The sequence below is a fragment of the Chryseobacterium angstadtii genome (assembly GCF_001045465.1).
Lineage (GTDB): Bacteria > Bacteroidota > Bacteroidia > Flavobacteriales > Weeksellaceae > Chryseobacterium > Chryseobacterium angstadtii.
The window spans coordinates 1-115,343 of the sequence record NZ_LFND01000003.1 but is presented as its reverse complement, the minus strand read 5'-3'; the positions used below and the strand labels follow the sequence as shown (position 1 = coordinate 115,343).

Annotated in this window: 111 protein-coding genes; 53 read left to right on the top strand and 58 right to left on the bottom strand. The window is 37.5% G+C overall.

The features are described from left to right. Nucleotides 1–264 precede the first annotated feature (264 nt). The 9 genes from ACM46_RS08755 to ACM46_RS08710 all read left to right on the top strand — a co-directional run bounded on the left by ACM46_RS08755 (nt 265) and on the right by ACM46_RS08710 (nt 7,249). The gene (locus tag ACM46_RS08755; protein ID WP_048506280.1) at nt 265–702 is read left to right on the top strand and encodes a DUF6526 family protein; all 438 of its coding nucleotides are present in this window, start codon (nt 265–267) and stop codon (nt 700–702) included. A gap of 202 nt (nt 703–904) precedes the next feature. Next, nucleotides 905–2,011, top strand: coding sequence for a DNA topoisomerase IB (locus ACM46_RS08745; protein ID WP_048506278.1), 1,107 nt, complete (start codon nt 905–907; stop codon nt 2,009–2,011). Nucleotides 2,012–2,224: 213 nt separating this feature from the next. After that, entirely contained in the window at nt 2,225–3,850 is a 1,626-nt protein-coding gene (pruA, locus tag ACM46_RS08740; RefSeq protein ID WP_048506277.1) for an L-glutamate gamma-semialdehyde dehydrogenase, read from the top strand. Between the two features lie 238 nt (nt 3,851–4,088). Beyond that, complete coding sequence (locus tag ACM46_RS08735; RefSeq protein WP_048506276.1) at nt 4,089–4,319, top strand: thioredoxin domain-containing protein; 231 nt, start codon at nt 4,089–4,091, stop codon at nt 4,317–4,319. 266 nt (nt 4,320–4,585) lie between these two features. Then, nucleotides 4,586–5,317, top strand: a complete 732-nt coding sequence (locus ACM46_RS08730) for a hypothetical protein (RefSeq protein ID WP_048506275.1) — start codon at nt 4,586–4,588, stop codon at nt 5,315–5,317. A gap of 77 nt (nt 5,318–5,394) precedes the next feature. Next, entirely contained in the window at nt 5,395–5,730 is a 336-nt protein-coding gene (locus ACM46_RS08725) for a DUF2024 family protein (RefSeq protein WP_338151989.1), read from the top strand. A gap of 109 nt (nt 5,731–5,839) precedes the next feature. After that, the gene (locus ACM46_RS08720) at nt 5,840–6,481 is read left to right on the top strand and encodes a MarR family winged helix-turn-helix transcriptional regulator (RefSeq protein ID WP_241485984.1); all 642 of its coding nucleotides are present in this window, start codon (nt 5,840–5,842) and stop codon (nt 6,479–6,481) included. 160 nt (nt 6,482–6,641) lie between these two features. Continuing rightward, nucleotides 6,642–6,860, top strand: coding sequence for a hypothetical protein (locus ACM46_RS08715; RefSeq protein WP_048506274.1), 219 nt, complete (start codon nt 6,642–6,644; stop codon nt 6,858–6,860). 179 nt (nt 6,861–7,039) lie between these two features. Then, on the top strand, nt 7,040–7,249 hold the full coding sequence (locus tag ACM46_RS08710) for a hypothetical protein (RefSeq protein WP_048506273.1): 210 nt from the start codon (nt 7,040–7,042) through the stop codon (nt 7,247–7,249). Between the two features lie 103 nt (nt 7,250–7,352). Here ACM46_RS08710 and ACM46_RS08705 read toward each other — a convergent pair whose 3' ends face one another. Next, nucleotides 7,353–8,246, bottom strand: coding sequence for a hypothetical protein (locus ACM46_RS08705; RefSeq protein ID WP_131707564.1), 894 nt, complete (start codon nt 8,244–8,246; stop codon nt 7,353–7,355). Between the two features lie 274 nt (nt 8,247–8,520). Continuing rightward, nucleotides 8,521–10,146 carry a helix-turn-helix domain-containing protein gene (locus ACM46_RS08700; protein WP_157859435.1) on the bottom strand — a complete coding sequence of 542 codons (1,626 nt, stop codon included), beginning with the start codon at nt 10,144–10,146 and terminating at the stop codon, nt 8,521–8,523. A gap of 286 nt (nt 10,147–10,432) precedes the next feature. Between ACM46_RS08700 and ACM46_RS08695 the strand changes: the two genes are divergently transcribed. After that, complete coding sequence (locus tag ACM46_RS08695) at nt 10,433–11,593, top strand: thioredoxin family protein (RefSeq protein ID WP_048506270.1); 1,161 nt, start codon at nt 10,433–10,435, stop codon at nt 11,591–11,593. Nucleotides 11,594–11,662: 69 nt separating this feature from the next. Here the strand turns inward: ACM46_RS08695 and ACM46_RS08690 are convergent, their stop codons facing one another. Beyond that, a complete protein-coding gene (locus ACM46_RS08690; RefSeq protein ID WP_131707563.1) occupies nt 11,663–13,084 on the bottom strand; it encodes a hypothetical protein in 1,422 nt (473 codons plus the stop codon). 427 nt (nt 13,085–13,511) lie between these two features. Then, nucleotides 13,512–14,534 (bottom strand): 3-oxoacyl-ACP synthase III family protein, encoded by a 1,023-nt coding sequence (locus ACM46_RS08685; protein WP_048506268.1) that lies wholly within the window; start codon nt 14,532–14,534, stop codon nt 13,512–13,514. Between the two features lie 73 nt (nt 14,535–14,607). On the opposite strand from ACM46_RS08685, the gene ACM46_RS08680 reads away from it, so the two are divergent. From ACM46_RS08680 to ACM46_RS08660, 5 genes are all read left to right on the top strand, one after another. Further along, complete coding sequence (locus ACM46_RS08680; RefSeq protein ID WP_048506267.1) at nt 14,608–15,507, top strand: magnesium transporter CorA family protein; 900 nt, start codon at nt 14,608–14,610, stop codon at nt 15,505–15,507. Nucleotides 15,508–15,658: 151 nt separating this feature from the next. Then, nucleotides 15,659–17,245: a patatin-like phospholipase family protein gene (locus ACM46_RS08675; RefSeq protein WP_048506266.1), complete on the top strand. Its 1,587-nt coding sequence runs from the start codon at nt 15,659–15,661 to the stop codon at nt 17,243–17,245. A 35-nt stretch (nt 17,246–17,280) separates the two neighbouring features. Then, nucleotides 17,281–18,750: an FAD-binding oxidoreductase gene (locus ACM46_RS08670; protein WP_048506265.1), complete on the top strand. Its 1,470-nt coding sequence runs from the start codon at nt 17,281–17,283 to the stop codon at nt 18,748–18,750. 14 nt (nt 18,751–18,764) lie between these two features. Continuing rightward, nucleotides 18,765–19,262: a DUF2199 domain-containing protein gene (locus tag ACM46_RS08665; RefSeq protein WP_048506264.1), complete on the top strand. Its 498-nt coding sequence runs from the start codon at nt 18,765–18,767 to the stop codon at nt 19,260–19,262. Next, nucleotides 19,262–19,747, top strand: a complete 486-nt coding sequence (locus ACM46_RS08660) for a hypothetical protein (protein ID WP_048506263.1) — start codon at nt 19,262–19,264, stop codon at nt 19,745–19,747. Before ACM46_RS08665 ends, ACM46_RS08660 begins: the two co-directional genes overlap by 1 nt. 467 nt (nt 19,748–20,214) lie before the next feature. Here ACM46_RS08660 and ACM46_RS08655 read toward each other — a convergent pair whose 3' ends face one another. Beyond that, nucleotides 20,215–20,745, bottom strand: a complete 531-nt coding sequence (locus ACM46_RS08655; protein WP_048506262.1) for an NAD(P)H-dependent oxidoreductase — start codon at nt 20,743–20,745, stop codon at nt 20,215–20,217. Nucleotides 20,746–20,840: 95 nt separating this feature from the next. On the opposite strand from ACM46_RS08655, the gene ACM46_RS08650 reads away from it, so the two are divergent. The 3 genes from ACM46_RS08650 (at nt 20,841) to ACM46_RS08640 (ending at nt 22,446) form a co-directional block, all read left to right on the top strand. After that, nucleotides 20,841–21,233, top strand: a complete 393-nt coding sequence (locus ACM46_RS08650; RefSeq protein WP_048506261.1) for a winged helix-turn-helix transcriptional regulator — start codon at nt 20,841–20,843, stop codon at nt 21,231–21,233. A gap of 213 nt (nt 21,234–21,446) precedes the next feature. Beyond that, nucleotides 21,447–21,893 (top strand): hypothetical protein, encoded by a 447-nt coding sequence (locus ACM46_RS08645; protein WP_048506260.1) that lies wholly within the window; start codon nt 21,447–21,449, stop codon nt 21,891–21,893. Nucleotides 21,894–21,936: 43 nt separating this feature from the next. After that, a complete protein-coding gene (locus ACM46_RS08640) occupies nt 21,937–22,446 on the top strand; it encodes a hypothetical protein (RefSeq protein ID WP_048506259.1) in 510 nt (169 codons plus the stop codon). A gap of 200 nt (nt 22,447–22,646) precedes the next feature. Here ACM46_RS08640 and ACM46_RS08635 read toward each other — a convergent pair whose 3' ends face one another. Further along, entirely contained in the window at nt 22,647–23,195 is a 549-nt protein-coding gene (locus tag ACM46_RS08635; protein ID WP_048506258.1) for a DNA-3-methyladenine glycosylase I, read from the bottom strand. A gap of 233 nt (nt 23,196–23,428) precedes the next feature. On the opposite strand from ACM46_RS08635, the gene ACM46_RS08630 reads away from it, so the two are divergent. From ACM46_RS08630 to ACM46_RS08620, 3 genes are all read left to right on the top strand, one after another. After that, the gene (locus ACM46_RS08630; RefSeq protein WP_048506257.1) at nt 23,429–24,343 is read left to right on the top strand and encodes an alpha/beta hydrolase; all 915 of its coding nucleotides are present in this window, start codon (nt 23,429–23,431) and stop codon (nt 24,341–24,343) included. A gap of 144 nt (nt 24,344–24,487) precedes the next feature. Continuing rightward, complete coding sequence (locus ACM46_RS08625; protein ID WP_157859434.1) at nt 24,488–24,820, top strand: hypothetical protein; 333 nt, start codon at nt 24,488–24,490, stop codon at nt 24,818–24,820. Between the two features lie 54 nt (nt 24,821–24,874). Further along, complete coding sequence (locus ACM46_RS08620; RefSeq protein ID WP_048506255.1) at nt 24,875–25,885, top strand: TQO small subunit DoxD; 1,011 nt, start codon at nt 24,875–24,877, stop codon at nt 25,883–25,885. A 144-nt stretch (nt 25,886–26,029) separates the two neighbouring features. Here the strand turns inward: ACM46_RS08620 and ACM46_RS08615 are convergent, their stop codons facing one another. The 6 genes from ACM46_RS08615 to ACM46_RS08590 form a co-directional block, all read right to left on the bottom strand. Next, entirely contained in the window at nt 26,030–27,607 is a 1,578-nt protein-coding gene (locus ACM46_RS08615; protein WP_048506254.1) for a DHA2 family efflux MFS transporter permease subunit, read from the bottom strand. 195 nt (nt 27,608–27,802) lie between these two features. Further along, nucleotides 27,803–28,906 (bottom strand): HlyD family secretion protein, encoded by a 1,104-nt coding sequence (locus tag ACM46_RS08610; protein ID WP_048506253.1) that lies wholly within the window; start codon nt 28,904–28,906, stop codon nt 27,803–27,805. A gap of 16 nt (nt 28,907–28,922) precedes the next feature. After that, the gene (locus ACM46_RS08605; protein WP_048506252.1) at nt 28,923–30,242 is read right to left on the bottom strand and encodes a TolC family protein; all 1,320 of its coding nucleotides are present in this window, start codon (nt 30,240–30,242) and stop codon (nt 28,923–28,925) included. Then, nucleotides 30,226–30,852, bottom strand: coding sequence for a TetR/AcrR family transcriptional regulator (locus ACM46_RS08600; RefSeq protein ID WP_241485983.1), 627 nt, complete (start codon nt 30,850–30,852; stop codon nt 30,226–30,228). The genes ACM46_RS08605 and ACM46_RS08600 overlap by 17 nt, the downstream gene beginning before the upstream one ends. A gap of 264 nt (nt 30,853–31,116) precedes the next feature. Next, nucleotides 31,117–32,376: a tail fiber domain-containing protein gene (locus ACM46_RS08595; protein ID WP_048506250.1), complete on the bottom strand. Its 1,260-nt coding sequence runs from the start codon at nt 32,374–32,376 to the stop codon at nt 31,117–31,119. Nucleotides 32,377–32,587: 211 nt separating this feature from the next. Next, nucleotides 32,588–33,706: a DNA polymerase III subunit gene (locus ACM46_RS08590; protein ID WP_048506249.1), complete on the bottom strand. Its 1,119-nt coding sequence runs from the start codon at nt 33,704–33,706 to the stop codon at nt 32,588–32,590. Nucleotides 33,707–34,109: 403 nt separating this feature from the next. Here ACM46_RS08590 and mdlD point away from each other — a divergent pair, with 403 nt between their 5' ends. From mdlD to ACM46_RS08570, 4 genes are all read left to right on the top strand, one after another. Beyond that, a complete protein-coding gene (mdlD, locus tag ACM46_RS08585) occupies nt 34,110–35,429 on the top strand; it encodes an NAD(P)-dependent benzaldehyde dehydrogenase MdlD (RefSeq protein WP_048506248.1) in 1,320 nt (439 codons plus the stop codon). 454 nt (nt 35,430–35,883) lie between these two features. Further along, the gene (bamG, locus tag ACM46_RS08580) at nt 35,884–37,182 is read left to right on the top strand and encodes a BamG family beta-barrel-assembly machinery protein (RefSeq protein ID WP_048506247.1); all 1,299 of its coding nucleotides are present in this window, start codon (nt 35,884–35,886) and stop codon (nt 37,180–37,182) included. 1 nt (nt 37,183) lies between these two features. Continuing rightward, nucleotides 37,184–37,780: an LptA/OstA family protein gene (locus ACM46_RS08575; RefSeq protein ID WP_048506246.1), complete on the top strand. Its 597-nt coding sequence runs from the start codon at nt 37,184–37,186 to the stop codon at nt 37,778–37,780. 1 nt (nt 37,781) lies between these two features. Beyond that, nucleotides 37,782–38,825: an anhydro-N-acetylmuramic acid kinase gene (locus tag ACM46_RS08570; RefSeq protein WP_048506245.1), complete on the top strand. Its 1,044-nt coding sequence runs from the start codon at nt 37,782–37,784 to the stop codon at nt 38,823–38,825. A gap of 303 nt (nt 38,826–39,128) precedes the next feature. Here ACM46_RS08570 and ACM46_RS08565 read toward each other — a convergent pair whose 3' ends face one another. Then, nucleotides 39,129–39,518, bottom strand: coding sequence for a hypothetical protein (locus tag ACM46_RS08565; protein WP_048506244.1), 390 nt, complete (start codon nt 39,516–39,518; stop codon nt 39,129–39,131). 36 nt (nt 39,519–39,554) lie between these two features. Between ACM46_RS08565 and ACM46_RS08560 the strand changes: the two genes are divergently transcribed. Next, nucleotides 39,555–40,160, top strand: a complete 606-nt coding sequence (locus ACM46_RS08560; protein WP_048506243.1) for an NUDIX hydrolase — start codon at nt 39,555–39,557, stop codon at nt 40,158–40,160. A gap of 105 nt (nt 40,161–40,265) precedes the next feature. On the opposite strand, the gene ACM46_RS08555 is transcribed toward ACM46_RS08560, so the two are convergent. Both ACM46_RS08555 and gldJ read right to left on the bottom strand, forming a co-directional pair. After that, nucleotides 40,266–41,537: a UDP-N-acetylmuramoyl-tripeptide--D-alanyl-D-alanine ligase gene (locus ACM46_RS08555; protein ID WP_048506242.1), complete on the bottom strand. Its 1,272-nt coding sequence runs from the start codon at nt 41,535–41,537 to the stop codon at nt 40,266–40,268. A 64-nt stretch (nt 41,538–41,601) separates the two neighbouring features. Continuing rightward, nucleotides 41,602–43,203 carry a gliding motility lipoprotein GldJ gene (gene gldJ, locus ACM46_RS08550; RefSeq protein WP_048506241.1) on the bottom strand — a complete coding sequence of 534 codons (1,602 nt, stop codon included), beginning with the start codon at nt 43,201–43,203 and terminating at the stop codon, nt 41,602–41,604. Between the two features lie 164 nt (nt 43,204–43,367). Here gldJ and porU point away from each other — a divergent pair, with 164 nt between their 5' ends. The 4 genes from porU (at nt 43,368) to ACM46_RS08530 (ending at nt 51,889) form a co-directional block, all read left to right on the top strand. Further along, nucleotides 43,368–47,267, top strand: a complete 3,900-nt coding sequence (gene porU / locus ACM46_RS08545; protein WP_048506240.1) for a type IX secretion system sortase PorU — start codon at nt 43,368–43,370, stop codon at nt 47,265–47,267. A 60-nt stretch (nt 47,268–47,327) separates the two neighbouring features. Beyond that, on the top strand, nt 47,328–48,491 hold the full coding sequence (gene porV / locus ACM46_RS08540) for a type IX secretion system outer membrane channel protein PorV (RefSeq protein ID WP_048506239.1): 1,164 nt from the start codon (nt 47,328–47,330) through the stop codon (nt 48,489–48,491). Nucleotides 48,492–48,848: 357 nt separating this feature from the next. Then, a complete protein-coding gene (locus ACM46_RS08535; RefSeq protein WP_048506238.1) occupies nt 48,849–51,107 on the top strand; it encodes an FUSC family protein in 2,259 nt (752 codons plus the stop codon). A gap of 74 nt (nt 51,108–51,181) precedes the next feature. Continuing rightward, the gene (locus tag ACM46_RS08530; RefSeq protein WP_048506237.1) at nt 51,182–51,889 is read left to right on the top strand and encodes a hypothetical protein; all 708 of its coding nucleotides are present in this window, start codon (nt 51,182–51,184) and stop codon (nt 51,887–51,889) included. A 1-nt stretch (nt 51,890) separates the two neighbouring features. On the opposite strand, the gene ACM46_RS08525 is transcribed toward ACM46_RS08530, so the two are convergent. Both ACM46_RS08525 and ACM46_RS08520 read right to left on the bottom strand, forming a co-directional pair. After that, a complete protein-coding gene (locus ACM46_RS08525; protein WP_048506236.1) occupies nt 51,891–52,505 on the bottom strand; it encodes a 4'-phosphopantetheinyl transferase family protein in 615 nt (204 codons plus the stop codon). Nucleotides 52,506–52,708: 203 nt separating this feature from the next. Then, entirely contained in the window at nt 52,709–53,239 is a 531-nt protein-coding gene (locus ACM46_RS08520) for a HugZ family pyridoxamine 5'-phosphate oxidase (RefSeq protein WP_048506235.1), read from the bottom strand. 168 nt (nt 53,240–53,407) lie between these two features. On the opposite strand from ACM46_RS08520, the gene ahcY reads away from it, so the two are divergent. Continuing rightward, nucleotides 53,408–54,721: an adenosylhomocysteinase gene (ahcY, locus tag ACM46_RS08515; protein ID WP_048506234.1), complete on the top strand. Its 1,314-nt coding sequence runs from the start codon at nt 53,408–53,410 to the stop codon at nt 54,719–54,721. Nucleotides 54,722–55,349: 628 nt separating this feature from the next. Next, entirely contained in the window at nt 55,350–55,742 is a 393-nt protein-coding gene (gene yiaA / locus ACM46_RS08510; RefSeq protein WP_048506233.1) for an inner membrane protein YiaA, read from the top strand. A 52-nt stretch (nt 55,743–55,794) separates the two neighbouring features. On the opposite strand, the gene purE is transcribed toward yiaA, so the two are convergent. After that, entirely contained in the window at nt 55,795–56,298 is a 504-nt protein-coding gene (gene purE / locus ACM46_RS08505) for a 5-(carboxyamino)imidazole ribonucleotide mutase (RefSeq protein ID WP_047453694.1), read from the bottom strand. Between the two features lie 379 nt (nt 56,299–56,677). On the opposite strand from purE, the gene ACM46_RS08500 reads away from it, so the two are divergent. Together ACM46_RS08500 and ACM46_RS08495 are read left to right on the top strand one after the other, a co-directional pair. After that, nucleotides 56,678–57,595, top strand: a complete 918-nt coding sequence (locus ACM46_RS08500) for a DMT family transporter (protein WP_048506232.1) — start codon at nt 56,678–56,680, stop codon at nt 57,593–57,595. Nucleotides 57,596–57,774: 179 nt separating this feature from the next. Then, nucleotides 57,775–58,587: a hypothetical protein gene (locus tag ACM46_RS08495; protein WP_048506231.1), complete on the top strand. Its 813-nt coding sequence runs from the start codon at nt 57,775–57,777 to the stop codon at nt 58,585–58,587. 169 nt (nt 58,588–58,756) lie between these two features. Here ACM46_RS08495 and ACM46_RS08490 read toward each other — a convergent pair whose 3' ends face one another. Both ACM46_RS08490 and ACM46_RS08485 read right to left on the bottom strand, forming a co-directional pair. After that, nucleotides 58,757–59,869, bottom strand: a complete 1,113-nt coding sequence (locus ACM46_RS08490) for a 5-(carboxyamino)imidazole ribonucleotide synthase (RefSeq protein ID WP_048506230.1) — start codon at nt 59,867–59,869, stop codon at nt 58,757–58,759. A 42-nt stretch (nt 59,870–59,911) separates the two neighbouring features. Beyond that, nucleotides 59,912–60,463 carry a DUF1543 domain-containing protein gene (locus ACM46_RS08485; RefSeq protein ID WP_048507105.1) on the bottom strand — a complete coding sequence of 184 codons (552 nt, stop codon included), beginning with the start codon at nt 60,461–60,463 and terminating at the stop codon, nt 59,912–59,914. A gap of 85 nt (nt 60,464–60,548) precedes the next feature. On the opposite strand from ACM46_RS08485, the gene ACM46_RS08480 reads away from it, so the two are divergent. Then, on the top strand, nt 60,549–61,379 hold the full coding sequence (locus tag ACM46_RS08480) for a sulfite exporter TauE/SafE family protein (RefSeq protein ID WP_048506229.1): 831 nt from the start codon (nt 60,549–60,551) through the stop codon (nt 61,377–61,379). After that, the gene (locus ACM46_RS08475) at nt 61,379–61,762 is read left to right on the top strand and encodes a DUF1634 domain-containing protein (protein ID WP_048506228.1); all 384 of its coding nucleotides are present in this window, start codon (nt 61,379–61,381) and stop codon (nt 61,760–61,762) included. The genes ACM46_RS08480 and ACM46_RS08475 overlap by 1 nt, the downstream gene beginning before the upstream one ends. Before the next feature lie 4 nt (nt 61,763–61,766). On the opposite strand, the gene gloA2 is transcribed toward ACM46_RS08475, so the two are convergent. Next, nucleotides 61,767–62,144 (bottom strand): SMU1112c/YaeR family gloxylase I-like metalloprotein, encoded by a 378-nt coding sequence (gene gloA2 / locus ACM46_RS08470; RefSeq protein ID WP_048506227.1) that lies wholly within the window; start codon nt 62,142–62,144, stop codon nt 61,767–61,769. Between the two features lie 66 nt (nt 62,145–62,210). Then, nucleotides 62,211–62,651 carry a nuclear transport factor 2 family protein gene (locus tag ACM46_RS08465; RefSeq protein WP_048506226.1) on the bottom strand — a complete coding sequence of 147 codons (441 nt, stop codon included), beginning with the start codon at nt 62,649–62,651 and terminating at the stop codon, nt 62,211–62,213. Between the two features lie 131 nt (nt 62,652–62,782). Between ACM46_RS08465 and ACM46_RS08460 the strand changes: the two genes are divergently transcribed. Beyond that, nucleotides 62,783–63,865: an endonuclease/exonuclease/phosphatase family protein gene (locus ACM46_RS08460; protein WP_048506225.1), complete on the top strand. Its 1,083-nt coding sequence runs from the start codon at nt 62,783–62,785 to the stop codon at nt 63,863–63,865. Nucleotides 63,866–64,266: 401 nt separating this feature from the next. Here ACM46_RS08460 and ACM46_RS08455 read toward each other — a convergent pair whose 3' ends face one another. The 3 genes from ACM46_RS08455 to ACM46_RS08445 form a co-directional block, all read right to left on the bottom strand. Beyond that, complete coding sequence (locus ACM46_RS08455; protein WP_048506224.1) at nt 64,267–65,553, bottom strand: adenylosuccinate synthase; 1,287 nt, start codon at nt 65,551–65,553, stop codon at nt 64,267–64,269. Nucleotides 65,554–65,755: 202 nt separating this feature from the next. Further along, entirely contained in the window at nt 65,756–65,989 is a 234-nt protein-coding gene (locus ACM46_RS08450; RefSeq protein ID WP_048506223.1) for a hypothetical protein, read from the bottom strand. 8 nt (nt 65,990–65,997) lie between these two features. Then, the gene (locus tag ACM46_RS08445; protein WP_053082686.1) at nt 65,998–67,260 is read right to left on the bottom strand and encodes a S8 family peptidase; all 1,263 of its coding nucleotides are present in this window, start codon (nt 67,258–67,260) and stop codon (nt 65,998–66,000) included. Nucleotides 67,261–67,484: 224 nt separating this feature from the next. Between ACM46_RS08445 and ACM46_RS08440 the strand changes: the two genes are divergently transcribed. Genes ACM46_RS08440 through ACM46_RS08430 form a run of 3 tightly spaced genes read left to right on the top strand, consistent with a single transcriptional unit; the run spans nt 67,485 to nt 69,054 of the window. Next, a complete protein-coding gene (locus tag ACM46_RS08440) occupies nt 67,485–67,736 on the top strand; it encodes a type II toxin-antitoxin system ParD family antitoxin (protein ID WP_048506222.1) in 252 nt (83 codons plus the stop codon). After that, entirely contained in the window at nt 67,733–68,032 is a 300-nt protein-coding gene (locus ACM46_RS08435) for a type II toxin-antitoxin system RelE/ParE family toxin (RefSeq protein ID WP_048506221.1), read from the top strand. Before ACM46_RS08440 ends, ACM46_RS08435 begins: the two co-directional genes overlap by 4 nt. A gap of 14 nt (nt 68,033–68,046) precedes the next feature. Further along, a complete protein-coding gene (locus tag ACM46_RS08430; RefSeq protein ID WP_241485982.1) occupies nt 68,047–69,054 on the top strand; it encodes an alpha/beta fold hydrolase in 1,008 nt (335 codons plus the stop codon). A 406-nt stretch (nt 69,055–69,460) separates the two neighbouring features. Here the strand turns inward: ACM46_RS08430 and ACM46_RS08425 are convergent, their stop codons facing one another. Further along, nucleotides 69,461–71,050 (bottom strand): ABC-F family ATP-binding cassette domain-containing protein, encoded by a 1,590-nt coding sequence (locus tag ACM46_RS08425; RefSeq protein ID WP_048506219.1) that lies wholly within the window; start codon nt 71,048–71,050, stop codon nt 69,461–69,463. Between the two features lie 382 nt (nt 71,051–71,432). Here ACM46_RS08425 and ACM46_RS08420 point away from each other — a divergent pair, with 382 nt between their 5' ends. The 6 genes from ACM46_RS08420 (at nt 71,433) to ACM46_RS08395 (ending at nt 76,494) form a co-directional block, all read left to right on the top strand. Beyond that, entirely contained in the window at nt 71,433–71,987 is a 555-nt protein-coding gene (locus tag ACM46_RS08420; RefSeq protein ID WP_048506218.1) for a phosphoribosyltransferase, read from the top strand. A gap of 143 nt (nt 71,988–72,130) precedes the next feature. Beyond that, entirely contained in the window at nt 72,131–72,709 is a 579-nt protein-coding gene (locus ACM46_RS08415; protein ID WP_048506217.1) for an adenylate kinase, read from the top strand. Nucleotides 72,710–72,773: 64 nt separating this feature from the next. Then, nucleotides 72,774–73,757, top strand: a complete 984-nt coding sequence (obgE, locus tag ACM46_RS08410) for a GTPase ObgE (RefSeq protein ID WP_048506216.1) — start codon at nt 72,774–72,776, stop codon at nt 73,755–73,757. Between the two features lie 3 nt (nt 73,758–73,760). Further along, complete coding sequence (locus ACM46_RS08405) at nt 73,761–74,552, top strand: hypothetical protein (protein ID WP_048506215.1); 792 nt, start codon at nt 73,761–73,763, stop codon at nt 74,550–74,552. 64 nt (nt 74,553–74,616) lie between these two features. Beyond that, a complete protein-coding gene (locus ACM46_RS08400) occupies nt 74,617–75,105 on the top strand; it encodes a DUF6438 domain-containing protein (RefSeq protein WP_048506214.1) in 489 nt (162 codons plus the stop codon). Between the two features lie 87 nt (nt 75,106–75,192). After that, entirely contained in the window at nt 75,193–76,494 is a 1,302-nt protein-coding gene (locus ACM46_RS08395) for a DEAD/DEAH box helicase (RefSeq protein ID WP_048506213.1), read from the top strand. A gap of 54 nt (nt 76,495–76,548) precedes the next feature. Here ACM46_RS08395 and ACM46_RS08390 read toward each other — a convergent pair whose 3' ends face one another. From ACM46_RS08390 to ACM46_RS08345, 10 genes are all read right to left on the bottom strand, one after another. Continuing rightward, nucleotides 76,549–78,087, bottom strand: a complete 1,539-nt coding sequence (locus ACM46_RS08390; protein ID WP_048506212.1) for a hypothetical protein — start codon at nt 78,085–78,087, stop codon at nt 76,549–76,551. Between the two features lie 5 nt (nt 78,088–78,092). Beyond that, nucleotides 78,093–78,854: a TatD family hydrolase gene (locus ACM46_RS08385; protein WP_048506211.1), complete on the bottom strand. Its 762-nt coding sequence runs from the start codon at nt 78,852–78,854 to the stop codon at nt 78,093–78,095. 5 nt (nt 78,855–78,859) lie between these two features. Continuing rightward, complete coding sequence (locus ACM46_RS08380) at nt 78,860–79,387, bottom strand: DUF4269 domain-containing protein (RefSeq protein WP_048506210.1); 528 nt, start codon at nt 79,385–79,387, stop codon at nt 78,860–78,862. Beyond that, nucleotides 79,380–80,339, bottom strand: a complete 960-nt coding sequence (locus tag ACM46_RS08375; RefSeq protein WP_048506209.1) for a GSCFA domain-containing protein — start codon at nt 80,337–80,339, stop codon at nt 79,380–79,382. The genes ACM46_RS08380 and ACM46_RS08375 overlap by 8 nt, the downstream gene beginning before the upstream one ends. 95 nt (nt 80,340–80,434) lie before the next feature. Beyond that, nucleotides 80,435–81,406, bottom strand: a complete 972-nt coding sequence (locus tag ACM46_RS08370; RefSeq protein ID WP_048506208.1) for a polyprenyl synthetase family protein — start codon at nt 81,404–81,406, stop codon at nt 80,435–80,437. A gap of 103 nt (nt 81,407–81,509) precedes the next feature. Then, nucleotides 81,510–82,361 (bottom strand): GLPGLI family protein, encoded by an 852-nt coding sequence (locus ACM46_RS08365; protein ID WP_117614427.1) that lies wholly within the window; start codon nt 82,359–82,361, stop codon nt 81,510–81,512. A gap of 30 nt (nt 82,362–82,391) precedes the next feature. Continuing rightward, nucleotides 82,392–82,664 (bottom strand): hypothetical protein, encoded by a 273-nt coding sequence (locus ACM46_RS08360; protein ID WP_048506207.1) that lies wholly within the window; start codon nt 82,662–82,664, stop codon nt 82,392–82,394. A 271-nt stretch (nt 82,665–82,935) separates the two neighbouring features. Beyond that, nucleotides 82,936–84,078, bottom strand: a complete 1,143-nt coding sequence (locus tag ACM46_RS08355) for an inorganic phosphate transporter (protein WP_048506206.1) — start codon at nt 84,076–84,078, stop codon at nt 82,936–82,938. Nucleotides 84,079–84,097: 19 nt separating this feature from the next. Further along, nucleotides 84,098–84,736 (bottom strand): DUF47 domain-containing protein, encoded by a 639-nt coding sequence (locus tag ACM46_RS08350; RefSeq protein WP_048506205.1) that lies wholly within the window; start codon nt 84,734–84,736, stop codon nt 84,098–84,100. A 151-nt stretch (nt 84,737–84,887) separates the two neighbouring features. Then, complete coding sequence (locus tag ACM46_RS08345) at nt 84,888–86,585, bottom strand: DEAD/DEAH box helicase (RefSeq protein WP_048506204.1); 1,698 nt, start codon at nt 86,583–86,585, stop codon at nt 84,888–84,890. 272 nt (nt 86,586–86,857) lie between these two features. On the opposite strand from ACM46_RS08345, the gene ACM46_RS08340 reads away from it, so the two are divergent. The 5 genes from ACM46_RS08340 (at nt 86,858) to ACM46_RS08320 (ending at nt 92,182) form a co-directional block, all read left to right on the top strand. After that, nucleotides 86,858–88,123 carry a TolC family protein gene (locus ACM46_RS08340; RefSeq protein ID WP_048506203.1) on the top strand — a complete coding sequence of 422 codons (1,266 nt, stop codon included), beginning with the start codon at nt 86,858–86,860 and terminating at the stop codon, nt 88,121–88,123. 2 nt (nt 88,124–88,125) lie between these two features. Continuing rightward, nucleotides 88,126–89,391, top strand: coding sequence for an efflux RND transporter periplasmic adaptor subunit (locus ACM46_RS08335; RefSeq protein ID WP_048506202.1), 1,266 nt, complete (start codon nt 88,126–88,128; stop codon nt 89,389–89,391). Nucleotides 89,392–89,415: 24 nt separating this feature from the next. Beyond that, entirely contained in the window at nt 89,416–90,165 is a 750-nt protein-coding gene (locus tag ACM46_RS08330) for an ABC transporter ATP-binding protein (RefSeq protein ID WP_048506201.1), read from the top strand. A 23-nt stretch (nt 90,166–90,188) separates the two neighbouring features. Further along, nucleotides 90,189–91,418, top strand: a complete 1,230-nt coding sequence (locus ACM46_RS08325) for an ABC transporter permease (protein ID WP_048506200.1) — start codon at nt 90,189–90,191, stop codon at nt 91,416–91,418. Nucleotides 91,419–91,516: 98 nt separating this feature from the next. After that, on the top strand, nt 91,517–92,182 hold the full coding sequence (locus tag ACM46_RS08320; RefSeq protein WP_048506199.1) for a DUF2461 domain-containing protein: 666 nt from the start codon (nt 91,517–91,519) through the stop codon (nt 92,180–92,182). A gap of 324 nt (nt 92,183–92,506) precedes the next feature. Here the strand turns inward: ACM46_RS08320 and ACM46_RS08315 are convergent, their stop codons facing one another. From ACM46_RS08315 to ACM46_RS08260, 12 genes are all read right to left on the bottom strand, one after another. Beyond that, nucleotides 92,507–93,565: a diphosphomevalonate decarboxylase gene (locus tag ACM46_RS08315; RefSeq protein ID WP_048506198.1), complete on the bottom strand. Its 1,059-nt coding sequence runs from the start codon at nt 93,563–93,565 to the stop codon at nt 92,507–92,509. 141 nt (nt 93,566–93,706) lie between these two features. Beyond that, complete coding sequence (locus ACM46_RS08310; RefSeq protein ID WP_048506197.1) at nt 93,707–95,476, bottom strand: AMP-dependent synthetase/ligase; 1,770 nt, start codon at nt 95,474–95,476, stop codon at nt 93,707–93,709. Then, nucleotides 95,473–96,486 (bottom strand): NAD-dependent epimerase/dehydratase family protein, encoded by a 1,014-nt coding sequence (locus ACM46_RS08305; RefSeq protein ID WP_048506196.1) that lies wholly within the window; start codon nt 96,484–96,486, stop codon nt 95,473–95,475. The genes ACM46_RS08310 and ACM46_RS08305 overlap by 4 nt, the downstream gene beginning before the upstream one ends. 300 nt (nt 96,487–96,786) lie before the next feature. Then, complete coding sequence (locus ACM46_RS08300) at nt 96,787–97,791, bottom strand: MvdD family ATP-grasp ribosomal peptide maturase (RefSeq protein WP_048506195.1); 1,005 nt, start codon at nt 97,789–97,791, stop codon at nt 96,787–96,789. Next, complete coding sequence (locus tag ACM46_RS08295; RefSeq protein WP_048506194.1) at nt 97,784–98,740, bottom strand: MvdC/MvdD family ATP grasp protein; 957 nt, start codon at nt 98,738–98,740, stop codon at nt 97,784–97,786. Before ACM46_RS08295 ends, ACM46_RS08300 begins: the two co-directional genes overlap by 8 nt. Before the next feature lie 82 nt (nt 98,741–98,822). Further along, nucleotides 98,823–99,056 carry a microviridin/marinostatin family tricyclic proteinase inhibitor gene (locus ACM46_RS08290; protein WP_048506193.1) on the bottom strand — a complete coding sequence of 78 codons (234 nt, stop codon included), beginning with the start codon at nt 99,054–99,056 and terminating at the stop codon, nt 98,823–98,825. A 52-nt stretch (nt 99,057–99,108) separates the two neighbouring features. Next, nucleotides 99,109–99,345 carry a microviridin/marinostatin family tricyclic proteinase inhibitor gene (locus ACM46_RS08285; RefSeq protein WP_048506192.1) on the bottom strand — a complete coding sequence of 79 codons (237 nt, stop codon included), beginning with the start codon at nt 99,343–99,345 and terminating at the stop codon, nt 99,109–99,111. A gap of 41 nt (nt 99,346–99,386) precedes the next feature. Continuing rightward, nucleotides 99,387–99,635 (bottom strand): microviridin/marinostatin family tricyclic proteinase inhibitor, encoded by a 249-nt coding sequence (locus ACM46_RS08280; protein WP_048506191.1) that lies wholly within the window; start codon nt 99,633–99,635, stop codon nt 99,387–99,389. Nucleotides 99,636–99,676: 41 nt separating this feature from the next. Further along, nucleotides 99,677–99,922, bottom strand: coding sequence for a microviridin/marinostatin family tricyclic proteinase inhibitor (locus tag ACM46_RS08275; RefSeq protein ID WP_048506190.1), 246 nt, complete (start codon nt 99,920–99,922; stop codon nt 99,677–99,679). A gap of 114 nt (nt 99,923–100,036) precedes the next feature. Further along, a complete protein-coding gene (locus ACM46_RS08270) occupies nt 100,037–100,816 on the bottom strand; it encodes an alpha/beta fold hydrolase (protein WP_048506189.1) in 780 nt (259 codons plus the stop codon). A 148-nt stretch (nt 100,817–100,964) separates the two neighbouring features. After that, nucleotides 100,965–101,684, bottom strand: a complete 720-nt coding sequence (locus ACM46_RS08265) for a pyridoxine 5'-phosphate synthase (RefSeq protein WP_048506188.1) — start codon at nt 101,682–101,684, stop codon at nt 100,965–100,967. A 148-nt stretch (nt 101,685–101,832) separates the two neighbouring features. Further along, nucleotides 101,833–103,101 carry a mechanosensitive ion channel family protein gene (locus ACM46_RS08260; RefSeq protein WP_048506187.1) on the bottom strand — a complete coding sequence of 423 codons (1,269 nt, stop codon included), beginning with the start codon at nt 103,099–103,101 and terminating at the stop codon, nt 101,833–101,835. Between the two features lie 122 nt (nt 103,102–103,223). On the opposite strand from ACM46_RS08260, the gene ACM46_RS08255 reads away from it, so the two are divergent. Further along, complete coding sequence (locus ACM46_RS08255) at nt 103,224–103,715, top strand: DUF456 domain-containing protein (protein ID WP_048506186.1); 492 nt, start codon at nt 103,224–103,226, stop codon at nt 103,713–103,715. Between the two features lie 41 nt (nt 103,716–103,756). Continuing rightward, a complete protein-coding gene (locus tag ACM46_RS08250) occupies nt 103,757–104,263 on the top strand; it encodes a hypothetical protein (protein ID WP_048506185.1) in 507 nt (168 codons plus the stop codon). Here the strand turns inward: ACM46_RS08250 and ACM46_RS08245 are convergent. The 10 genes from ACM46_RS08245 to ACM46_RS08205 all read right to left on the bottom strand — a co-directional run. Next, complete coding sequence (locus ACM46_RS08245; protein ID WP_048506184.1) at nt 104,250–104,891, bottom strand: uracil-DNA glycosylase; 642 nt, start codon at nt 104,889–104,891, stop codon at nt 104,250–104,252. The genes ACM46_RS08250 and ACM46_RS08245 overlap by 14 nt on opposite strands. 124 nt (nt 104,892–105,015) lie before the next feature. After that, nucleotides 105,016–105,522, bottom strand: a complete 507-nt coding sequence (locus tag ACM46_RS08240; protein ID WP_048506183.1) for a GNAT family N-acetyltransferase — start codon at nt 105,520–105,522, stop codon at nt 105,016–105,018. Continuing rightward, entirely contained in the window at nt 105,519–105,980 is a 462-nt protein-coding gene (locus tag ACM46_RS08235; protein ID WP_131707562.1) for a hypothetical protein, read from the bottom strand. Before ACM46_RS08235 ends, ACM46_RS08240 begins: the two co-directional genes overlap by 4 nt. 325 nt (nt 105,981–106,305) lie before the next feature. Continuing rightward, nucleotides 106,306–106,740 (bottom strand): hypothetical protein, encoded by a 435-nt coding sequence (locus ACM46_RS08230; protein WP_131707561.1) that lies wholly within the window; start codon nt 106,738–106,740, stop codon nt 106,306–106,308. Further along, nucleotides 106,740–106,925, bottom strand: a complete 186-nt coding sequence (locus tag ACM46_RS23190) for a hypothetical protein (RefSeq protein ID WP_131707560.1) — start codon at nt 106,923–106,925, stop codon at nt 106,740–106,742. Before ACM46_RS23190 ends, ACM46_RS08230 begins: the two co-directional genes overlap by 1 nt. 183 nt (nt 106,926–107,108) lie before the next feature. Continuing rightward, nucleotides 107,109–107,411 carry a hypothetical protein gene (locus ACM46_RS08225; RefSeq protein WP_157859433.1) on the bottom strand — a complete coding sequence of 101 codons (303 nt, stop codon included), beginning with the start codon at nt 107,409–107,411 and terminating at the stop codon, nt 107,109–107,111. A 7-nt stretch (nt 107,412–107,418) separates the two neighbouring features. After that, a complete protein-coding gene (locus ACM46_RS08220) occupies nt 107,419–107,739 on the bottom strand; it encodes a hypothetical protein (protein ID WP_048506179.1) in 321 nt (106 codons plus the stop codon). Between the two features lie 10 nt (nt 107,740–107,749). Continuing rightward, nucleotides 107,750–111,814 carry a DUF6443 domain-containing protein gene (locus ACM46_RS08215; RefSeq protein ID WP_083997363.1) on the bottom strand — a complete coding sequence of 1,355 codons (4,065 nt, stop codon included), beginning with the start codon at nt 111,812–111,814 and terminating at the stop codon, nt 107,750–107,752. 17 nt (nt 111,815–111,831) lie between these two features. Further along, the gene (locus ACM46_RS08210) at nt 111,832–114,750 is read right to left on the bottom strand and encodes an RHS repeat protein (RefSeq protein ID WP_048506177.1); all 2,919 of its coding nucleotides are present in this window, start codon (nt 114,748–114,750) and stop codon (nt 111,832–111,834) included. A 5-nt stretch (nt 114,751–114,755) separates the two neighbouring features. Next, the coding region (locus ACM46_RS08205) for a T9SS type A sorting domain-containing protein (protein WP_048506176.1) at nt 114,756–115,343 on the bottom strand (588 nt) is incomplete at its 5' end.

Here is a 115,343-nt window from a genome sequence, read left to right as displayed (position 1 = left end):
TGTAAAAATGAAATCTACAAGCTATTTTCGTTAATAATCTGTTATTTCTTTCCTGTTTCTGAAAAAACAGATGATCCTGTTAAAGAAGGTATTTAAAATGCATATGGCGACGAATCTCTCACAAATTCATATCAATTCAAAAATCTTTACGATTATGTAAAAATAATCATCAATATTAATCAAAATACATATTTACATACCACAAAAACAAAATTATTAATAAAAACATAAAGTTTTGGAGAGATTATTGCTGTTATTCCAACTATGATACAGCAGAACTATAAAAATCACCGGAAATTTTATCCGCCGCACCATTTTATTTATCTCCCATTGCTGATCTTTCTGGAAGTTTTCGGAATATATAAAATTTGGGATGACCATGAGAACAGGCTGATATGGATTTTATTTTCTCTGATCCTGTTTCTCCTTTTTTATCTGGCCATCATGGTAAGACAGCATTATGCACTGGGACTTCAAAACCGGATGATCAAACTTGAGTTTAAGCAACGGTATTTTGAAATTTTTGGTAAAAGATCCGATGAAACGGCAGATAAACTGAGATTCGACCAGATTGCAGCATTAAGATTTGCTTATGATGAAGAGTTCAAAGAACTTCTGTACAGGGCTATTCACGAAAATATATCCGGAGACGAGATTAAACGATCGATCAAAAACTGGAAAGCCGACCACGAAAGAATATAATTTAACATCAAAAAATATATAGATCATGAAAAAGCTGACTTTATACGGTATTACCATATTCACTATACTAACCCTAACAAGCTGTGAAGCAGTAGAAACAATTTTTAAGGCCGGAATGTGGTGGGGAATTATTCTAGTCGTTGCAGTAGTAGTCATCCTTTTTCTGATTTTTTCGAGGGGTAAAAACTCTTAACCATTTTCCATGGAGAAGAATACGGATCTGGACATCATTTCCCACCTGAAGCCTTCAAAGATTGTGAAGATCATGAAGGATCCCGAAGCTTCCGCAAAGGCGGTACATCTCGTATATACCACCGATGCGGAAACGGCCGGGATCACACGCAGGAAGAAAGGGAAAAAGTATTCGTATTATAAGGATGGTGAAAAACTTAAAGATAAGGAAGAAATTACCCGCATCAACAAACTGGTCATCCCTCCCGCGTGGGAAAATGTCTGGATTTGTGCGCTTGATAACGGGCATCTTCAGGCTACAGGCTTTGATGTCAAAAAAAGAAAACAATACCGCTACCATCCGTTGTGGAGCGCCTTGAGAAACCACACCAAATTTTACAGAATGCTTCAGTTCGGGTATGCACTGCCTGATATCCGCCTTCATGTGGAACAGGATCTTGCACTCCGTCATTTTGAAAAAAGGAAAATACTCGCATTGATTGTCAGTTTAATGCAGCGAACCAATATCCGTATTGGGAATAATGCCTATGAAAAGCTTTACGGTTCATTTGGCTTAACCACTCTGAAAGATAAACATGTGAAAATCAAAGGACAGAAGATCACGTTTTCTTTCAAAGGGAAAAAAGGGGTTATGCATACCATAGACCTCAGAAGCAAAAAGCTTTCAAGGCTTGTTCAAAAATGTAAAGATATTCCCGGCAAAGAACTTTTTCAATATCTGGATGATGAAGGCAACCATCATTCGGTAGATTCGGGAATGGTGAATGAATATATCAAGGAAATAAGTGGTGAAGATTTTACGGCTAAAGATTTCAGAACCTGGTCCGGAACAGTAAGTGCTCTGATTGCATTTAAAGAAATCGGCTATGCGGAAAACAGTACCGGCTATAAAAAGAAGGTCAGGGAAGCTCTGGAAATAGTTGCTGAACATCTGGGAAATACAAGTACAGTATGCCGGAAATACTATGTACATCCTCTGGTCATTAACCTTTATGAAAACAATACCATCAAAAAATACCTTGATGAGCTGGAAATCATTGAGGAAAATGACGGAAAAACAGATCTTACCCATGAAGAGAAACTTGTCCTGAAAATTCTGGAAAACGAGAAGATGTAACAAAATCTGTATTATCATTCTTTTACCATACACAAAAACAGATGGAAGAGTTCCTTTCATCTGTTTCATTTTCTAAAGTTTTAAGAACAAATCCGATATCCCTAATTTCTGTTAAATAATAAAACGAAGTAGGAGCAGAAATTGTTCCTTTCAAAATGAAAGCGTAAATTTGTATACCAACATATTAATAATTTAAAAATAATACAACATAATATGTCAAAAGCAATTTCGCAAGTACCATTTGCAGTAAACGAGCCGGTAAATTCTTATGTACCCGGATCTCCAGAAGTAAAAAGCCTTATCGCCACTTACAAAAAAATGTGGGCTGAGAAGATTGAAATTCCAATGTTCATCAATGGAAAAGAAGTAAAAACTGACGAAAAGGTTCAACTTCAGTCTCCTCAGGATCATGCTCATGATTTCGGGTTTTACTATAAAGGTACGATGCAGCATGTGGATGACGCTATCAATGCGGCATTGGCAGCTAAAAAAGAATGGAACGAACTGGGCTGGGAGCAGCGTGCAGCTATTTTCTTAAAGGCGGCTGATCTTTTGGCAGGACCTTACAGAGACGTAATCAATGCAGCTACGATGATCGGGCAGTCTAAAAACGTACATCAGGCTGAGATTGATTCTGCATGTGAATTTATTGATTTCTTGAGATTCAACGTAGAGTTCATGACTGAAATGTATTCTGAGCAGCCGGTTTCCGACAGCGGAATCTGGAACCGTGTAGAATACAGACCATTGGAAGGATTCTGTTTTGCAGTAACTCCATTCAACTTTACAGCGATTTCAGGAAACTTGCCTACATGTATGGCTATGCTAGGAAACGTAGTGGTTTGGAAGCCTTCTGACAAGCAGGTGTATTCTGCCAAAGTAATCATGGATGTTCTTATTGAAGCGGGCCTTCCTGCCGGAGTAATCAACATGGTTTTCACAGATGGAAAAGAAACGGCTGAGAAAGTATTGGCACATCGTGATTTTGCAGGTCTTCACTTCACAGGTTCTACAAAAGTATTCCAGGGAATGTGGAAAATGATTGGTGACAATATCCACAACTACAGAACTTATCCGAGAATTGTAGGAGAAACCGGAGGAAAAGACTTCGTCATCGCTCACCCTTCTTCTAATGTAGAGGCTGTAGCTACTGCATTGGTAAGAGGTTCTTTTGAATATCAGGGACAGAAATGTTCTGCCGCTTCAAGAGCTTATGTTCCTAAATCTCTTTGGGCTGATGTGAAAAAAGTAATGGAAACTCAGATCAACTCAATTAAAATAGGTTCTCCTGAAGATCCATCCAACTTTGTAAACGCTGTAATCGACAAGAATTCTTTCGAAAAATGTAAAGGTTACATCGACAGAGCAAATGCTTCCACTGAGGCTAAAGTAGCAATAGGCGGAACATGTGATGATTCTAAAGGATGGTTTGTACACCCAACCGTTATTGAAACTACCAACCCTCACTACGAAAGTATGGTAGAAGAAATTTTTGGCCCTGTACTAACTGTATTTGTATACGAAGATCAGGACTGGAAAGAAACTTTAAAACTGGTTGATTCCACTTCTCCTTACTCATTAACAGGTTCTGTATTTGCACAAGACCGTTACGCGATTAATGAAGCTTTCAAAGCTCTGGAAAATGCTTCCGGAAACTTCTATATCAATGACAAACCGACTGGCGCCGTTGTAGGACAGCAGCCTTTCGGTGGAGGAAGAGCTTCAGGTACCAACGATAAAGCAGGTTCTAAAATGAATCTATTGAGATGGACCTCTGTAAGAAGTATCAAAGAAACTTTTGTTTCTCCTAAAGATTACAAATACCCATATTTGGGATAAGAGCCGTTGCTCATGAGTAATGAGTAGTCATTAATATATCAGCCTCGAAATTTTTATTTCGGGGCTTTTTTTATGGATTTTCCCGTTCAATAGCTGCATTTTGGCTTGTTTTGTCTCTCTAATATCTGACTTTTTCAGTAGTCCAGTAAACTTATAAAGTAATAGTCCAATCTTTAAAGTTAGCAATCCTAACTACATTTGCAATGGCAATAATGCCTTAATAAAATACCATTGAATTATGAGTAAATCAATTTTTTACCACGCAGGATGTCCAGTATGTATTAGTGCAGAACATGACATCGTAAGTCTTATCGGAGCAGAGAATGTAGAAATCGTACATCTTGGAGACAATCCCGGCAGTATTGAAAAAGCCGAAAAATCAGGTGTGAAATCTGTACCGGCTTTGGTTACACCACAAGGGAATGTACTTCACATCAATTTTGGAGCTTCCATGGAAGATCTTAAATAATCTGAGTAGTTCGGGATTCGAGATACGAGTTTGAGAGTCGGAGAGTTTGAGGGTTTGAGAGTTTTGGAAAGTGATGAGTTATTTGAGGTGGATTTTTGAGTTGAAGGACTTTCACTCTTCACTTGCAAAGCAAAATTGACCTTTGACCTTTCTAAATATCAGCCTTAGCTTGGAGACCTGAGATCTTTCTATCCCGAACTCAGTTTAAATAGTAAAAACATACATTACTCAATCAAGATTATTTAACAGAATAAATATTGAAAAAGATGAAAAAAAAGTTCTTAACCCTTGTTGCCGTTATTTCTTTTATAGCAACCTATGCGTGTGACAAGTGCAAAAAATATGAAGAATCCAAGGATTTCAAAATAAAATCTGCACAGGTTACCCACAACAAAAAATACGGAACCCTAGAGTTTGAAATCACAGTTGAGGGTAAAGCCGGCCAAACCGTTCCTAAAGCCATAGGAAAGCTCGATATGGCTCCCGTTTTAGGATATGTTTTCCCGACAACACTTAAACCGGAAGATGTAGGCTTCAATCCTACTGAAGGCATTGTAGCACTGGCATTAACCTCACACCCTGATTTTGACGACAGCCCCCTGTGGGATGAAAATGCAGATGGAAAGTTTGATAATGACGGTATCGTATGGCACCCTCACTGGGTGGTACTGGTTGAAGATAAAAGAGTTAAAGGTGGTCTTTCGGTAAAAGAATACAAGAAAGCGGATAAGGTAACCAAACCAACTACGGCTCCGGATATGCCAATGTATATGGATTCTCCGGGATTCCCTGTAGTGACTCAGAACAACGCCATCCGTGTTTCTGTTCCGGCTTACCGTATGAACAACAAAGTACAGTTCAATTATGATGCTGTGGCTTGTTATCTTGAAGTATCAGCCCCTGTAGGCGGTATGTCTATGGATAAGCCGATGCTGGGAGTTTATAATGTGTACAGCGTACTTTCAAAGAACCTTTCACTCCCTTACAAGGTAAAATAATACCAATCATGCAGTCTCCGGGAATTCTTCTGGTGATTGTATGGATTGAGTTAATCAGTTTCTAAAAATGAGCAGGAATGGCTAATTCTTCAATACTTTCCAAAACACACGCCGTTCCTGCTTCATTATCAACAACAAAAAAATATAAAATGAAAATAGCAGTCTGGGACACTTATGTCACCAAAAAAGACGGAACATTAATGCATTTTGACATTCTGGTTCCTGATGATATGAACGATACAAAATTGATTTTTGAACACGGGCAGAACTATCTGGCTCAAAAAGGACAAAAGGGGCAGGCACTCACTTCAAAGGAATGCAGTTTATGCCATATTGAAGAGGCCACACCTGAGATTAAACAATCAATAGAAGCAAGAGGCTACTCCATTATTGAAATGGAAGGCTGTAACTAAGCTACCCTTTTATAGATACTAATTTTAAGAAAATTCTGTAAAATTTAAAGTATATTTAGCCGAAAACATTGATACATTTGGATTTCAATAGGTTCAGAGCTTTTAAAATTTGATCCTGATTTACAACCATGATACGAGAGAAGAAATGATTTCACCATTTAACTTACATCACCAGAACAATGAGATCGACAGTAAAATTGTTGTCGCTCTGGAACGTCTTTCTGAAGCTTTCCGGGTTTTGCTGTGGAATGAGAGTAAGCTCACTTCATTAAGTCCTATTCAGATCCAGATTTTGATTTTTCTGCTTTTCCAGCCCGTTGAAAAATGCAGGGTAAGTTATCTGGCCAAAGAATTCAATATGAGTAAGCCTACCATCAGCGACAGTGTGAAATCTCTTTTGGCTAAAGGTTTGATTCAAAGGAATGATGATGCTCTGGATTCCAGAAGTTTTACGGTAAGCTTAACGGAAACCGGGAAACTTACGGCTATACAATCTGCAGACTTCACCAGATCTATTGAAAATCCTGTGAGTCTTCTCGCTCCTCAACAAAAAGAAATAATGCTGGATGGGTTGCTGAAAATCATTCAGGAACTCAATAAAGCTGAAATTATCACCGTTCAAAGGATGTGCTTTACCTGCACCCATTACAGAGTTCATGACAGCGGACATTACTGTAAATTACTGCAAATGCAGCTGGCTTATAAAGAAATCAGAACAGACTGTCCCGAGCATGAGGCTATAAGTCTTTAATTGATCATGCATAAGATTTTCAAACCTTCCTCCTGATATCCTCTGATAATCAATGGTTTTCTAACAACTCTTAACAAACTTTATCTATGTTTTAATACTTTCCGGTATGGCTTAGGAATAATTATTGAACTTTTCAGGTAACACTAAAAAATAGAATATTATGAAAAAGTTTTTGTTAGGAGCCATAGGTTTAGGATTAGTAGTTGTGAGCTGTGGAACCAAAGAATCAACCATGTCGGCAAAGAGTTCAGATTCAGTAGCGGTGAGTAGCCAAAAGGCTGAGCCAGCAACCGCAGATACAGCCTCTGTAAAAAAAGTGAATACTGATACCATGAAGGTGAAAGTAGATTCAACGGCTACAAAAGCCTCGGCTAAATAGATAAAAACAGAAGTTCAATCTAAAAATGGAAAAACCGCAGATGAAAGCTCTGCGGTTTTTTAATATCCGGTTCTATAGGAACATATTGATACATTTTTTATCTAATTCTAATAATATTCGTACAAAAAACATTAATATTTCTCTATATTTGATTGTATTAAACATCAAAATTAATTACTATGAAAAAATTATGGATAGGCGCTGTACTTGGAATTCTGTTCCTGGGAAGCTGTGCTCAGAACAAAGAAAAAAGAGAAGAATTCAAAGAAGAGCATAATAAGGATTCATTGAGAAATAGAATGGGAGATTCGGCTGTAGCCAATTCCGAACCCGCTCCGGTTTCAGAAGACACTGCCAAAGTAAAAACAGATACTCTTAAAACCAAATAAAATAACAAATCCGCAGCTGCGCTGCGGATTTGCACTTAAAAAAACTTGACTGAAAAAAACCGGGCAATCAACCCCGATTGTATGGTAAAATCTCTTACCGGGATTATTCTCCCAGATAGATAAAAGTATTGACTACCAAATAGGCGGATCTGTTGTCCATAGGCGCTCCTATACCGCCTGTAGGAATAGTTGCAATCCCCGACAGTGAATGGATATGGGCCCCTGAAGCAGATGTACTGCTCATTAACCCGACTCCTCCCCATGAGGAAGACTCTCCATTCCCCTGATAATGACCTGAACCATTATTTCCAACATTTGTTCCTCCAAGAAGAAAACCTCCTTCATCTGAAGCGTGAGAATGAGCTCCCGCACTTTCTGCCGTTCCGCTTACCACTCCTACCAGATTAATATCCGGAAGATTTGAACGGGTAATTGTCATGTTATTATTTCCGCCCTGGGTTCCCAGAAGTTCGGCTCCATTTCGTGTTTTTAGAATCCTGTCTGTAGCATCCGGAAGACTTGTTGTAAAACCTAAACCCGTTGCCGAAGTCTTTGCCGTTGTTGGAAGTGAGGAAACTGATCTTCCGTTGAGCAGATACCATCCGTTATGGTCAGATGGCTGTACAGAGTTTTTAATATCTCCCGCGAACTGAGGATTCAGTTTTTTGGGATCTCCCTGCAGCATTCTCTGCCACATTTTGCCGTCATAATAATACAGTCCGGCACTGGTTATATTCACTGTTTTAGGGCTTGGAAGTCTTACTGCTGCCGAAGCATAAATAACAGTTCCTGCATGATTTTCCGTGTATTGGGGATCACCTGCCTTGATTTCATCCCCGGAAAGCCTGGGAGGCAGTACTCCCTCAGCCGTAGATCCGTCGTTTCTTTTTGCGACGATATCCAGGCTCGCGATTGGCACAGCTGTATTGATTCCTATCTGCGCATAAGCAGCATTAGACAATACAGATGCCAACACGACCGTTAAAGTTGTCTTCATCAGTTTAATTTACTAGTTTAATGTTTTCATGGTTTGTATAAAATAATTGGCAGTTATTTTATACCGTCTAGTAATTTTTAGTTTTAGTGTTTAGATTTTTTTGAACGCTGTTCTGCTGTACCGGAATTAAAAGATTAAAAAATGAGTGACAAACTGCAGTTGTACATTCCGGTAAAGCTGGCGCAAAGATATAGATGTGAAGGTCTTACGTAAAACAATAGGTTGTCTGTTTTCAGGAAAATGAAAAGACAGAATCTTTGAAAACCAGTTGTTTTTAATTATTTTCAGGAAAATGGACATTTTTATCTGACTGATTCTCAGCATCCAGATACTTAATGTAGGCAGAAGGAGAGAAATCTGTCACGGCTTTAAAGACAGAAGCAAATTTACTGTGAGAAGAAAACCCGCATTCATCAGCAAGAATACTGATTTTATACTGTCTGTATTTTTCGTCATTGATGAGTTTATCTACAATATAATTAATTCTAAGACGGTTAATATAAGTTTTCACATCCGCACTTTTATGCTGATTGATTACATAGGAAAGATATTTGGTATTGGTATTAAGTTCTGCTGCCAGAAATGATAACGACATGTTTTTGTTGTTAAAAAGATCACCTTTTTCAAATTCTTCAAGGAGTTCCAGTAGTTTTGTTTCAGTTTCCGAGGTCATCAGAGAGTCGTTTCTTCTTTTATCAGCACCTACTACCCTGTCATCTACTTCTTCCACAGAAATATTGGAGAAGTCAGAATGTTCGGTTCTTAACGGCAAAGGCTCGCTGCGGGAACTGATCATTTTAAGCTGAGTTCTTATAATATTCCTGAATTTTGAGCGCTGTTTTTTCTGTTTTACTTTAAAGAAAACCACAATTCCGATCATAGATATCAGAAGTACAACAATAGCCGTATTTTTGATGATACTGATGGGCGTATTCTTTTTATTTGCTTTTGCGGAAGCTTCCGTATTTTTGAATGAAACCTCATGGCTCCGGGCAGAAAGGCTGTCGTATGCTCTTACATACTTTACGGCATACAGAGAGGCTTTAAACCCGTCTCCTGTTCCTTCATAATAATCGTTGATATTGGAGTATACCGCCTTTTTCAGTTTAAGACTTTTAGAACTGTCCGCTATATTTTCTGCTTTTTTCAGATAAATTTCAGCTTCCTTCCAGTTTTTTTGTTTCAGCCGGATACCCCCAATTCCATTATATACCAGCCCCAGAATACAACATTTTTCTTTAAGAAGCGATTCTGCTTTCCGGTAGTTGGTTTCAGAAGCCGCAAAATCTTTAAGTTTAAAATAAACATCACCCAGGATCTGGTAAGAGGCAGCTACAGCCCGGTCATCATTCTTAATATTATTTTCTCCGAAGAATTTTAATGAAAGTTCAATATACCTCACAGCATCCGGATAACTGCCCTGCTCCATTTCATAGTACGCCATTTCCTGATTCAGGAGCCCAAGTACTTCGCCTCTTTTTTGAGAATCGGAAATATTTTTTGCAGTTTCCATACCGTTCAGGGTATATTTTCTAGATCTCTCGTAGAGTCCTACCAACCGGTATTCTTTAGCGAGAAATTCGTTGACTCTGGAAAACCATTCGGCATCATCAATCTGGCTTAACAGAGAATGTGCGTTTTCTCCGTAACAGATGGATTTTTTGAATTCCCCCGCAGAATGATAGAGTTCAGCAGAAAGCAAGAGACTTTTTACTTTATCCAATGGTTTTTGAGCAGACATGTAAAGGGAATCTGCCGTTTTCAGAGCTTTGGAAATATTTGGGGGAGACGTTTGAAAAGATGTTCTTTCGCAGACCTGATCAAAGCCATATTTTTTCTGAGCCAGTAAAGGGACAGCAGTGATGAACAAAAACAAAAGTTTTAGCAGACTTTTAGACATAAAAAAACAAATTATTATTTTGATTTTATAATAATTCATCATTTTCATGGGTGTCTTTTTGTTTTTTACAAAGCTACTAATATTTTATTTTTTATTAAAACATTCTTGTATTATTTAATTTTTTTAACTAAAAAACAGATTATTATTTATTTTAATAACATTTTTTCAACAATCCTCACTTTAAATAGAATTATTATATATAAAAATCAGGTTTATCTATTTTTTTTAATGGGCATCTCACTAATGTATTAACATAATTATTACATTTGTAACCATAAAAAATATTATGAAAAAATTAATCATACTTTCTTCCTTATTTGTAGGAGCTCTGGCATTCGCGCAGGGTATAAAGTTTGAAGAAGGCAACTTTAGTGCTGTTCTTGCGAAAGCAAAAAAAGAAAAAAAGCTTGTATTTATTGATGCCTATGCTTCCTGGTGCGGACCGTGCAAACTGATGGTGAAAAATATTTTTCCCCTTCAGAGTGTAGGAGACATGTATAACTCTCACTTTGTGAATGCCAAGATAGATATGGAAAAAGGGGAAGGAATAGGTCTTGCCAAAAAATACAATGTAAAAGTGTTTCCTACTTATCTTTTCATCAATGGAGATGGTGAAGAAGTACACAGAACAATAGGCTATGTGGAAGAAAAAGATTTTCTTCAGTTTGCCAAAGATGCTGAAGATCCCAATAAAAGACTTGCTTCATTAAAACAAAAATTCGAAAAAGGAGAAAAAGATCCTGAATTTCTGAAAAACCTTGCCGGACTTGTTCTTTATAATGATTCTGAGCTGGCCGGAAGAGTACTGGATCGTTATTTCCAGCAGAAAACCACTATTGATCAGGAAGATCTACAAATACTTCTTGCAGGAACGCAAAGTACAGAAAGTCCTTTGTATAAAATTTTCATATCGAAAAAAGCAGATATCATTAAACTGCTTCCGGAAGAAAAATACGCCAAAATAGACAAAAGCATAAAGCTGAATACCATTCTAAAAAAATCTTATAATGCCGATACAAAATCATGGAATGACAGTTATTTTATGACAGAAAGTCAAAAATTCCTGACCAAAGAGGAAGCTGAAAAAAGTCTGAAAAAAGCAAAAGCCAGCAGGGCTCTGAAAGACAAAGACATCCCTACTTACGAAAAACTTGTTCTGGAACTCTATAAAGATTATTCCGCAACAGGATCTGATGAACTTAACTCTATCGCATGGAATTTCTTTGAAAATGTAAACGATAAATCTTCTCTTGAAAAAGCATTAGCCTGGGCTCAGGAGTCTGTGAAGAAAAATGAAAACTATGGCAACACAGATACTCTGGCCAATCTTTACAACAAAATAGGAGATAAAAAGAATGCCAAGATTTGGGCTGAAAAATCTATTGAACTGGCCAAAAGCACAGGACAGGATTCTACGGATACCGAAAAATTACTGAAAAGTCTTTAAACTGTCTGTTACAGATATAATAAACCCGCCGGGCTTTGCCCGGCGGTTTTATATTTTATATCATATCATCTAATTATTATACACTAAAACCTGCATTTTGGTAAGCATGGCTTCGGTATCTCCATTATACCCTGCATAAGTTGAAGGAACATAATTTAGAGTCTGATTGCCAGACCATGCAGAATATTGGACCTTAAAAGTATATGATCCCGCTGTCAAACTAACTGCTTTCAGAAAAGTTACCGGAATAGGAAGTCTCACCAGTGCTGTACCACTTACCATTGATGTATACGCAGAAGATATTTTAACTCCATCCTGCAATAGATAAAATGCTCCTTGTGAGTCTGTACTGGCTAAACTGGGTGCATATCCTAAAATTGTGAAAAGAAATGTCTGTGTCATTCCTGCGGGTACTGTTAGTGTTATTGTAACCCCCGGAACATCAGCAACGGTACCTTGGTTAACAGTCAGTGCAGTGGTCCCTTGTACATAATTGGCAGAAGCAATGGTTCCGCTTACTGTATTCAACGCTTTCCAACCGGGGGCAGTTCCCGCTCCATTGGAGGTAAGAACCTGTCCAGAAGTTCCTGCTGATCCTGCTGTAGTAGCATTTCCCCCAACATTTAATTCATTGACTACCTGAAGCGCGCCGTTGACGTGAAGCAATTTTTGAGGCGTTGAAGTCGCAACTCCTATATTTCCGGAAGAGGTAACTCTCAAACGTTCCAGGTAACCTCCACCTAATGAATTCCCAAGCATAAACTCTTCTTCAGCAGGCACTCCGGTACTTCCGGTACGTATACTACCCATTCCCCATGCTGCTCCACCTCCTGCAGGTCCGGAATTGGTAAATCCCAAAAGAGCGTAATTTCCTGTAGCCAGCGGAGAAGTGTTTCTCAATGTAGTAATCACAAACTGATTGGTACCTGCAGGGCCGTCAAACATCGTAAACCTGTTGGAAATAGCAGCTGTACTTACCACATGAAACCTGTTCGTAGGTGTTGAAGTCCCTATTCCTATCCTGTCATTGGCTGCGTCTACAGAAAATGTTGTTCCATCTACAGAAAATGCATTAGTGGACGTTCCCGTAAATGCAAGAGTGCTGGCTCCTTGCGTTACCGTTCTGTTTCCCGTCAGACTACCATCTGAATTGTATATATTAATATTGGGGTTTAACTTTATCCATACCGTACCATTGTTGTAATAATATCCGGCTGCATCTATATTAACGGCAGATCCGGTTTGTGTTCCGGTAGCTATACTGTTAACGTAGACCATCGTGGATAAAGGAACCGCAGTCATACTCTGGGCCCTTTCCCTATCGACTCGCGGAATTAATAGACCGTCTACATTAGTGGTAGTTCCGGTACTGTTTTTGGCAACTAAATCAAGGGTTGCAGTGGGATCTGGAGTGTTAATACCTACCTGAGCAAATATTTTAATCATTACATTAAATAAAGTAATGATAGTTAATAAAATCGTTTTTTTCATGATAATTTTTTTGTGTAAAGTAAAATTAATAAAAAACAATAAATTAACTAATAAATATTTATTAATTAACAAAATATAATATTACACCAAAAACAATAAACATTCTAAATAAAATAACCATAAAAATTAAATATTACGCACAGTAAATTTAGAAATAATCTGCAAAAAACACACCTAATAACCTACTAAAAGGACAATAGCGTTCCAACAGAAAACAAAGAATTATTAGATTAATGATCTACATAATATCAAAAAAAACTGCAGACTTTATAGGGTCTGCAGTTTTCTATTGTTTATTGTGAATCGCTTGGTAATATCTTCAATTAATCACTATTCATAAATGATAAATGATGAATGATGAATGAATAATGATAATCATTATTGGCTGGCAGTTTTGCCTTTACAGCTATTTTAAACTTCCTTTGGATTAATATTCAAACAGAACACTTCCCCAGGTAAATCCACTTCCGAAAGCCGAAAGCAGTACCAGATCTCCTCTTTTGATTTTTCCTTCTTCAATCGCTTCACTTAAAGCAATAGGAATAGATGCTGCCGTAGTATTTCCGTATTTCTGAATATTGTTGTGAATCTTCTCATCCGGAAGTCCGAATTTCTGCTGAACAAACTGGGCAATTCTAAGATTCGCCTGGTGAGGAATAAACATATCCAGATCTTCAATGGTTTTTCCTGCTTTGTCAAGAGCTTCCTGCATGGTTTCCGGGAATCTTGTTACCGCGTGCTTGAATACAAAGTTTCCATTCATAATCGGGTAAACCTCTTTATTGGTAACATTTTCAGGTTCTTTTCTCATTCTGTCGCTCCATCCGTATTTAGAACCCGGAAACTGCGTGCACAGTTCGTCTGCATATTTTCCTTCAGAATGCATATTCACTGCCAGAATATCTCCCGCATTTTCATCTTCCGTTGCAGAAAGAACAATAGCTCCTGCCCCGTCTCCGAAAATAACGGAAACACCTCTTCCTTCATCAGAAAAATCAAGTCCGAAAGAATGGATTTCTGCGCCTACCACCAAAATATTTTTATAAGTTCCGGATTTGATAAAAGCATTAGCCACACTCACCGCATACACAAAACCTGAACATTGATTTCTTACATCCAGAGCCCCGATGGTATCGCAGCCCAACATATCCTGAAGCAAAACACCACAACCCGGGAAATAGTAATCCGGAGAAAGTGTCGCAAAAATAATATAATCGATGTCCTGAGCGGTCAGTCCCGCTTTTTCAAGAGCTTTTTCAGAAGCTTTAAAACCTAAATATGCAGTAGTTTCCTGGGAATCGTTTCTGTTTTGTCTGTGCCTTCTTTCTTTAATGCCCGTTCTCTCCGTAATCCATTCGTCATTGGTAGTCATCAGCTGGGCTAAATCATCATTCGTAACAACATGATCCGGAACATGAAATCCTATTCCCTTTATTGTACTTTTAATCATATAGTTTTTTTAATTTTGGCAAAGATAAAATTATTTAACACATAGTTTTTCAAAATATTAGTATTTTTATAATATGCCAATCGATACGATATACAGAGATTCCCAGTGTGAATGGATAGATGTAGAGGCTCCTACAGCGGAGGATCTAAAATTTCTTCACGAAAGATATGAAATCAACAATCTCCTTCTGGAGGATACCATGGATCCGAACCACCTTCCGAAATATGAAGAAGATGGTAATGTGAAGTTTTTCCTGCTCCGGGAAAGTACAGAGCTGGAAAGAAAAAACCTTAATACAATAAGCGATATCAGTACGAAAATCGGGATTTTTCTGCTGGATAAAACCATCATCACGATTCACAGGATGAAAACCAAAAGCATTCTGGAGACCAAGAAGCAGGTATCTGCCATTCAAACGGAAGTTTCGTCTTCGAAAATTGCTTTAATGATTGCACTTCTGGTGATGAAAAGTTTTGATGATGAATCTATAAGTCTTCTGGAGACTATGGATAATATTGAAAATGAAATCTTCCTTAAAAATACGAATCACACCAACCAGATCCGTAGGCTGTATAAACTGAAGAGAAAATCAGGACTCAACTCAAGAGTACTGACTATTTCTACAGATGCAGTAGATAAATTTAAATTACTCGATCTTCAGGATTCTGAAATTGTCGATTTAAAGGATAAACATAAGGATGTGGTTGCCGATTTCGACCATCTGAATATCCAGATCACCAACCTTATTTCGATGTTCCTTGCTCTTTCTGATCAAAAGGCCAACCAGGTGATGAAAGTTCTGGCGATCTACTCCGTATATTTTTTACCAATTACTTTTATTGCAGGACTTTACGGAATGAATTTCGAAAATATGCCTGAACTGCATCATAAATACGGATATTTCATTACCGTTGGCGTGATGGCTTTGGTGGTGATCTGCACCTTTATTTATGCAAGGCGCAAACAGTGGTAATCTGCTATAAAAAAAGGGAAAAACACGTGAATTATAATGTGGATTTAGTGCTAACTTTATCCTGTATTTAAGAGAGCTTTACATATTACTATCAGTATGCAATGACATAAAAATGATGCCTTTGAGATAACCCACAAACCCCAAACTACCCATGAAAACCGAGATTCTAAAAACAATTCTTGAGGATGATGTACTTTCCATAGAATCCAAAGATAAACTCTCTGCGCTGCATGAAAATATCTCTTCCAAAGAATTTTCTGATCTGCTGGACGCACAGGGAAACCAGTATGTAGAGTTTGTACAGGAAGGCGGTGGCGTATGGGGAAGTGCATTGGTAGGTTATCTTTACGGTCTCGAAATTTTCGGAGTACGCTTTCTGAAAATAGCGGGAACAAGTGCAGGAGCCATCAATACCATGCTTATTGCTGCCTGTAAAACAAAAGAAGAAGCGAAAAGCGAAATCATTAAAGACATTCTCTTCAGCTGGAATTTCGCCGATTTTATGGATGGGAAAACCTATGTAAAAACGACTATCCATGCGATTCTGAATAATAAAGATTTTTTTAAGATCAATGCTATTATTCTGGCCGTCATTATGATTATTCTGGTGATTATTCCTTTTGCGTCCCAACCGCAGACCACACTCAATGCCAAGCTTCTTTTTCTTATTCCGTTGATTCCGGTTATCATTGCCTTCTTCTGTCTTAAAAAATTCTACAGTGACTTCCGGAAGCAGAACAGCGGGTTCAATCCCGGGAATACTTTTTTAAGCACCATGCAAAGTGTTCTCGATGGCTTCGGAGTTCAAACGGTAGCACAGCTTAATGAAAAATTTATTCAGAAAGAGCAGGCACTCCGTCTTAATTACCGTTATGGAAATGATCAGGAGTACTACACCATCGCTCTGAAAAGTATTGAAGCTATTAAAGCCAAAAACCAGGAGCATATAGACCAGACCCGCTACAGGATATTTTATGAAAGCGCTGTGAATAATGATTACTATAAAAACAATCCGTTCTATCAGCTGCGCTCGGAATATATCGTTATCACCACCGATATTAATGCTAAAATAAAGGTAGAACTTCCTACTATGGCCAATTTATACTGGTCTGAGGAAGAGCTGAAACACATCAGCCCGGCAGAATTTGTGCGCGCATCTATGTCTGTTCCTTTCTTTTTTGAACCTTTTCAGAAAAGAATCAATAAGGAGGATGACTCCGTGAAATATGCCTGGAAATTCTGGATGAGCACTCCACCCGAGGACATCTACCCTGCCGGAATTTTTATTGACGGCGGAAGTATTTCCAACTTTCCGATTGACATTTTTCATGCAAGTGATGTATTTTACCCGAGAATGCCTCTTTTCGGAGTACAGCTCACCAGCGATTCCGATCTTCTTTCCGAAAAAGGAAAAACGAGTGAAGAAATTCTTAAAACTCCATTTTCTTATGCCGGAAATATCATCAGTACTTTAAAGGGTTTTAATGACAAATCATTTTTAACCAAACACAGTTTTTACCGCATGTACAGCATTCAGTCCGTTAATTGCGGAACGAGCAGCTGGTTGAATTTTTTCATGAAAAGAGAAGAAAAAGAGGATCTTTTCAACAGAGGTTTTCAGGCAGCCCTTGACTTTCTGAATCAGTTCGACTGGGAAAAATACAAGTATGAAAGAATGATGCTTTCGATGAAGGAGAAAAAGATCCTGAAGGAGGAGGATACACCAACGGTGGGATAAGGGATTTTTAGTAATTTAGACCTTTATTATTTTCAATGAAGAAAAAACATTTTTTTGCTCTCGGAATTATTGCTGTTCTTCTATTTATTTCTATTCCTGTTTTTCATGTCTTTAAAACAAAATGGAATGAATCTGACCTTAAAACAGAAATTCCCAAAGGCTATACGAATGATGCCAGCCAACTGAATTTAACCAAAATAGATACTTTAATCAAAGTTCCTTCCTCAAAACAGGAAATCGAAAGCCAGCTGCGCCAAATCCTTCATTATGCAAAAGAAAAGAATCTAAAAGTTTCAATTGCCGGTGCACAGCACAGTATGGGGGGCCACACGATTTATCCAAACGGGATTTTGCTCAATATGCTTCCTTACAAACACATGGATCTGGATGCTGAAAATAATATTCTTACAATTGGATCGGGGGCTCTCTGGCAGGATGCCATAGAATACCTTGACAAAAAGGGAAAATCAATTGCTGTGATGCAGGCTTTCAGTTCGTTTTCCATTGGCGGATCTATAAGCGTGAACGGGCATGGATGGCAGAAAAATCTTCCTCCGGTGGCTTCAAGCGTGGTTTCATTTACTTTAATGAATCGTAACGGTGAGATCATCAACTGCAGCAGAGAAGAAAATCCTGAACTGTTTAGATTGGTAATCGGAGGATATGGATTATTCGGAATTATTTTGGATGTCAAATTAAAAGTAGTTGATAATCTTGCTTTACAATATAAGTACGTCCGCTTAAATACGGAAGATTATACAAGCTCCTATAAAAAATTGATCTCGGACAATCCTGAAGTGAACCTGGTTTTCGGAAGATTAAGAATCTCGGACAAACATTTCCTGGAAGAAGCCACCATTAATTATTTTACAAAAGTGGATGAAAAACCACTCCCACTGCCTATCCAAAGTAAAAAAAACGAAGAAACAAAACGCCTCGTTTTCCGAAGTACTGTGAACAGTGAGTATGGAAAGAGGCTTCGTTGGGATCTGGAAACTCATATGAGCAAAGTGGGACAGAATATCGTTTTTTCAAGAAATGAAATTCTCAATACCCATGTTTCCGTCATAGAAAATAAAGATCCTCATTCTACGGATCTGCTGCATGAGTATTTTATCCCTGAAAGAAATTTTAATCAGTTTATCAAAGACATTAAACCGATCCTGAAAAATTCAGAATTGGATCTTCTTAATATAACCCTCCGTGCGGTAGATAAAGATGAAGACAGCTATATGAATTATGCCAGAGAACACGTTTTCGGATTTGTCTTTTTATTTAACCAGAAGAAAACGACAAAACAGGAAGAAGCGATGAAACTATTGACCAATAAACTGGTTGATGCTACCATTAACAACGAGGGAACATTCTATCTGCCTTACCGTCTGCATATTGACAGGGTAAAGATGAGAAAAGTATATCCTCAGGCGGATTCTTTCTTTGCTATGAAAAGGAAATATGATCCTCAGGAAATTTTTGATAATACGTTTTATCAGCATTATAAATAAAAATACAAACTATCATGAAATACATCTGTGAATGCTGTGGCGAAGAAAAAGAGGACTGGCCTGCCATCGCCTACAATGCGCCTTTATTTTACCACCAATTATCTGAAGAGGAACTGAAAAATGCAGAACTTACTTCAGATCTTTGTACTGTTCAGTATTCTGAACATATACACTATTTCATTCGTGCCGTTATGGTTCAGGAAGTAGCAGAAAGCTGCCAGGATCTGGAATATGGAATCTGGGTTTCATTAAGTGAGAAAAGCTTTAATGAATACGTCGAAAATTATGACAATGAAGAATTTGAGACCGGATATTTCGGATGGCTTTCGAATTTTTTACCTGACTATATTGAAGAACATATTCCAATGAATGTGATTGTCAATAATAAAGTAGGAAGACCTTTTATTTATCCTCATCAGGATTTTGATCATCCCTTCGTTCATGATTTTTATAACGGAATTACACTGGGCGAAGCTGAAAAAAGAATTAACCGAATTTTAAAACCTGAGTAATGGCCAGCTGTTTTATTATCTTTAAAGACGGTAGATGCTTTTCCAGAAGATGGACAGGCTACGATTGTATCATCCGGATCGCCATCCACGAATTAGCTTTCATTGAAAACGGAAAACCACTGGCCGAATGGCTCGAACTTCAAATCCCTCCTGAAGATGAAAGCGAAGATGAGAGAGCAGAATCCGGCTACGGTTTTTACAATGCACGTACTGAAGAATGGATCAACAGGCATCTGGATACACGAAGCCTGACGGAAGAAAATCAAAAGCTATTCTGGAAAGCCATTGAAAACGGAAGAAGTAAGGTACACGACCCGGAATTGCAGGATTACACCGATTTAAACCCGGAATATTTCGAAATGTTCTTTGAAATGTACAGACTTTCTGAAGATGGAGCTCCACCATTGGAACATTCGCACTGGGGCAGTGTATCGGAATGTAATTCTAAGAACGGTCCGGGATGGGAAGAAGAAATAATTGAATAAATTAATCATCAATGTAAAACTTGTTTAAACTTTTTTACAAGATATTAAAAGTTTAAAATAAGTGTGCTTAAACTCATATTAAAACTTAACTACAGATTCCACAGATATTCACAGATGCCTGCGGATATTTTTCTCGCTGATTTTACAGATAAGGCTGATTTTATGAAGAGGCTAAACCTTATAGGTTTTAAAACTTTTACATATTAAAAACCTATAAGGTTTGATCCGATAATTTCCAAAAGATCTCAGAATTCTTATTTGATAGAAATTTGCTCAATCCGCGCTATTTGCGAGAATAAAAGAAATCAAAGATTTTTTTAAAAACTTATGTACTCTTCTCAACATTTAGCTTGTTACTAAAATAAACTAAAGTGTCTAAAAACTTTTGTGACTTTTGTGGTTAAATAAAAAAGTTTAAACAGATTTGTAATTTATCAAACTCAAATCATCCAGGGAATTATTTCTATTTAAAGTCCATCCAAATATTCCAGATACATCGGCACGCTCCTTTCAATCCACTCATCTGGAGGATCGTTTTCTATTCCGTAATAAACAAAAGGTTCTTTGTAATCCGCTTTGATGTAGTCAAAAGTCAGTTCATAAGGACGGAAAAACTCGTTCATGGTATATTTATATTTTCCTGCAACGCTGTACCCTTCTTCATCAATTCCGGCTGAAACCGCCAGCGACATTTTCTTTCCTCCCAGCCTGTAGCCGCTTTTACTTCCATAAGCCCAACCATACAGCAAAACCTCATCAAACCATTTTTTTAAAAGCGGCGGACTGCTGAACCAGTAAAATGGAAACTGGAAAATAATTTTATCATAAGATTCCATCAGCTCCTGCTCTCTTGCCACATCAATTTTTTCGTCCGGATATACTTCATATAAGGAATGTACTGTATATTTTTCCGGATACTTCTTCAATTCGTCCATCCATCTTTTATTGATTACTGATTTTTCAATATCGGGATGAATGACTATAATGAGTGTTTTCATATTTCTGATTTAAATTTCTTCAGCAAAAATAATATACGTAACTTACATTTTCAATAGTAGTATCCAATTGTATGGTACTATAAAAAATGTAAGTAATGACTAAAATAAAGGAAACCTCCACCAATTTTGCCAATAAAAAAGCCCTGTCAGACGAATGCCCGGAAATCTATGCTTCCAATACCATCGGCGGGCAATGGGCCCTTGCCATCTGTTGCTACCTCATCAACGGAAAGCTAAGATTCGGTGAACTCAGAAAAAAACTGAACAATATCACAGAACGCATGCTTACCCTGCAACTCCGCAGACTGGAAGAAGACCGCATAATTACCAGAACAGTATATGCCGAAGTTCCACCCCGCGTGGAATATGAACTCACTGAAATCGGTTATAAATTAAAACCTATTATTCTGGAATTCGAGAAATGGGGTAAGGAACATAAGGAAATTATGCGGGATAAGAACCCTGTTTCTGAACCGAAAAAAGTCTAAAAATTGGGTATAATGGGGCCTTTTGAAATCTCCCCATCACAATCATTAGCTTAACCGGTAATTCCCTTCCTCCTGAGGGGTGTCAAAAATTCTGCGAATTTTTGACGGGGTGGCCAGCAACATCTATTCAGATTTCGGCTAAAGCCAATTGATTTTATTATTTATATTGAACGGACTAAAGTCCGTTTCTATTGATAAACAAACATCTTATAAATGACTACACTAGATTCTTTGAAAAAAATTTTATCTGCTTATGCGTCGGCAAATAACCCCGGTGCCAATTATTTTTATGAGTTTGATATCGTACCATTTAATCATTCAATAAATGCCCCGGATTTCATGAGAGCTCACTTTGCCTTAAAAGATAACAAAGAACTCTCTTTACAATCCATAACAGAATTTCAGCTAAGACAAATAATATCCAAATGGTTTTTTGAGCGCGAAAGGTCTAAGAATATCAATCTGGACCCTTCAGAAAATCAGGAAAAGGTAGAAAGCTTTTGCCGTTCTTTACAGACATTCACAAAAGAAAAAGGGATTTTCCATTTTCAAAATGTTAACAACGGAGATTATGAGTATCAGCTGGGTATAGATTATGATTATTTATACATCGAAGGTGAAGAAAAGAATTTTCTTATTTATTTTAGTGCGCAAGGCTGATAATATGTAAATTTGATCGATCACAAAAACTAAAAACCATCCTATGAAAAACCTCATTTTTTCCCTCAATTTATCCCTCTTCCTATTTTTCGGAATCCAGGCAAATGCACAAAAAATTTCTGACGGCCAGACCGTAGACGTCAATGGGATGAGTGTCACTTTTACCATTTTAAACAAAGAAAGCGTAGAAGCAGGCGGAAAGCAGTATGACCGCTACAAAGTTTCTGCCTCTGTAAAAAATAACTCTGACAAGGCTTACAACATCAGACTGTCTTCTTTCCCTCAGATTGTGAGCAATACCGGACTTGTAGAACTGGACTGTATCAATGCTACGGGTGCAAAGCTTACTTCTAAAAAAATTCAGCTGAAAATGAAAGCCCAAATGATCAATGTCACCTACTCTGCCTATGACAAATCCGGTAAATTCACGACAAGTACCATTCCTGTAACCGGAAGCTATTATTTTGATCCGGGAGATACCATCAGCGACAATGCTATTTTTATTGTTCCGCAGGGTGAAAAACCGGATGTTTCGGTAAGGAATTTGAGGTGATGTGATGATGTGTCGATTCGTAAATGTGACGATGTGGTGATGAACTAATGTAACAATGTATCAATGTACCAGTTTACCAATGGATTTAAAAGAAGGAAATACTGAACACTTTCAAACTCTCATCATATTCACTCAAACACACAAACACACAAACCCTCAGACACTAAAACCCTAAAACTCTCAAACATTTAGTCCTCAATCTATTCCATCCAAAGAGGCTTCTGCTTAAGGACATGCTTATAAACAGGGCAGGTTTCCGCGTGGGCTCCTTTCAGATATCCTGTGCTCATTAAAAACTCATTCACAATTTCGCCGCCCGTGAATTTAAATGTTTTTTTAAACAGCTTCATCCATTCCTGAAGGGTTTTAGGATGATGATGTTCCAGCCATTTTTCAAACGAACCAAATTCTTTCTGCAATTCTATAATCGTTTTTGCATTCTCAATAGCTGCATTTATTTTCAGGCGGTTTCTGATGATTCCGGGATCATTCATCAGTCTTTCACGGTCCTCTTCGGAATAAGCCGCAATGGTAGCAATATCAAAATTGTGATAAGCCTTCCTGAAACTTTCTTCTTTTTTTAAAACCGTCTCCCAACTCAGTCCCGCCTGATTGATTTCAAGAATCAGCCTGCCGAACAGCTCATTGTCATCATGAATCGGATATCCATAATAATTGTCGTGGTAGTTTTTATGCAGTTCTTTTCTGCTTTCAGGCTGCATTCCGTTTATAGCTAAACAATAACTCATTAAAATAATTTTTCTTTTTGGTTAAAAATTGGTCTGAAGCTTCTTTAATATCAATTCCTGTTCTATCTGCCAATACAATCATCCACCGGATATTTTCGCCTAATTTCTGAATACTTCAGTCCGTAAAGATAAGCCAGTCTGTTGACAACTATTTGTCAGCAGCATTTTAATTTTACTATTTTTGAACCGGAAATTTACAGAAACATCTACAATTAAAAAATCCAAATCATCTTATGAAAATTCTGCTGTCTTTTCTTTTCGCTATAACCTTTGTGTTCACCCATGCTCAGAATATGTATTCAAAAGCTTACGGCAGTCCGAAGAATCCTCCCATTATTTTCATTCACGGAGGTCCAAGCGGAAATGCCACTTTGTTTGAAGGAGCTACAGCCCAAAAGCTGGCAGATAAAGGATTCTATGTTATTGTATACGACAGACGAGGAGAAGGCAGATCCAAAGATGAAAATGCTTCCATGACATTTAAAGAAAGCTTTGAAGACCTCAACAGTATTTATAATACGTATGGCATCAAAAAGGCAAATATTCTTGCGCACAGCTTCGGAGGAATTATCGGAACCCTGTTCACCGGACAATTTCCGGATAAAGTAAGTTCACTGACGCTTGCGGGAGCTTTATTTTCCCAGCAGGAAACCTATGATCACATTTTAAAACAGGCTAAAGAAAAGTTTAAAAATGATCCTTCTAAGCTTAAAGAAATTGCGGAAATAGAAAATTTAAGTAAAAACTCGGCTGCCTACCGAAAAAGATGCTATGAAATGGCAAGTCAAATGAATTTCTTTACAATGCCCTCCCCGACTTCTGAAAGCCAGAAATTAAGAAAAGAATATGAATCCGGAGCATTTTACGCTGTCAATTTCAGGAATCAGGAATCTCCAATAAAATTCTATCAAAATGAAACCCAAAATAACCTTGATAATACGGCAGTTTTGAAAAAAATAAGGAAGAATGGAATTCCAATTTTTGCAGTTTATGGGAAAGAAGACGGCATATTTTCTGAAAAACAGCTCAACGATATGAAAAATTTAGTGGGTAAGAATCATTTTAAAATCATCGACAACTGTTCTCACTATCTGTTTGTTGATCAGCAGGATGAGTTTTTAAAATTTGTAAAGCTCATGGTTAAATAAGCTACTTCATTCATCATCTCATTGCAGGCGGCCCAATTATATCGGTAAAATATAAAGATCCTTACATGATTTGTAGCGGAAATCCGTAGTTTTGTGAAAATGGAGAATCTAAGAATACATATAAGAACCTATAAAGCTTTCGTAATGATGCTTATAGTAGTATTCTCTCTTTCTCCGTGTTCCCTGAAAAGAGACCTTCTCGGCATCTTTGATATTCAGCACATCAGTTCTTTAAATAAAATAAGAGCAACTTCTAATTCTACTTTTAGCTGTGACAGCTCTGTTGAAGTTTCATCTAAAAGAATAGCAGCTTCAAAGGCAGATTTCAGATCGAAAGAAATTTTTCCTTTTACTCAAAATACGGTTTTCAATTTTTCTGAGAATACCGCTTTTCAAAACAATTATTCCGGCATCACTACCGGAAACAGTCCACCGAAATATATCTTATTTAAAAGATTGAAATTACATGTGGTTTAGGTTTTTACCTCCATCCATTTACTGTAAAACTATCTTTTAATCAATATTATTTCCATGAAACACATTTCAGACAGCCGGGTTTACGACCTGGCCGGACTTTATACATTATCTCTCCGTCTTGTTATAGGATGGACCTATTTTTCCGCTTTCTGGCGCAGACTTGTGCTCGAAAACAAATTAAATCCCGATGAAAACGGATATATCGGAGAAAAATTCAATCATTTTCTGCCGAATGCCTTAGGAATAAAACCGGTTATAGAATATCTGGTAACCCATCCTGACGCGTTACAAACCTCTATGATGGCTTTTACACTTGTAGAAGCGGTTGTAGGGTTATTTATTATTTTAGGATTATTTACAAGGCTTATGAGTATCGGGGTTTTCAGTCTAGCGTTGGGAATTCTTCTCGGTTCCGGCTGGATAGGCACTACATGTCTTGATGAATGGCAGATTGGTGTACTGGGAATTGCCGGAGGATTTGTTTTGTTCCTTACCGGAAGCGGTCCTTTTTCTATGGATCATTATTTCATCAGCAGTCATAAGAAATTTACCCATAAGAAGTGGTTTCTGTGGCTGGGTTCAGGCATACTTCCTCTATCTAAGCCGAAAACTATTGTACTCGCTGGTTCTCTTTTTATTTTCGGTCTGACTCTTTATACCAATCAATATTTTCACGGCGGTGTCTGGGGAACTCTTCATAACAAATCTATAAAACCGAAGGTGGAAATTTCCAATGTTTCATTGAGTCCATCACAGATTACGTTTGAAGTCTACAGAACTCAGGGTGTAGATGTCTACGGCTCTTTCCTGATCGGTATCCATCTTCTGGATAAAAACGGGAAGCTTTTAAAAGCATTGGATCATCAGGATCTTTCAAAGTTTCCTAAAGAGAATATTAAAAATCATTATGTGGCTAAAATAAAACCGGGAAAACACAGTCTGATTATTCCGCTGGGTTCAAAGGCAGATCTTAGCTTAAATCTCCACGATCTGTTAAAAGACGAAATTCATACAATCAAACTGATTGATATCAGCGGTATTGAATGGACTGCTGGAGTCAGATAAATGTTTCAGCTGGTTCCTCATGATATTACTACATGCTGAATTATTTTAAACATTGTCACACAGAGCGGAATCGAAGCATCTTTCAATACAAACATTTCACAAAAAAACCTCCGGAAATTCCGGAGGTTTTATATTGACTTCGACTTAGTGCATAGCTTCACTTAAATCTAATTTTTCTTTACTTTTCCTTTCTTTAATGAAAAGGATAAACGGAATACATACCAGGAATATGACTCCCAGATAAAGGAAAACATCCATATAAGAAAGTACAGTGGCCTGTTTCGTGACGGATAAATCCAGCATTTTATAAGCGGCATTCATCGAGGCATCAGGAGTCATCCCTTTAGCAACAAAACTTGCTTTCAATGCGCTTAAACGCTGCTGTACTTCGAAACTGTTTTCATCGAGGTGAGAAATCAGATTAAGCCTGTACTTCTGACCTGCATTGGCAATAAATGTGGTAATGGCCGCAATCCCGAAAGATCCTCCCAGCTGCCTCATCATTCCTGTAAATGCTGCTCCCTGACCAATTTCCTGGCCTTTCAGTGTACTGAGGGACAGTGAAGTGATCGGAATGAACAGAAGTCCAAGCCCGGCTCCTCTTACAATCAGCATCCAGAAAAAGGCATCTTTGCTGGTATCCGGAGTCAGGATTTTGTATCCCCAGAAGCTATAGACAAAGAAGATGAACAGTCCCAGCGATACCAGAATCTGCTGTTTTGCTCCTTTGGAAAGCAGTCTTCCAATAATTGGCATCATAAAGGCGGTCGTTAATGCTGCAGGGATCATCAAAGCTCCCGACTGCAGGGCGGTCCATCCCAAAATACTCTGTGTATAAAGCGGAACGATGAATGTAGACCCATACAGCCCAAACCCTAACACAAACGACATCACCGTTCCGATTCTTAGATTTCCATTTTTCAGTACCCTGAGTTCCACAATGGGATATTTAAAGGTAAGCTCCCGCCAGAGGAAAAGAATAAATCCTAACACGGCGGACACGGTAAAGGTGACAATCATTCCACTTTCAAACCAGTCTTCTTCGTGCCCTCTTTCCAGAATGAACTGAAGCGATCCTACCGTCACGGCGAGTAAAGCGATTCCTATCCAGTCTACATCTGAAACTTTTCGTTTTTCTGCATATTTCGGACTCTTCACGAACTGTAAGGTCATTAAAGTGGCCGCAATACCAATTGGAATATTGATATAGAAAATATATGGCCAACTGAAATTATCTACAATATAACCTCCCAATGGCGGACCTAATGTAGGCCCGATAATTACTCCAAGCCCATAAATGGCCTGTGCCATACTTCTTTTCTCAATGGGATAAGATTCTGTAATGATCGTCTGTGAAGTTACCAGAAGTGCTCCTCCACCTATTCCCTGCATGAGTCTAAAGAAAACAAGTTCCCAGATATTGGTGGCATTTCCGCATAAAAACGAAAATACAGTAAATATAATGATAGAAGCTGCAAAGTAATTTCTTCGTCCGAACTGTTGCGACAGCCAGCTGGTCATCGGTACGATGATTACGTTCCCGATAGCATAGGCTGTGATCACCCATCCTACTTCAGAAAGTGTGGCTCCAAGATTCCCCTTCATCTCATTCAGGGCAACATTTACAATCGTGGAGTCCACAATTTCAAGCAGAGCACAAAGAATTGCTGTGATTGTGATAATCACCCTCCGGGCTCCATATTCTACTAATGATTCTTGCATAATGTTTTGTACAAATGTTGGTATGAATGTAAAATGCAGACGGTATTAATGATGTAAATTTTGGCTAAAGCCGATGAAAATTGTTTTTTGTAAGCGGGCTAAAGCCCGCCCCTATTGAATTTTTAAATCTTTAAATCCTTCAATCTTTCAATTTTTAAATCAGTCGTTAATACATCCCGCATCCATACATCAATACTATTTCAAAGAAACCTCTGCTTTCACGTTCATTCCTGTTCTTAATTTTTTTGCAATATTTTTATCAATATTTACAAAATCAATCTTTACAGGAAGTCTCTGAACTACTTTCACGAAGTTACCACTGGCATTATCCGGAGGCAGAATAGAAAAAGTAGCTCCTGTAGCAGGTGAGAATGAGCTTACTACCCCTTCAAATTCCTGATCAGGAAATGCATCAATTTCAATCTTCACTTTCTGTCCTTCTACCATTTTGTCTACCTGTGTTTCTTTGAAATTCGCCACTACCCATTTCTGGTCGTTTTTAACCAAAGCAAAAAGCTGTGATCCGGCCTGCAGATACTGACCTGCCTGCGTAGAAACTTTTCCAACGTATCCGTCTTCTGGAGCAAGAATCACGGTGTATGATAAATTTAATTTAGCATTTTCCACATCTACTTCTCTCTGCTTTGCTACGGAACTGGCTACGCTGATCTGTTGAGAGCTTGCCGCTGTCTGAGATGAAGCAATATTAGTCTGCTGAGCAATTTGGTTTCTTTGGTCTGCCAACACCTGAAGCTGTCTGTCTGCAGACTGTTTGGCTGCCAGAGCCTGTTCGTATTGCTGTTCTGTAATCGAGTGATCTTTTACCAGGTTAGCATATCTTTTAAGATCCTGTGACGTTTTCCAAACGTTTACTTTTGCTGCTTCAATCTGTGCATTAGCGGTAGTTACGGCTGCTTCGGAAGAACTGATGTTTTTTGAAGTAGCAGTAGTAGTGGCTTCTGCATTTGAAATATTGCTTTTGGCAGTCGTAAGTGCAGCCTGAGCCTGCTCAAGAGTCATTCTCTGATCTCTGCTGTCTAAGATCACCAAAGTATCTCCTTTTTTTACGAACTGATTGTCTTTTACTTTAACCTCTGCCACATATCCCGAAATTTTAGAAATTACCGGTGACATATTGGATGTGATTTGTGCATCATCTGTTTCTTCATGATATTGCCCATAAGTATAGGCTCTGTAACCGTAGATCCCTCCGCCAATCACTACGGCGGCTAGAATGATCGGAAAAACTAAACTTTTTTTCTTTTTAGGTTCAACGGCTGGTGTATTATTATTCTCCATTTTGGTTTCAGTCTGATTATTTTATTGTTAAAGTTCCTGTTGTCTGTAATAGTTTTCTGTAAGCTAGTGCAGCATCTGCCTTAGCATTGATCACGCCTACATTTGATGCAATCTGAGCTGCATCTGCATCCAGAAGTTCTGTCATCGTTGCAAGGCCGTTATCGTATTTATTTTTTGTAATTCTGTAATTTTCATTAGCCTGTTCTGCAGCTTTCTCGTATACGGCTATTCTTTTTTTAGAATAATCGGTATTCTGATATTCTCTGTTCACGTCAAGCTTGATGTTGTCATTCAGTAATTCATCGGTTGCTGCCAGCTGTTTTTCTCTTGCCTGAGCCTGGCCCAGTGAAGAATTCTTTTTCCAGATATTGGATAAATTATAAGAAATTCCAACTCCTACGTTCACGGCGTTGTACAGCGTAAGGACTTTTGGAACATCTGCGGCCACATATCCTCCCGTAAATGCTATGGAAGGCAGGTTTTCTGCTTTTGCCGATTTCGATCCCAATTCTGCGGCTTTTCTCTGCTGCGCCAAAGCCTGTAAATCTTTACGGTTTTCTTTGGCTTCGTTTACATAGTAGTCAACGGCTTTTACATCGGCTCCTTCATCAATATAATTCTGGTCTACTTCAATTTCTGTCGTTTCCGGAATTCCCAGTAACAAATCCATATTGATATTGGCAATATTGTAGTTGTTTTTCGCTTCCAGTAACTGCAGCTCGATATTTGAAGTCTGAAGATTGGCTTTTAAACGATCGTTTCTGGCAATAACTCCATTGTTTTCAAGTTTAAGAAATGTTTCGTCTCTTTTTTGGGAAGCCGTAAGGTTTTCTTCTAAAACTTTGATGGACTGATTGGCTTTGAATAAATTATTGTAAGCCTGAGCCACATTGTAAGCAATGGCTATTTTATCATTCTCTGTGCTTAATTTTGATGCTTCCACTAAGTATTTAGCCGACTGAATGCCGTATTTGATTCTCCCTCCGTTATAAATCGGAACACTGAGATTTACGGATCCGTAAGCTACCTGATGAACGTCCGGACCTCCTGCTCCAGCACCGGAATTCCCGGAAAGCTTTAAATCAATGGTAGGTTTAATAGGAAGGTACATATAGCTTCCCGAAACTTTCAACTCCGGAAGCTGTCTGTTTTTGGCCTCCAAAAGATCTGCCGTAGCTTCTTCAATTTTGGCAGCATCAATCTTGAGGTTTTTGCTGTTCTGGATTCCCAGCTGCACTGCTTCATCGAGAGTAAGCTGTTTTTTATCCTGAGCATGGATGGCTGTAATTCCCATAAAAAAGGATAATGCCACCACTGAGTTATTTATTCTCTTCATAACCTAAAAGGTCTTTTAGTAAATGTTTTATATGTTTATTAAGTTCTGTGTAATATTTTTCATCAAAAGTATTCTCATCGTCAGTATCGTTGAGAAACTCTTTATACATCTCTTTCGCATTGAAGGCATAAAATAAAGTACCGCTTATGGTAGAATGAAGCAGGTAAATAGGAGGATTTTTTGTGAAAACTCCACTTTTAAGACCGCTTTCCAGTATTCTTGTATACATGGAGAGAAAAGACATTTTGGTTGCTTTTAAAAACTCTACAATCTGCGGATTATCTGTATGAAGCTGTTCCCGCTGCATAATTCTGTAGAAGCATTTTTGTGTTCTTATTCTGTTGGAAAACTGATCAATTATTTTTTCAATCTTCTGCCATTCATTAAGATCGGTTCGTTCAACAATATCTCTTGAAAAAAACTGACCTTCATTCATTCTGTATTCTACCAATTTCTCATAAAGCTTCTCTTTGGAACCAAAATAATAAGAGATCATAGAAATATTTACATTAGCCATTTTTGCAATTTCCCTGGTGGAAGTTCCTTCAAAACCCTTTTCAGCAAAAAGCTTCTCGGCTGCGAATAATATATTTTCTTCTTTTGAAATCATGTTCGTGTTCATTTTTCAGGACGCAAATGTACACAAGATTTTCAATAAATCAAACGATTGATTGATTTTTTAATTTATTTTTAATCTTTGCCAATATAAATACCTGGCACACAAGAAGAACATGGTTTCAAAGAATGTATGAAACTATTATCAATAGTATGTTTTCTAAAAATATTGAGTAGAAATTCCTTACCAAAAAAACTATCAAACATAAAAAATCCGGCTATTATACCGGATCTAATGATTAGTAAAAAGACAGAATCTTTATTGGGTTACAATCATTTTTTTGGAATCAATCAGTTTCCCGTCTGCCTGAAGGTTATAAATATAGGTTCCGGGTGTAAGCGTACGCGCTGAAATGCTAATCTGTTTTTCTCCTCTTTTTACAGGAATAGTCTGAAGCTGTCTTCCTGCCTGATCATAAATTGCAATGGCAACATGCTCTCCGCCGGCATTAAATTTAATTACTGTTTCCTGATTAAAAGGATTGGGCACGTTCTGTTCAAGTGAAAATGAAGAAGAAACCGCTTTATCTGGTATTACTTTTCCCGTTTCTGAGGTACCACTGATCTTGGCTTCCAATGCAGCCATTCTTTCCTTTAATTCCCGGACTTCATTTTTCTGTTCTTTAAGTTCGTTCAGCAGCAAAGGAATAAATTCAATATAATTAAGCGCATAATTCCCTTTTTCATCAATAGTAACAAGGTTCGGGAATTCTTTTTCCACTTCCTGTGCTATAAAACCGTAATGTAACTTCTGTGAATTGCTTCTTTTTTCACCTTCTTTGTTTTCTTTGAAAGTATAGGAATAAGAATTAATATTAAGCAAATTCGGAGAAAGATCTTTTAAAGGTTTAATGTTATCTTTTAATCTCTTGTCTGAGGTAGTAACGAATGACTGACCTCTGACAGCTCCATAAACATCCAAGTCAAAAGTTGAAGAAGCACCTGTACTGACTCCAAGTCTCGGTATATAAATACCATTTGCATCACCAGACATCGTTCCAAAACCTGATGGAGAACCATTCCCACCATTAAGAAAACTCAGGTAAACAACACCACGGATGGAGTTGATAATAGTTCCGTTTCCAAAAGTCGGACTGGAATATACAATAAGTCCTGAAGACTTTAAGTTACCCAAATTGTCATTGTACATCATTCTGCTCTCATTAGCAGTATTTGCAAGCGATCGTAATCCAAAAATACCGTTGCTCCCAAGCCAGTTGATCATGACCGGATCCATGGGTGGAATCACATTTCCTGTTTGAGTATAAATCTCCGAAATATTGGTTGCATTATTCCCAAACAGCGAAGTCACATTTTTAATCTTCAGGGCAGGAAGAGGTCCCGAACTGATGATATCCAGCTTGGCAGCAGGCGATGTCGTTCCAACTCCTACATTGGCAGCAGTTGTGGTAGGTACAGTCGTCCCTGTCCATACATTGGCAAGAGAAACCTGTGCCGAAGCAGAAATAGCGGCTCCTGACAGAAACACTACACACAAGAAAGTTTTTGTTCTTTTCATAATATATTTTGTTTTAATGGTTTTAGTATAGTCCGGAAATGGGTCTTCCGTCTTTCTATAAAAATATTAAAACACATATGATCACAACATAGTGAATAAGTAAGTGTCGCTCTTTTCTCAATAAGTGTTTACATCTGAAAGCAAGTGTAGTAATTCCAAAAACAGCATAAAAAATCCGGAACTGTTCCGGATTTGATATTGCGTTATATTTCTATGAATTTTTATGAATATATCTGGATAATTTTATTCCCAGATCGGTCCAGACTATTTTAGGATTTCCGTTTCTGGTCAGGTGCAGATCTGCCGTATTGATTTCTTCCAAAATATTTTCAATATTGGCGCCGCTTATAAATTTAGAGAAGCCGGCCCAGTTGAAACCGTCTGCATCTATTTTTTTGTACACCAGATTTTCAGACTGGTAATTCTGAAGAAGGGCAAGTCTGAAAATTTCAGAGCAGTAGTTCAGGAAATTTTTCTGCTTTTCTCTGTTCCATCCTGCAATTTCTCTGGCCCAGAAGATGATACTTTTCAGAAACTGCGGCTTTTTTTTCACCATAAATGCATCCCTTACCCATTGTACAAAAAGTTTTTCAAACTCGTCGCTTTTATGTCCCGAATTCAAAATCTTCAGTGCATCGTTTAGGTCGCCCTGTGCTTCATGAACAATTTCTCTCACTTTTTCTTCAGAAACCGAAGTATTTTTTTTGAGATATTTTTCCAAATCTTCATCATGAATTCTCGGAACTTCCACAATCTGTGTTCTGGAAAGAATGGTGGGAAGGATATCATTCGCGGTTTCCGCGGTAAGAAGAATCAGGGTTTTTGCAGGTGGCTCTTCTAAAAATTTCAGGAATTTGTTAGCAGCTGCCACATTCATTTTATCGGCTCTCCATATGATGAGAATTTTGGTTCCGCCTTCAAAACTTTTTAAAGCAAATTTCTGGTTCTGATCATCAATTTCATCGGCAGAGATAAAAAGCTGCTTATTTTCAGATTCAAGAAAAGCAGTCCAGTCATCATAGCTTGAATACGGTGAAGCCATGATCATTTCTCTGAAATCTTCGAATTTATTTTTGCTTAACGAATTTTTGTTATCGGTAAAAACGGGGAAACTGAAATGCAGGTCCAGATGATTCAGGTGCTCTACTTTTGAAGCAGCATGTTCATTTTCCCGGCTGAAGATCTCCTTAGCATAAGCCAAAACCATAGGAAATGTTCCATAGCCTTCTTTCCCTAAAAAAAGTTGGGCATGGCTCACTCTGTTTTCAGCAATGCTTTCACGAAGAAGTTTTTTCAGATTTTCCTGTCCGGCGATGTTCTCCCAATTCATGTTCCAAAGATAAAAATCTTATGTCAATTGAGAAAATTAAGTACATTTAATATGGTAGAAATGTTTCGGGGCGGAGCGTCCGGGGTGGAAAGTTTTGGGATTAGGGGTTGTTTTGGTTGCTGGTTGGTGAGTTGATGGTTACTAGTTGCTGGTTCTAATAATTAAACTAATAAATTTCCGTCTGATGTCTGATGTCTGGTGTCTGAGATCTGATGTCTAAAATCTTCTGTCTTGACTCTTGGCTCTTGATTCCCCAATAGGAAACATCAATAATCGAATTAGAATAAATGCAAAATATAAATTGTAAACAATATAATTTTTAACAATACATTTGTTGCGTAGTTTTTTAACTAAATTGTTATTAAAAAAATAAACTTATTCTTCAATCACAAAATAATAGAAAATGAATAAAGAATCCGAAGAACAAATAAGAGGGATATTTCAGCAACAGAAAGACTTCTTTAAAACCAATCAAACAAAAGATATTGAATTCAGAAAAAAGCAACTGAGAAATTTTCGCACCGTATTTACAAACCATACAGATGCTCTTTGTGAGGCTTTGGAAACCGATCTGGGGAAAAGCAGAAAGGAGGCCGAATATGTGGAAATACAGATTGTCCTCAGCGAGCTGGATTACCTTCTGGAAAATATAGACGAATGGGCCAAACCCACTCTGGTAGAGTCTAAACCGCATCCATCAGGAGCTGAAGTGATCAGTAAAATAATATATGAATCGTATGGTGTGAATTATATTATCGGTCCTTTTAATTATCCTGTACAGCTTACGTTTAGTCCGCTTATCGGAGCTTTGATTGCCGGAAATACGGCCATTATCAAACCTTCGGAAAATACGCCTCATGTGGCTAAAGTTCTTGAAGATATTGTCAAAGAATCGTTTGAAGAATCTTATGTGGCAGTCGTTCAGGGAGCTATTGAAGAGAATACATTGCTCTTAAGTCTTCCTTTTGATTATATTTTCTTTACCGGAAGCCCAAATGTGGGCAAAATTGTAATGAAAGCCGCTGCTGAACAACTTATTCCTTTAACCCTGGAACTGGGCGGAAAATCTCCTACTATTGTTCATCATGACGCAGATCTGGATAAAGCGGTGGCAAGAATTTCTTACGGAAAATGGATCAATTGTGGACAAACATGTGTAGCTCCGGATTATATCTACATTCATGAATCTGTGAAGGATCTTTTTATTGAAAAATTTAAAGCTTATTTAAAAACGACTTATCCTGATGGAACTTTGGGTAAAATAGGAAAGATTGTCAGCCAGAATCAGATCAAACAGCTCGCCGGTTATTTGGAAGCTTCTCCTGAAAAAGTAATTTACGGTGGAAAATACGATCTCGAAACCCGCCATTTTGAAGCGACTCTTATGGATAATGTAACATGGAGTGATAAGGTGATGCAGCAGGAAATTTTCGGACCTATTCTTCCGATTATGACCTATAATGACATCAATGATGCTTTGGAAGAAATCAATAACCGTCCTAAACCTTTGGCTTTATATGTATTCACGGAAAGTCAGGAATTGGCAGATGATGTTTTGAACCGTACAACAAGTGGAGATGCCGAAATCAACAGTACTATTATTCATGTGGGATCTCACTATCTGCCTTTTGGAGGTGTGGGAACTTCCGGAATGGGAAAATATCACGGAAAATTCAGCTTTGAAAACTTCAGCCACAGCCGATCGGTACTTCAGGTAAAATAATGGGAACAGATAACAGGGCTTAATTAACTGAGTTCGGGATTAAGATATTGAAAGTTGCGGGGTACGGGTTTGAGAGTATGAAGGTATGAGAGTATGAGGGTACAAGAGGTAGAGGGTTTCGGGAGGTGCGAGTTATCAATTTATTTGAGGTATATCCTGGAGCTGGAGGATTTTTCTTTTCATTTGCAAAGCAAAATTGACCATTGATCTTTCTCAATCTCAGCCTTTGCCTCAACCTAAGGATCTTAAATCTCTCTATCCCGAACTCAGATTAATTCATAAAGGACCACTCATTTTGATGAATGGTCTTTTTATCTATAACAGATTTTTTACTTTAATTCGTAAAAAATTGCATTTTTCGTGTAAGGAAAGGCCCTTAACAAACTTTAACCACATATAATTTTTACAATTCATTAATATTTAAGATATTTGCGCATTGTTTTAAAAATAAAGAATGAAAAAAATCTTTGTAGTATCATTCATATCAGTTGGATACTTCCTAAATGCACAGAGTATAAGTAACTCTCCGTATGCAACTTATGGAATTGGAGATGTAAAATATGATAATACGATTGAAACTGCCTCTATGGGCGGTATATCTACTGCTTACATCAGTGATTTTACGAGCAGCTTCAATTTTGCAAACCCTGCTAATAACTCTAATTTCGAGCTTACAAGTATCAGACTGGAAGCTACCAACGAAAACAATTACTTCAAAACCAATTACAACGATACGAAGTCTACCAAACATTCTACGTATCTTTCTAATATCGCCCTGGCATTTCCATTGTCACCAAAGGTAAAAATGGGGCTTTCCTATCAGCCTTACAGCTCCAAGAGCTATGAGCTTACGAATACTGATCCGGCAGCAGATGGAGGTACTTATCTGAACCGTTTTAAAGGAAGCGGAACTCTGAATACTGCTCAGGCAGCTGTTTCTTATAAAATTAATCAGAATTTTGCGGTAGGTTTAAGAGCCAATTTATATTTTGGAAATCTTTATGACCTGAATGAGCTTAGGTATTTTGATAAAGAAGGAGTTGAAGCAGATTATGTGAATGGTTATGAAACCAAAAACAGAATCAAGAATTTTAACTTCACATTGGGTGGAAGCTACCAGGCTCTGAATACACGTACAGACAGAAAACTTACCATCGGAGCTACAGCTACATTTGGAAACACCAGTAATATGACTACTGATTATTTAAACAGTACTTATAAATATGCTGATGCTGCAAGAACAGTTAAGGCTTTAGAAACAGTTATAGAGCAGAAAAGCACAAATTCTAAAAACCTTCTTCCGTTACAGGCTTCATTCGGGGTTGGATATGGAAGCGAAAACCAGTGGTTTGTGTCCGGACAGCTTGATTATAAAAAAGGAGAAGACATTTCTTATTTTGGAAAAACTTTTGATTTCCAGGATACCTACAGAATATCTGCCGGAGGATGGTATCTTCCTAATTACAACAACTTCAGAAGCTATTTCTCAAGAGTGATCTACAGATACGGAGCCTTCTACGAAAGAGGAAATCTTAAAATAGACGGGAACAGTATCAATAAATTCGGGATCTCTGCCGGAGTAATGCTTCCGTTCAAAACAAGCAGTATCACAAGAATGAGCGGTCTTGAACTGGGAATAGAATTAGGAAAGAGAGGAACTCTTAAAAATAATCTGATCAATCAGAATTTCATCAACCTGAGAGTCGGTTTCAATTTTGCTGACAGATGGTTCAGAAAGAATCTGTACAACTAACATGAATTTTTCAAAAAAAATATCATATAAAAATATAGCATGCCTTTTTAGTTGTGCTATATTTTTTATATTGACCTCCTGTGAAGAAGATCTTACTAAAGCCAATGGAAGCAAAAGCAAGAACTTTCCTTCAGAGGTGATCTACAATGCCAATATCATCCAGCGTGATTCCGGGTTTATTTCCTTAAAAGCAAAGGCCAAGATCATTGAAAAATATACATTGATAGACAGCCCTTATATTGTAGCAAGAAAAGGGATCAATATAGAGTTTTTTGATAAAAAGAAGCCTAAAGTTCCGGGTAAAATCAGTGCCAAATATGCCCGTATCTTCGAATATAAAAAGTTTTACGAGGCTAAAGGCGACGTAAGAATAACCACCAATGAAGGTCAGCGTTTCGCGATGCAGAGTATCTATTGGGATCAGAGAAAAAACAGAATCTATACCAAAGATACCGTATATGTGACCATGGAAGACGGCTCTACACTGGTAGGTGCCAACGGAATGACCGCTAAAGATGATTTCTCGGAGTATACCTTCTTCAACAATTCAGGGGACTTCAGTACCAAAAGGCTCGAAGAGAAAAAAACACCGCAATAATATGAGATTTCAGGCTATTGGATTGATGTCCGGAACCAGCCTGGACGGTCTGGATATATGTTTTGCTGCCTTTGAAAAAAAGGAAAGCTGGAGTTTTCAGATATTAAAGGCAGAAACCATTCCCTACTCTCAAAGTTGGGAAGAAAAGCTTAGAAATTCAATTCATTTATCTTCGGAAGAACTTCTGGAGCTTCATTCCGAATATGGTTTTTATCTGGGCAGAAAAGTGAAAGAATTCATTACCCATAACCATCTTGAAAATATTGATATCATTTCATCTCACGGACATACTGTTTTTCATCAGCCTCAAAAAAAGTTTACTCTTCAAATTGGGGATGGCAGAGCAATCAAAATAGAAACGGGTCTTCCCGTTATTTATGATTTCAGAAGTCAGGATGTACTGATGGGCGGAAATGGGGCTCCTTTAGTTCCTATCGGGGATGAGCTTCTTTTTTCCGTTTATGATGCATGTCTCAATCTGGGTGGGTTTTCCAATATTTCATTGAAACAGGATGGTAAAAGAATAGCTTTTGATATTGCTCCCGTTAATATTGTACTGAACAGACTGGCACAGAAATTCAATAAAAATTTTGATGAAAACGGTGATCTGGCAAGAAAAGGCAGAATTGATGAAGACCTTTTGTCAAAGCTCAATTCTCTGGATTTTTACAGTCGGCCACATCCAAAATCGTTAGGAATTGAATGGTGCAGCGAGTTTATTTTTCCGGTATTGGAAAATAAGAAAACCGCTGATGCTATGGCCACTTTTACGGAACATGCCGCTCAGCAGATCTCGGATGTCATTAATAAAAACGGTTTACAAACTATTCTCTGTACCGGCGGCGGAGCTTACAATGCTTTTCTGATCGAAAAAATCAGAGAAAAAACGGAATCTGCAATCATTACTCCGGAAAACGAAATCATTGATTATAAAGAAGCTCTTATCTTCGGCTTCATGGGGGTTTTAAGAATGAACAACGAAATTAATGTTCTTTCATCCGCTACGGGAAGTACCGCAGACCACAGTTCCGGGGTAATCTGTTGATTTTAGAAATATCGTCAATGGTGAATTTTACTTCGTAAGTGAATGGTGGGTGAGAGATAAGAATCAAGATTTTAGATTTTAGATTTTAGATTTCAGACATCAGACATCAGACGAAAATTCATTAGCTTAATTAATTGAACTAGCAACTAGTAACTAACAATTAACAACCAGCAACTCCCGAACCAGTAACCAAAACAGCCCCTAATCCCGGAACTTTCCAACCCGTTACACTCTCAAACTCTCCGACTCTCAAACCCGTATTCGTATCATATTAAAAAAGTCCTGAAAATTCAGGACTCGTATTTATTTGTAAAGTTCGATCTTATCAGTTAAGGTATTGATGAAATTCTGAAGTGGTTTTTCTACCATCATTTTGATAAAAGGATTAAATTTTCCTTCAAAAAGCATCTGAACTTCAGTTTGATTTTCGCTGATTGGGTTTAAAGTAGCCGTCAATGAAAAATCCAGACTTGAACTTGCAGACTTTAAAATAGCTTTCTGCTCATCTACTTCATCTATTTTTAAAGCGATTTCCGGCATTCCCTGAAGACCAAATTTGAATCCATTATCCCTTGTCTCAAATTTCTGCAGACCGTCCGGCATAAAATCTTTATAGTTTTCAGGCGATTTCAATAATTCAGATAACTCTTTAGATGATTTATTGACAATAATTTTTCGTCCTTCTAAATTCATTTTTTATTTTTGTATTTAAATTCTTAATTCTTACAAATGTATAAAGTTTTTGTGAACGAAAAAAAATTATTAGTGTCTAAGCATCCTGAGAATCTTGAAAAAGAGCTTAGGTATGAAAGTTTCACAACTTTAGAAATTGCATTGGATCTTTTAGAGAATACTTCAGTGAAAGAACTGAACGTTTTCGGTGAGAATATGGAAGAAATCTGGGAAGAATTTCAAAAACTTTTCAGAATAATAGAAGCTGCGGGCGGCCTTGTGAACAATCCTCAGGGAGAACTGCTTTTCATCAAACGTTTAGGCAAGTGGGATCTTCCGAAAGGGAAAATGGAAAAGGGTGAATCCCGCGAAGAATCGGCTGTAAGGGAGATTGAAGAGGAAACCGGTCTGAGAGATGTAGAACTGGTGAAATTCATTAATACCACTTATCATATCTATATTGAAAGAAACGGGGAAAAAATTCTTAAATGCACGCACTGGTTTGAGATGAACTTCAGTGGTGAAGATACCTCAAAACCGCAGATAGAAGAAGGAATTACCGAAGTGGCCTGGAAAAACACCGCCCAGATTGAGGATGAAGTTTTCCCAAGCACTTTTAAGAATATTAAGCTTATTGTAAAAGACTTCTGGAATTCTAAATAAGGATTGAAGCTGAAAGAAAGAGACTGGAAGATATTCAGTGTGATCTATTTCTGAAAATCACCGTAATAACTTCCCTCTCCCATCTTCAAACTTCCCCAGCCTTTATCAGATAAATTCTATTGATTTTTCAAGAGCAATTCCTCTTGAGCCTTTTAAAAGAATATTCTCAGAATCAATTTTATTTTGCTGAAGATATTCTATGAGTTCTGCTGTATTTTCAAAAGATAATGCTGAAAGATTAACTGCCTTAAAGTTCTTTCCTACAGTAATAATCTGGTCAAATGCCAATTCCAGAGCCAGTTTCAGGATATTCTGATGCTCTTTTTCGCTTTCTTCCCCCAATTCAAGCATATCCCCGATAATGACTGTTTTGCGGCCTTCAAAAGTGACAAAATTATGCAGAGAAGCGGTCATAGAACTTGGATTGGCATTGTAGGTATCCAGCACCAGTGTCCTCCCCTCTTTTTTCACAACCTGCGACCGCATATTGGTGGGAGTATAGTTTTCAATAGCATTCTTTATCTTTTCAAAGCTGATCCCGAAATGCAAACCAAGACTTGCTGCAGCACAAAGATTGGTAAAATTATATTCTCCGGTCAGTTTGGAAATGGCCTCCGTTCCCTGAAACTCAAGTCCTACAAAATGTTCTTCTGAAAATAATCCAAACTGATAATCTGAACTGTCTTTTCCAAAAGTAATTTTCGGGGTATAATTTTCAGTTTTCTCAACCTGAATAGGATCATTTTCATTCACAACAACTGTACGTTGATTATTTTTCAGATAATCATACAATTCAGATTTTCCTTTAATCACTCCTTCAAACCCTCCGAAACCTTCCAGATGGGCTTTTCCGAAATTGGTAATATATCCGAAATCCGGTTGTGAAATGGTACATAGAAGTTCTATTTCCTTCTGATGATTGGCTCCCATTTCTATTACTGCCATTTCATGTTCAGGCTTAATGGAAAGAATGGTTAAAGGAACTCCGATATGGTTATTCAGATTTCCGGAAGTATACTGCACATCGAACTTTTCAGAAAGAACCGCATGAATGATTTCTTTAGTGGTGGTCTTTCCGTTACTTCCCGTAAGTCCTATAACCGGAATGCTAAGCTGATTTCTGTGATGAATGGCAAGCTGCTGAAGAAATTCCAGCGTAGACGGAACATAGAAAATGTTTCGGACTTTATTTTCAAACTCCGGCTGTTCTACAATGACGGCTAAAGCTCCGTCATCAGCTGCTTTTTCTGCCAGTGTTGCAGCATTAAAGTTATCACCGGAGAAGGCAAAGAAAATATCATTCTTCCCGATTTTCCGGCTGTCGATTGTTACTTTATCTGACTGTAAAAATAAAGGATAAAACTGTTCTATATTCATAGGTCAAAAATAAAAAAACCTTCCGGAAATCCGGAAGGTTTTTTATAAGTATTTTTTGATAATATTATCTTCTAGTTCTGCCCTTTTCGCTGGCTCTGGCATCCTGTGCAACACGGAAACCAATCCATCCATAAGCTTTCCCTTGGTTTTTGTATCTTCTTTGTCCCGGATCCAACCAATAGGCTGTATCCTGCCAAGAACCACCTTTTACCACTCTAACATCGTTAGACATTGCAGAAGTTCTGTCTTTAGTATCTTTCTGAAGTTTTACTCTACCTCCTGCGTCTACTACAAATCTCTGCTTAGGAGAGTTGTACATATCGTAAGAAGCGGCAGAATCTGAAGCTCTGTAGTATTCTAAAGAAGACTGTCTGTCTCCGTCTCTGTAGTTTCTGTAGTCTGCGATAGTTTCTCTTTCAAACTGTCCAGGAAGTCCTCTGTATACTAATCTTCCGTCGGCAAGCGTATCATACTTGATAGTTCCTTCGTCGATCATTTTATAAGTACCGTCACCGTTTCTTATAATAGCCTGAGGCATGTTTCCTCTATAGTAATTGAAATCGCTGAAATCTTCATCAATGATTGGTCTGTATACGTCAGCAGTCCATTCAGACACGTTTCCGTACATTCCGTAGATTCCAAGATCATTAGATGGATATTGTCTTACATCTGCAGTCTGTGCAGATCCGTCATTTTTCCATCCAGAGATTCCGGAATAGTCACCGGTTCCCATTTTGAAGTTTTCAAGGAACATTCCTTTATCTCTTCCTTTGGTACCTCTTAATCTTTCGATTTCAGGTTTTTTACCTAAGTATTGGTTGTATTCTCTGTTTTTAGCCATACCAAGAGCTGCATATTCCCATTCCACCTCGGTAGGAAGTCTGAACTTCTGAACCATAGAAGCGTTTGGAGCTCTGTTTGCTGCAAGAAGTCTCTGGTTGGTAGTTTTCATACCGGATTTCTGCTGCATTCTTTTTTCGTTGATATAACCCTGCATTTCCGGATCATTCGATTTGAATTTATCCATGTTGAATGCTGTTCCTCCCTGGTTATTGGATTCGTTGATATACAAATCTTTAGCAATAACTCCGGCCTGCATCAAAGCTTTTTCATTTGCTCTGTCTGTAAGCCATTCACAATATCTGTTGGCCTGAGTCCAGGAAACTCCTACTACCGGGTAGTAATCGAATTCTGGAGAACGCAGATAAGTTTCATTATAATCGTTTCTAGCTAGTTTGTTGTCCCATAAGAGAGTATCTGGCAGTGCGCCGTTGTAGATCTCCTTAAAGCTAGGGTCACTTGGTGGGAATACATACTTCAACCATGTAAGGTATTCGCGGTATTCATAGTTAGTAATTTCTGTTTCTCCGATAAAGAATGAACTCACCTGCATTCTGCGCGGCGTGTTATTCCAATCATGCATAACATCATCTTTCACTAATCCCATTGTAAAAGTTCCACCTTCTACATATACCATTCCTGGCCACCCCTTCTGTTTTTGTTGCTTTCCTGCAAAAAACCAACCTTGTTTTTCGTTTGGTTTCCAACCCGTCTTGCTGACAAATTTTTTAGTACCGCCTCCTTTGCTGGTCCCGGATCCGCCACAGCTGGTTAATGCAAGTGTAGAACTTAATGCTATTAATGAAAACAACTTTAGTTTTTTCATAGTCGATATAAATATTTTCAAAGTACAAAGAAAAAATAAATTATTCAATAAATCAAGTAAACATTTGATTTTTTTGAAAAACGTTAACAAATTAATTTTATTGTATCACAATTTAATTCTAAAATTTTCATTTTATTTGTAATTCAGAAATTTCAATAATAAACATGAAACAAAAAATCACCTTTTTATTACTATTCTCTTTTGTATCAACACTTTGGGCCCAGAGAAAAGCCATAGAATGGGAAGGCTCTAAAATCCTGGATTTCGGTGACACAAAATTAAATCTTCCAAATTTTAAAAATGAAGGTTTTTCGTTCAGCCAAAATAATGTTTTTATCATAACTAAACAAAAAATAGGAGAAAAGCAGCTGAAAGTTTCTGATATGGCCTGGGAAAGCGTTTCCGGTAAGGATTTATACGATCTCGACAAAGGCAGACTGCCTGATTATGAGATTGCCGATGTGACTTACTATACACTTGAGGGAGAAAGATATGCCAGCATCAGTGTATCTTTATTTAAGAATGTAAAAGGACGTGTTCAAAGACTTTCATCCTTCAATATTTCCGAAACGGCAGCACCCAACAATTTCAGAGCCGGAACCGCCAATAAAGTGGGAACCACGGTAAACCCTCTTTCAAGCGGTGGTTTTTACAAAATAAAAGTAGACCGGTCCGGAATATTTAAAATTACAGCTCAGTTTTTAAGAGATAACGGAATCAATCCGGCTTCTGTGAATCCAAAAAACTTCAGAATTTACGGAAACGGAGGCGTTATGCTCCCTGAACACAATCAGGACACCAGATACAGCGCCCTTCAGGAGAATGCCGTTCAGGTGGTAGGTGAAGAAGATAATGTATGGAATGATGGGGATTACGCTCTATTTTATGCTCAGGGACCAAGCGGATATAATCTCTATGACACCGCAAACGGAAACGGCTTTAAAAGAGTGGATACGAGAACGGACAGAAGTAATAATCTTAAAAATATATACGACGATTTTTCATACTATTTTATCAACTTTGATAAAGGCCCCGGCAAAAGAGTTCAGCCTGTGGATGCCAATCTTCCGGCAGGAAACTTAATTACGAGGTATGATAATTATCAGGTCATCAATAACGACCAGAAGAATCTTTTAAAAGTAGGAAGAATCTGGGTGGAAGATGCACCCTTCACAACAGATAAAGCGGTAACATTCACGACCAACTCCCCTATACAGGCGACTGATATTGTAAGATACAGAACTCAGGTAGTAGGCTACAGGGCACAACAAAATTCTATTGAGTTTAAAATTAATAATCTTAACCCTGTACCGCTGGATGTACCTTCCAATACCCCAACCTATGTATACGATTTTTATCAGCTGCGGTATGATGGCACAATATCCAATCTGAACGGAAATCAGATTACCCTGAACTATGCTCCCAACATTTCTGTAAACCCCAACGGGGCTTTCTACTTTGATTATGCGGAAGTACAGTATAAAGAAAACCTTACTTTCAATGGCTCCCAGATGAATTTCAGGGATTTTGCCATAGCCAGCGGATCTAATACCGGTTATGGATTTGGGATCGCCAATGCCACCAATATTGAGCAGGTATGGGATGTAACGGATATTACCAATGCCAACAGAAGAGTGAACAAAGCAGGAGCCGGTAATTTTAATTTCGGTTATATTGCCGCTGATCCCAATTTTAATAATGAGTTTGTTGCTTTCCGTGCTGATGCGGCTTACAACCCTCAGTTTGTGGAAAGAGTGGCCAACCAGAATCTTTCCGGTTTACAGAACATAGATTACCTTATCATTACGGTTCCGGAAATGATGGGACAGGCACAGAGAATCGCCAGCTATCACCAGACCAAAAACAATTATACGGTTGAAATTGTAGATGCCAGCAAAATTTATAATGAATTCGGAAGCGGAAGCAGAGACCTGACGGCTGTAAGAGATTTTGTGACTAAACTCAATACAAACGGAAGACTTAAATACGTATTTATTCTTGGAGATGCTTCATTTGATTATAAAAACAGAATCTCCGGCAACTCCAATATTGTATCCAGCTATCAGAGTGAGCATTCAGCAGACTTTGTAGGTTCTTTTGTAACCGATGACTATATTGTAATGACCCTGCCACAAACGGCATCTTCCATAGAAAACAATCTTCCCGATATTCCTGTAGGAAGAATTCCTGCTGCCAACGTAACTGAAGCGGCAGATATGGTTAACAAAACGCTAGCCTATTATAATGCACTTCCGGGACAGTCTTCTCCTTTCGGGGAATGGCGTATGAAGCTTGATTTCATAGCAGATGACGACAAAGATGGCGGAAGTCCTTTCCACGAGGTGATGAACAACACGCTCGTTGATGTTTTTGAAGCACCTGGTCAGCAGGATCTTAAAGAGTATAACGTAAGAAAATTATATCTGGATGCATTCCCTGCACAAAGTACTGCGGCTGGACAGAGATATCCACAGGTGAATCAGGCTATTTCGAATGATATCGGGAACAGTCTTTATATCTTCTATTTCGGACACGGAGGAATTAACGGTTGGGCACAGGAAAGAGTACTTACGAGTACAGAAATTCAAAACTCCAACAATTTTTCCAATGTATACAGCAGATTTCCGTTTGTATCTACCATTACCTGCGAATTTACTTTATGGGATGAACCGGCAACTTCTTCTGCCGGAGAACAGTTTATTAAGCTGAAACAAGGTGGGGCTGCGGCCATGATTACATCCAGCCGTGCCATTGGAGTAGATTACGGACGTAATTTCACAGATATTTACACTAAAAATATCTTTAAAATTAATAATGATGATTTTGAAACATTAGGATCTGCTCATTTAGTGGCCAAAAAACAAAAAGGAGCCAATATTGACCACCTGAAAGTAAATTTCCTGGGAGATCCCGCTATGAAACTGAGCAGACCTCAAAGACAGCTTGTTATTGACGGAATTGAATCACCGGTTCCGGGACTGATCAGAGGATTGGATTTCATCAAAGTGAAAGGTCATATCAATAATCCAAACGGAACTCTTAACACTACTTTCAACGGAAGAGTTTCCATTCATATTTTTGATAAGAGATTAAATAAAAAGACGTTGAATAACGACGGAGTACTAGCTCCGGTAATGGATTATACAGAAGAAGGAAGCGCTATTGTAAAAGCTTCCGGAACAGCTGTAAATGGAGTATTCAATGTGGAGTTCTACGTTCCTAAAGATATCAACTATGCAGTGGGACAAGGAAGAATATTAGGATATGCAGATAATAAAGGATCTGATGTATTCAATAATCAGGCTGTACAGGTGGGAGATATCAACCCGAATGGAGTTAATGACAATGAGCCTCCAAAAGTAAAACTGTATATGAACAATACCAATTTTGCTGACGGCGGAATTACGAACCAGAATCCTATGCTCCTGGCCTGTCTTACAGATGATACAGGGATCAACTCTACAGGATCCGGTGTGGGACACGACATTACCGTATACCTTGACGGACAGATTATCAATACTATTGTTCTGAATGACTTTTTTGCTTCAGGTGAAGGAAACGGATGTCTGAATCCAAGTCTTGCCGATTACCAGAAAGGGAATGTAACTTACCCTTTCAGAAACCTGGCAATAGGACAACACCAATTAACATTTAAAGTTTGGGATATAAACAATAATTCTACAACTGCTACGTTAAACTTTGAGGTTAAGGATGAGTCTGATCAACATTTGATCATCAACCGCCCGCTGAACTGGCCTAATCCGTTTACCAATAAAACTTATGTGCAGTTTGAACACAATTGTGATGATATTCTGGATGTAAATGTTCAAATTTATACCATAACAGGAAAATTAGTAAGAACTTTATCTCAGCCGGTAATCGCAGAACCCTTCCTACAGGGCTTTAGAACGCCTCGCCAGGCAATTGAATGGGACGGAAGAGATGATTTTGGGGCAACTGTTGCAAAAGGTACGTATATTTTTAAGATATTTGCAAAAAGTCAAAATCAAGAAAAATGCAAAGGAAGTGCTACAGCTGTAGAAAAAATGGTACTTTTGAAATAAATTAAATAAAACATAGACAATAATTATTATAAAAAACTGATAATATATAAAAGACAACATATGAATTTAACTACTAAACTGCTTTTGGGATTTGGTTTAAGTGCTGGTTTTTTAGGCTATTCGCAAGATTTAAGTAAGATAAATCCAGTATTAACTGGGGCTCCGTTTCTAAGAATTGCACCTGATGCAAGAGCTGGAGGTATGGGAGACCAGGGGGTAGTAACCTCACCGGATGCATTTTCACAATTCTGGAATGCGGCAAAATATCCTTTTAGCAGAACAAGTTCTTCCGTAGGTCTTAACTATACGCCTTACATGGGAAAACTTACCAATGATGTATTTTTACTATATGGTGCATTCCATAAATTCTTAGGACAGGAAGAAAGATCCACCATTTCTGCGAGTATTTATTATTTCAACATGGGTGAAGTAGATCTTACTCAGCTTGTAGGTTCAGAAGTAACTTCAATGGGTACTTCAAAACCTAATGAATTCTCCATAGACGTGGCTTATGGTCTGAAACTTTCAGATTCTTACTCCATGGCCGTTACCGGTAGATTCATCCGTTCAGATTTAGCCGGAGGTTTCAACACAGATACTACCCTTAAACCTGCGAACTCCTTTGCAGTAGATGTTTCCGGGTACTATACTTCTCCAAGATTTTCAAGTTTCGGAGGCTATGACGGTAAAGTGAACGCAGGTTTCGCAGTACAGAATCTAGGTCCGAAATTAGACTACACCGGAAATGAAGAATCCAGATCTTATCTTCCGACTATGGCAAGATTAGGGGTCGGGTACGACATGTATTTAGATGATATGAACAGAATCGGTCTAAGCGTGGAAGGTTCAAAAATCCTGGTAACAGGTTCTGAGTACGTGGGAATAGATCCTAATACAAGACAGCCTAGATATGAAGTTCCTAACGTAGGAGTAATGGCCGGTATCGGAAAATCTTTCAAAAATAAAAACAGTATCATGTACAGTGGTGCTTTAGAATATTCTTATGACAATGCATTTGCAGTAAGAACAGGTTACTTCCACGAAAGCGAAGAGCAGGGAGCAAGACAGTTCGCTACAGCAGGTATCGGTTTGAAATACCGTTCTTTCGGACTGGATATTTCTTATCTGATCAACATGTCTAAAATCAACACCGCTTTGGATAACACCCTTCGTTTCGGTCTTACCTGGAACATTGGTGAAGAAACATCGAATGTAGATAATTAAGAACATTTTCACACAGTATAAAAAAAAGCCTCATTTCTATGAGGCTTTTTTTGTGAATAGCAGCAGCGAATGGATATTGTGAATTGTGAATTTTACTTCGCAAGTGAATAATTAATTTACAGAAAGGTAAAAAGAAAATTCATTGCAAAGCAAATTGACAGCGAAGCTTATTCACCATTCACATCATTGACCGCTGACTTTTAAACTAAAAACAGTACAATCCCTCCTACCCAATTCATCATCAACCCAACCCTCCAAATTGCCAATTGACAAATGATTACAGAAATATAATATTTAAGTTTGCAAAAGTCTCATTTTTATGAGGCTTTTCTTGTTTCCAATAATTAATTTTGTAAAATGAACTATTCAGCAGAACTTAAAAAATTCGTTACCAGCCAATATGTATATTCTGCGATCAGAATTACGCTGGCAACTGTTCTGCCCTGTTTAGTCCTGGCCCATTTCGGAATTCTGAAAGAATATTTCCTATTTCCTCTCGGAACCAGCTTTGTGGCCCTTTGTGATCAGCCCGGCCCTTTCATCAGAAGAAGAAATGCTCTTACATTTGCTATTGTATGTTTTGTACTGGTAGCGCTTATTGCCAGTCTGGTCATGAATTTCAGGGTTCTTGTTCTGCTCGAAATCGTAGTGTTTGGAATGTTTTTCTCCCTTATCGGAGTATACGGACAGAGGCTTGCTGCAGTAGGCTCATTATCTTTGGTGGTAATGGCGATCTTTATTGACGGTCATCTTACAGGAGGTAATATTTTAAAGAGTCTGCTTATTTTTGCATCCGGTTGTATCTGGTTCCTGTTGATATTCCTGGTGGTCATTACCATTCAGCCTTATAAGCTGGCAGGTCAGATGATCGGGGAAAATTATCTTCAGCTGGCAGAATTTTTAAAAATTAAGGCCAATTACTATCAGAAAAATCCGGATTTCGATAGATTAACCATCCAGGTCATTGCCAAACAGGTAGGAATCAAAAACCTTCAGGAGGAAACCAGGGAAACTGTTTTTAAAACAAGGACCATCGTTAATGAATCTACAACCACCAGCCGTTTATTGATGCTGATGTTCCTGAATTCCATGGACCTTCATGAAAAACTGATGACTTCCGAAAGCGATTATCAGAAACTTCAACAGAGTTTTGAAGACAGCATGATTCTGGTGAACATTCACGATTATCTTAATCTCCTTGCGGAAGAAATTACCAATATCGGCATATCACTTCAAATAGGAACGCGGGCAAAACCACTGTTCGATCTGGAACTGGAACTGAAAAACCTTAATTACCATTATTTCGAACTCCGAAATAAGCAGATGACTCCGGATAATCTTGAAAACTTCATGATTCTCCGCCAGATCCTCATGCGTATCAACGAAATTACGAAGGAGATCAATGAGATTTACAAAGTATTTTCACAAAATATAAAACTGGCCAAAAGTCTTTCTACAGGTCTGGATTTAAAAAAATTCATGCCTAATGAAGAAAAACTTAATTTTAAAGTTTTAAGAAATAACATTTCACTGTCGTCTTCTCATTTCAGACATGCCATAAGAATTACGACCGCTCTTTTGGTGGGATATCTCTTTTCTATGTTCGATTTCCTGGGATTGGGGCATACCTACTGGATATTGATCACTATTACGGCTATCCTGAAACCCGCCTACTCTATTACAAAAAAGAGAAACCTGCTCCGTTTGTACGGAACTATTGCGGGAGCTCTTATCGCCTATGCAATTCTCCATTTTATACATATTAATGGTATTCTGTTTGCGATTCTGCTTTTGAGTATGATTATGTGTTTCAGTTTTCTGAAAGGCCGTTATTTCTGGGCTGTTCTTTTTATGACCATTTATATATTTCTGAGTTTTAATTTTCTGAATCCCGGAAATGTAGATGTCATCTTTAAAGACAGAATCCTCGATACTCTTATTGCCGGAGTGATTGCTTTTGCAGTATCCTATGTGGTTTTGCCCGTTTGGGAACATACCCAGAATCTGGATCTGATGAAAAAATCCGCAGCAGATAACCTGATCTATTTCGAGAGTGTTATTTCAAAGTTCCTGCAGGATGATTTTGATATTGAAGATTATAAAGTGAAAAGAAAAAATGCCATCATTTCACTGGCTAATCTTTCCGACAACTTCCAGAGAATGATTTCCGAACCGAAAAATCAACAGAAAAAACTGGAAGTGGTGCATCAATTTGTAGCTACTTCACACCTGATCACGGCGTACACCGCTTCTCTTTCCCAATATTCCAAAAACGACGAAAAGTATCCCGAAATAGATGCTGAAAGCTGGAGCCGGAAAATTGAAGCCGAAATGCAGCAGACTTCCGTTTTATTACACGGAAAAGAAATTCATGAAACCTTAAGAATGGAAAGCCGTCTGGAACCTGAAGATTCTTCCATTGAAGACATGCTCTCCAAAAGAAAAATGGAAATTGAGGAAAACGACCTCATCGACCGTAGAGATCCCGATAAAATTTCACATTTAACAGAGCTTAAAAACATCCACGATATCCTGGAGCTTATCTATGACGTAGCTAAAGAACAGAGAAAAGTGATTGAAAAATACAGAGCCGAAAAAGTAGAAGAATCCCAATAACTTTCCTTTCATGTTTCTTGTCTTATGGCAATTTGATTTTTAAGTAATTGCAATATCTTAGTTAAAAATCAACCATGGACAATCTGCCACTCCCGCTTTCATTACTTTTTGGAGTCACGACCTTTGTGACACTACTGCTATTTTGTTGGGTGGTTAAAAATTCTAAGTCATCGGTTGTAAGATCTCAATCAATAATTATCTTTCTTATTCTGGCTTGCTGGCTTATGATTCAGGCAGCCTTAACGCTAAATCATGTATACAACACCCATTTAAACTCATTTCCTCCAAAAATCGTACTTTTTGGAATCCTTCCTGCAGTCTTTATTATTATACTTCTTTTTAATGTAGAAAAAGGGAAACTCTTTATTGACAACCTATCACTTTTACATATTACTTATCTTAATATAATAAGGATCTTTGTTGAAATAACCCTGCACAAACTTTTTCTATACAAAATGGTACCGGAGCTAATGACATTTAAAGGAATAAATTTCGATATTCTAATGGGGATTTCTGCTCCCTTTATTGCTTATCATGGCATCAAGAGATCAAAAATAAGTAGAAACCTCATTTTATGTTGGAATATCATAGGTCTTGGATTGCTGTTAAACATCGTAACAATTGCTTTTCTTTCAGCTCCATCGCCAGTTCAAAAAATGGCATTTGACCAGCCTAATATTGCCTTACTATACTTTCCGTTCAGCTGGCTTCCTACATTTATTGTTCCTGTTGTTCTTTTTGGGCATCTGGTTTCAATTCGACAACTATTAAAACATAAATAGTCTACTCTTCCACAATCGTAAAGCAGTAATCATCAAAAAATTCTACCCTTGCTTTAAATTCATCAGAGAACTGCTCGTCATACACTCTGCAGCTTATTTTATGAAGATGTTTCAGCTCGAATGGCTTCACTTCATAATTTTTCTTCAATGACCAGTATTTGGAATGGTGAATTTTATACATGCTTTCTTTCACACTCCATATAATTGTATAGAAAGCAGCTTCGTTATCTTTAGGAATAAACCCTCTTTCATTTTCGTAGGTGAATTTATCAATCACTCTTAAAATCTTTGGGTTGAATTTTTCAATATCAATCCCGATTTTATTTTTAGAAACAGCAATAGCAGCAAAAGGAAAAGAATGGGTGATGGAAATTTCAGCATCTTTAGGAGCCAGAAAAGGCTCTCTTTCTTTGTATAGAATTTTGGAATGAGGTTTTAAGCCTTTCAGAAGCTTACGTACCATCAGCACTTCCAGAAGCTTTTTAGGATGATAGTCTTTTACCTTTTCGGCATTTTCAGGTTCCAGTAGTTCATGGATATCAAGTTCTTCGCTTTCTTCATATTTCCATACAAGGATTGTAGCATTGTCATCTGAAAAATCTCGGTAAAGGGGCATTCTTTTTTTATTGGATAAAAGTAGTGAAAAGATGTGGAAGATGAAAGAAGAAGGGAGAAGGAAGCGGGAAGATGGAAGCTATTGAAACTGAAAATAGAATTGCTGCAAAATTGCAGGACACTTGTATTAATTTTTGTCCTCAAAAAAAAATACCCTTGTCAAGGTTTGAAACCTTGACAAGGGTAATATCCCGCTTCTATATATTATTTAGACTGATGATTTACATCATTTCTATGCTCAAGAATTTCAAGATTTTGGTCTACAAAATATGCACTTCCGAAGCCGTTTACATAAGAACCTTTTACAGGCTGCAAAGCGATAAGGATGAAGTCCTGCATTTCTGAGATAACATCCACCACTTTTCCGTGGGTATCTTTCAATTGGGTAATTACGGCATTCCAGGTTTCAGAATCTCTTTCAATCTGGGAAGGAGCTGCCTCGATGGTTAAACGTTCACGGGCATATATTTGTTTGGTAGCTGATTCATCCTCAATAAATAGTACTGAAGCTTTTCTTCCGTCGGCAAGATTTTTTGTATGTTTTGCCATAAAAGAGACCAGAATATATAATGTGTTATTTATCTGTACAAAAGGGGCATAGCTTGAATTCGGAACTCCTTCTGCATCTGTTGTAGCCAGAATAACACTTTGGGTACGTCCTATCAGTTCTTTTACTTTTGGAGCAACCGGTCTTGCTTTTCTGTTCGCTTCTTCCTGAGTATGGTTTTGATTCATAGTATAAAATTTTTATCCCAACAAAATTAGTTATTTAGATTAAGACTAAATAATTTTAATTCATGTATAATCTCATGAATCCGAACTTCATCCCGTGTTTTTTTATCTAAATTATTAATTGTAATTTTGCATTTCGTTATCAACTGAATTTAAATTTATTCATTACATATGAGTACTACAACACAATACGTTCCTTATAAAGTAAAGGACATATCCCTAGCAGAATGGGGAAGAAAAGAAATTACCCTTGCAGAAGCAGAAATGCCAGGTTTGATGTCTATCCGTGAAGAATACGGGCCGTCTCAACCTTTAAAAGGGGCAAGAATCGCAGGATGTCTTCACATGACCATCCAAACTGCTGTGCTTATTGAGACATTGGTAGCTTTAGGAGCTGAAGTTACATGGTCTTCTTGTAATATTTTCTCTACACAGGATCATGCTGCTGCTGCTATTGCTGCTGCAGGAATTCCGGTTTATGCATGGAAAGGTCTTAACGAGGAGGAATTCGACTGGTGTATTGAGCAGACTTTATTCTTCGGAGAAGACAGAAAGCCATTAAATATGATTTTGGATGATGGTGGAGATTTAACGAATATGGTTTTCGATAAATACCCTGAATTTACAAAAGATATCAAAGGACTTTCTGAAGAAACCACTACAGGAGTACACAGACTGTACGAAAGAATGAAGAACGGAACTTTAGTAATGCCTGCCATCAACGTAAATGATTCGGTAACTAAATCTAAATTCGACAACAAATACGGATGTAAAGAATCTGCAGTGGATGCTGTAAGAAGAGCTACAGACGTTATGCTTGCAGGAAAAAGAGTGGTAGTTTGCGGATACGGAGATGTAGGTAAAGGTACTGCTGCCTCTTTCAGAGGTGCCGGTTCTATCGTTACCGTTACTGAAATCGACCCAATCTGTGCACTTCAGGCTGCAATGGACGGTTACGAAGTGAAAAGATTAGATACTGTTGTAGACAACGCAGATATCGTAATCACTACTACAGGTAACTTCAACATTGTAAGAGGAGAGCATTTCCTTAAAATGAAAGATAAAGCGATCGTTTGTAACATCGGGCACTTCGATAACGAAATCGATATGGCTTGGTTAAACAAAAACTACGGTCAGACAAAATCTGAAGTGAAGCCTCAGGTAGATATCTATACCATCGAAGGTAAAGAAGTAATCATCCTGGCAGAAGGAAGACTGGTAAACTTAGGATGTGCAACAGGACACCCAAGTTTCGTAATGTCTAACTCTTTCTCTAACCAGACTCTGGCACAGATCGAGCTTTGGAACAACTCTGCAGCTTACAAAAACGAAGTTTACATGCTTCCTAAGCACTTAGATGAAAAAGTAGCGGCTTTACACCTTAAAAAATTAAGCGTTGAACTGGAAACTCTTTCTCCGGAACAGGCTGAATATATCGGTGTAGAAGTAAAAGGGCCATTCAAGCCTGAATACTACAGATACTAAGATTTTTAAAATCACATATAATAAAAGACTTTTCAGGTTTCTGAAGAGTCTTTTGTTTTTTCCGGTGGTTCCATTCTTAAACGCAAAGGCCTAATAGAACTTTTACAGTTTTAAGGGAAGCAAAGAGGTGTGACTGCATCACTAAAAAAGCGTGCACTTTATCCATACGCTTCATCGAATCAATCAAAGATTGATTCTACCTTTGCTTTACTTGAAGTATTTGATATTAAGATCAACTTTGCGTGAAAAGAGATCATTCAGACTATTTCAATTAATTATAAACTTTTGTCACTTAGAATTTTAAAGAAGCTGTTTCCCGCTATCCGCTTCTACTCCTCGCTCCAAAGCTATTTTGCCTGGCCTGCTGTGGGGTAACCGCTTCTATCGGGGCTAAAAATGGATGGTGAATGATCAATTTTAGATGATGGATTTTGGATGATCATGCCTGTGAATATTCAATAGGAACGGACTTTAGTCCGTTTTACTATAAACCAAAATCACCCGGCTTTAGCCAAAGCTTAAAGATAAATAAGACATCTGCTCCGTATTTTACCCATATTTTCCCTTTGTCGCAGGTAATTGTATAAAAAATGAATATATTTAGCCCGATAAATAAAACATTGAATTCATGAAAAAACAAAGAGTATCGAATGCATTCGTAGCCGCGTCTTGGGTAGCATTGGGAGCAGGAATGGTAGGCTATATTACAGGACTTGCCAGAGCGGAAATGCAGCTTAATGAAAAAGGATATTACTTTACGATTCTTCTTTATGGTCTTTTCGCTGTTGTTTCTCTGCAGAAAGCAGTTCGTGACCGTTTAGAGAATATTCCGGTAACAGATATTTATTATGGGATCTGCTGGTTTGCCACTTTATCCTCCATCGTTCTTCTGGCGATTGGACTGTGGAATGCCACTATACTTCCTAGTGAAAAAGGATTTTATGCGTTTGCATTTCTCCTCGCTCTTTTCGGAGCTATTTCCGTTCAGAAAAATACACGGGACAATATGGCCCAGGAATAAAATAAAACCGCCTCATCTTCCGATGAGGCGGTTTTTGTATCATAACAATGTTTTACAGATCAAAATGATTCGGGTGCTTGGCCTTGATATCATCTACGGTTCCCAGTACTTTATCTTTCAAAGAATCCTGATATTTCTGAAGATTTTCCGCTACTGCATCATCTGAACTTCCCAGAATCTTTACCGCCAGAATTCCGGCATTCAGCGCTCCGTTTAAAGCAACAGTCGCTACAGGAATTCCTCCCGGCATCTGAAGAATAGACAATACAGAATCCCAGCCGTCAATAGAATTGCTTGAAAGGATAGGAACTCCTATAACAGGCAAAGTGGTACAGCTGGCTACCATTCCCGGAAGATGTGCTGCACCTCCGGCACCTGCGATGATGACTTTCAGTCCTCTTTCTTTTGCCGTTTTCGCATAATCAAACATTCTTTCCGGCGTTCTGTGTGCCGAAACTACAGTAAGTTCATATGGAATATCGAGGCTTTTCAAAAAATTAGCAGCCTGTTCCATAATCGGCAGATCGCTCTGGCTGCCCATAATAATTCCTACCATCTTCAATTTTTATTAGATTTTCAAAGATAAAGAATAAAAGTCTTTTTTTAAAATCACAAATTAATTCATTCTTCCAATAAGGAAGCCGGAATAGGGAAACTAAACAATTTAAAAGATCACTATACTCTTATTTTTATTTTCAAATATTCCATCATACTATAAAACACCCCATCAAAAGACCAACAGTAACTTCCAGCCTCCCTATTCCCTATTCCCTATTCCCTATTCCCTATTCCCTATTCCCTATTCTTCATTCTTCATTATTCACTTTTCACTATTCCCTTCCAATTCCTTATCTGTATCAGTTGAAATCATATAAACTGTACCCATAAAATTCAATTCAGAACAGATATATTTGTTCGCTATACCTGAATTCACCTTGAAAGATTACAAACTTATTTTAGCTGTTCTCACTGTTGCCATTGTTTGGGGCACCACGTTTTTAGCAATCCGCGTTGCTGTAGAAACTATTCCTGCCTGGTTTGTAGCCGGAATCCGTCAGTTTCTGGCAGCCCTCATTATGTTTCTGGTTCTTGTTTCAAGAAAGGAATTCAAATGGATAGGCTGGAAAAACCTGGGATACCAGATCATTTTTGCATCACTGATGCTGGTTGTGGCCAACGGAATGACGACGGTAGCTGAAGAAACAGTCTCCAGCAGCCTGGCATCGCTTATCAGTGCCTGCTCTCCTATTCTTGTATTTTTAGGAAGTCTGGCTGTGGGTTTGCAGAAATTCAGTTTCCGGGCTCTTGCAGGTGTCATGCTGTGTTTCAGTGGGATTCTTTTTATTTTCTGGGACGGGTTACAGGATCTCGCCAATCCGCAATACAGAATGGGAATGATTTTTCTTTTCTGTGCGATTGCCGGATGGGCTTCCGGAACCATTTTCACCAAAAAGCTCAATATACAGAGCGGCAATATTACGCTGAACCTGTTCTATCAGTTCCTATTTGCAGGCGTTGTACAGGTTATTTTCGCTTTCATATTCTCAGATCATTACAATTTCGGAAACTGGACACTGAAAAGTATTTCCGCGATGTTGTATCTGGCAGTATTTGGATCTGTGGCAGCATTTTTTGCCTTTCATTACGCCCTTACTAAAATCTCTCCGGTACAGGTTTCTATTCTGGCTTATGTGAATACTGTGATAGCTATATTTCTGGGTTGGCTGATTATGGATGAGAAAATCTCCCTTAAATTTATTCTCGCAGCCGTCATGATTATTTGCGGTGTATTTATTATTAATTATAAACCGGAGATGTTCCGGAAACAGAAAGTGGCAGAAGGAGGTGCTTAGTGAATCCTATTTTTTTTAATAGAAATCTGCGAGACCTTAAAACAATTGAACCATTAAGTTTTTTAAGCTTTTTAAGCTTTTAAGAATATTAAGGTGCGCTTCGCTTGTAAGAAGTTGCAGCTTAAAATCACTGTAGCTTGAGCAAAGATTTTTTGTATTTTAGCTTGGAAAAATAAACTATGAAACAAATTACAGCAGTCCTTTTTATTATTCTGTCTTTTATGATTTCTGCACAGGAAAATAAATATTCAGATAAGGAATTTCAGCAAAAACTGGATTCAATTAAAACGGAAGGAAATTTATTATATTCTCACGAAAGTGCTTCCTGGAATTCCGGTGACCTTATGGCTGCGAACCAAAAACTACGGGAGATCGCTCAAAGCTATTTGACCTACAAGAGTAATGACACTATAAAAACTATATTTCTGAATAAAGATGAGAGTCTTGTTGTTGCCGAATACTCTTTTAAAGACAATCAAAAAAAGCCTGTAAAAGAAAATTTTCAACCGAGAAAACCCAATACTACGGAATTGAATTTAAACAAAATCAGAAGCGAGGTTATTTCCCAGCTGTCGGATCCTAAATATGAAGTAGGAGTTCCGGAAGGCTATAGTCTTAATATTATTGTGCTTCCATTCAACGAAAATTATAAAGTATATCTTATTCCGGGTACCTCGCAATCAGGAGTAATCCCATTTGGGAATGATTTCTTATTTATAGCTGATAAAGATGGAAAGATTATTTCAAATAAAAAATTTCATTCACGACTCATTCCGGCTTTCACCCAAGGAGAAAACGGAATTACAGTAACCATGACCACCCATAGCCATTTAAACACCAATCCTTTTATTTCCGCCACGGATATCTGTACATTCAAACTTTATGCTCCTTTAACAAAGCTTGAAGCGTTTTCTGTCTATTCCGGTGCATTAGGTACCTATATGCAATACAATTATAAAAAGGATTCCATTGAGAAAGTGAAGAGACCTTAGTATATACAAATGGTAAGAATTTACATTTCTTCTTTTAACTATTCATAAAAATCTGCTTAATCCGCCCGATCTGCGGAAACTTTATTCACGCAAAGAGCAAACGAATTCAATCATAAAAAAGAGCTGCAATCATCATTACAGCTCTTTATCTTTATCTCAATTTCAGGTCTTATTCAGCGATAACTTTTACCATACCTTTCACTTTCACCAGCTTTTCCATCAATTCTTCTCTGGAATCGGCCAGTACATTGATGTGCCCCATTTTTCTTCCGGGCTTAGTTTCTGTTTTTCCGTAGAGATGGATGTACGTTTGTGGAAGTTTCAAAACATCGTCCATCCCTTCATAGATTACTTTTCCGGTATACCCTTCTGCACCAACAAGGTTCAGCATTCCGCTGTATCCAAAAGCGTCTGTATCAGCTAAGGGCAGATTCTTCACCACACGGTACATCTGCTCAAACTGGGAATTGGCATTTCCTTCCTGGCTTTGATGTCCCGAATTATGAAGCCTTGGAGCCGTTTCATTTACCCAAACCTTCCCTGTTTTATCAAGGAATAGTTCAATAGCAAAAAGTCCCGGGGAATTGACTGCATTCAGAAATTTCTCCGTAATGGAATCAATTTGTCTCTGAATATCTTCACTCAAAAAAACCGGACAGATATTAAAATCAAGCAGATTCAATTTAGGATCGGCTACCATTTCTGTTACCGGGAAAGTCTTTGTTTCACCGTTTTCATTTCGGGCAACAATCACGGAAAGTTCTTTATCTATATCTACCAGGCTCTCGATTACGGAAGCTTCTTTCCATAAATGCTGGTAATCCTCTTCTGTTTTAATTACCTGAACACCTTTTCCGTCATAGCCGCCTGTATTCATTTTCTGCACAAAAGGCAGCGGCATCATGATCTTCTCGTCACTATTCCATGCCACCTGGAATTCAGGACTTGGAATGTCATGGGTTTTATAGAATTCTTTCTGAAGGATTTTTTGTTGAATCGTTTTAATAATGGCTACATTCGGGACTACTTTTATTCCCTGTTTTTCAAGTTCAGCCAAAGCGTCGGCATTTACATGTTCTATTTCGATGGTCACTACGTCTTTATCCTTCCCAAAATGAAGCACGGTTTCGTAGTCATTGAAATTTCCTTCTGTAAAATGCGAGATATTACTGCATGGTGCATCAGAAGCCGGATCCAGTGTATAAAATTCGTCGTCATATTTCAGCGCACTTTGTATCAGCATCCTTCCCAGCTGTCCGCCTCCTAAAATTCCTATTTTCATTCTTACTTTTATTTTTTCTATTAGATTTTTTTGCTGGAAATTCTACTGGACTTTATCAATCTTCAAATATCCCAGTCCCATTGGGTTTTCCTGGTTTTCAGCATCAGATTTTGTCAGAACGATAGAATATTTCGCTCTCATTTTTTCCGGCAGAATGTCATTCACATTGAAAATATCATCAATATCAACACCGTGTTTATCATCTACATGACTTACAGCTCCTTCAAAGCCCATTGTCTGATAAAATTCTGTAGCTTTTGCTCTTTTTATGATTTCTCCCATCGATTTTCCTACCATCAGATGTTGCTCATGAAATTCTTCAAAAAAGCCTTTTTTATAGCCTCCCAGGTTTAGAAAATACAGCTGCTCTTCTGAAGCCTTCTCTGTTTTTTCTACAATTTTCACTTCATATCCGTCAGCAAATCTTACTTCCTGATGGCAGTCTAAATGAATCTTTCCTTCTGCTTCTTTCCAGAAATCATTCATATCGGGAACGAGATCTTTAAGGTTTTCAGCAATTCCAAAAAAAACATCATGCTGCTCAATATTCCTGCCTTTGGGCGTTGCACCTAGAATAACATAAAATAATTTCATTTCATTTTTCATTTGTACAAAAATACGTCAAATTTATCTTTTTTAAACGTTTGGCAGACTACCACAATAGTTTTATATTTGTAGCATGTCAGAAATCATCATTCTGTTCCTCGGCGCGGTTTCAGCCGGTCTTTTAGGTTCACTTACGGGTTTGGGAGGAGGAGTTATCATTATTCCTTTATTGACGCTGGGTTTCGGCGTTCCTATGCATTATGCAATTGGTGCTTCTTTAATTTCTGTAATCGGTACATCTTCCGGTGCGGCGGTAGCTTTTGTAAAAGAAGGTTTTACCAATATGCGGATTGGAATGTTTCTGGAAATCGGGACTACGGCAGGAGCGATTATGGGAGCTTTGGTTTCGGGAATGCTAAATCCCAATACCATCGGAATCATATTCGCCAGTATTCTGTTGCTGACCGTTATTCTAAATCTTAAAGGAAAACCGGATCATCAGGAACCTTTAATCAAAGGAAGTCTTGAAGAAAAGTTGAAACTCTACGGAACTTTTCCTGATAAAGGGGTTTTAAAAAATTATTCGGCAAGAAATACAGTTCCTGGATTTTTAATGATGATGTTTGCAGGCGCAATGTCCGGGCTTTTAGGAATCGGTTCAGGTGCATTGAAAGTGCTGGCTATGGATAATATGATGAAACTGCCATTCAAGGTTTCTACCACGACAAGTAACTTTATGATTGGTGTAACGGCTGTTGCCAGTGCCCTGATCTATTTTCAGAGAGGAGAAATTATTCCTGTAATTGTAGCTCCGGTACTGATTGGTGTGGTCGTAGGAAGTTTCATAGGCTCTAAAACGCTGATGGTATCCAAAACAAAGAAGTTAAAAGTATTCTTTGCCATTGTGATCACTATTTTATCAGTGTATATGATGTATAACGGTATCAATAAAAGCTTCAGATAATGAAAAAGAATTTTACAGATGTTGATCTGAACCGTTCGGTAGGAAATCTTCTGAGACTGGGTGTTATTTTGTCTGTGGCCACCTCATTGATCGGGTTTATCAAACTTTTCACAGAAGGTTTTGAAATGCCTAAGAAATATTCTTCCCTGGACATGGGCTCTTCTTCTGAAAAAGTATGGGGAATGTTCTGGAATTCTTTATGCAAAGGTGAAGGTATGGCCATTATCCAGCTGGGAATTTTACTGCTGATCTTTACGCCGCTGGTAAGAATTATTTTCGCTCTTATCGGGTATTTAAAAGAAAAAGACTACGTATATGTAGTCATTTCTTCTATTGTTCTTGTGATTATGGCGATCAGCTTTTTTACAGGCTACGCTCACTAATTTTTTACATTTCATAAAACTCCAAAGGAAGCTGATCCGGATCCTGGGTAAAGAAAAACTCTTTCCCGGTATATTCGTCTATCCTGATTTCTTCACAGATAAGGCCTTTTGCGATGAGTTCACCTCTTTTGGCACCCACATTCTCTACAGAAAACGCCAAATGTCTTAAACCGCATGATTCCGGACGGGAAGGTCTTGCAGGAGGGTCAGGAAAAGAGAACAGTTCGATGACATAATGGTCTCCTATAGCCAGATCGAGCTTGTAAGACTGCCTTTCTTCACGGTATACTTCACGGATGATATTCAGGCCTAAAACTTCAGTATAGAATTTTTTTGAAACTTCATAATCTGAGCCAATAATGGCAATGTGGTGGATCTTCATTTTATATTTATTTCATGTACATTATTCAAAACCTGGAAAAACAGTCTGAAAAATGACAATATCGAGTTATTTTATTTCTTTACAGCCATCTTTTCTTCTGGTATCAATGATGTACTGAATTTTCCAGTCGTTCTGCTGTTTAACCAACTGAAAACTATTCGCTCCACAATGTGAAAACTTCCCTTTAAAATAGAATGAATAAGGCGTAAACACACTGGCAAGCCCGCCATCAGTATGAATGGCATCAATGATGATCTTTTCATCCAGATCGTCTTTTGAAAACTTAGAAACAGAAGCGATAAATTCCTGTACGTTTTCATTTTTTACGGTTCCGTCTTTGGCGATGCTCTGTAAAATGGCATTATCCGCAAAAGCAGTTTTCATCAGTTCAGGATCTGCATTTTTCATGCCTAAAAACAGATTACGGATGGGTTTTTCTATTTCCTGGTTCTGCTGTCCGAAACAGAATGTGGAGAACAATAAAGCGGCTGCTACCAATTTTTTCATGTTGATTTCAATTAATCTGACTCAATAAAAGTAGGAAAAATCCTTTAAATAATTAAAATTAACAAAGTTTAAAAGATGAACGATGCTGCTTTATTCGGAAATAGATTATTTTTATCCGTTTATTTGATACTATGTGGGGAATTTATTTGTTTTTGACTGCACTGCTGGTCCTTTTGACGATACTGCCTAAAATTCAGAATGCTCACTGGATATTCAGGGTTCCTGAATTCGGAAAGATCCAGATCACTTATGCGGTAGTTTTTACTTTTATTACAGGGCTTTTTCTTACCCATTCACAGTATATCTGGTATACACAGACGCTTTTACTGGCGTTGTTCATTCATCATGGTATTACCCTTATAAAATATACACCGCTTTATCCCGTAAAAAAACATACACAACGAAGCCAATCTTCTGAGAAGCTGCATTTTATTTCCGCTAATGTTTATCAGTTTAATAAAGAATACAACCGATTTATTGAACTTATTGAAAAATATAAACCCGAAATCTTTATGACGATGGAAAGCAATGGCGACTGGGAACAGGCCATGAAAGTCCTTGAAAAAGATTATCCCTTCCATCATAAAGTTACTCTTGAAAACACATACGGAATGCATTTCTACTCAAAGCTGGAGATTAAAAGTGCACAGACTCATTATTTCGTGGCTGATGATATTCCGAGTATTGAAGTTCATTTAAAGACTAAAGACGGTTTTTCATTTGTATTCTTTGGGGTTCATCCGCCTCCACCGAGCCCTACGGAAGAGGAAACTTCGAAAGAAAGGGACGGAGATCTCCTAAGTGCAGCAAAAAGGGTCAGAGATCTTAAAGACCCTGTGATTGTAGTTGGGGATTTTAATAATGTTGCCTGGTCGAAATCCTCTGTATTATTCAGAAAAACGAGCCATCTGATTGATCCCAGAATCGGACATTCTTTTGTGTCTACTTTTCACGCTAAATATCTTTTGCTGAGATTTCCGATTGATCTCATGTTCCACAGTGAGGATATTTTCATTAAAGAGCTTAAAACTCTTGAAAATTTCGGATCAGACCATCTTCCGGTGTATTGTGAGTTTTTTATTGACCATCATAATGACGAACAGGAAGACGAGGTGGAAGAAGCCACAACAGAAGAGAAAGCTGAAGCGGAAGAAATGATTCAGGAAGGAAAAGAAGAGGATGGAAACCGTGATGCGATAGTCACTGAGGGATAAAATGTGAGCCCGTTTTTTTTAATTTTTATTTGTCAATAGATTTAAAAATACATTATCTGGTGTTTTTTGACGCAAAGTTTAATGGCTTACTCTTTAGATTTAAGGTTAGCTAAGAGGCGTGACTGTGTCACTGAAGAAGCGTGCGTTTTATTCATACGCTTCATCGAATCAATTACAATTGATTCAGCCTTTGCTCATCTAAAATAGGCATTGTTAAGATCAATCTTTGCGTCAAAAAACACTAAATGATGTATTTTTTTTAACGCAAAGCTTTTGATTTTAATTAGCTGCTGAATTTTATATTTCTTTCTCAGTAAATTCCATAAAAAAGTTTTTGGTAAAAGCATAAAAAAGCCGTTTCACAAATGATGAAACGGCTTTATATATTTTATACTAATCTCTTAGAATAATTCTTTTCTGATAATGTTCTGACTTCTTTCAGGTCCTACAGAAACCAGGTATACATTGATTCCTAAATATTTCTCAATGAACTCGATATATTTCTGAGCGTTATCAGGAAGCTCGTCATAGCTTCTTGCTTTCGTAATATCTTCGTTCCAACCTGGCAGATCCTGATAAATTGGCTCGTAGTTGTATAATTTTTCTGTTGAAGAAGTGAAATAGTCAATAACTTTTCCGTCTTCCGTTTTATAATGTGTTACGATTTTCAGGTTTTCGATTCCGGTAAGAACGTCAAGCTTTGTGATCACAAGATTATTGATCCCGTTGATCATACAGGCATGTTTTAAAGAAACAAGGTCTAACCAACCTGTTCTTCTTGGTCTTCCGGTTGTTGCTCCGAATTCGCCACCGATTTGTCTGATTTTTTCTCCTAATTCATTATCCAGCTCAGATGGGAAAGGCCCGTTTCCTACTCTTGTACAGTATGCTTTTGCTACACCGATAAGGTTTTGGAGTGATGTTGGCGGAACCCCTGCTCCTGTACAAACTCCTCCGGTAGATGGAGAAGAAGAAGTTACATATGGGTATGTTCCGAAGTCGATATCAAGCATTAGTGCCTGAGCTCCTTCAAAAAGAACGTTTTTACCGTCTCTGATGGCTTCATTCAGTTCAAGTTCTGTATCTACGATTCTGTCCTGAAGCTGTTTTCCGATCTCTAAAAATTCGTTATAAATTTCTTCAACGTCTAAAGTCGGTTTTCCGTAATATTTTTCAAAAAGAGAGTTTTTAACTTTTAAGTTTTTCTCAATTTTGTCTCTTAAAATCTCAGGATTTAAAAGGTCGATCATTCTGATTCCTACTCTTGCAATTTTATCTTCATAGCAAGGTCCGATTCCTTTTTTAGTTGTCCCGATTTGAGTTCCTCCGTGTTCTTCTTCACGGTAAGTATCCAAAAGAATGTGGTAAGGCATGATCACATGCGCTCTTCTGCTGATAAAAATGTGGTCAGTTCTCAAGCCTTTGCTTTCAATCTGTCCAACCTCTTTAATGAAAGATTTTGGGTTTACCACTACTCCGTTCGCAATGATACACTTCCCTTTGCACTGCAGAACTCCAGAAGGAAGAAGGTGCAAAACAAATTTCTCTTCACCTACATAAACCGTGTGACCAGCGTTGTCTCCACCCTGGAAACGAACTACATAATCCGATTTAGCCGATAAAACATCCGTGATTTTTCCTTTACCTTCATCTCCGTATTGAAGACCTACAACTACGTAAGTTGACATATTTTACTATTATTTTAGATTCATGCAAAATTACTTTTAAAAAATAGGGTGAGCAAATTATGAGGAGATTTTATTTTTGGGTGGAGTATTTAAGAAGATTATAATTATACTAAAACTAAGGACCGTATGACTATTGATCGCCATAGAGTCCTTAGTTTTTATTTGTAATAAATATTGAAGAATGATGTATTACAAATAATGCTTATTGCACATTCTCATCTGAAGGAGGTAAAGAAATTTGTGCATCAACGGTAAATGAATCTACTTCTTTGATTGTTTTTAATTCTCCCACATCGTTGCTTTCCATAGTCCCTATAATGACTCCAAACTCAAAAACATTGTCAACGGACATGCCTAATTCTTCCAGTTTGTCTACAATGGTATCCAATTTATGAATACTCATTTCATTGATCGTTAAAACAATATTTGATTTCATGTGATATTCTAAGGTGCTATTGCAAAGCCAGAACCAACATCCATTGTGGGCAGTGGCAGCTTTTGGGAAATCTTTTTCATTTCATTAATGATCTGGTGAGGAGAAGCCGATGGATATTTCTCCCACAGAAGTGCAAGAATCCCTGCCACATGCGGCGTTGCCATACTCGTTCCAGAAATAGTTCTGTAATAAGTGGGTGTAGGCCAGGAAGAATATACATCAACTCCTGCACAGGCAATATCTATTTCACCATACGGATTAATATGTCTGTTGGAGAAATTGGCCAAATTATTCCCTGAATCCAAAGCAGCTACTGCAAGAACAGATGGGCAATTAGCAGGACTTCCCACCGGATTGAACTGGCTCAAGGACCGCTTACTCTCATTTCCTGCTGCGGCTACTACAACCGCTCCTTTCGACAGAGCATTTACACCGGCTCTTTCATAGGCCACATCAAATCCCTGCCCCGGAAATACTTTTGACCCTAAAGACATAGAGATCACTTTGCAGCCGTTATTGGCAGCCCAATCCATCCCGTTAATAATCCATCCCTGTGCCCCACTTCCCTGATTGCTTAAAACCTTCCCTGCACAAATAATGGCATCTTTGGCAACACCATATCTGATTCCGCTAGTGCTAACATTACCACATGCCGTTCCTATACAATGGGTTCCGTGTCCGTGCATATCATTCACCTGTTCGCCGGGAACAAATGAATAAGTTTGTACATTACGGCCATTAAAATCCGGATGTGCGGCATCAAATCCTGTATCTAATATGGCCACTTTAACATCTCTTCCTGTGTAATTTGAGATATCGCTTCTTGTCTGTAAAATACCCCAGGTAGCCTGAGAAGACAAAGCAATTGATGAAATATCATCAGGAACGTATACAATTTTCTCTGGCTCCATATAGAACCCTCTATCCGATGTTTCTTCCAATATTTTCATTTGATCCTGATCTCCGCCAACCAAAGCAATTCCCAGTTCACTATAAAATAAAACATCAGCATCTTTCAGTTTTTCTTCAGTAATAGCTTCATTTTTGAAATCACCCGAGCTTGCAATTTTAAGTCCCAAATCGTTTTTTAATAATTCTGAGACATTCTTAAAAGGCTGTTTCTCATCCATAATTATGAAATAACGCCCAGTATATAACGGACGGGGATCAAAATCATAGATTACATCTCCGCCCTCAAATTTTTCATACGCCTGGATACTATCCATATTCTCTGTAGGAAAAGTCTGTTCTCCTAAAATTGGTTTTTTCATGGGTAATAATTTTTAATCGTTAGTTTTTTAATGTAAAACATGAATTATTTTTCATATTATATCTGACAAATAATTTTCTACCACTCTATTTTTATTGATACTAAATTAGAGTGAAATAACTAGTGAGTCAATTACCCGTTTGTGTAATCTATATATTAAACCATCTTCGAATGTATCGTTGGATTAAATACCAAAAATTGGTATCTTTGATTAAAATCAACACAATGGCAAAAAACACATCCATCTTATTAGGAGATTATTTTGATAATTTCATCAGCGAACAAATAAAATCCGGGAAATACTCTTCAGCAAGTGAGGTGATAAGAAATGCATTAAGATTGTTTGAATATGAAGAATCTAAGAAAACAGAATTGATCAATGAATTAAAAAAAGGAGAAAAATCTGGATTTGTTGAGAATTTTGACCGTAAGGAATTTCTGCAGAGTCTTCATCAAAAACATTCTGCCGACTCATGAATTACAAAATAAGCAAAGAGGCTTTAACTGATTTAGAGAAGATTTGGCTATATACTTTTGAAAATTGGTCATTAAAACAAGCAGACCATTATTTTGCTTTGCTGATGAATGAAATTGAATATCTATCTGAAAATCATCAGTCTGGAAAGGATTACAGTAAAATCAGAAAAGGATATTTCCGGTCAAGAGTAAAATCACACTTCATATTTTATAAAGTCAATATCAGGAATGAAGAAATTAAAATCATCAGAATTCTTCATCAACAGATGGATATTTCAACAAGATTGGATGAGTAGACTAAAAATTTTAAATGACAAGAAAGCCAGTCTATTTATTCAGTATCTTTGGTATTCTTGCTAAGTATTCCAAAATCCTCCGCACCATGAGCTCATCACAAAAAACATCCTATTTCTCTCCATCTCCCACCAGCGAAGTCAAGCTCTTCCACACTCTGTTTACTCCCGATACAGTTCCCGTAAAAGCTACTTTACTAATCATTCACGGGATGCAGGAACACAGCGGAAGATATACTGAAATCGCCAGCTATTTTGCAGACCGGGGAATAGCCGTACTCACCTATGACCATCTGGGACATGGAAAATCCGTGAAATACAAAAAAGACATTGGGTTTTTCCAACTGAATCAGCCGGATGAAAAACTGATCTCAGATGCTGAAGCCATGAGTGACTATCTGACCAAACAATATCCGGCTGTTCCTCATTTCGTTTTGGGACACTCCATGGGTTCATTTGTTACGCGTTGTCTGCTCCAGAGAGCAAGCGGAAAACTAAAAGGAGCTGTTATTGTAGGAACCGGAGGACCTTTAGCAGGCATCAATCTGATAAAAAGCTATCTGTCAATAACCAACACCATAGCGCCTCGTTATCCCACCTATCTCAATAAGCTTTTTAATACGGTTAACAATAAACCTTTCAGGAAAGATCCCGATTTCAATGATACAAGCTGGCTCAGCGTAAATCCGTCGAACAGAAAAGCTTTTACAGAAGATGAACTCTGCGGAGTTCCTTTTACCCACAATGCCTTTTACGCTTTGTTCAGCATCTATAAAAAAGCCACAGCCAGAAACTGGGCGGCTTCTATTCCTAAGTACTTTCCTATTCTGTTTATCAGCGGGCAGAACGATCCGATAGGAGATTTTGGGAAAGGCGTGATGCAGACCATACATAATTTAAAGAAGGATAAATTTAAAGATATCAGTTATACTATTTATCCCGAAATGCGCCACGAAATACTCAACGAGGAAATCAGGGAAGAAGTTTTCAATGATATATTTCAGTGGATGTCAAAGCATTTATAAAAGATAAGAGAGAGGCTTATTAAACATCTTCAATTTTTTTACTTTTTGGTTTATCGCGAAGGCGCTAAGCTTTTCTTACATGCTTTATGTTTTTAAGGCGCAAGGGATTTTATCTCCGATAAAATTGAACAACGCTGCGAATATCTAAACATTCATACTTTGCTGAAAATCTTCGATTTTCTTGCGCCTTAAAAACGTACTTCATTTAAATTCTTGCGCCATTGCGATAAACCAAAAAAATCTTTTTATAATCATGACTATCAAACCTTATAGGTTTTAAAAACCTATAAGGTTTACAGCAGCAGCCAATAAATCAGTAGCCACTGAAATAGAACACAGACATGCGCGATATATGCAACATCTGCGCGATAAAAATTATCATCAGAACCTAAAAAGATCACTTCATTTAGCCCAGAACAATCTCTCTCTCCACTCCTATCTCTTCCAGAAAAGTCTCATCATGGGAAATCACCAGCAATGTTCCTTGATAATCCTTGATAGACTCCGTTAAAATTTCCACGTTCTGTAGATCCAGATTGTTGGTAGGTTCATCCAGAATAATCATATCAGGAGCTTTATTACTGATTGAAAGTGCACATAGAAGTAGTCTCAACCGCTCACCTCCACTTAAAACCCCACATTTTTTATCCCATGTTTCCTTCCCGAACAAGAATCTGGACAACAGGGTTTTCACTTCAGATTCCGGTTTCGCACTGTCGTTAAACTGTTGTACAAAATCATAGATATTGATCTGTTGACCTATCAGAGAATATTCCTGATCAACATAAATTGTATTGAATACCGAACTTATTATTTTTCCATTCGAGGGACGGATATTTCCCAGCAAGAGTTGTATTAAAGTTGTTTTTCCGGATCCATTGGTCCCTTTAACTGAAATTCTTTCTCCACTGTGTATTTCAAGATTGATATGGTTTTTCCAGAGATTTTCACTGCCATATTTGAAATTAAGATCTTCAGCATTGACTAAAATTTTTCCGGAATGCAGATGGGAATCACTGAAATTCACTTTCATCTGATCCGAATTTTTCAGTGAAGAACGCAGACTCCTGAGATCGCCGGAAATCCCACTGATCTTTTCCGCATGAATACCTTTCAACTTAGATGCATTTTTCTCAGCATTATTTTTGAGAGTATTCATCATAATCCTCGCAACTCCTGATTTTTCCTGCTTCTGTTTTCCTCTGGCATCGAGTTTCTGCTTCCTTTCCATGGTTTCGCGTTCCTTTTCTTTTGCTTTTTTCAAGGCCCGTTCTTTGGAATGAATATCGTTGTTCAGGGCTTCCTGCTCAATCATTTTCTGTTCAGCATAGAAATCATAATTCCCGCCATACGTAGAAATTCCCTGATTCGTTAATTCAAATATAGTATCAGCAAGATTCAACAGCTTCCTGTCGTGGCTGACCATAACCACGGTAGAATTTGTCTGTTTGATAAAGTCATACAATAGTGTTCTGCCTTCCATATCAAGATGGTTCGTAGGTTCATCAAGTAAAATAATATCAGGATGATTAATCTGAATTCCGGCCAGAAAAACTTTTGTCTTCTGCCCTCCACTCAGGCTTTCCAACTTTTGACTGAGTTCCAGATCTTCAAGTTTCCAATGTTGCAGTGCATTTTGACATCGTTCTTCAATATCCCAGTCGTCATTTAAAATTTCAAAATATTCTTCATCCACTTCTCCGGCAGTGATCTTTTGAAGTGCATCGAGTTTTTTATCAATGGTAAGACATTCCGCAATGGTAAGATGATCAAAGCTCCCAAACATCTGCGGAACATAGTACCAATCCCCTTTGATCATTATATTCCCGTCTAAAGGCTGAATTTCCTGAGCCATCATTTTCAGGAGCGTTGACTTTCCAACACCGTTGCTTCCAACTAATGCTGATTTTGTATGAGACTGTATCGTTAAATGGGTAGAATTAAAAAGGAGATCTCCTCCCGGAAACCCGTAGGACATATTTTGTAGTAAAATCATGATTTATTTCTTAGTAATAATTAAACATCAGCAACGCAAGGTTACTGTTTGATCATATCGAAAAGAAATTAAATCCTACATGTCTGTATAATTGGGTTTTTGGAACAGCAAAGATAATCAATTTTAAATTATTATTTTTCTGATTAAAAACATTGCTTTTTTCTCTATCTAAAAGCTTACCTTGATTTCTCCGTCCAGAATTCTCATTCTCCGGAGAGGTGGAAAATCGAAGATTTGACGGGGTGGTTTAATAGAGTCTCGAATTTTATATCCGTAATATTTTTAATCTGCCCTTCTTAAACAGCCTATTATAAAATCGGAGGCAAAAGTAGAAAAGATTTTAATCAAAAATCCGTAACTTTGCCGCCTACTAAAATTTTTTATGGAAAGCATTAAAGTTCACGACAAAACTTTCGTTCCTTATTTGAAGGACGCCGAGATTCAGGAAATTGTAAAAGAAACAGCTTTAAAGATTTATGAAGACTACAAGGACGAGGTTCCTGTTTTCATCGGGGTTCTGAACGGAGTGATCATGTTCTTCTCAGATCTTTTAAAATACTACCCGGGCGAATGCGAGATTGCTTTCATCCAAATGAGCTCTTATGTGGGTACGGAATCTACAGGAATTGTTTATCAGAAAATGGAATTGACTAAAGATGTGAGAGACCGTCATATCATCCTTGTAGAAGATATTGTAGATACGGGAAACACGGTTGAAAGTTTATTCAAATATTTCACAGAAACGCAGCGTCCGAAATCTGTAAAACTGGCTTCATTCTTATTGAAACCGGATGTATACAAAAAGGATTTCAAGCTGGATTATATTGGAAAAGAGATTCCCAATAAATTTGTACTGGGCTACGGACTTGATTATGATGAGTTAGGAAGAAACCTTTCAAATCTGTATCAACTGGAAGAAGGACAAATCAACCATTAAATGCTGTTGGCTATTAGCTGATAGCTTTTAGCCTAAAAAAGTAAAATAAAGAAATTAATTTAATAATAACTTAAAAACGCTAAAGGCTAAAAGCAGATAAAAACCAAAAGCTAGCTGCCAATCGCCAGAAGCCCTTTAACATTATGATAAACATTGTTCTGTTCGGCCCTCCAGGAAGTGGAAAAGGAACTCAAGCCCAAAACCTGATCGAAAAATTCAATTTAAAACAGGTTTCAACAGGTGATCTTTTCAGATATAACATGAAAAACGACACCGAACTTGGAAAACTGGCTAAGTCTTACATCGATAAGGGAGAATTGGTTCCGGATCAGGTGACAACAGATATGCTGATTGATGAGCTTAAAAAACCTACAGATACCAACGGATTTATTTTCGACGGCTATCCGAGAACTACAGCTCAGACTGAAGCGTTGGAAACCATTGTAAAAGAGGAACTGAACGACAAAATTGATATCTGCCTGTCATTGGTGGTAGAAGATAAAATATTGGTGGAAAGACTTCTGAAAAGAGGAGAAACCAGTGGAAGATCAGACGACAGCAATGTGGAAATCATTGAAAACAGAATTAAAGAATACTATACTAAAACAGCAGAAGTAGCTGAACTTTACAAGCAACAGGGAAAATATGTTGAAGTAAACGGCGTAGGAGAAATTGAAGAGATTTCTCAAAAACTTTTTGCTGAAGTAGAAAAAATTAAATAATCGGGATAAGGGTACGGGATTGGAAAATTCGAATCCCGTTTCCGCAACCCGCAACACAAACTATATGTCTAACTTTGTAGATTACGTAAAGATCCATTGTAAAAGCGGTCACGGAGGCGCAGGTTCTGCCCACCTCCGCCGTGAAAAATATATCCCTAAAGGAGGTCCGGATGGAGGCGACGGAGGTCGTGGAGGACACATCATCATGAGGGGAAATGCTCAGGAATGGACTTTACTTCCACTTCGATACACCCGTCACGTAAAAGCGGAACGTGGTGAAAACGGAGCGAAAAACCAGCTTACCGGCGCTGATGGTGCTGATATTTATATTGATGTTCCCATCGGGACTATCGCTAAAAATGAGGATGGAGAAATTATCGGTGAAATTCTTGAAGACAAACAGGAAATCACCTTAATGCAGGGAGGAAAGGGAGGAAAAGGAAATGAGTTTTTTAAATCTTCTACCAACCAAACTCCAAGATACGCACAGCCGGGAATGGATGGTGAGGAAGGCTTTGTGGTTTTCGAACTCAAAATCTTAGCCGATGTAGGTTTAGTTGGGTTCCCAAATGCCGGAAAATCTACACTTCTTTCTTCTGTTTCTGCAGCAAAACCTAAAATTGCCAATTACGCATTTACCACTCTGACTCCCAATCTTGGTATTGTGGACTACAGAAATTACAAATCTTTTGTAATGGCTGATATTCCGGGGATCATTGAAGGAGCAGCTGAAGGAAAAGGTTTAGGACACCGGTTTTTAAGACATATTGAAAGAAACTCTATCCTTTTATTCTTAATTCCGGCCGATTCTGAAGATCACTTCCAGGAATTTAAAATTCTGGAAAATGAATTGAAGGAGTACAACTCTGAACTTCTGGATAAAGATTTTATTGTTTCCATTTCAAAATCAGATCTCCTTGATGAAGAACTGAAAAAAGAAATCGCCGCCGAATTCCCGGAAAACAGACGGCCTCTATTCTTCTCCGGTGTAACGGGGGAAGGCCTTGTAGAACTTAAAGATGCCATCTGGAAAAAACTTCACGGATAAAAGATGATACACTCAATAAAAAAAATAACAGCACCCGCTGTTATTTTTGTTTCATTTCTTCTGCCCTCTGAAACTTCTGCTCAGGGTGGTGATTCTTTTGTGGAAACACCCAGATTAGAAGAACCTGCGCCTTTTAATGATAAAGCATTTTTCAGGTTTGAATTCGATACAAAAATAAAGTATAGGTTTACCAACGATAAAATCGTCAATCAAAGTACGAACAATGAAGTGAGTGATATTATTGAGTATTACACCAATGAGACAGATCAGTCTGTACTGGCTTTCAATAACAGCAGAAACGGCTTTATCTATAACTTAAAGAAGGATACCAACCCTGTTCTTCCGGTTTTGATTAAAGACGAAAGCAAGGAAATAAAACCTGGCAATTTCGATTATTTTAAAGGAGATATTCCTTTGGAGTCTGAAATTGCGGACATCAAGAAAAGAAAAAAGCCTAAAACCGATCAGGTTCTGGAATTGGTTGAAAAGAAGGCGGAAAACGATCTTATCCATTATAAATACAACCTTATTCTTAATCGTAAAAGAAAAACGAATATAGCTGTCATAGAACTGGATATCGCGAATACGGAAAAGGCCTTCAACAACAATATCCTATATGATATGGAACCTTTATTTTTCAAAAATAAGATCCTGTTCAACAAAGGGGAAATAAAAAGTTATTCTTATTACAACAAGGAAAAAAGAAGAACAAAGTACTATGAATCACTGGATATTTATCCTGTACTTCTGAGGCTTTCTTTCACCAAAGGATGCTGTGTTTCTTCTCTGGAATAGTATAAATACGTGACCCGGCTTTCTTTGGAATAATTATTGGAATGATCCAGAGAAATCATCCGTTATGAAATATATACTCAGTCTTGGCGCATTTATTTTTTTATTTTCGTGTACAACGTCTACAATCAATTCAAAGTATACTCAAATTGAATATGAAGCCGGAGCTTGTTTTGGTTCCTGCCCCATTTTCAAATTAACCGTTAATCCCGACAGGACTGCGGTATTGGAAGCGGAGCATTTTAATTTCTCTAAGGATTTTTCAAAAGGTGAATTTTCAAAACCACGGGAAGGTACTTTTAAAACGGTCCTCAAAGAAACGGACTACAACAAACTGGCATCTCTGCTGAATGACCTTGACATTAAAAATCTGAAGGACCATTACGGAACAAGAAATATTACAGATCTTCCCACCTCTTATCTCAGAATTAATTTTGCGGACGGGACTTCTAAAAATATAGAAGATTACGGCAAACAGGGAAGTGAAAAGCTCAAGGAAACCTATCTCTTCATTGAAGGCCTGAGGCACAATCAAAAGTGGACAAAAGTAAAATAATCTGCTTAAAAATATTTAAACTACCTTTGTACCATATAATTCCTTCACATTGAGGGAATTTTATTCTAAATTAAAAAAACAGTTCATTTGAATTTTACAGACCTAAACTTAATAGACCCTATTGCAAAAGCAATTCAGGAGCAGGGATACACCAACCCAACGCCCATTCAGGAGAAATCTATCCCTGAAATCTTAAAAGGCAGAGACTTTTTAGGATGTGCACAGACAGGAACAGGAAAAACAGCGGCGTTTGCAATCCCTATTCTGCAGAATTTATCAAACAATAAGACCAAAAACAATCATATAAAGGCCCTGATCTTAACGCCGACAAGAGAACTTGCCATCCAGATCGAGGAAAACATCAACGCATACGGAAAATACCTTCCTTTAAAAGAGCTCGTTATCTTCGGAGGGGTAAAACAGGGAAATCAGGAAACTGCCCTGAGAAGAGGCGTAGATATCCTGGTAGCCACTCCCGGAAGACTTCTGGATTTTATCGCACAGGGAATTATCAGCTTAAAGAACCTTGAAATCTTTGTTCTTGATGAAGCGGACAGAATGCTCGATATGGGTTTTGTACATGATGTAAAAAGAATCATTAAACTTCTTCCACAAAGAAGACAGACATTATTCTTTTCTGCAACAATGCCTTCTGAGATTCAGAAACTGGCAGATTCTATTCTGAATAATCCTGTAAAAGTAGAAGTTACTCCGGTTTCTTCCACTGCAGAAACCATTAAACAGTCGGTTTATTTTGTAGAGAAAGATAATAAACTGAACCTTCTTTCCCATATTTTAAAAAATGATATCGCTGATTCTGTACTGGTATTTTCCAGAACGAAACACGGTGCCGACAAGATTGCAAGAAAACTTCAGAAGGATCATATCTCTGCAGAAGCCATTCACGGAAACAAATCCCAGAATGCAAGACAGAATGCCCTGAATAATTTTAAGTCCGGAAAAACAAGAGTTCTGGTGGCTACAGACATTGCTGCAAGAGGTATTGATATTGATGAGCTTAAATATGTAATCAATTTTGAACTTTCCGATGTTTCGGAGACGTATGTTCACCGAATTGGAAGAACAGGAAGAGCCGGAGCTGAAGGATCATCGATCTCTTTTGTAGACGGTCTTGATCTTTTAAATCTAAGAAACACGGAGAAACTGATCGGGAAAAAAATTCCTGTGGTGAAAGATCACCCGTTCCATACTGATAATCTGGTCGCTCAGAAAAGAGATTCTAACAACAAACCTATGGCAGCCGGCGGTGGTGGTGAAAGAAGACCTTCAAGATCTCCAAAACCTCAGAATAACAACAACAAGCCTTCTGGAAGCACTCCTACCGGGTTTAAGAAGCCCAAGAATAAGAACTTCACCAGAAAAAAATAATAAAAAAGCTTTCAAGGTCATTTCTTGAAAGCTTTTTTTAGCAGAATACAATTCTTACTTATTTATCTTTAATTTATAAACAGTTACAGAATCATAAAAAGGCTGCCAGCTTTTACCCGGATTTAAATAGGCCTTTACTTTAATTAAATCGTTTTCATCCATACTATCTACAATCTTTTTGCTCATTGTATTTTTAAAGTAAAATACATTTTCCTTATTTTCACTTCTTTTAACTTCTACTCCCATAAAATCAACTGACTTTCTTTTTGGGCTAATATGGGTAGGTAAAAGCAAATAGTGTATCTTATTCTTTTGAAGATAATCCTTAAAACGAAAGCTGTTTATTTCATTAAAAAAAACTGGATTCGCAACTAAAGCATCAGCCGGAACGAAATTAAAATCAGAATAATAGGCAAATCTTCCCGGAAAATCATAAACATAAATTCTGGATTCTTTCGGAATCACATGAACCAGGTCTTCTGCAAGCCCCTGCAATAATTCTTTTGGCTTCTTTTCAAATTTTGATTCACTATTAAAGACATTATAAGCAAGGCTTAAGTTCGTGGTAAGCTTTAACCCTCCTACTAAACAAACAAAGAGTATTAGTACTACAGAGAAAGCAATATATGGAACTGCCTTTTTTACTATTCTAAATTGGATTTTCTCAGCAAGATCATAAATAAAGATTCCGAAAAAGATGTACTGTGAAACGAAATACCATTGTCCAATCTGTGCTTGAAAAAACAGGTTATAAAATAAATGCATGAAACTTCCGACCACATATAAAATCTTAATCCATCGATAAGATACGTTTTTAGCAAATGTTAAAAATAACAAATAAAGACAGCCTAAAACTATACAAACATTTGGAATGAAACCAAAAGGAGGATCAAATTTCATAACAGGAAACGAACTCTTAATCTTTCCGCTGATAGGAACAATATCTCCAAACAAATATAGATTTGACAGCAAATAAGGTCCTGTAAGGAATAGAAAGCCCAGAAGTATTTTCAGTATGCTTGTAAAGCTCCAGGCACGTTCTTTCCAATAGAAAAACCCCAATGGAATAATAATAAAAATATGATCTAACCTTCCTAAAAAAACAAGACTGCAGATAAAACCGAAAATAAAATCATTGGTGTACTTTTTACAAAGAAAATAAAGCAATAAAGCTATTGTAAAGAAAACAAGGTGTGCTTCAGTTAAATATAATGTTCCTAGACTAAAAAACAGTAAACAGTAAGCGGCTAAGCTCAGCACTTTTCCTATACCCGAATCTTTAAACATTGTTTTCTCAAAGAGCCTATATCCTAATACGATAAATATAACCTGAAAAAACCATAATATATATATTAAAAGCCCTTTACCCAAAAAATTGATCCCTTCTGCAATGACGCAAAAAAGCATCCATAACGGATGAAAGCCATTCGTAAGATATAAATCATTAAAGCCCATAAACCCATGATTCACTATATTATAAGCTATCTGCGGATAAAAATATCCATCATCTACCCCAAATTTAGATGGATTCCACAAGAAAAAAACCGAGGAAAGCAAAAGCAGATAATGAATGTTTTCTTTTACAAGTTTCATAAAGATTAATTATAAATTTTTTTCGCATTTTCGGTGGTTATTCTGTCTATTTCTGAAAAGTCTTTTCCGTAAATATTCACCAGTTTCCCGGCTACCAGATCGAGATAGGAGCTTTCATTTCTCTTGCCTCTGTGCGGAACGGGAGCCAGATATGGAGAATCTGTTTCCAGAACAATTTTATCCAAAGGAATTTCATGAAGGAACTGATCAATTTTTCCGTTTTTAAACGTTACCACACCTCCTATTCCCAGCAGAAAATTAAGGTCTATAGCATGTTTCGCCTGATCGAGGTCTCCCGAAAAACAGTGAAAAATACCACGAAGTTTCGGATGTTTTTTTCTTTCCAGCACTTCAAACGTTTCATTAAAACTTTCTCTTGTATGGATCACGATAGGAAGGTCTTTTTCAATCGCCCAGTCGATTTGCTGCTCAAAAGCTTTCACCTGGATATCAAGCGTTGTTTTATCCCAGTAAAGGTCGATTCCTATCTCTCCTATTGCCGGAAATGCTCTTTGGTCAAGATAATTCTTAACGATTTCAAGTTCTTTTTCCCAGGATTCCGGTTTTACATAGCAAGGGTGCAGTCCCATCATAGAAATAATCTGTCCGGGATAATCGGATTCCAGCTGAAGCATTTTTTCATGAGATTCGGAATCAATAGCAGGAAGATAAAACTTCGTGACTCCTTTGTTTATAGCCCTTTGAATGGCTTCTTTTCTATCTTCATCAAATTCTTCTGCGTATAAATGGGTATGTGTATCAATCATTTTCTTTAAAATTTTAACAGATCTTCATAAGGGTTTTCCAGCTCCATTAAAAGCCCGAAAGCAGGCTCTGTCTTTATTCCCTGTTTCTTCAGTTCTACTATTTTTTGTTTAAAATTTTCGCCTTTTTCATTTAATATTCTGTATTCAGCCATCATATGGCGGTAGGCGTTCTGCTGAATTGGCGGTTTATTCTGTCCGAAAATTTCTATGGGAAACTCTTCCAGCATAAAATTCAGTGCAATGCTTTTTTCTCCGTTAACAACCATATTTTCGACTTTTACATCTACTTCAAAAGGAATTAACCGGCTAAACATGATATCATCCAGAAAATCTTCCTCAAACCTAAGATCTACCTCACAAATGATATCCAGATCGCTGCTTTCAATATCAATCCCGATAGGAATGGTTCCGGCCAGAATTGGAGAATAAGGTTCTAATTTCTCAAGAACACGGTATTTTGTAAGAACGTTATAAGCTCTTTGTTGTCTTTCGTTCCCGGATTTCAGATAATCAAGTTTGGTGAAATCAATCATTCAAAAATATTTTATGCCTTACTTTTTCCCGCTGTGCTTTAATTCTTTCCTTCAGTTTCTCTCTAAACTCAATATATTTAGGATCTTTTTCATCTTCCGTTCTATGTTCCAGTGCTTTATTGATTTTAAAATTTTCTTTGATAAAACGTTTAGTTTCATCGGAAAAATAAGCTTCCCCGAACTTATCAAAAATATAATATACGGCCTGTGAAGTAGGATGAATCAGGTCTTCCCTGTAAAAACGATAGTCACGAAGATCATCCATCAGGATTTCATAAACAGGCAGATAATGACAGTTTTCCAGCTGCGAAACCGCTTCATGAACAGCCGTGATCAGCTTGGATTTACTGAGTTGATTTTCAATCATCCCGTCTTTGGTATGGCGTACCGGAGAAACAGTAAAGAGGATCTGTACATCATCCCGGCAGATATCTTTAAGGTTTAAAACCGTATTGTATATTGAATCTGTAAGTTCCTGATGGGAAAGCAGTCTTTTATCAAAAAACTTTTGCGGGATCTTATGACAGTTGGCTACCAGTTTTTTCTTCGGAATAAATTCATAGATAAATGAAGTTCCGTAAGTGATAATCACCCAGCTTGTATCCTGCAGAAACCTGTTTCCAACCTCTATCCCTGCATTGATTTTATCCAAAGACTGGTGAACGTACCGTCTGTCAAAACTGCTGTGATGATCCAGTGAGATAAATTCATCGTTGAAGGTAATCAGCTCATCCTCTTTATAAAATTCGGAATCGTGAAGCCTTTTAACCGCATTACTGATGGAGAAAGGATTGAAAATAGTTCCGAAAGGATTATTTACCGTCTGAAGCTGCCCCTCACCCAAAAGATCCGTCATTTCCGAAGCAAAACAGGATCCTATTGAAAATATTTTATCTTCAACTTCTATTTTTTTCTCCGACAGCGGAATATCAACTTCAGTTCTGAATTTCATCTTTTAGGTAACAGGTGGCAGATAACAGGTGACGGGTGGCAAATATTCGTAGGTCCATAAGAACTGCAACCTGCTACCTCTCCTCTACAATCTTATTAGCTCTCTCTTCTCAACAGATAATTAGCCAGTTCAATGAAAGGCTTTTTCTTGTCTTCAGGGATATCAATTTTTGCCAGATAGCTTTGTCCGATTTCGTTGTGTTTCTGAATCAGGCGCAATGCTTTTTCGTCTACTTTTGTTCTTCTGAAGATCTTTTCAACCCCGTATACTTTATCAATATTATCGGTCTTTTTGCTGTACCAGTGATCCAGTTCTTTTCTTTCTTCGTCTGTAGCATGCTCTCTAGCTAAAAGATAAAGTACCGTTTTCTTGTTTTCATAAATATCTCCTGCATGTTTTTTCCCAAACTGGGCCTGATCTCCGAATACATCCAGATAATCATCCATAATCTGGAATGCAATCCCAATATGTTTTCCGAAATTGAAAATCGCTTTGGCATCTTTAAAATTAGCTCTTGCAATAAGCGCTCCTATTTCAAAGGAAGACGCACTTAAAACTCCCGTTTTATATGTAATCATTCTGATGTAGTCATCATAAGTGACATCCTCCTGAGTTTCAAAATTGATATCATACTGCTGACCTTCGCACAGAAGAAGCCCTGTGTGGGTGAAAATTCTGATACATGCCTTGAAAATTTCAGGTTCAAGATCTTCAAAAAACTTATAAGCTTTCAGCATCAGTCCGTCTCCGGAAAGAATTCCGACATTGATCCCGTGAAGGGTGTGTATGGTAGGTTTATTTCTTCTTAGAGGTGCTTCATCCATAATATCATCATGGATCAGGGTGAAATTATGGAAGAATTCAATAGCCAGTGCCGGTTTTATAGCCTGATTGAGATCTCCACCGAACAGGTCGCAGGCCATCAGTACCATAATAGGGCGAAGACGCTTTCCGCCGTGGGAAATGATGTAATTCATCGGGTCGTAAAGTTCCGCAGGCTTGTCTTTAAAAGTATACTTAGTGATGGCTTCAGCAACAATCTGCTGGTATCTGTCTAAAAATTCCATAAAATCTAATAGTTTGAACAAAAATACAATTTTTCAAGGCTTTATAAAACAAAAAACTCCATCGTTAGATGAAGATTTTAAATATAAAATTCAAAAAATTATTTTATTCCAGTTCAATAGGATTATAGGGTTTTGATTTTCTTGCCATATCAATGGCCTTGCCATCCGCATCATAAATCGGGGCACTGTAAAAGCCTGGATTTTCATGGATATTTTTCTGAACTTCCCGAAATTTTTCTCTAGAGACATGCAATATATGCTTTTCTGTTTTTAAATAAATTTTACTATTTCTTTTATCCATAGCAATTGCTTTAAAATGATAATGATCTTTAGTATCTTCTATTTCCATAATTAAACCCGGAAGCCCCTGAAAAATGTAAGGACCGTTGTTAATGGGAATATCTTTAGCATACCAGGCAATGTATTTTCTACCTCTGTATTCTGTTGTTGCCTTTTGACAAATGTATCCTAAGATTTCTTTGGTTTCTTTTTCTAATTTCCAATCAAATTTGGGTTGGCTTTCTTCATATTGATACATTTCAACAGCATAGTCCTGAATAATGATTTTGTTTTCTTTAAGGTCTTTCAATGTGTAGATATTCCAATTTTCTATAAAATTATTGTAAAGACTAAACTCTTTTGCATTAATCTCAGTTTTGTGACTGTATTTTTCAGACAAAGAATCACTTTTTATCCCGTTATAATCAGAAAACACAGAAAAGTTTTCTCCTAATCTTAAAACGCAAACGGCTTCCTTCGGCTTTTTTGATCTTTTTGTATCCTTTGTTAATTGTACATCATAATAAATATTGTTATTACTTTCACCAACAATCTTCTCGCTGTAAGGAAATGGCTTCATTGAATTCCCTACCAAAGAAATTTTTTGAGACTTCGCAAGTCCAAACCCCACTATTAAAAGCAGATAAAAGATCTTCATTTTTAATCTTTCAAACATTTTTTTCCAACTTTAGCCACCACATTTAATTTAATTTATTTCTGCCATAGCCTGATGCATTTGTTGGGGAGAGGAATAGTTATCACCGCATAAATAATAATCCTTACCACAACCTGAGTCTATTATATACCATTGTGAGCAAGTTTTTACTGGCATCTTAGTATTTAAAGATTCTATTTCTTCTACAAAATTTTTATCTGTTTTCAATTCTATTATTTTGTCTGTCGTTTTAGTTTCAACAGTACCTTTTGCACTAACCAGCGCATTAACTGTGATAGCTGCTGCTAATAATATCTTTTTCATAATAGTTTAAAATTTGTGATTATATTTTCTTTTTCATCAAAAAGTATTTTCGCGAAAACTTTCTCCGAATGTACACAACAAATAAAACATAAAACAATACAAATCAAAACAATACGTAATTCATACTAGACAAAATAAAAACAAATTAATCACAATAACGTGTATTAAAATTTCAATTATTTTTTTAAAGAAATTCAAAGATAAATTCAGTATAAAAACAAAAAACTTTGCCCGATTGGACAAAGTTTATATAATGAATTTGCATTTTTAATTAAGTCAGGAATGTCACTACAAGATAAGTAACTCCTGCTACGATTGCTGAAATAGGGATGGTCAATACCCAAGCCCAAAGAAGGCTTACCGTGATTCCCCATCTTACCGCAGAAACTCTTTTCGTTAATCCTACCCCAATGATAGAACCTGTAATCGTATGCGTTGTAGATACCGGAATACCGAAGTGGTCTGTAATAAACAAAGTAATTGCTCCTGCAGTTTCTGCACTTACTCCTTCCAGTGAAGTTACCTTTGTAATCTTAGTTCCCATAGTCTTGATGATCTTCCAACCGCCACTCATGGTTCCTAAACCAATTGCTAAGAAGGAAACCAGAGGAACCCAAAGATAATGTTCAGCAAAGTAATCAAAACGTCCCGCAGATGGGATATTAAGGTATACAGGATCGTGTAGCATTTCAACATGGTAGTAGATCAATGCTGCTCCAATAATACCCATTACTTTCTGAGCATCATTCAAACCGTGTCCTAAGCTGAATAAAGCTGAAGAAGCCAGCTGAAGTCTTTTGAAAGACTGATCTGCCTTGTGTGGGTTTGATTTTTTATAAAGGTGAACAATAATTAATGTAATGATGATAGAGATAATCATTCCTATTATCGGTGCCATAAAAATGAACAGGAAAATAGGAATTACTTTATCAAATTTCACAACGCTTTGTGTCGTGACCTGATGAAGTGCGTGTTTACAAGTCTCAAAGAAACCTAAAGTAGGCTGTGCCGCTGCTACAGCATGGTAATCCAACATGAAAGCGTGCATCAGCGCCGCTCCCAGAAACCCACCGATCAGGGTGTGGGATGATGAGGAAGGAATTCCAAACCACCATGTTAAAAGATTCCACGCAATGGCTGCAATAAGACCTGAAAATATAACTTCAAGGTTGATAAAATTCTCATTAACGGTTTTGGCAATGGTATTACCAATTTTAAATTCTCCAATAATGTAAGCGGCAATGAAAAAAGCGGCAAAATTCCAGAGTGCTGCCCAAAGTACAGCCTGAAAAGGGGTTAGAACCTTTGTAGAAACAATGGTTGCAATGGAGTTGGCTGCATCATGAAAACCATTAATATAATCGAAAATTAAAGCTAAAGCAATAATAACCGTAAGTAAAATCGGAAATTCCATTTCTGTGAGTTATAATTGTTTAAGCGTATTTAATCATGATGTTCTCAATTGTGTTGGCAACATCTTCTGCTTTATCAGTTACTATTTCAAGATAATTAAGTACAGATGAAACTTTGATGATATTAATCGCATCATTCGTTTCAAATAAATCTACCATTGAATTGGAAAGCAGATCATCAGCAATGTTCTCAATAGAATTTACTTTGATACATGCTTCTTTCACCTGATCCATATTTTTGAATCCTTTAAGGTTTTTCATGGCATTCTGGATCTCAAGACAAGCTTTGTTAATCAATAATGAAAAATCCGAATAAGCCTTCATTTCAGGCGATTTATATAAGAAAATGTATTTTGTGGAAGCATAGATGTAATCAGCGATATCATCAAGACCGGTTGCCAGGGTGTGAATGTCTTCACGGTCGAACGGTGTAATGAAGTTTTTTCCTAATTCAACAAAAATCTCATGTGTAAGTTCATCGTTTTTGTGCTCATAGTCGCTCATTCTTTTTAACATCGTATCGTCGTTAAGATCGAAATCTCTGATCCCGTTGTTAAAGTCTTCAGACATTGCAACTAAGTTCTCCGTTACTTTTTCGAAAAGCACAAAGAAAATTTTATCTTTTGGTTGAAAAGCGTGGAAAATATTACCAATTCCCATTTGTATGTATTTATAATTCGAGTGCAAATTTCTTAAAAAAGGATTTGCCCTGAAACAATATAACATTAAGTTTTGTTAACATTCGATTAACACCTGATTATCAAATAAAAAAACCGACCAAAGGCCGGTTTTTTACTATAATTTTGATGCTTTAGTTTGCTACTTCAGCTCTCATTTCTTTTCCTCTGAATTTCATTGAAGGAATGTTGCTCATCACATTTTCCTGGAATGATTTTTCCACTTCGAAGAATGAGAATTTCTCCAGGATTTCAATATCACCGATTTCTGCTCTTTTTTTGCTTTTTCCGGCTGTTGCTTTGTTGATGATATCAAGAACATCAAGCTTTTTCAACTGATCTTTTTTTCCAAGATTGAAGAAGAATCTTACCATGTTTTCATCTTTTCTTCTAGGTTTTCCGCCACGGTCTCTTCCATCTCTGCTGCCACGGTCGCGGTCTCTTCCTCTGTCACGGTCTCTATCGCGACCTCTGTCTCTTCTTGAGTAATCATCATCTCTGCTGCTCAGTTTCTGTTCAGCAAGATCATGCTTGTCTTTGTAATAAAGAGCAAGGTCTTTCAATTGGAACTGTAATAATTTATGTACCAGTTCTTCTTTAGTGAAAGCACTAAGATCAGGAATCAAACTGTCGTTGAATTCAAATACATCTTCTTCGTGCTCTGTAAATAGTTTTTCAAAAACACCTCCAACCTGAGCTTTGATAATATCGTCTCCTGTCGGGATTGTTTTCTCTGTAATTTCAATTTTGGTAGCAGATCTGATCTGTTTCAGTTTTCTGCTTTCTTCAGGCTTGATTAACGCCATTGAAATACCGTCTTTTCCAGCTCTACCGGTTCTTCCGCTTCTGTGAACGAATACCTCCGGATCATCAGGTAAAGAATAATGGATAACGTGCGTTAAGGAATTTACATCCAAACCTCTTGCCGCTACATCCGTTGCTACAAGGATATCAATGTTTTTCAGTCTGAATTTCTTCATTACCGTATCTCTCTGCGCCTGAGAAAGATCTCCGTGAAGAGCATCTGCTGCATAACCGTTCTGCATTAAGAAATCGGCAACCTCCTGAGTTTCCATTCTTGTTCTGCAGAAAAGAATAGAATACTGGTTAGGGTTTGCGTCAATTAATCTTTTTAGAGCTTCTTTTTTCTGACGGTATCCTACTACATAGTATTCATGCTTGATGTTCTTCTTAACCTCGTTAATAGAACCCACAGAAATACGGTGAGGATTGGTAAGATAATTTTTAGAAATTCTCTCTACTTCTTTATTCATCGTTGCCGAGAATAAGAAAGTCTGCTTTGTGTCCGGTGTTTCGCTAAGAATTGTTTCCAACTCATCTTTGAAACCCATAGAAAGCATTTCATCAGCTTCGTCTAAAACTAACCAATGAATGGCAGAAAAATCAAGTGCTTTTCTGTTGATAAGGTCGATTACTCTTCCGGGAGTTCCTACAATAATCTGTGGTTTATCCTTTAAAGAGCGAATCTGATCCATAATACTGCTACCACCATAAACCGCTGTGGTTTTGATGTCTCTCATGTACTTGGAATAATTTTTTATGTCTTTAGAAATCTGAAGACATAATTCCCGTGTCGGACAAAGCACCAATAATTGGATTTTGCGACTCGTTTCGTCAATCATATCCAAAATCGGAAGCGAAAATGCTGCTGTTTTGCCTGTCCCTGTCTGCGCAAGTGCGATCAAGTCGCGAATATCTGAAAGAATGAAAGGGATAGTCTGTTTTTGGATTTCTGTCGGGCTTTCGTAACCCAGTTCGCCAACCGCCTTAAGAATGTCAGGACTTAAATTGGACTCCGTAAATAAATTCATTAAATATTTTAAAATTTTTGCAAAGATACAATAAATATTTGATTTGTTTTTGAATAAAGTTTTAAATATGTAAACTTTAATTCAGAATCCTTTAATATTTTTTTAATTTTTAAAAAATTAAATCCAAAAAAACAGCCTTCACGTTAAAAACATGTTAAACATTGTTTTTTTTTATTAAATTGGATTGATTTTTTCTGTATTATTTATGAATTTTCAAGAATAAGACCATGAAATGTAAATTTTTCTTTTTGATATTCTCATTTAATACACTTATGATATATGCACAGACATCCCCCTATCCAAGGGCATGGACACTGGAAAACTGCATAGAATTTGCGAAAGAAAACAATATTTCAATCAACTCTTTAAGACTTTCAAAAAATTCATCCGATCAGGATCTTTTACAGGCCAAAGATGCCAAATACCCCAATCTAAGCGGAACCGTTTCTCAAGGTCTTTTTGCTTTAAACGGAAATAACGGTCTGCATGCCAACGGAGCACAGTCGCAAAGTATCGGTGCCAATTCTTCTATGACGCTCTATCATGCCGGATACATTAAAAATAACGAATTTTCAAAAAATCTGCTGGTTCAGATGGCGGATCTTTCCGTGCAGGAAGCTGAAAACAATATTACTTTAAGCATTACCCAGGCCTTTCTTAATATTCTGCTGGCTCAGGAAAATATTATTTCTCTTGAAAATATTCTGAAAACTACCCAGACCCAACTTAAACAGGGCGACCAGTTTTACAAAGCCGGCAATATTTCAAAGCTGAATTATCTTCAGATCCAGGCTCAGGTGGCTCAGGACGAGTATAATCTGACTGCCGCGCAGAACAATCTCCGTTCAGGAACTGTGAACCTCAAGCAGCTTCTGCAATTACCGTCCTCTTATGATTTTCAAATTGAAAAACCTGATACCATCATTGTGGAAGACCATCTAAAATCTTTACAGGAAACCCAGGATCAGGCCCAAAAACAACGTCCGGAGGTGAAATACGGAGAATTGAACATCGAAAATTCCAATACTAATTTAAAAATGGCCCAGGCTTCCATACAACCTACCTTGAATGTAACAGGAAATATTTCAACCAATTATTCTACAGGAAACGGCAGCTATTTTAATCAGCTGGGAAACAATTTTTATATGCCCGTAGGATTAAGTCTTGGAATTCCGATCTACAATAACCGGATCTATAAAACAGAAATTGAAAAATCAAAAATAGCCATAGAACAGGCTAATCTGGATCTTCAAAACACCAAAACGATTCTTAACCAACAGGTGGAACAGTCTTATATTAATCTCCAAAATGCTCTTTCACAATACGATTCTGCATCAAAACAAATGAATATAAACCAGCAGAGTTATGATATTGTGAACGCACAAATGAAATTAGGAAGTATAGATTATGTACAGCTTCAGCAGCAGCGGCTTCTCTATATTCAGTCTGTACAAAATTATCTGCAGGCCAAATATACTGCCGTTCTCAACAGCCAGATCTATGAATTCTATGCAGGAAACCCTATAACTCTCAAGTAAGTATGAAAACAAAGAACAGAAAATGGCTATACTGGATCATCGGAGGTATCTTGGTACTCGGAGCTGTCTGGTATTTTTTCATCAGAGCAGAAGAAGTAAAAATTCAGCTGGAAACCGTCACGCCTGAAATGGGAGAAATTTCAAATTCCATTACAGCCACGGGGACCGTTCAGCCTGTAGATACTGTTGCTGTGGGTACTCAGGTATCCGGGATCATTAAAAAAACATATGTAGACTTTAATTCTACCGTGAAAAAAGGTCAGCTGCTGGCTACTTTAGATCCTGATCTTCTTCAGTTTCAGTCTGAACAGATCAAAGCCAATCTGCAGAATGCAAAAAGCAACCTCGCCTATAATGAAATCAATTTCAACAGACAGTCACAGCTGTACAAAGTGGGTGCGGTAAGCAAAGCGGATTTCGACAATGCCACCAACCAGTATAATGCGGCCAAAGCACAGGTAAATTCCGTAAATGCACAGCTTTCTACGGCAAACAAAAATCTTTCGCTCACCAATATCTATTCTCCTATTGACGGAACGGTTCTGAACAGAAATGTAAGCGAAGGACAAACGGTAGCATCAAGCTTCAGTACGCCTACCCTGTTCAGTATTGCTAAGGATCTCACCAAAATGCAGGTTCGTGCTTCCGTGGATGAAGCGGATATCGGGAATGTAAAAGTTGGACAAAAGGCCACATTTACAGTGGATGCCTTTCCGGACGAGACGTTTAAAGGGGAAGTTTCTGAAGTAAGACTCCATCCTACCGTCTCTTCGAACGTAGTGAATTACACCACCATCATCAATGCGGACAATTCAAGTCTTAAACTAAAACCGGGAATGACGGCCAATATCACCATTTATACAGAGATTCTGGAAAATATTATGAAAATTCCTGCTGCTGCCACCAGTTTCAGGCCGGACAGTCTGGTTATAAAAAAATACAAAGTCAATTCGCCTTTTAATCATGAAAAAAAGGGGAAAGGAAAAGGCAGGAGTCAAAATATGAATCCGGATAATAAAACGAATGAAGCAGCCGTCTGGATTATCGGAAAAGACAGCACTTTGTCCCGTAAAAAAATAAAAACAGGAATGGATAATGACACCGAAATCCAAGTGGTTTCAGGACTGAATAAAAACGACCATATCGTCACCGGATATAAACTTTTATCTAAAAAATCTTCCGGAAATGCGGCAAAAAGTCCGTTTATGCCACAAAGAAGAGGCGGTGGCGGCAATAACAGAAGTGGCGGCGGTGGCGGACCAAGATAATTATACATCTAAAAAAAGAAAATCATGGCCGAAAAAATTCTGGACATTATAGATCTTAAAAGAGAATTCAAGATGGGTGAAGAAATTGTCCATGCACTGAAAGGCGTTACATTTTCAGTAACAAGGGGAGAATTCGTAACGATCATGGGAAGCAGCGGCTCGGGAAAATCTACATTGCTGAATATTCTGGGATGCCTGGATAAGCCGTCATCCGGAGATTATATTCTGGATGGAGTAAATGTTAAAAACCTGGACCGCGATGAATTAGCCATTTTAAGAAATCAAAAGATCGGTTTTGTATTTCAGGCGTATAATCTTCTGGCAAGAACCACTGCTAAAGAAAATGTGGAACTTCCGCTTCTTTACAATCCCAAAGTATCGGGTGAGGAACGGCATCAACGGGCCATTAATGCACTGACAGCCGTTAAACTGGAAAACAGAATTGATCATCTACCCAATCAGATGTCCGGAGGGCAGCAGCAAAGAGTTGCCATTGCCAGAGCTTTAGTGAATGAACCCGTTATGATCCTTGCGGATGAAGCTACGGGAAATCTTGATACAAGAACGTCTTATGAAATTATGGCTCTGATGCAGGATCTGCACAAACAGGGAAGAACGATCGTATTTGTGACTCATGAACCCGATATTGCCGCCTTCAGTACAAGAACAGTGACATTAAGGGACGGAAAAGTCATTAAAGATCTCCAAAATGAAAATATAAGATCAGCCAAAGAAGCACTGGAAAGCCTTCCGGTAAATGATGACTACAAATAGTTTTATCTTAAAAACTGAATAAAATGAATGTCTCCAATCTCTTCCGGATCGCCTGGAAAGCCCTTTTACGAAATAAGTTGCGTGCCTTTCTCACGATGTTGGGCATCATTATTGGTGTGGCCTCCGTGATTGCCATGACCGCCATTGGGGAAGGTTCAAAAAAAAGCATCAGTGATCAGCTTTCATCCATGGGGTCGAATATGATCACTATCCGGCCATCCAGTAATGTGAATGTTTCAGGAGGAGCAAGAATAGGCGCCTCCGGGCTACAGACCCTGAAAGCTCAGGATGCGGATGCTATTTCAAAAGGAGCACCGGATGTTTCCTATGTTTCGGCGGCAGTACAAACCAACGGACAAACCATCAATGGAGCCAACAACTGGCCCACGCAGCTTCAGGGAGTGAATGAAGAGTATTTCAAAATCAGAGACTGGAATATTTCAGATGGCAGTCTTTTCACCAAAAAGGATGTAACTTCTTCCAATAAAGTCTGTCTTTTAGGTCAAACCGTTTATTCCAATCTATTTCCCAACGGTGAAGATCCGGTAGGCAGTATTATCCGCTTCAACAAAGTTCCTATGAAAGTGATTGGCATACTGGCTCCCAAAGGATCAAATGCATTCGGACAGGATCAGGATGATGTAATTATTGCCCCATTTAATACGGTACAGAGAAGGTTCCTCGGAATTACCTATGTACAGACCATATATGCTTCATCCACGAATGAAAATACGTCTCAACAAGCCACCGATCAGGTTTCGGAAATTTTGAGAAAACAGCATAAACTTCCGGCAGACGGCAGCAATGACGATTTTTCCGTGAGAACCCAGGCCGAGCTGATCTCTACCATGAGTTCTACTAGCCAGCTTCTGACCGTACTTTTATCTGCCATTGCAGGAATATCCCTGATTGTAGGCGGAATCGGAATTATGAATATCATGTATGTTTCCGTGACGGAGAGAACGAAGGAAATAGGTTTGAGAATGTCCATTGGAGCAAGGGGAAAAGATATTCTGTATCAGTTTCTGATAGAAGCTGTTCTTATCAGCATTACAGGTGGAATTATAGGTGTTCTTCTGGGTGTTCTTTCTTCAAAATTAGTTACGTTCTTCTTGTCATGGCCCACTTTTATTACAGAATCATCCATTATCGTATCCTTTATCGTCTGTGCAGTAACCGGAGTATTTTTCGGGTATTATCCTGCATTGAAAGCCTCAAAACTTGATCCTATCGAAGCCTTGAGATATGAATAGTTTTCTGTATTTTTGAATAAAGGTTGCTGGTTATCAGTTGCCGGTTTAAACCGAAACCCATAACCCGAAACCCGCACCCACAACTAAAACAAAAAAATATGTCAGCCACCATTTCACCCAAAACATTTGAGTTCCTGAAAGTATTAACCGAAAATAATAACCGCGAATGGTTCACCGAAAATAAAAGTTTTTATACGGAATCTCAGGAAAACGTCATTTCTTTTCTGGATAGCCTGATCAAAGAAATGGCCGGATTTGATGAAGAACTGGGTAAACTTGACGGTAAAAAAGCATTGTTCAGAATTTACAGGGACACGCGATTTTCAAAGGATAAAATACCTTACAAAACCAATTTCGGAGCTTCATTAGGAATGGGAAAAGGAAGCCAGAAAGGAGGTTACTATCTTCATATGGAGCCCGGAAAATCTTTTTTGGCCGGCGGAATCTATATGCCCGAATCTTCTGTTTTGAAAGAAGTAAGAAAAGAAATTTCGTTATATGGTGAAGATTTTCTGAAGATCATCAACAACAAAGACTTTAAAAAGCATTTCCCGGAGCTTGATCAGGATGATAAGTTGAAGAAAATTCCTCAGGGTTTTGAGAAAGAAGATCCGATGGGAGAATATTTAAAGCTTAAAAATTTCATTGTGGTGTATTCTCTGAAGGACGAAGAAGTGATGGATAAAAACGCAGTAAAGAACCTGACGAAGATTTTTAAACTGATGAAACCTTTTAATGATTTCCTGAATACGCCTTTTCTTTAAAAGTTTAGGTTGTATTTCATATAAAGGATCAGTTTTAACTGATTTTTTATTTCTCATAAATATCATTGTGCGATTTTTTCACGCAAAGTTTAATCATAAGAATGTATATTCAAAGTAAGCAAAGAAGGGATCAATTGAAATTGATTTGATGAAGCAGATGAATTAAAACTCATCAATAATCCAGCCTTCGTATTCTAAAATTTATATCCAAAAAAAATCTACATAATCCGTAAAGTCTGCGGGAGGTTTTCCCTACACAGATTTCACGGATTACGCAGATCTCTATATTTAATCTAATCTGCAATAAAGAACTACAGTATTTTTTTAGAACCTCATCACGTCCTTCACTACTCCATTCTTTTGAGTATGCTGGAGTAATTCTGCTTCAATGAAGGTCTTGATTTTATCTTCAGATTCATTAATCGGGAACAAAAGGTGAACATTTGCCCCTGCATCCAGTGTAAAGAATAACGGGAGCCCGGTTTCTCTGCGGAAGTCCCAGATTTTATTGATCACTTCCAAAGTTCCTGTTTTCATCAGAATAAAAGCAGGATCACTCATCATCATCATAGCGTGCAGCGTAAGAGCTTCATGTTCGACCAGTGTAATGAAACGTTCCATATCACCGCTTTTCAGAATCTCCTTCATCGGAACAAAATTCTCTCTTGCTTCCTGAAATCTTCTTTCAGCATAGGGATTGGTGTTCATCAGTCCATGACCTACAGTTGAAGAAACACTTTTCTGTCCTTCGTGAATCAGGAGAACCCAGTCATTAAACTGTTTGAATACCTCGTGAATCTCATCATCCGGGTATTTTACGGCAAATAAGTCTGAACTTCCTTCCACTTCATTTGACACTCCCCAAACGATTAATCCGTTGTACAGGCTCCTGCATGCACTTCCGCTTCCTAATCTAGCCAGAAAAGAGGCTTTTCTTGTAGCTTCTTCTTCAGAAATTCCTCCTGAAAAAGTGCTATCTAATGCCATCAGACATTTCGCTATGGCTCCAAATCCTGAAGCTGAGCTGGCAATTCCGGAACTGTGTGGAAAGGTATTCTCTGTTCTGATGATGTATTTTCCCTTCAGTATCCACGGAAGGTACTGCTCTATATTTCTAAAGTATTTTTCTATTTTTTCTGCAAATTTTACTTCTTCATTCCCTGCCAGGAAAGTCTGTACAGAGAAGGGCTCATCTGCCAGAAACTCCATCGAAGTATTGGTTTTGCAATGATTCAGAGTATAGCTGATGCTTGGATTGGCAGGAATCTGGTTTTCATATTTACCCCAATATTTAATAAGGGCAATATTAGACGGGCAGCTTTCTGAAACCGTTTGCGTATGAATGGTAAAACTCTGTTTTCCTAGAAATTCTTGTGTTGTCATAATCTGATTTAAAATGGTAGCATTTTGTTATTTCCATTCAAAAAGAAACAAAAACCTGCTCCATTTTAGTTATTTTTTAAGTTAAAATAAAACTGAATATTCAAAAACCAATCGGGTCTTCAAAATAGTAAAGTTTTATTTTTAATACATTTTTTCTATAAGGTCTGCATATTTTTTAAGAACCACATTTCTTTTAACCTTTAATGTAGGGGTGATTTCTCCTGTATTAATATCGAATTCAGCAGGCATCAGCGTGAACTTTTTCACTTTCTCGTAGTCTGCCATATGAATCTGAAGTTCTTTAATTTTTTCTTTATAAAGACCAATAACCTTGTCATTTTTCACAGCCTCTTCCCAATTGGTAAAAGAGATGTTGTTTTTGCTCATATAGTCCTTCAAAAACTCAAAATTAGGGACAATTAGTGCGGAAACAAACTGTCTTCCTTCTGCCACAAGCATAATCTGCTGAACAAAATTGTTATTGGTAAGAAGGTTCTCAATCTGCTGCGGGGCAATATATTTCCCATTGGAGGTTTTCATCAGGTCTTTGATCCTGTCTGTAATGATCAGATTTCCTTTCTCATCAAATTTTCCGGCATCTCCGGTTTTGAACCATCCGTCTTCTGTGAAAACTTTCCGGGTTTCTTCGGGTTTGTTGTAATAGCCCTTCATGATTCCGTTTCCTTTTGCCTGAATTTCGTCACTTTCTCCAATACGGATTTCTACACCCGGCAGAGGTTTTCCACTGGTTCCGTGTTCAAAATGCGTCAATGGGAAAAGGGTCAGTGTGGCAGTAGTTTCCGTAAGTCCATATCCTACTGTAACATGAATTCCCACAGAATCGAAAAAGCGGGTAACTTCCGGCGACAGGGATGCTCCTCCGCAAGGCAAGAACCAAAGTCTTCCACCCATTTTTTCTTTGATTTTGCTAAAAACAAGGCTGTTGGCAATGGATTCTTTTAATTTTAATCCAAAAGGAATTGGTTGTTCATTTCTTCTCAATTCAGCAGTCTGCCAACCTGTAGCCACTGCCCAATTGAATATTTTTTTCTTCAAGGATGAGCCTTCTTCCGCTTTCTCCAAAACTCCTGCATAGACTTTCTGGAAAAACCTCGGTACCGCGCACATCATGGTAGGTTTCACCTCTTCCAGGGCTTTGGCTATATTTTTCGGATCTTCCAGAAAATAAACCCTCGCTCCGCCATAAAGACACAGCAGACTCCAGCTTCTTTCGAAAACGTGGCTAAGCGGAAGAAATGCCAGTGAAAGCTCTTCTTCAAAGTTTTTGAATTTAAAAAACTCAAAGTGGGAATCGAAAGCTTTAATGAAATTTCCGTGCGTAAGCATAACGCCTTTAGGAGTTCCGGTAGTGCCGGAAGTATAAATCAGTGTGGCTGTATCATCGTTTTCCTTTTCGCAGATTTCCAGTTTCGGAGAGGATTTTGCAATGAAATCTTCAAGGTAAAAACTGTTGAATTCTTTCTTGATCCAGACCGATTTTTTAGAAACAACGATGGTTTCCAACTGGTTCCCTTCTTTATTCAAAAGCTCCAGGCATGCGTCATACTGAGCCTGACTCCCAACAAGCACCGCTTTCGCAGAGGAGTCATTAATGATATATTCCGCCTGCTCAGCATTATTGGTAGAATAAATAGGCACTGTAATGGCACCAATGGCCATTGAAGCCAGATCAAAGATCATCCATTCAGAAGAATTGTCTGAGTAGATAGCTACTTTATCATTTTCCTGAATCCCTGCTTCTTTTAGTGCATTAGCCGTTCTAAAAACGATCTCACCGAATTTTTTCCAGCTCAATTCTTTCCAGACCTCATCTTTCTTTTTAAAGCCTATCGCGGATTTTACCGGATGTTTTTCTACATTTTTTAGGATAATTGCTGCTGCAAGATTCATGAATTCAGCTTTTTGTCGTTAATATAATTTTTAAGATGAAAATCTATACTGTCTTTCACAGGAATAAACTGATAATCCATCTCTTTTTTAATTTTTTGGTTGGAAATGGTGTTAAGTGATGATATGGATTCAATATTGGATTTAGTGATTATTCTAAGTTTAGGAATCAGCCATCCGAAAAGGATATTGGCCAGTCTTCCAAGATTCAGCTGAAATGCGGTAAGGATTTTAGCTTCTTTCAAACCAAGCTGTGATCTGATCTGTTTTCCAAGTTCAGCATACCTTCTGTTTTCTGAGATCAGAATAAAACGTTCTCCGAAAGCATTTTTTTCCATCAGCTCAATGCATATTTCAGCGACATCTCTTACGTCTACATAACTTGTTCCGCCGGAAAATGTAAAACCATTCTTTTCAAAGGTCGGGAAAATATCTCCGCTGCTCTGTCCCCAGTTCCCGCTTCCGATAATCATTCCCGGATTGACAATAATTGTATTCAGCCCTTCTGCAGAGGCTTTCCAGACTTCCATCTCGGCAAGATGTTTGGATATGGCATAGGCAGAATGTTCTTCTTTGGAATTAAACTCAGAATTTTCGTCTAATTCTCCTTTTTCATTAAAAATATCCAATACAGCAATGGTGCTTACGTGCAGAAATTTTTTAACTCCCGATCCTTCACATGAAAACAGCAGATTTTCCGTACCTTTTACATTGGTATGGTACATTTCTTTTTCATCGTGAGGATGGAAACTTACTTTGGCGGCACAGTGATACACCTCATCTACACCTTTCAATGCATTCTGAAGGGAATCCAGATCATCAAAATCTACATCTACCCATTCAATCCTGTTAAAAAAATCTTCAGGATTCTCCGTATAGAAGCCGTAAGAATGCCTTACATCCTTTAAATTACTGCCCGGTCTTTTGGAAGCACGCACGTTCTTTCCCTTTTTAAGAAGTTCCAAAACGATCATTCTCCCCAGAATTCCGGTTGCACCCGTTACAAAAATCATTAATTATTTACTTGATTGCTGACTAAAATATGACAATATTTTCTATCCGGCAATTCTCCATTTTCCTGTTCGGAACTTATGAAAAACCGCTTATGCAAATTTGCAATTTTTAAAGCAGAATTCCTCTTAATTTCATCAATATTATCATTATTTGAGTCTTTGGATGCCTGCTTATTTAATTTGACTGAATAATAGAATTTTTAATGTGCGGGCTCCCATACCATTCATTTTTTCACATTAACAAACAAAAAAGCCCTTTGAATAAACAAAAGGGCTTTTAAAATCAGGAGTTATAAACTGTTACGCCATAACCATATTATTTCTTCTAGGAGCTTTATCACAAAGAACATCTGCAATACTCTTAGAAATAAGATTTTCTTCCGTTAAATTATCCAGCCAGAAAAACTCGCCTGCTGCATTGATTTCGATAAAATAATATTCATCCTCAGGAGACACAATAATATCGATGGCTCCGTAATCTACATTATAAACATCCAGCAGTTCAAGAAGTTTTGATTCCACATCTGCCGGAAGCTCTGTTCTTACCCATTTCGTCAGTAAGTTCACTCCGTCTTTTCTCCAGTCTACCTTCGCATCTTCAGACTGCTGGGAATCTATTTCAAAAGCATACACATCCCGTCCTACAATGGTAACACGAAGCTCTTTTTTCTTTTCAATTTTTTTCTGGAACTGCATCGGGCAGTACACCAGTGTATCCAGCTCTTCAAGCTTTTCTTCTCCCACCACGTTGGTAAAAACCACGCTTTCCACACCATCTTCATAAATGGCAAAACCGGTCTGCATTTTAGCAATTACATTCTGATGTTTAAGAATAAACTGTCTGGCTTCTTCAGGATTATTGGTCAGGCAGGTTTCAGGAATTTTAAGTCCTAATTTAACAGCCACTTTAAGCTGTTCTTCCTTGCTGTCCAGTCTTCTGTAAATTCCAGGTTTTCCCAGTGCATAAGCATCTACAGACTCTATAAATCCGAAAAGTGTATTACGGATTTCCCCCATAGCAGCTCCGTAAAATTTCTTATCCATTTCTTCCTTCACACCGTTTCCTATATTGTAGGCTCTTCTGTACCAAACGGCAGCAATATCGTCCAGACGGTATTTTGCCTCTTTGGTTTCAAGAATACTCACCCATTCTCCATCCTGAAAAACGGTTGACAGTTTATTTTGTATAGGATAAAGATCTACATCGAAACGAATGACTTCACATCCGTTTTTTTCAATGTATTCCGTTACTTTCTCAATGGAGAAATTATCTGCTGTATGCGTAATGATTAATATTTTATTCATGGATATTGATTCTTTTTATAAGGTTATCGGCAATTCTTTCTGCAATAGGAAACCCAAGCTCTTTCTGTAACATTCCCCATTCTCCCTGCGGATTGACTTCAAGAAAATAATACGCTCCATCTTTTCCTCTGATCATGTCTATAGCTCCGATGTAAAGTCCCATTTCTTCCATCATAGAAGCGAGCCCGGTTTTTACATTTTCCGGCAGCTCGTAAACCGACCAGACATAGTTTCCCTGGGCCAGCCGCCAGTCTACATTCTCACTGTTATTGATTTTTCCGGTGAAAAATTCTCCGGCTATATAGACAATTCTGAGTTCATATTCCTTGTCGATATAAGGCTGGAAGATCATGGGACAATACGCAATATCTGCCATATGTTCCAGAGTATCCTCTTCAATAATCATCGTAGAGATAAGATTTTCTCCGTTCATGGTTTTTGCAGTCAGACTGTGGAGTTTTGCAACTGCTTTTCCTTTGCAGAATTCATGAAAAAAGGAAATGATCTTCTCCTCGTCATTAGAAAAAATAGTGGCCGGAACTGTCAGATTATTGTCTTTGGCCAATTTCAGCTGAAGCATTTTATTTCCGTCAATCTTTTTTTCATTTTCATAGGGATTGATCCACGGAATGCTTTCTAAAAGGGTGATCAGATTATAACGTAGATTTCCGTATCCGTTCAGGAATGTTTTTTTATAGTCTTCATCCAGTTCTTCAGGAATACTGATTCCCCAAGCTTTTCTGTGCCATACTCCTTTTATATCTCCGGAATGGACGGTATTCCCGAATTCATCAGTCAGTTCAAATGAATTTTCAGTTAAGCTGATCTTTTGAAGATGATTCATACGATCGGAATTCAGTCTGAAATAAGGAATATTCTTCGAAGTAAGGTATTCAAAAAAGATATCGATATTATAAAAATCCTTTGAGTGGGTAATGCAGAGAATCATTTGCCTGTTTTTATTAAAAAAGGAAACTTAATGGTAAGTTTCCTTTGATATGATTGTATTAATACGATTAATAGTTCATTTCTTAGTCCAGCGGAATGATTGGCGCATCATCATCTCCGTCTGAAGGATATTTCAGCGTATGCATCATATCATCCTGAGGAGAAGTTACTACATCAACAGCTGGTTTTGTGATTGAGTCTTTTAAGATATTCGTAATGATACTGGTATCTCCTCCTTTGATGGTCTCAGGATCTTTAAGCTGCTTTTCAAGGAATGACGCAAAAAAAGGCTGTTTTTTTGAATTTTTGTTTTTCATAATAATTTAGTTTTGGTTAAAAATATACTTACAATTTCTTGTGTACAGAAATTTAAACAATATCTTCATCACCATCTGAAGGATACTTCATGGTAACTAGAAGATCTTTGTTAGGACTTGTCACATGATCAAGAATCTGTGCTGTAGCGTTATCTCTTGAAGGTAGTGTAATAACGTCATTATCAGTGTTGGTAATAACTCCACCCCCTTGAATGGTTTCCGGATCTTTAATTTGCTTCTCTAAGAATGAAGCAAAAAAAGGCTTCTTTTTTGAATTCTGGTCTTTCATAATAATTGAGTTTGGTTGTTAATTTTCTTTTACAACTTCAATTAGAAAGCTTCCAGTTCTCCTGACTCATCATTGTCTGAAGGATATTTCATGGTAACCAAAAGGTCCTTGCTTGGCGCAGTTACATTATCAAAAACAGGTCTTGTAACATTGTCTATAGAAGGAGCTGTAATCACATCGGAGTCAGGACTGCTAATGATATTTCCTCCCTGAATAGTTTCCGGATCTTTGATTTGCTTCTCAAGAAATGAAGCAAAAAAGGGCTTCTTTTTTGAATTTTCGTTGTTCATAATAATTGAGTTTGGTTGTTAATTTTTCTTTATAGTTTCGATTACAAAACTTCCAGTTCTCCTGATTCATCGCTGTCAGAAGGATACTTCATCGTAACGATCTGATCTCTCACAGTTGATGTGGCGTTGTCAAGAAATGGTGATGTAGTGATGGTGTCTCTGGTTGGTACCGTAAGAACATCCGTAGTTGGTGTGGTGATTCCACCTCCCTGAACTTTCTCAGGATCTTGAATTTGTTTCTCTAAAAATGAAGCAAAGAATGGTTTTTTTGAGTTTTTCTTTTCCATAAGTTAATATATTTAGTTTTTTGTGAAACTAAAGTACAAAAATTTCAATACGTGGGGAAATATTATCTTACTTTAAGAAAATTTTAACTTAATTATTCAAAGCATAGTATTAAATCAATCTAAACCTAAAAAATCCTTCACTACTTTCGCAAAATCAACTGGATTTTCAGCCTGAACCCAATGTCCTGCATTTTTTACCGTTACAATTTTTGCTTTTGGAAACTGCTGTTTAATTCCGTATTCATCCTGAGGAAGGATGTAATTTGACTTCTCCCCTGCAATAAATAAAGTATCTCCTTCAAAAACACCAAACTTTACAGCATTCGAAACAAATTCATTATATTTTTCAGATAAAGTTTTCAGGTTGAATCTCCAGTTCAGCTTTTTATTTTCGTCCCAGTATAAATTTTTTGCCAGGAACTGTATTGTAGATTTTTCTGGAATATATTGGCTTAAAACAGTTTCTACTTCGCCTCTGGAAGCAACCGTATTAAAGTCTACCGTCTCAAGAGCTTTTATAATTCCCTGATGATGCGGTGGATATGCTTTTGGAGAAATATCCACTACGATCAGTTTCTCTACTCTTTCCTGGTATTTCAGTGCGAACTGCATCACTGCTTTTCCACCCAAAGAATGTCCCAGGACATGCGCTTTCTGAATACCGTAATGATCCATATACCGGGCAATATCATCCGCCAGATCATCATGAGACATACTTTCCGAATGAAAGCTTCGCCCGTGGTTCCGGAGGTCAATAAGATGTACGGGAAGATACTCACCCAGGTCTTTTCCAAAAGTTCCCCAGTTATCAAGCATACCAAACAGTCCGTGAAATACAAGAAGCGGCGTAACCGTAAGATTTTCGCCAAATATTTTTGAGTTTAAGATTTCCATTTTTATTTTAGAAATTAGAAGTTAGAGATTAGAAATTAGATGATAGAGCGTTTTAAAAGCTTTAGATTTCAGCTTTGCTCACAAAAATGTAAGAAGAGAGTACTAAAATGTAACTTTAATACTACTTTCTGCGATTTAATTTCTTTTTTTACCAGGTAGCTAATCTTTTCAAATATGCCTGAACAGTGTTTTCAAGTCCCATATAAAGCGCTTCAGAAACCAAAGCATGCCCGATAGATACTTCCAGAAGATTAGGAATTGTATCTGCAAAATATTTTAAATTCTCAAGGCTCAGATCGTGTCCCGCATTGATTCCAAGTCCGAATTCTGTAGCAGCAACTGCTGTATCATAATAAGGTTTAATAGCTTGTTCCTTATTCGTCAGATAATCTTTAGCGTAAGCTTCCGTGTAAAGTTCAATTCTGTCGGCGCCGGTTTTTGCAGCATATTCTACCAGCTCAGGAAGCGGATCAAGAAAAATAGATGTACGAATTCCTGCATTTTTAAACTCTGCGATAATTTCAGTAAGAAAATCCAAATGTTTTCTGGTATCCCAGCCTGCATTGGATGTGATGGCATCATCTGCATCGGGAACCAGTGTTACCTGCTCAGGTTTCACCTCCAGAACCATATCTATAAAAGAACGGTGTGGATTTCCTTCAATATTGAATTCTGTAGTCACCAAAGGTTTAAGATCGTAGACATCTTTTCTTGTGATGTGTCTTTCATCGGGTCTTGGATGGATGGTAATCCCCTGTCCACCGAATTCCTGAATCTTCACGGCAGCTTCCGTTACACTTGGCGTTTCGCCTCCTCTGGCATTTCTTAATGTCGCAATTTTATTAATGTTTACGCTTAATTTTGTCATTTCTTTATTTAGATATTATTTTTTTAGAAATTAGAAATTAGAGGTTAGAAATTAGTTTTGGGGGCTACTTCTATATCTCTAAAACCAGATCAGACTACAAAGCAGTCGAATCTCACTAACTTCTAATTTCTAGCTTCTAACTTCTTCTCTACACTTTAACACTCACCTGCATCACCTGAAGATCAAACTCTTTTGAGGCTACCAGCAAGTGGTCAAAAATATCAGCCTGTATCTGTTCAAAATGTTCCCATTGAGAGTCATTGGCGAAACAGTAAATCTCAAGAGGAAGTCCCTGCGGTGTAATTTCCAGCTGGCGGACCATTCTTGTTCCGTTTTCATCAATATCAGGATCATTTTCTATATACCTCTGGGCATAATGTCTGAAAACGCCGATATTGGTAAGCTGTCTTCCGTTGATCGTTCTTTCCCGATGTTCCAGACCTTGCTTTTCCTGTTCAATTTCCCGTGTTTTTTCTTCAATATAATCGGAGATAAGGTTGATTCCTTTTAAACGTTCAATATCTTCTTCATTCAAAAATTTAAAGGAATTGATATTGAAATAAATTGATTTTTTAATTCGTCTGGTATTGGATTCGGACATCACCTGAAGATTTTTGATCTCCGTAGTAAGAAGGTCGTAGGTAGGAATGGTTGAAACCGTTTTATCAAAATTGGTGATCTTGGTAGTAAGAAGGCTTATATCTGTAATATTTCCTTCGATGCTGTATTTGGGAATGCTGACCCAGTCTCCTACTTTCAGGTTTTTGGAAGTCGCCACATGTATTCCTGTTACAAACCCTAAAATGGTATCTCTGAAAACAAGTACCAACACAGCGGTAATCGCTCCCAGACTTCCGACAATTGTAGTTCCCTTGATTCCGAATATAACACAGATTCCTACGACAGAAAACACAAATATTCCTAAGATTTTCACCGTTTCGGAAATGGCATTCAGCGCCATGATTTTATAGAAATCCTGTTTTATAGTAAAATAATACCGGAAACCTGTCAATGATCTGTACAGCATGCCTGCAAGAATCAGCACCAACCCTAAATTGATGGATCTGTTGATGAAAATATTGGTTTTAGGTAATGCTGTTGCGGGAAATATGGAAGGATGTATTCCTCCTACTACCAGAAGTGCGGCAAAATGAGCCACAGAATTTGAGATTTTAGACTGGTAAATGGATCTTATGACGGGATATTTTTCATCACTCCGAAAGAACCGGAAAACGAAATTAATGACAAATTTGAAAATAAAATCAACTACTAAAAATACAGCGCAAAGCAATGCCAGCTTGATAATAATATGCACAACCCAATCCATTCCGCCGGGTGTTACCTGACTGATATAAATGTAAAGCTGATCACTTATTTCCTGTAAAAAGTTTTTAGTGTCCTGTATCTCGTCTTTCATTACAGCAAATTTATAAAATTAAGAGTGATGATGTTGCTATTCACAATCAATTTTCATCCCAAATATTTAAAACCGGTCTCTAAATCTTCTTTTTTACTATCTTGCATTGATAATTTTTAAAAATGGATACAGCGTTAATTAATATTCTCTGCCTTATTTTACTGTTTCTCGGAATACTGGGAACTTTCCTGCCTGTACTTCCAGGACTTCTGTTAAGTATCTGCGGTCTTCTGATTTATAAATTCGGGACAGATGCCGATCTTCCTATGATTTATATCTGGGCATTCGGGATTCTTACTGCCATTTCCGCGGTATTAAGCTATGTAATTCCGGCAAAAACCAACAGAAAATACGGAGGAACCCGCTGGGGAAGCATTGGCTCTATCATCGGAACCATTGTGGGGATTTTTATTCCTATTCCTTTAGGTTTTCTGATCGGAATGTTTGCGGGGGTATTTATCGGGGAACTTCTTCATGACAGTAAGGATATGAATAAGGCCCTTCAGTCCACCAAAGGAGCATTTATCGGGTTTATTTATGGGACCGGTTTCAGTCTTGTTGTCGGAGTGGCCATGTTTTTGGTAGTCGTTTTAGATATGCTTGATGTTATTTAGATGAAGAGAGGATGTATTGTTTAACTCTAAAAGAATAAATTATGTTTCACAAAGCCATCATATTCAGTCTGGGAATGCTAACCTTAGCCGGATGCAATGCCCAAAAGAAGACAAAACCTCAGGAATCAACTGCCGGACCAACAACCAATGGTACAAAATCTCCGGTACAAAAAGGGATTATTTATCTGAATCTGGGAGAAAATAAATTCCTCAAAGCATATGATATGAATGTCACATTCAGTGGTATTTCTGAAGACAGCCGCTGCCCTGAGGGAGTTAACTGTATCTGGGCTGGAGTTGCTGTAGCACAGATTGAAGTCATGGGAACCTATACAAGGCCTGTTGTTTTAAGCCTTGCTACCACAGACAACGCCGGAAGAAATTATCACCAGTCCGAAGAATTCAACGGTTATACGATTTCATTGGAGGAAGTAACCCCGTTCCCCAAATCTGATGGCGGAACAAAAGCTTTGGAAGGAAAATACAAAGTGGCCATTAAAATCACAAAAACTGACGGATCTGCCATTCCGGGTTCTACCAGGAAATAGTTTTCTTCCCTTTTGAAGTCAGATATTCATTAATCTTTGAAAAGGGTTTACTGCCATAAAAACCTCTGTACACGGAAAACGGAGAAGGGTGTGCCGATTTTAAAATAAAATGCTTAGCCGGATCAATCAGTTCGGCTTTTTTCTGGGCGAAAGCACCCCAAAGTACGAAAACCACGTTCTCTTTTTTATCTGAAATTTCTTTAATGATAAAGTCTGTGAACTTTTCCCATCCTAAATCTTTGTGAGAATTAGGAGAATGGGCACGAACCGTTAATGTTGCATTCAGTAATAAAACACCCTGTTTTCCCCAATCGTCAAGCTCTTTTGATGTTCTGTCTATTCCCAGATCATCTTTCAGTTCTGTAAAAATATTTTTAAGGGAAGGTGGTGCCGTTACCTGTTCGGAAACAGAAAAACACAATCCATTGGCCTGAAAGTCATTATGATAAGGATCCTGACCGATAATCACCACTTCAACCTCTTCAAAAGGCGTAATTTCCAATGCTCTGAAGATTTGATTCTTAGGTGGAAAAACTTTGGTTGTTGCATATTCCTGTTTTACTTTTTCCCAAAGGTTGGTAAAATAGTCTGTATTTTTTATCGGGGCTAAAACGTCTGTCCAGGTCATGAGGCTGATATGAAAGTTTGTTAATAGTACAAAAATATCCTTTAATTACTGGATGACCAAATTTGGTGATGTGTTGATGCGGTGATGTGTTGAGATAATGATGAGATAATCGGGAGCTAAAAGTTTATTGTTTTTTATTTAAACTAAAAACAAAATTATCAGGAAAATCTTCGTCTTTTCTTCCTTCTTCCAGAACAAAATTATGTTTCAGAAGTAATTTCTTAGAAGCTTCATTCAGTTTATGGGTAAAAGCTAAAATTTCCTGTAAATGTAGTTCATTAAATCCGAAATCTAAAACAGCGCCCAACGCTTCGGACATAATTCCTGTCCTATGGTAATCGGGTAATAATTCATAGCCCACCTCAGCGGTTTTCCTGTCTTCGGAAAAATTCCACAGACAAATAGTTCCGATAAGATTTGGTTCATCTTTTAAAGAAATTCCCAGATAAACGGTTTTATTATTTTGAGTGTTTTCCTTGATCGTTAAGATAAACTGTAATGCATCATAATTCGTTTTCGGAGAATTTCTGCTCACGAAACGGTTAATGACTTCGTTGCTTCGAATTCGTAAAATATCTTCAACGTGGCTTTCGTTGATGTTTTTTAATAGCAGCCGTTCGGTTTTAATCATTTTCTATAATGTGACATTTGATACTCTATTTCCTCAGGTGAATGGTATTTTTCTTTGTAGGATTTCCCTGCATTGTAGCTTTCCTGGTTAAAACAGCTTATGACTGCCTCAATTAAAGCTCTTCCGTAAGTATTTTTCCGGAAACTGTCTATTATGTGAAAACCTGCAAAAGTAATTTCAAAAATAAAATTTAAATGCTTCCCTTTGAGGGCCGAAATATAAATGGTAATAAAATCAGCATAATTTTTTATTTCTTCCAGATGAAGGTCGTAAAGTTCTTTTGGAAATACATTTTCATCTACTTTCCAATCAATATTTGAGCAGTAATCAGATGGAAAGCTGTTATTTATTTCTCTTTTATAATTGTCTAATTCATAAAGATTCAGCTCAATGAAACCATACCGATCATGTGCTCTCCACTTCTGCATGCCATGACGCTTTTCTAAGTTCCAATCCACTATATCACTATTTACAGCAAATAATTTTTCTGAATTATAAATTTTCCTGTCAATCCTTTCCATCTAATTTTAAGAATATTTCTGGGTGAAAATTTTGTAAATACCCTCAAATATACATAATAATCATTTGAATCGGTGATTTCAAGGGTACCTGCGCTGTTTCTGGTGAAAATTATTCTCACGTTACTCAAATGATCTTTGTACTGATCAATATACTGATCTTATAAAATTTTAAAATATCAGTTTCAATGTTCAACTGGAAAACGAAGCATATAATTAATAAAAGCCTCACAAAATTGAGGGTTTTATGTTGCATTATTCTTTTTTACATAAAAGAACGAGCTTTATTAGTATATTCGATTTTATAATGATTTTTATCTTTTTCAATATATATAAACTTATACTTTGGTAATTGTTCTTTATTCAATTTCATTTTATGTTTCTTATCAATAATAATTTCAACCTCTTTATTATTAAAAATTACACAAGAGTTTGTATATCCTAGCATCGGCAATGTCTTACTTTTTTCATTGAGAACAATACTATCACCATTTTTGACCGTAATAAGATTGTCAAACTGAGATGTAAAATCTAGAAAAGACTTGTTTTTATTCTGAGCATGAAACTTTTTAATCATAACTTTTGATCTTACATTATCGACAACCTCCATCTCTGTACCATATATTTCAGTTGTCTTTATAGCAGAGCAGCTTATAACAGCAAATGAAAAACAAATTATTATTTTATTAAAAACTTTCATTATCTTGTTTTTGGTTGTTGTTGTTGTTGTTGTTGTTGTTGTTGTTGTTGCTCTATTAGTTTTATGGACTCAGTCCTTTGCTCCGGAATCATTTTTGTACCAAGAGCTCCCACTCTCATTAAATTATCCGGAAGTGAGGCTAAAGTGGCTTTCTCCATCAAACTAGCAGCAAAGACCTTACACATATTTAACTGCTTTCATGATGATGGCATTGCTTCAATAATTGTAGTTACACCACAATCATTGTGGACAAGAATATTTTTATTCGAAAGATAATAATTATGACTAGGTTCTACTTCAAAGTTTTAGAGTTTTTCCTCCAAAATAAAAATATCCCTTACTCAATAAGCAAGGGAATATTTTAAATACTATAAATTTTCTTCTTTGAATAAATAATATTCTCTAAAAAAAATATCTACTGAATTTAATCCTTCATTCTGGCTTATTTTAAAAATATAATCAGCCCAAGTACTACCTCTTTCAAAGTTAAATTTAACCCTTAACCATTCATGAAAATCAGATTGAAAATTTATATCATCAAAATTTTTATCGTGAATTTGCTGACAGGATAAATATCCTCCGATAAAAGAATCCAAAAGATAAATATTCTTTGTTTTTAAATACATTAGAGGCTTTTGTTCAATATGAGGCAAAATTTTGTGTATAGTCATCACACAATTAATCGAATTCACTTACTGATTTTTTCTCGTTTTCATATAAATGATATTCTTTAAAGAAAACATCGACTGAATTTAAATTTTCTTTTTTACTTATTTCATTTATTATATTTGACCATGAAAATGAATTGTGATAATTGAATTTTTTTTGCAACCAATTATTAAAATCAGATCTAAAATCGTATTTAGCGCTTTCCCCTAATCTTATTGCATCATTACACAGATACCCTGTTAAAAAGGCATTTAATAAGAATATATCTTTTTCACCGATAAATTGTTGTGGTCTCCTTTCAATATGAGACATTAATTCTTCAAATTTCATATTTTTTTCTTTAAAAAGGTGTTACTTTTGGCATTCCTAAAATTGGAGAACCTACTTCTAAATCCATAAGCCATTTAGAATATTCAATTCCATTTGGAAACAAATTATCATATACTGTATTACCTACTTTTACCCCAACATGGTCTCCATTTGTAGTGATAGTTCTATTAAATGTGTTTGACCAAATAAAATCAGTCTCAGACTTTAATGTTAATAATTCTCCTTTCATGCCCTGCGCTGTCATCTTCTCCATCAAGCTGGCAGCAAAGTCCTTACACATGTTTAACTGCTTTAATGATGATGGCATTGCTTCAATAATTGCAGTTACACCACAATCATTATGTACCAAAACCCCTTTCTCAGAAACATAATAATTATGATTATCCTCTACTTCAAAGTTATAGACTTTTACTTTCTCATCCAAAAACTTTATAGATTCTACAGGAGAATTTTTTCCGTTCAGAGTGGTTAGAAGCATTCCTTTAGTAAGATTTTTAGCTTCAACCCAATTTTCATTCACATAAAAAGGGTGTTCCGGTGTACAGGTAATTTCCGTTCCGTTTACAGAGATTTTCACTAATGAAGAAGAAGTATTTCGGGATAGCTCAACTACTTTTTTAAGCTCTTTTTTACCCGTTTTTTCATTATAACTCCATACCAGATCACCTTCTTTGATGTCTTCAATCTTTTTGTTTCCATTTTCTGTGGCAACAAGAGTACCTTCAGTAAAACAGATCTTTATCAATCCATTGGTAATTCTTCCCAGAGGTCTACATATAATACGACTCATTCCTGCAGCTCTCCATCCAATAGCTAATACTTCTCCACCCAGCACGGATGCAGGAAGTTCAAGAAACAGGAAATTTTCAACGCCTGCCACGCTCTGTGATGCCTTAGAATTGAGAATAGCCGACCCCATTCTACTACTGTTGAAATCATAGGTTGCTTCTCCCAAAGCTCCTGTAAATTTACTGTACATCAGGAAGCTGTTAAAATCAAGATTGCTTCCCAATTTCCATGTTTTGGAATTTCCTTTTGCATTAATAATAACTTCCGGTATTGATATGCTAAGCCCTTCAAAATCTTGCCAGAAACTTTCATTATTACTTCCAAAAGAGTTTCCTCCTGTTAGCCACGATGCTAAAGCGCCATCCAGATCCTTTACTTTCCCACCATTTCCGAAATAGCTCATAGCCCAACCTATATCATCACCTGTAAAGCTCCAGCCATTATCAGTCTCTTCAATATCTCTTCCATCTGGATCTATATAAGATATTGGGTTATTCATCACATAAGCATAAGGACTTGCTGAATGGTAATTTTCAGCTAACTGATCCATTCCATTCCATCTACCAAGATCCGGCATATACTGTCTCCATCCGTAATCCAGATTTCCGGTGCTTTGCAGCTCCTTGCCATTGTAAAGATATTTAAATTGGTTGTTGCCTGTATTGCCTGTATTGTATCCGGAATGTTTTAGCCCAAAGGGATAATAATTGTTTTCTTCAAGAATGACAGCTTGCCCACCGCTCGCTTTTGTGTAAGACAGCCTTATGTTTCCCAGATGATCTTTATACTGGTATACATATCTGTTATTGATAAAATCATAGTAACCTTCCTCATTGGCAAGAACAAAAGAAGTCTGTAATCCTGACGAATTATTAACAGTATACTGAAATGCCCCTAAATAGTCTGTAACTTCTATATTTTTTGACATTTGCTTTTTTGTACCGTCCGATGAATAAATATATTTCAGAGTTTCTGGTTGGGAAGATGAAAAAATAGCAGAAGGAAGATTCAGAAAATTATAAGTAATTTTTTCATGACGCTTGTCAAGTTGTTGTGTAATATTTCCATTGGCATCATATTGCATAATACTTCCTTGTCCGGTAGCCAGAGGATACCCACTTAAAGCATTTCCTTTTCCAGATTCCTGTACATACTCCAGCTGATTACCTCTATTCAGATAATTGTAGGTGAGATTATCCATTACCTCTGCCTTTCCATTGACAGCACTTCCAGTTCTATGCAGCGAAGTAATATTCCCGGCAAGATCATAATCCACAACTTCGCTATATTCTTTAGAATAAGGATTGGTGCTGATCTGGAAGAAGCCCGCCAGCAGCCTTGTTGCACCATCATATACATATCCGTATCGTCTCAGCGGCTCATTAGCTCCAAAGGCTGTTTTCCAATCTATTTCTGCAATACTACCGTTGTATCTCGGTTTCACTTTAAGATTGGTAAAGGAATTGTTAGGTACTTCTGCACCCTCTACTGAATTGTATTTTATCCTGTAAGCAAAAAGCTTACTTCCCATATCGTTTATATCAGAAGGGTTGATTCCTGTAAGCCATCCTCTGATATTGTATGTGTAATCAATACTCTGAAGGCCATTACCTGTTTTCTTATTAACAACCTGCCCCAAATCATTATAAGCATATTCAGATAATTGTTCTTCCGGATTGGCATTAATCTGCTGATAATGTTTCAATAGAAAATTCTGCGGACTGTAAACAAATCTGTCTTTTACTGTAACCTGTACAGATGCTGAATTTTTCGAATGAAAAGTATATAGTTCTTTTGTTTTCCCCGAAAAGTCCAACAAAATCTCTGTACGGGTAAACCCACCCAGATGATTGCCTTCATAGGTCCCAATTATTCGTCCCAAAGTATCATACCAAAGCACTGATGAGGTCCAATTTTCATTTTCGATATTTCTCGTCAAAGATGCTGTAGGAAATGTTTTTGTGCTTCTTATAGATGACAGTCCATTAACCGCAATACTTGTGGGTACTGGTGAAAGAGTATTATTGCCAAGTATTTGCTCAGGTCTTTGGGAAAATCCTGTAGGGTATTCACCATAATAATTCACTCCAAGAATCGTCATACTTCCTGTCGGGAAAGCTTCTTTGGTATAATATACACTGATCCCATTCTGCGTAAATGGTGTCATGCTAGGCTTTTCATTATTAAGAGCATTGGCCGACATATTGTTTAAAGCCGTCTGCATAACAGTCCTTGAAGCAGAATTGGCAAAGAATCCGCTGTACACAGGTCTGCCAAATGCATCATACTTTTTAAATACCCATCCCTTCTTTGAAAAGTTATTTGTAGTGCCTGCAAGAAGGCCATCCTGACTTAATACGGGTCTGTTTTGCTTATCGTATACCGTAAACTCCCAGCCTTTTCCTGGCAACTTTTTTTCGACTACCCTGTTATATTGGTCATATTTATATTGATAGCATAAATTATCGAGAATATTTTGAGATACTGCTGATACAGAGGCTTTAGGAGGAATAACAAAGACAGTATTTCCAGACTCATTGTAAACATAATAAGTATCTAGGTTCTCAGAAATTCCATTTGTTTTCCTATTAATTTGACGAAACATTATATTCTGGCCCCGTGAGTTGGTAAATGTGTGAGTCTCATTTCCATCCTCATCTGTTGAGATAGTCACAAACAATGTTCCCGCTTTATAGTATCCACCTGAAGTATAATCATCATCTGCAGCGATCGATAAAGAAACATCGTTAATTCCAGCCGATGGGTTCCAGATTGTTACAGCTTTAAATCTTTTCACTTTTCCCTCACCGTTCAAACCATATTCTGCTTTTTGTGTATGAGTTCCCGCAATCTGCCAGTCACTTCCTGGCATTGCCTGTTTCTTTGGCCTTCCCCACGGAGATTTTTCATAAGCCGTTTCAGAATATGCATTAGGAACACCATAATATGTATTTACAGAATTTCCGTTCAATGCGGGCATATATGCCCCGTTCTGTGAGTCTGAAGGCATTGGTAAAAAAGATTTTGTCTGTTTGCCAGAACCATCATAAGTTAGTGGAACAACAATATCTTTTGATGATGGGGAAGCCTTTATTCCAATATTTTGAAAAGCCCTTCCCTGACCGTCTAAATACTTTACAATCTGGGTCTGGGCAGCATTTGCTTGCTCAGATGTTACAGCTTCCATATAGGTTCTGCTATATACGTAATTTTCCGTAGATGTTAAACTCTGTGCCCGGCCTAGAACACAGAAAAATATATATAATGTTAAGACTATTTTTTTCATGTTTGTAGATTTACATATTAAGGCTGTGGCTTAGTATTATATTTATATTCTTTAAGAATATTCCCGTTTACATCTGTTAAGGATTGCAAACGACCATTTTGATCATATTTATAAATTTTCCTAATCCCATCAGGAGAAGTCTCTGTTGTAGTTCCAATTAAAGGATCATAAGTGAAGGTAGTGATATGGAAATTTTTTAAAGCAGAATTGGTTCTAAACAGATCTAATACATTAATCAAATCAGTTTCGGTTTGAATATCCTTGTCTGCATTGGATTTAGTAATAATATCATCAGCCAGATTTCCTATATCCGACAATTTTGCGCCTTCTATTTTTGCAATAGGCATAGCCTGATTATAACCCCATATAATAACAGTTGGAAAACCAATTCCTGTAGCTTCATTAACATTAGTTGAATACTGACGTAGATTTCCGTACGAATCATATGATTCGTATTTTACAGGGATCTTGACACTTCCGTCATCCGGGCTATTTACAATAACTGAAGCAGGATCAAATCTTCCGGAATCTGCATACAGAGTTTCTATTTTTTCAATTGTCTTATCATTCACTTTTGTTTCGGTTTCTAAAGGAACAGAAACCATATTGGCGCTGATAAGCTGTACTTTATTTTTATCCATAGCATATCGGATTCGTTTTTCCATGACTATACCATCAGACGAAACCTCTTTTATATATTCAGGGTTGAAATTACTAGCATTATAAGTTGTTTCAGCTGTACTCTTTGCATATATACCTCCTGAATAGGTTTTCGTAATTGTTTTGGTGTTTTTAATGTATGCAGGTTTGGTATATATTTCCGAAACTCCTTGGTATGCCGGTATTTTCAGATCTGGAAAATTCTGCAACGTTTCAAATTCCGATTCGTATTCCGAAGACGATAATAATTCATTTAGCTCATTATAGGTCTCTTTTTTAGCCATAACTCCAGATTTAGTAATGGTGTAGTATTGCCAGAAACTTGTGGCAGTTCCGTCCACCGTATATGCTGTTTTAGGGTAGTCATCAGGTGTTTTGAAATAATAGTGTACAAATCCATTTTCGCCATCTGTTACCGATACGTTTTTATAAAGTACGTAATTAGAAAAGGGGGTTGGATCTTCAGATTCATTCCTGAAAATGTAACCGCTAGAGCTAATTGGATCTGTAAATGGAGCGTAACTATACTGTTCCGTTTTTACTGGTTGTGTGTCATTAATACTGTTGTAATGTTTAATGCTTTTGATCCTTGAGCCATACTCTGGTCCGGCCTTCCTATTGGGATAAGGGCCATTTTTCAGTCTTATCTGGGACTTCAACATCTGTGCTTTTCCGCCCGTCCCGGAAATGCTTACAATGTAATTACCCGGTTGTAATTGGTAAAAAAATGTATTAATGTCAGCGGAGTGTCTGGTAATGACAACACCGTCTTTTTTCAGGGTATAAGTTAAATCAAAGTGATAATGACCACCAGGTCCCGGTTCTGTTCCTGGAGCAGGCTGATCATCTGGATCTGGGGTGTCAGGAACCCAAATACCCGGTGGATAGTATTCGTTGATAATAAATTTTAGAGCAACACTCTGGGTCACGCCTGGATTTCCCTGAACAGTTAAGGTATATTCTGAACTTTGATTGGTATCCACATTGATTACAGGAGCTTCAGGCCCCCATTCCTGCACCAAAGGATCAATAATGCTGACTGTCCCCAATAAATTTTCCAGATACTGTGGTGAAGTTCTATTGAAAAAATAATCATGGGCTTCAAAATTATATTCTGCTACCCCTCCTGTTGGATAAATCATTTTTTTCAAAAGCCCCGGGTGATAGTTTTCGTTCATAAGCGCCCCCATATCCTGATAAGGGTTATATACGAAACCTGTTTTTTCATATTCTGCAAGATTTCTATTAATTTTTATCAGCTTATTCAAAAGCCTTCTCCCTTTTTGTTCAGTATCATCCGAATCTGTGAAAGGAAAAAGTTGTTCCCATTTATAGTTGAACTTATATCCTGAAATTATATTCTCCCGTGAATCTTTCAATAGAATTTGCGAGATGCTGTAGGGATCATTCATTGTTTTTTCCTTCGTATCATCATACTGATAGTCTATAACCACAGAGCCCAGCCCATCAGAATTGATCTTAGCAAGTTTACAACTCATATACACAATGGAAGCAGTTGGACTATCACTTTCAGTTTTGCTGTCTTTTCTATATTCAAAATTAGCTACAACCGTATCATCAGCTAATTTTATCTGACTTAAAAAGAAAGCTGATCTGTATTGGTAAATACCTTCAATAAGATCGCTGCTTGTACTGTAGTCATTAAAGATATATTTATAGCCGTTCTCATCTGTTACTGTAAAGCTGGCTACTGTAAATGTATAAACCTGTGGAGAATTGTCCCTAGTATACGAAATCTTCACCTTGTTAGTAGAAAGGTTTTCAATATCTATAGTGCCAGTTGATGTGTTTCGATTAAACCTGAACTTACCTGAAATCCCTGGCAGATTATAGTAATATATATCATCAAACTCAAACTTTGAATGAGGAGGACTGTTAGTGTACTGTACTTCATTTAAGCTTCCTATAATTTCTCTGGAAATAACACCTCCACCCAATAGTGACCAGCCGGTTCCTACATTACTTGCTGGTTCCAGTTGTTTTACATTCCCCGAATTATACGCCAACGCCACTGGTACTGACATGTTTTTTGTTTTAGTGGGAAGCTCAAACAAAGGAATAGATATGCTGGGCATTCCTGTAGAAAGAGAAACAGGGGTATTGTTATAAGTAGCCAGAGAAGATACCGAAGGCACAGGCCGGGAGAAATCTCCAAAATTAACCTCAGTTTGTTGAGCCACTATGGTACCAGGTATAATAATCCCGATAATTATTCCTGCCAATTTTAGCAGAATTTTTATTCTATTTTTTTTCATCGTTTTTATTTCTTTATCAATTTAGCATTCGCCGTTTTACCCGCATCCGTCTTTATTGTCACCAGATAAGCCCCTTGAATTAAATTCTGAGTATTGATCTTAGTTACTTTATTCTTCGTCTTCAAGCTCTGTAACTGCCTTCCACCCATATCGTAAAGGATAATATCAGCTTCCTTGAAATCATATCCAATTTCCACATACGCATAATCAGATACCGGATTCGGATAAATCTTGATATCCTGCTTTTCAATCAGCTTATTAATCTGGCTGTCTCCTAGTTTTACAATCTTCCAGTTTTCTTTTCCAAGTTCTTCAGCGCTGGTTCCGGCTAGAATAATAGAACCATCTCTGTTTAGTTTAATATCAGAGAGTCTTTCCTCTCGTTTTCTGGATTCTCCTTTCACATGTTTTCTCCACTGCTCATTACCTTCTTCATTTAAGTAAAGCATCCAGAAAGTTTCATCATCGGTCTCAATGCGGTTTTCCGCTTGGGTATATCCACCCAATAAAATTCCTTTTGTAAAGTCCTGGTTCTTGGCTCTTGAATCTTGGCTCTGAATCACACTCATTCCCATCAGAATATCCCTGTTTCC

What these genes read in the sequence shown, in the direction of transcription:
- ACM46_RS08250 (WP_048506185.1), top strand. Translation starts at nt 103,757, where the DNA reads ATGTTTCACAAAGCCATCATATTCAGTCTGGGAATGCTAACCTTAGCC.
- ACM46_RS08445 (WP_053082686.1), bottom strand. Translation starts at nt 67,260, where the DNA reads ATGAAAAAACCAATTTTAGGAGAACAGACTTTTCCTACAGAGAATATG.
- ACM46_RS08700 (WP_157859435.1), bottom strand. Translation starts at nt 10,146, where the DNA reads ATGTCTAAAAGTCTGCTAAAACTTTTGTTTTTGTTCATCACTGCTGTC.
- ACM46_RS08310 (WP_048506197.1), bottom strand. Translation starts at nt 95,476, where the DNA reads ATGAATCTTGCAGCAGCAATTATCCTAAAAAATGTAGAAAAACATCCG.
- ACM46_RS08680 (WP_048506267.1), top strand. Translation starts at nt 14,608, where the DNA reads ATGCCAATCGATACGATATACAGAGATTCCCAGTGTGAATGGATAGAT.
- ACM46_RS08685 (WP_048506268.1), bottom strand. Translation starts at nt 14,534, where the DNA reads ATGATTAAAAGTACAATAAAGGGAATAGGATTTCATGTTCCGGATCAT.
- ACM46_RS08695 (WP_048506270.1), top strand. Translation starts at nt 10,433, where the DNA reads ATGAAAAAATTAATCATACTTTCTTCCTTATTTGTAGGAGCTCTGGCA.
- ACM46_RS08525 (WP_048506236.1), bottom strand. Translation starts at nt 52,505, where the DNA reads ATGCCCCTTTACCGAGATTTTTCAGATGACAATGCTACAATCCTTGTA.
- ACM46_RS08710 (WP_048506273.1), top strand. Translation starts at nt 7,040, where the DNA reads ATGAAAAAATTATGGATAGGCGCTGTACTTGGAATTCTGTTCCTGGGA.
- ACM46_RS08430 (WP_241485982.1), top strand. Translation starts at nt 68,047, where the DNA reads ATGACAAGAAAGCCAGTCTATTTATTCAGTATCTTTGGTATTCTTGCT.
- ACM46_RS08275 (WP_048506190.1), bottom strand. Translation starts at nt 99,922, where the DNA reads ATGGAAAAGAAAAACTCAAAAAAACCATTCTTTGCTTCATTTTTAGAG.
- ACM46_RS08665 (WP_048506264.1), top strand. Translation starts at nt 18,765, where the DNA reads ATGAAATACATCTGTGAATGCTGTGGCGAAGAAAAAGAGGACTGGCCT.
- mdlD (WP_048506248.1), top strand. Translation starts at nt 34,110, where the DNA reads ATGAATAAAGAATCCGAAGAACAAATAAGAGGGATATTTCAGCAACAG.
- ACM46_RS08210 (WP_048506177.1), bottom strand. Translation starts at nt 114,750, where the DNA reads ATGAAAAAAAATAGAATAAAAATTCTGCTAAAATTGGCAGGAATAATT.
- ACM46_RS08460 (WP_048506225.1), top strand. Translation starts at nt 62,783, where the DNA reads ATGTGGGGAATTTATTTGTTTTTGACTGCACTGCTGGTCCTTTTGACG.
- ACM46_RS08220 (WP_048506179.1), bottom strand. Translation starts at nt 107,739, where the DNA reads ATGAAATTTGAAGAATTAATGTCTCATATTGAAAGGAGACCACAACAA.
- ACM46_RS08650 (WP_048506261.1), top strand. Translation starts at nt 20,841, where the DNA reads ATGACTAAAATAAAGGAAACCTCCACCAATTTTGCCAATAAAAAAGCC.
- ACM46_RS08605 (WP_048506252.1), bottom strand. Translation starts at nt 30,242, where the DNA reads ATGAAGAGAATAAATAACTCAGTGGTGGCATTATCCTTTTTTATGGGA.
- ACM46_RS08225 (WP_157859433.1), bottom strand. Translation starts at nt 107,411, where the DNA reads ATGACTATACACAAAATTTTGCCTCATATTGAACAAAAGCCTCTAATG.
- ACM46_RS08495 (WP_048506231.1), top strand. Translation starts at nt 57,775, where the DNA reads ATGAAACAAATTACAGCAGTCCTTTTTATTATTCTGTCTTTTATGATT.
- ACM46_RS08270 (WP_048506189.1), bottom strand. Translation starts at nt 100,816, where the DNA reads ATGGAAATCTTAAACTCAAAAATATTTGGCGAAAATCTTACGGTTACG.
- purE (WP_047453694.1), bottom strand. Translation starts at nt 56,298, where the DNA reads ATGGTAGGAATTATTATGGGCAGCCAGAGCGATCTGCCGATTATGGAA.
- gloA2 (WP_048506227.1), bottom strand. Translation starts at nt 62,144, where the DNA reads ATGAAGATCCACCACATTGCCATTATTGGCTCAGATTATGAAGTTTCA.
- ACM46_RS08360 (WP_048506207.1), bottom strand. Translation starts at nt 82,664, where the DNA reads ATGAAAAAGATATTATTAGCAGCAGCTATCACAGTTAATGCGCTGGTT.
- ACM46_RS08730 (WP_048506275.1), top strand. Translation starts at nt 4,586, where the DNA reads ATGAAAAAAAAGTTCTTAACCCTTGTTGCCGTTATTTCTTTTATAGCA.
- ACM46_RS08450 (WP_048506223.1), bottom strand. Translation starts at nt 65,989, where the DNA reads ATGAAATCAAATATTGTTTTAACGATCAATGAAATGAGTATTCATAAA.
- ACM46_RS08715 (WP_048506274.1), top strand. Translation starts at nt 6,642, where the DNA reads ATGAAAAAGTTTTTGTTAGGAGCCATAGGTTTAGGATTAGTAGTTGTG.
- ACM46_RS08630 (WP_048506257.1), top strand. Translation starts at nt 23,429, where the DNA reads ATGAAAATTCTGCTGTCTTTTCTTTTCGCTATAACCTTTGTGTTCACC.
- ACM46_RS08565 (WP_048506244.1), bottom strand. Translation starts at nt 39,518, where the DNA reads ATGAATTTAGAAGGACGAAAAATTATTGTCAATAAATCATCTAAAGAG.
- ACM46_RS08340 (WP_048506203.1), top strand. Translation starts at nt 86,858, where the DNA reads ATGATATATGCACAGACATCCCCCTATCCAAGGGCATGGACACTGGAA.
- ACM46_RS08380 (WP_048506210.1), bottom strand. Translation starts at nt 79,387, where the DNA reads ATGATTGATTTCACCAAACTTGATTATCTGAAATCCGGGAACGAAAGA.
- porU (WP_048506240.1), top strand. Translation starts at nt 43,368, where the DNA reads ATGAAACAAAAAATCACCTTTTTATTACTATTCTCTTTTGTATCAACA.
- ACM46_RS08485 (WP_048507105.1), bottom strand. Translation starts at nt 60,463, where the DNA reads ATGAAATTATTTTATGTTATTCTAGGTGCAACGCCCAAAGGCAGGAAT.
- ACM46_RS08285 (WP_048506192.1), bottom strand. Translation starts at nt 99,345, where the DNA reads ATGAAAGACCAGAATTCAAAAAAGAAGCCTTTTTTTGCTTCATTCTTA.
- ACM46_RS08300 (WP_048506195.1), bottom strand. Translation starts at nt 97,791, where the DNA reads ATGAATAAAATATTAATCATTACGCATACAGCAGATAATTTCTCCATT.
- obgE (WP_048506216.1), top strand. Translation starts at nt 72,774, where the DNA reads ATGTCTAACTTTGTAGATTACGTAAAGATCCATTGTAAAAGCGGTCAC.
- ACM46_RS08390 (WP_048506212.1), bottom strand. Translation starts at nt 78,087, where the DNA reads ATGAAACTTGTAAAAGAAAACATTCATTATCTGCTTTTGCTTTCCTCG.
- ACM46_RS08305 (WP_048506196.1), bottom strand. Translation starts at nt 96,486, where the DNA reads ATGATTTTTGTAACGGGTGCAACCGGAATTCTGGGGAGAATGATCGTT.
- ACM46_RS08345 (WP_048506204.1), bottom strand. Translation starts at nt 86,585, where the DNA reads ATGAATTTATTTACGGAGTCCAATTTAAGTCCTGACATTCTTAAGGCG.
- ACM46_RS08335 (WP_048506202.1), top strand. Translation starts at nt 88,126, where the DNA reads ATGAAAACAAAGAACAGAAAATGGCTATACTGGATCATCGGAGGTATC.
- ACM46_RS08575 (WP_048506246.1), top strand. Translation starts at nt 37,184, where the DNA reads ATGAATTTTTCAAAAAAAATATCATATAAAAATATAGCATGCCTTTTT.
- ACM46_RS08255 (WP_048506186.1), top strand. Translation starts at nt 103,224, where the DNA reads ATGGATACAGCGTTAATTAATATTCTCTGCCTTATTTTACTGTTTCTC.
- ACM46_RS08570 (WP_048506245.1), top strand. Translation starts at nt 37,782, where the DNA reads ATGAGATTTCAGGCTATTGGATTGATGTCCGGAACCAGCCTGGACGGT.
- ACM46_RS08355 (WP_048506206.1), bottom strand. Translation starts at nt 84,078, where the DNA reads ATGGAATTTCCGATTTTACTTACGGTTATTATTGCTTTAGCTTTAATT.
- ACM46_RS08655 (WP_048506262.1), bottom strand. Translation starts at nt 20,745, where the DNA reads ATGAAAACACTCATTATAGTCATTCATCCCGATATTGAAAAATCAGTA.
- ACM46_RS08620 (WP_048506255.1), top strand. Translation starts at nt 24,875, where the DNA reads ATGAAACACATTTCAGACAGCCGGGTTTACGACCTGGCCGGACTTTAT.
- yiaA (WP_048506233.1), top strand. Translation starts at nt 55,350, where the DNA reads ATGAAAAAACAAAGAGTATCGAATGCATTCGTAGCCGCGTCTTGGGTA.
- ACM46_RS08690 (WP_131707563.1), bottom strand. Translation starts at nt 13,084, where the DNA reads ATGAAAAAAACGATTTTATTAACTATCATTACTTTATTTAATGTAATG.
- ACM46_RS08535 (WP_048506238.1), top strand. Translation starts at nt 48,849, where the DNA reads ATGAACTATTCAGCAGAACTTAAAAAATTCGTTACCAGCCAATATGTA.
- ACM46_RS08520 (WP_048506235.1), bottom strand. Translation starts at nt 53,239, where the DNA reads ATGAATCAAAACCATACTCAGGAAGAAGCGAACAGAAAAGCAAGACCG.
- ACM46_RS08330 (WP_048506201.1), top strand. Translation starts at nt 89,416, where the DNA reads ATGGCCGAAAAAATTCTGGACATTATAGATCTTAAAAGAGAATTCAAG.
- ACM46_RS08660 (WP_048506263.1), top strand. Translation starts at nt 19,262, where the DNA reads ATGGCCAGCTGTTTTATTATCTTTAAAGACGGTAGATGCTTTTCCAGA.
- ACM46_RS08465 (WP_048506226.1), bottom strand. Translation starts at nt 62,651, where the DNA reads ATGAAAAAATTGGTAGCAGCCGCTTTATTGTTCTCCACATTCTGTTTC.
- ACM46_RS08530 (WP_048506237.1), top strand. Translation starts at nt 51,182, where the DNA reads ATGGACAATCTGCCACTCCCGCTTTCATTACTTTTTGGAGTCACGACC.
- ACM46_RS08375 (WP_048506209.1), bottom strand. Translation starts at nt 80,339, where the DNA reads ATGAAATTCAGAACTGAAGTTGATATTCCGCTGTCGGAGAAAAAAATA.
- ACM46_RS08725 (WP_338151989.1), top strand. Translation starts at nt 5,395, where the DNA reads ATGGCTAATTCTTCAATACTTTCCAAAACACACGCCGTTCCTGCTTCA.
- pruA (WP_048506277.1), top strand. Translation starts at nt 2,225, where the DNA reads ATGTCAAAAGCAATTTCGCAAGTACCATTTGCAGTAAACGAGCCGGTA.
- ACM46_RS08400 (WP_048506214.1), top strand. Translation starts at nt 74,617, where the DNA reads ATGAAATATATACTCAGTCTTGGCGCATTTATTTTTTTATTTTCGTGT.
- ACM46_RS23190 (WP_131707560.1), bottom strand. Translation starts at nt 106,925, where the DNA reads ATGTGTAAGGTCTTTGCTGCTAGTTTGATGGAGAAAGCCACTTTAGCC.
- ACM46_RS08315 (WP_048506198.1), bottom strand. Translation starts at nt 93,565, where the DNA reads ATGACAACACAAGAATTTCTAGGAAAACAGAGTTTTACCATTCATACG.
- ACM46_RS08615 (WP_048506254.1), bottom strand. Translation starts at nt 27,607, where the DNA reads ATGCAAGAATCATTAGTAGAATATGGAGCCCGGAGGGTGATTATCACA.
- ACM46_RS08290 (WP_048506193.1), bottom strand. Translation starts at nt 99,056, where the DNA reads ATGAAAAACAAAAATTCAAAAAAACAGCCTTTTTTTGCGTCATTCCTT.
- ACM46_RS08440 (WP_048506222.1), top strand. Translation starts at nt 67,485, where the DNA reads ATGGCAAAAAACACATCCATCTTATTAGGAGATTATTTTGATAATTTC.
- ACM46_RS08705 (WP_131707564.1), bottom strand. Translation starts at nt 8,246, where the DNA reads ATGAAGACAACTTTAACGGTCGTGTTGGCATCTGTATTGTCTAATGCT.
- ACM46_RS08555 (WP_048506242.1), bottom strand. Translation starts at nt 41,537, where the DNA reads ATGAATATAGAACAGTTTTATCCTTTATTTTTACAGTCAGATAAAGTA.
- ACM46_RS08480 (WP_048506229.1), top strand. Translation starts at nt 60,549, where the DNA reads ATGTCAGAAATCATCATTCTGTTCCTCGGCGCGGTTTCAGCCGGTCTT.
- porV (WP_048506239.1), top strand. Translation starts at nt 47,328, where the DNA reads ATGAATTTAACTACTAAACTGCTTTTGGGATTTGGTTTAAGTGCTGGT.
- ACM46_RS08320 (WP_048506199.1), top strand. Translation starts at nt 91,517, where the DNA reads ATGTCAGCCACCATTTCACCCAAAACATTTGAGTTCCTGAAAGTATTA.
- ACM46_RS08590 (WP_048506249.1), bottom strand. Translation starts at nt 33,706, where the DNA reads ATGAATTGGGAGAACATCGCCGGACAGGAAAATCTGAAAAAACTTCTT.
- ACM46_RS08405 (WP_048506215.1), top strand. Translation starts at nt 73,761, where the DNA reads ATGATACACTCAATAAAAAAAATAACAGCACCCGCTGTTATTTTTGTT.
- ACM46_RS08280 (WP_048506191.1), bottom strand. Translation starts at nt 99,635, where the DNA reads ATGAACAACGAAAATTCAAAAAAGAAGCCCTTTTTTGCTTCATTTCTT.
- ACM46_RS08215 (WP_083997363.1), bottom strand. Translation starts at nt 111,814, where the DNA reads ATGAAAAAAATAGTCTTAACATTATATATATTTTTCTGTGTTCTAGGC.
- ACM46_RS08490 (WP_048506230.1), bottom strand. Translation starts at nt 59,869, where the DNA reads ATGAAAATAGGAATTTTAGGAGGCGGACAGCTGGGAAGGATGCTGATA.
- ACM46_RS08425 (WP_048506219.1), bottom strand. Translation starts at nt 71,050, where the DNA reads ATGATTTTACTACAAAATATGTCCTACGGGTTTCCGGGAGGAGATCTC.
- ACM46_RS08435 (WP_048506221.1), top strand. Translation starts at nt 67,733, where the DNA reads ATGAATTACAAAATAAGCAAAGAGGCTTTAACTGATTTAGAGAAGATT.
- ACM46_RS08735 (WP_048506276.1), top strand. Translation starts at nt 4,089, where the DNA reads ATGAGTAAATCAATTTTTTACCACGCAGGATGTCCAGTATGTATTAGT.
- ACM46_RS08350 (WP_048506205.1), bottom strand. Translation starts at nt 84,736, where the DNA reads ATGGGAATTGGTAATATTTTCCACGCTTTTCAACCAAAAGATAAAATT.
- ACM46_RS08670 (WP_048506265.1), top strand. Translation starts at nt 17,281, where the DNA reads ATGAAGAAAAAACATTTTTTTGCTCTCGGAATTATTGCTGTTCTTCTA.
- ACM46_RS08675 (WP_048506266.1), top strand. Translation starts at nt 15,659, where the DNA reads ATGAAAACCGAGATTCTAAAAACAATTCTTGAGGATGATGTACTTTCC.
- ACM46_RS08230 (WP_131707561.1), bottom strand. Translation starts at nt 106,740, where the DNA reads ATGAAAGTTTTTAATAAAATAATAATTTGTTTTTCATTTGCTGTTATA.
- ACM46_RS08265 (WP_048506188.1), bottom strand. Translation starts at nt 101,684, where the DNA reads ATGACAAAATTAAGCGTAAACATTAATAAAATTGCGACATTAAGAAAT.
- bamG (WP_048506247.1), top strand. Translation starts at nt 35,884, where the DNA reads ATGAAAAAAATCTTTGTAGTATCATTCATATCAGTTGGATACTTCCTA.
- ACM46_RS08415 (WP_048506217.1), top strand. Translation starts at nt 72,131, where the DNA reads ATGATAAACATTGTTCTGTTCGGCCCTCCAGGAAGTGGAAAAGGAACT.
- ACM46_RS08420 (WP_048506218.1), top strand. Translation starts at nt 71,433, where the DNA reads ATGGAAAGCATTAAAGTTCACGACAAAACTTTCGTTCCTTATTTGAAG.
- gldJ (WP_048506241.1), bottom strand. Translation starts at nt 43,203, where the DNA reads ATGAAAAAACTAAAGTTGTTTTCATTAATAGCATTAAGTTCTACACTT.
- ACM46_RS08625 (WP_157859434.1), top strand. Translation starts at nt 24,488, where the DNA reads ATGATGCTTATAGTAGTATTCTCTCTTTCTCCGTGTTCCCTGAAAAGA.
- ACM46_RS08610 (WP_048506253.1), bottom strand. Translation starts at nt 28,906, where the DNA reads ATGGAGAATAATAATACACCAGCCGTTGAACCTAAAAAGAAAAAAAGT.
- ACM46_RS08600 (WP_241485983.1), bottom strand. Translation starts at nt 30,852, where the DNA reads ATGATTTCAAAAGAAGAAAATATATTATTCGCAGCCGAGAAGCTTTTT.
- ACM46_RS08645 (WP_048506260.1), top strand. Translation starts at nt 21,447, where the DNA reads ATGACTACACTAGATTCTTTGAAAAAAATTTTATCTGCTTATGCGTCG.
- ahcY (WP_048506234.1), top strand. Translation starts at nt 53,408, where the DNA reads ATGAGTACTACAACACAATACGTTCCTTATAAAGTAAAGGACATATCC.
- ACM46_RS08635 (WP_048506258.1), bottom strand. Translation starts at nt 23,195, where the DNA reads ATGAGTTATTGTTTAGCTATAAACGGAATGCAGCCTGAAAGCAGAAAA.
- ACM46_RS08240 (WP_048506183.1), bottom strand. Translation starts at nt 105,522, where the DNA reads ATGATTAAAACCGAACGGCTGCTATTAAAAAACATCAACGAAAGCCAC.
- ACM46_RS08295 (WP_048506194.1), bottom strand. Translation starts at nt 98,740, where the DNA reads ATGATTCTCTGCATTACCCACTCAAAGGATTTTTATAATATCGATATC.
- ACM46_RS08370 (WP_048506208.1), bottom strand. Translation starts at nt 81,406, where the DNA reads ATGGAATTTTTAGACAGATACCAGCAGATTGTTGCTGAAGCCATCACT.
- ACM46_RS08245 (WP_048506184.1), bottom strand. Translation starts at nt 104,891, where the DNA reads ATGACCTGGACAGACGTTTTAGCCCCGATAAAAAATACAGACTATTTT.
- ACM46_RS08325 (WP_048506200.1), top strand. Translation starts at nt 90,189, where the DNA reads ATGAATGTCTCCAATCTCTTCCGGATCGCCTGGAAAGCCCTTTTACGA.
- ACM46_RS08745 (WP_048506278.1), top strand. Translation starts at nt 905, where the DNA reads ATGGAGAAGAATACGGATCTGGACATCATTTCCCACCTGAAGCCTTCA.
- ACM46_RS08385 (WP_048506211.1), bottom strand. Translation starts at nt 78,854, where the DNA reads ATGATTGATACACATACCCATTTATACGCAGAAGAATTTGATGAAGAT.
- ACM46_RS08455 (WP_048506224.1), bottom strand. Translation starts at nt 65,553, where the DNA reads ATGTCAACTTACGTAGTTGTAGGTCTTCAATACGGAGATGAAGGTAAA.
- ACM46_RS08475 (WP_048506228.1), top strand. Translation starts at nt 61,379, where the DNA reads ATGAAAAAGAATTTTACAGATGTTGATCTGAACCGTTCGGTAGGAAAT.
- ACM46_RS08755 (WP_048506280.1), top strand. Translation starts at nt 265, where the DNA reads ATGATACAGCAGAACTATAAAAATCACCGGAAATTTTATCCGCCGCAC.
- ACM46_RS08365 (WP_117614427.1), bottom strand. Translation starts at nt 82,361, where the DNA reads ATGTTTGAAAGATTAAAAATGAAGATCTTTTATCTGCTTTTAATAGTG.
- ACM46_RS08595 (WP_048506250.1), bottom strand. Translation starts at nt 32,376, where the DNA reads ATGAAAAGAACAAAAACTTTCTTGTGTGTAGTGTTTCTGTCAGGAGCC.
- ACM46_RS08640 (WP_048506259.1), top strand. Translation starts at nt 21,937, where the DNA reads ATGAAAAACCTCATTTTTTCCCTCAATTTATCCCTCTTCCTATTTTTC.
- ACM46_RS08260 (WP_048506187.1), bottom strand. Translation starts at nt 103,101, where the DNA reads ATGAAAGACGAGATACAGGACACTAAAAACTTTTTACAGGAAATAAGT.
- ACM46_RS08560 (WP_048506243.1), top strand. Translation starts at nt 39,555, where the DNA reads ATGTATAAAGTTTTTGTGAACGAAAAAAAATTATTAGTGTCTAAGCAT.